This is a genomic window from Amycolatopsis jejuensis, from assembly GCF_000717335.1.
Lineage (GTDB): Bacteria > Actinomycetota > Actinomycetes > Mycobacteriales > Pseudonocardiaceae > Amycolatopsis > Amycolatopsis jejuensis.
Window position 1 is genome coordinate 115027 of record NZ_JNYZ01000007.1, and the last position, 112873, is coordinate 227899.

Genomic DNA, 112873 nt, shown 5'->3' on the forward strand with positions numbered 1-112873 from the left:
CCCGCCAAGGTGAGCACCGCGAGGGCGGACACCACCGGCACGAACACGGCGCACACCCGGTCGGCCATCCGCTGCACCGACGCCTTCCGTTCCTGCGCCCGCTCGGCCAGCGCACTCATCTGCGCCAGCTGTGATCGCGCCCCGACGGCCCCGGCGCGTACCACCAGCCTCCCGTTCAGATTGATGCTCCCGCCGATCACCCGGGCACCCGGCCCGATCTCCGCGGGTACCGGCTCTCCGGTGATCGCACTGACGTCCACTGCGGACAGTCCACTCTCGACAGTTCCGTCCGCAGCGATCTTCTCCCCCGGCCGCACCACGAACCGGTCGCCGACGACCAGTTCTCCGATGCCGGCAAGCACCTCGCCGTCCGCGCGCAGAATCCGCACGTCCTTGGCGGCAAGGCCGTCCAGCGCGCCGAGCAGATCCGCCGCACCCCGCCGTGACCGCAGCTCGAAGTACCTTCCGGCCAGCAAGAACGTGGTGACCCCGGCCGCGACATCCAGGTACACCGAATCGGCACCCGGCGCCGTGGCCCCGAAACCGAGCCAGTATCCCGCCTCCCCACCCGACCCGGTCATCACGGAAACCGCGGACCACAGATAGGAAGCCAGCACTCCCAGCGAAACCAGAGTGTCCATACTGGACGATGCGTGCCGCAGGTTTCGCAGCGCCGCACGATGGAACGGCGCCGCCGACCAGAACACCACCGGCGTGGCGAGCAGCAGGCAGACCAGTTCCCACGACGGGAACCGCAGCGACGGCACGAGCGCGAGCGTGATCGAGAGATTGCCCAGCGGGACGGCGAGCACAGCCGCAACGATCAGCCTGCGGCGCAGGTCGCGCACCCGGGCATCGCGCTTCTCCGGGCTCGATTCGCCGCGAAGGGTTGCGGTGTACCCCGCACGCTCGACCGTCGCGACCAGCTTGGCCGGATCGAGGTCGGCCGGGTAGTGGACGCTCGCGCGTTCGGTGGCGTAATTGACGGTGGCACGGACGCCGTCGAGCTTGCCGAGGGAACGTTCGACGCGCGCCGCGCATGCGGCACAGGTCATCCCGCCGACGGCGAGATCGAGGTGACGGGTGGGGGTCGCCGCGGGGGCGGCGGTCTGCGTGGACATGATTCTCCGGGGTCCGGTTCGGGCACGAGCTGGTGGCAGTGCCGGCGCCGGGTCGATTCCCATCCTACCCCAGAAAATCGGTCGCCACTCCTTCGGGTGACTCGGGAACCTTTCAGGCCTCCCGAACGACTATCCGGATGGTGGCAGTGCCCGACCAACCCCGAGAGCCAGGAGTGACAATGACCGAATCCCTTTCCCCGCAAGGAACTCTGCACCACGTGACCACATTCTGCGGCAACTGCGACTGCGGCTGCCCGGAACTCTTCCTGGACGAGTCCGCCCCGCCCGAACGCCGCGTCGTCCTCACCGACGATCACGGGCAGCGGGTGCAGATGAGCCTGGCGCAACTGAGGATTGTCGTGGACGACGTGAAATCCGGGAAGCTGGATCACGTGCTCAATACTGTGGATGGCGGGTGAGATCGGGTGCGTACAACGAGATCAGGCAGACGGGCGGGCCGTTGGCTTGCGATTCTGCGAACCCGGTGGCTTCGGCGATTCCGGCGCAGGCCCGCGGAATCACGCCTCAGCCTGCGTCGGCACCTCGCGGTTCGACGCTCGATTCCCCACGCGGACACGCCGAATCCCCTTGCCCAGTCCGCAGAATCAACGTCGCCGCGCGGCCAATTCGGCGAGCATTGCGTTGTAGGCGGAGAAATCGTCGTCCTCGCCTTGGTCGAATCGGCGGTCCAGCCGGGCAGCTTCGCGGTCGTCGTGCCGGCCCCATTGCACCAGCAGCGCGACGACCACCACGATCATCGGAAGCTCGCCGGTCGCCCATGCGATCCCGCCGCCGAGGCGCTGGTCGGTGAGCAGGTCCGGCATCCACGGAAGGGAGAGGTACCGGTAGAACGTCTCGGCGATCACCGTCTGCTTGTTCATCAGGATCACGCCGAAGAACGCGTGGAACGGCATCACCGCGAACATCATGCCGAGCCGGGCGAGGTGCGGCATCGTGCGCGGTGGCCGGTCCACGCCGATCACCAGCCAGAAGAAGACGTAGCCGGACACCACGAAATGAAGGTTCATGAGCTGGTGCGCCCAGTGGTACAGCATCGCCTCGCCGAACAGGCCGGAGAAGTACAGCGCGTAGTACGACCCGACGAAAACCACGGCCGCCACGAGCGGGTGCGCGACCAGCCGCGCGAACCGCGAATGCAGCAGCGCCACGAGCCACTCCCGCGGGCCGGCCGGTCCGTCGCCCGCCACCGGCAGGGCGCGCAGAGCGAGGGTGATCGGCCCGCCCAGCACGAGGAGCACCGGCGCGAGCATGGCGAGCGTCATGTGGGTGACCATGTGCATGCTGAAAGTCCCCGAGGAGTACTTGCCCACGCCCGAAGACGTCGCGATCAGCACGGTTGCCCAACCGCAGGTCCACGCCCAGGTACGCCCGCGCGGCCAAGCGTCGCCCCGCTTTCGGAGTCGGCGGACGCCCAGCGCGTACGCCACGACGGCAAGCACTGCGAGCACCCCGAGCAGCAGGTCGGGGCGCCAGTCCAGGAGGAGGCGCGCAAAGGTCGGCGGATCGGGCAGGTCGTAGCCGAGCACGGTTTCCCCGACGGTCGCCGGATCGGCGACGAAAGCCGGCGGTACGAGGTGCGCGAGCCCGGCCGACACGCCCATTGCCCCGGCCAGCGCCACGACTTCCGCCACGAGAGCCGCTCTTCCGGTACCGGTTCGCCGGCGGGCAGCGGCAATCAGCACCGCCAGCACCGCTGTGATCGCGACCTTCGCACCCAGGAGCAAGCCGTAGCCACTGAACAGTCCCGCCGGACGCGCGAGCGCCAGCCCGTCGACGAGTCCGGACACGGCGAGCACGACCAGGCATCCGGTCGCCAAGCGCCGGTACCGCTGCAGTGCAACCTCCCGTACCGGACCCGATCGTCGAACGTGGAACAGCAGCGCCACCAGCGTACCGGTCCACAATGCGGCGGCGATCACATGCCATACCAGGGAATTCGTGGCCAGGTCATGCCACTGGCCGACGGACACGTGACCGGCGACGGCTCGCGGCAGCAATCCGACGGCCGCGATTCCCAGCCACAGCACGGTGCTCCGCCAGCTGAGGGTGCACCAGGCGCCGACCGCCACGACCAACGCCGCAGCCAGGACGCAGAGCCAGGCTTTCGGTTCCTCCATGGCATCGACGAGGACGAGGAGGTTGGTCAGGTGGAATGCCTCGGACACCGGACGGCCGGACGCATCGGCAGCGTCGAACGGCACCAGTACCGCCGCGGCGAGGGCCCAGACGACCGCTGCACCGGCCGCGGTGCGGGTGGCGGCATAGCCGTCCGCGGAAAGCTTGCCCGACTTTCCGGGCGGGCTCAGGAAAGCAGCGAACGCAAGTGCGCCGACGCACACCACGCCGGCCGCGTCGGCGACCAGACGGAGCAAGGAGGTGCCGAGCGAGGTGAGCGGCCCCGGCGACGGGTTGCCGAGTGCCGCATAGACGTCGCCTGCGGCAGCAACCACCACGACGACGACCACGGCGGCAAGTCCCGCAGCGGCAAGCAAACCCCGCCGGTGCGGAGAGGGGATAGTGCGCACACACGAGTGGTCGGGCGGAACCGCCCGCGAGTTCCCGCGATCCGGATCACGTTGGGGTCAATGTCCAAGGCACCTGGACAGGATGGAGCGGCACAGGACCGCAGTCAGGCGCGACCCGGCAAGCGAAACTGCGACCCGGCAAGGCACCACGACCCACGAGCGAGGACGGGGCTTACATCGCGTTGCCGGTTTCCTCCTGCGCGCGCAGGAGGTCCTCGCGGGCGCGGGCCACCCTGGAGCGCACCGTTCCGACCGGGCAGCCGCACACTTCGGCGACCTCGGCGTAGGAGAGGCCGAGGAATTGGGTCAGCACCAAGGCTTCCCGGCGATCCTCGTCCAGGGTGTCGAGCAGCAGTCCCAGTTCGATCAGGTCCTCGAACCCCGCGGTGCGGGTGCGGGCGGACTGTTCCTCTGCCGCACGTTGCCAGTCCGCCGTGCCCGACTCGCGGGGGCGCGCGGACCGGGCGCGGATGCGGTCCACCACGACGCGTCGTGCGATGGACAGCAGCCACGTGCGCGAGGACGACCGGCCGGCGAACCGGGGCAGCGAGCCGAAGGCACGCAGATACGTTTCCTGGGTGAGGTCGTCGGCGTCGGCCGGGCTGGTCCGGTGGGCCAGGAACCGCCATACGTCGGCCTGGGTCGCGCGCACCCAGTGCTCGAGCGCGACGCGGTCGCCCCGGCCGCCGGCGAGGGCGAGCACGGTGATCCGCTCGTCGTCGTTGTCGCGGCCGGTGGACACGACCATCACGGTAGTCCATCCCGTTCGAGAGGGGTTTCGTGACCAGCTTCCGGGAAGAAAGTCGGACGTGCCGGGAACTTCGGTGGCCGTTCGCGCGACTAGGAGAGACGTGAGCTGTGAAATCTTCCGCGAAGCGCTGTCCGCACGGCTCGACGGCGAGACCGGACCGCTGCCCGGGGAGCAGGTCGACGAGCACCTCGTGACCTGCGTGTCCTGCCGCAGCTGGTACGACCGCAGCGTCGCGTTGCGCCGGAGTTTCCTGGTCCGCAGCGCGCCCGCGGTGCCGGACCTGACCGATCGCATCCTCGCCGATACCCCGGCGCCGCCGCGGGAGAAGTGGGGACTGCGGGTCGCGCTCGGGCTGGTCGGGCTGGTCCAGTGCGGGCTGGCGTTCGCGCAGCTGCTGGGCATGGACAACGCGCACGGCGGCGGGTTCATGACGGGCCACCTCCTGAACGAGAGTGCCGCCTGGAATCTCGCGGTCGGCGTCGGGCTGCTGTGGGCTGCCCTGCGGACCCGCGCGGCGGCCGGTCAGCTGCCGATGATCACCGGGTTCGTGATCGTTCTCGCAGTGCTCACCACCAGTGACCTGATCGGCGACCGCGTCACAGCCGGCCGGGTGCTCTCGCACGTCTTCCTCGTCGCGGGGCTCGCGCTGCTCTACGCGGTCCACCGGCAGCACCGGCTCCGGCACCAGCCCGGTCCCGACCTCGCGGACACCGCCGACGATCCGGCCGACACCACCATTACCACCCGCGGTACACTCGCGCTGGCGCGCCCGCACCCGAAACGCGGCCGCGACTCGCAGCGCCCGACCGGACGGCACCACGCGGCCTGATCAGATCATCGCGACGGTCATCACCGCCATCCCCAGGCTCATCACGCCCTCCATCAGGAGCCCGGTGGTGCGCCGGCCGGGCCGGGTTTCGACGCGGGCGTGGTCGATCGCGCGAGCCAGCCACGCGATACCGGCGGCCAGGAAAACGACCGTGAGCCCCACCGCAACCACCACGACGTGCGATGGCGAGTGCCCCGTCATCGTCATGCCCGCGTGCCCGGCGTGCCCACCTGCCGTGGTCGACATCGTCATCCCAGCCCACGGCATCACGAAAGCCATCCACGCCATCCCAGCCATCATCAGCGCGTGGTACATCCGGCCGTGCTTCGCGGTGACCGCGAACCAGACCGCCGCCGCGGCGAACAGGACGACCTGCGGCATCCGCGCGAAACTCATCGTCGCGGGCCAGGCCATCGTGATCATGCCGGCGCACATCAGCGTGTGCAGGACGTCCGAGACCCGGCCCGTGATGCCCACCTGCCGGACGCACCGTTCGAGACAGAACACCCCGGCCGCGGCGAACAGTGCGGTGAGAATCCAGCGCAACCCCGGGTCCGCGATCACCGCGCGACTCCCCGACGCAGGCCGACGAGGTAGTCGAGCACGAGGAAACCGAGCAGCGACAAGCCGAACACCGGCAGGAACCAGGCCAGCCCGGCCGCACCGACAAGCACCGGCGCCAGCACCCGGCCGGGGACCCGGCGCCAGGTTCCCCGCGCCGGTGGCCTGCCGAACCGCCCACCTGACAGCCAAGCGACTCGCCCAACTCCTGGCCGACCGAGCCACCCAACCGGCGCCCGGCCGACCCGCCCAACCGGTAGCCGGTCAACCCGACCACGACCCGATGCACCGCCGACCCGCCCAGCCGATAGCCGGTCGACCAGACCACCAGCCGACGCACCGCCGACCCGCCCAGCCGATAGCCGGTCAATCCAGCCAACTCGTGGCCGACCGACCCGCCCAACTGGCAGCCGACCGACCCGCGCAACCGGCAGCCGGTCGACCCGACCACGACCCGATGCACCGCCGACCCGCGAGGGTCCCACGCGCGTTGCGCCCGGCGGCGCGTCGTCGTCCGTGGCCCCGTCGACCCGCGCGCGATCTCCCGCAGGCAACAGCTCCTGGCTGTCACCGACGGGCAGGTCCTCCGGCCTCGCCCGGGTTGGGCGGCGGTGCCACCACATCCGGTACCCCCAGCCGATCACGCACATCAGCGTGACGCCCAGGACCGTCAGCAGGATCTGGTTCGCGAGGCCGAACAGCGCACCCATGTGGGCGTCGATGCCCCAGCTGCTCAGTTTCGCGGCCAGCGGGAAGTCGGCGAAGCGCAGGGTTCCGGTGAGCCGCCCGGTACCAGGGTCGACGGACATCGAATCCCGCCGGTCCGGCCAGCCCGAGCCGACTTGTTCCACCGCGTAACCTCCGCCTGCGGCCGGTGGGCGGATCTCGACCGGGTCCGCCAGGCCCGCTCGCGCGGTGGCGTCTCGCACGGTCTGCCAGCCGACGTCACCGGGGGTTCCGGTACCGGCGGGCATCGACGGGGTCGTCCAGTCCAAAGTGGACCGCAGGGTGGTGATGTTGGCGCCGGCGTGGAGGGACCAGGTGAGTCCGGTGGCGGACAGGAACAGCAAGCCCAGTGCGATCCACAGTCCGGCTGTACCGTGCCACGACAGCAGCCGTCGTCGGCCGGGTTTTCCGCCGGACGGGAAGAGCAGCCGACGGCCGAGACCGGGGGACGGCGGTTTTGCGTCTGCTGGCGGAAACGACCGGCTGGGGTTCGCGCCCGCACTGGAGGACTGCCGACCAAACCTTCCGCCCGCGCCGGAAGACGGACGTTCAAAGCTCACCCCCGTGCCGGACAGTCGACTCCCAAAGCCCACTCCGGAAGACCGAGGCCCAAAGCTCCCGCCCCCTCCGGAAGACCGACGTTCAAGGCTCACGTCCGCGCCAGACAACTGACGCCCAAAACCCACGCCCCCTCCAGAAGACCGGCGTCCAAAGCCCACTCCAGAAGACACCCACCCGCCCACCCCCAAAGGTCGACGCCCAAAGCCCAGTCCCGCAAGGGAAAACAACCGGCCCAGGCGGCCAGGCGGCCCAACCTCCGGGCCTGCAAGCAAAAACTGCTCCGGCCCGTGACCAACCCCGGAAACCCCACGCCTCCGGGACCTGCGCACCTGACGGCCCAGCCACAATGCCACCCCGGCCACCGTGATCACCCACAGCCAGCTCGCGGCCAGTTCACTGTACAGACGGCCGAAGTCGCCCAGATGGAGGTTGCGGTGCAGAGTATCGACCCAAGCACGGAGCGGCAACGCTTGCCCGCTGCCGTAAGTTTCCAGCGCACCGCGGAGTTCGCCGTTGTGGGGGTTGACAAATACCGTGTACCGGTAGCTCGGTGCCAGCCCAGGGCGGTCGAAGATCACCTGCGTCGTGTCGATCGGCGACGGGGCCGGACGGACGCCCGCAATCGTTCCGTCCGGCACCGTGCCCTTGGCAATCGCGACTTGCCGATCTAGTGGGATCACCTCACCTGCTGCAGGTACGTGCAGTTCCTTCGCATACACGGCTTGTTCCAGCTGGGGCGTCCACACGTACGCAACCCCGGTGAGGGCCGCGACCAGCAGAAACGGGCCGACGAACACGCCGGCATAGTAGCGCAGCCGCAGCATCAGCGGGCGGAGTTCCGCCCAACCTGCTCGGGTACCGAAGCTGGACATCGGGCTCCTTTGCGTGGTCCGCCTCCCGAAAGAGTCGGCCCGCGCGGGTGCCTGGTTCCCGGCGCCGCTGTGACAGGGCTCACGAATCCACTGTGGACGGTTCGACCTCCATCAGCACCTCGAAGAGACCGGCATGCGGTTCGACCCCCGGAATACGCTGTCCGGCGGGCGTGAAGTTCCGGAACACCGCGCGATACGAGTCGACGTCTTCCCAGAGCGCGACGTTCACGTACTGGAACGTGGTGTCGTTCAGTCCCGTGTTGCGGTGCAGCCGCGCGTGGATGAACCCGGGCGCCGAAGCGAAATGGGCGATGGTGCCGCGCCAGGTACGGAGGAACTCGTCCTCTTTCTCCGGCGGGACGACAAAGCTGTTGATCAAGGTGATCGACATGGACTATCCTCGATTCAGGGAACTGTGATGACAATCCGGCCACGGACGTGCCCGGTTGCGCTCGCGGCGTGTGCTTCGCCCGCCTGTGCAAGGGAAAACTCCGCCGTGACCGGCAACGTGAGCCTGCCGGAAGCGACCAGGCGGGCGCCCTCGCGCAGAGCCGGTGTCTTGTCGCGGCCGAAGCCGGTCGACACCCGGGCGCCGTGCTCGGGAGCGCTGAAATCGGCGATCGACACTACTCTCGCGGGATCGCCGGTGAGCGCAATGAGTTCCGCGATGACACCGGATCCGGCCACGTCGATGGCGATGTCGACACCGGATCCGGCGATACCGAGGCCAACGCCAACACCCGACCCAGCCACACCGAGGCCAACGCCAACACCCGACCCAGCCACACCGAGGCCAACACCCGACCCAGCCACACCGAGGCCAACGCCAACACCCGACCCAGCCACGCCGCAGACGACATCAACACCGGATCCAGCAACGTCGACACCCGAAGCAACCGCGCGGATCCGGTCGGCAAGTCCGGGCCCGTAAGTGGTCGGCACCGCGCCCAGCGACGCGACGTACTTCTGGTTGTGCGGCCCGGCAACGCCGATCACCGTCGCGCCCCGGTCGACGGCGAACTGGACCGCCGCCGATCCCACGCCGCCGCTGGCGCCGTTGATCACCACGGTGTGCCCGGCGGCAACGCCGGCTTCGGCGAGCACGCGGAGCGCGGTCTCGAACGGGGTCGCGAAGCCGGCAGCCTCCACAATGGACGCGTTCGGCGGGACCGGCGCCCACGACGTGAGCACGGCATGCTCGGCGTAAGTCTCTTGCCCGGAACCGAAAACGGCGTCGCCGACGCGGACGTCCCGGACGCCGTCCCCGACCTCGTCGACGATCCCCGCCGCGTCGCCGCCGATCCCGGCGGGCAGCACCAGCGGCCGGACCTCCTGCAGCAGCCCCGCGCGGACCTTCCACTCGAGCCCGTTGACCCCGGCCGCTCGCACGGCGACGCGGATCTGTCCCGCTTGCGCGTGCGGAGCATCGACCTCGACGACCTCCAGCACGTCCGGTCCGCCGTATCGGGCAAATCGTACAGCTCGCACCCTTCCTCCTCTGCAGTTCGGCTACCCCGAGGATCGGCCATCACAGACGCGATCTGGACGCAACAAAGCCCAACACGCAAGAATCAGCCATGATCACGACCAAGCTGACGGATCTGGACCATCAGCTGATCCACGCCCTGCACCTCGACGCCCGAGCGTCCTTCACGCGTATCGGCGAGGTGCTCGACGTGTCCGCCAAGACCGCAGCCCGCCGCTACCGGCGATTGCGCGACACCAACGTGATCAACCTCGTGGGCATCGCCGACCCCCGGCATCTCGACGGCGCGGAATGGTTCGTGCGCATGCACTGCAAGCCCGGATCCGCCCGCCAGGTCGCCGACGCGCTCGCCGGCCGCGACGACACCCGGTGGGTCGCGCTCCTGTCCGGCGGCACTGAAATCAGCGCCAGCCTGCGTGCCTGGTCCGCAGGCGAACGCGACGACCTGATCCTGAACCGGCTGCCCCGCACCGCACCGATCGTCTCGGTCACCGCGCACCAGGTACTGCACGTCTTCACCGGTGCCCGGCATGGTTTCGAAGGAACGGCCACACTCAGTACCAGCCAGATCGCTGCCCTGCAACCGAATCACGCCGAGGATGCCGCCACCAGCCTGACCGACGCCGACCGTCCACTGCTCGACGCGCTCGCCGTCGACGGCCGGGCGCCCTACCCCGTGCTGGCGAAAGCGGCTGCGTGGTCGGAATCCACCGTCGCCCGTCGCATCCACGCGCTTCGGGCGGCCGGACTACTCCGCTTCGACCTCGACGTCAACGCGGCAGCCCTCGGCTACCACGCCGAAACGCTCCTGTGGACCAGCGTCGCACCGGCCCGCCTCCCGGCCACCGGCGCCGCCGTGGCCGAGCACCCCGAGGTCGCCTTCTGCGCCGCCACGACCGGACCGGCCAACCTGCTCGTCTCGACCGTCTGCCGCGACAGCCGCGACCTCTACCGGTACCTGACCGAATCCATCGGCGCCCTGCCGCCGATCGGCGAAATCGAAAGTGCACCGGTGATCCGGGTCGTCAAACGAGCCGGGCGCCTGCCGTGAAAATCCACAATGGACACCCGAACGGGCAGTGCTACCGTGCCCCGCGTGACCCGCTCCTTCTTCGAGGCCGAACGTCATCCCGGCGGCGAAATACTCCACCCACTGCCGAACGCGCGGTCCCGCTGGGGCGGCCAGCTGCGCGGGATGGCCACGAGCGGAATACTCGCCCGAGCCGCCGAACGGGCAGCTCCCGCCGAGCTCCGTCCGGTGCGATGGACCGTCGACCTCCTCCGCCCGGCTCGCAGCAGACCGTGCGTCACCACCACCGAGGTGATCCGCCGCGGCCGCCGGCTGTGCGTCGCCGAGGCTCGGCTGTGGCAGGACGACGTGCTCGTGAGCAAAGCGACCGGCCTGTTCCTCGCCCCCGGCGGCACGGTGACCGGGAAGACGTGGCAGCCGGACACCACACCCGAACCACCGCCACCGGACCTCCACCCGGGGACGGCCGAACCCCGGCTCTACTACAGCGACGACAAGGGCTGGACGAACACCCCGGCACCCCACCAGAACGCGAGCCGGAAAATGCTGTGGACCTACCCGCAGGAGCTCGTCCTCGGCGAGCGGCCGACGCCGTTCCAGCACGCGGCCACCGTCGCCGACCTGGTGAACGTGGTCGCCAACTGGGGTGACGCCGGGCTCGAGTTCATCAACGCCGATCTCACCCTGGCGCTCGCCCGCACGCCGGCGGACGACCTCGGGCTCGGGCTCGCCACCGTCCAGCGCGTCGAGGACGGCGGACTGGCCGTGGCCACCGCGGCCGTCTTCGACCGGCAGGGCCCGCTCGGCACGGTCACCGGCGCCGCGCTCGCCGCCCCGGCGCCGGTCGACCCGCGTACCCCCATCGGAGCATCCTGACCTGCGGAAAATCGCCGGGAAACCCGCCATTCGAGTGTCTCCCCATTGCTTCTGGCACCCGGTGACAGTATTGTCGCCGTCACATTCGGCACCACGTGTCAAATATCGACCGGCCAGAGGAGTGACGATGAGCGAGACGACCACCACCGAAGAGACGAAGACCGAGGAAGTCGCCGAGGAGCTGCTCGTCGAGGAGGTCTCCATCGACGGAATGTGCGGTGTCTACTGATCGCAGCGCCGCGGCGTTCGATCTGGACGGTGCTTGGGAACTGGACAGCCGGGTCTCCATCCGGCCCGAACGGTTCGGCGCGCTGCTGTACCACTTCGGTACCCGCCGGCTGTCCTTTCTCAAGAGCCGCACCATGCTCGCCGCGGTGCAGGCGCTGACCGACCACCCCTCCGCCCGCGCTGCCTGCGCCGGCGCCGGGGTCACGCAGGCGGAGCTGCCCCGCTACCGCGCCGCCCTCGCCGCCCTCGCGGCGTCGGACATGATCCACCCGAGGAGCGTGTGATGTCGCTTGTGGACGAATTCCAGTTCGGGCTCGACGCGCCGATCTGCCTCACCTGGGAGCTGACCTACGCCTGCAACCTGTCGTGCGTGCACTGCCTTTCCTCGTCCGGCCGCCGTGACCCGCGCGAGCTCACCACCGGGGAATGCAAGGCGCTGATCGACGAGTTCGAGCGCATGCAGGTGTTCTACGTGAACATCGGCGGCGGCGAACCCACCGTGCGCCCCGATTTCTGGGAGCTCGTCGACTACGCGACCGAGCACCACGTCGGGGTGAAGTTCTCCACCAACGGCATCAAGATCACCGAGGCCGTCGCGAACCGGCTGGCCGGCAGCGACTACGTCGACGTCCAGATCTCCCTCGACGGCGCCACCGAGGAGGTCAACGACCACGTCCGCGGCCCCGGTTCGTACCGCACCGCGATCCGGGCGATGGAAAACCTCGCCGCGGCCGGGTTCGGGAACTTCAAGATCTCCGTGGTCGTCACGCGGCAGAACGCCGGTCAGCTCGACGATTTCAAGGCCATCGCCGACCGGTACGGCGCCCAGCTGCGGCTCACCCGGCTGCGCCCGTCCGGCCGCGGCGCCGACGTGTGGGACGAGCTGCACCCGACCGCACAGCAGCAGCGCGAACTGTACGACTGGCTGGTCGCGCACGGCGAAAACGTGCTCACCGGCGATTCGTTCTTCCACCTCGCCGGGTACGGCGACGGCGGGCTGCCCGGGCTGAACCTGTGCGGCGCCGGTCGGGTGGTGTGCCTGGTCGATCCGGTCGGTGACGTCTACGCGTGCCCGTTCGCCATCCACGACACGTTTCTCGCCGGAAACATCCGCGGCGAGGGCGGATTCACCCGCGTGTGGCAGGAATCCGAGCTGTTCACGGAGTTGCGGAGCCCGCAGAGCGGCGGCGCCTGCACGTCGTGCTCGGCGTTCGACGCCTGCCGCGGCGGATGCATGGCCGCGAAGTTCTTCACCGGCCTGCCGCTCGACGGTCCGGACCCGGAATGTGTGCGGGGACACGGGGAACGCGCGCTGGCGGGTGTCGCGGCCGGGAGCGTGCCGAAGCCGTCGCTGGACCACTCGCACCGCAAGGTACCGGTGACCATCGGCATGCGCCGTCCGCCGGAACGGGCCTGCGACGAGAACCCGCTCGCGGGTTTCGCCCCGGGTCGCTGACATGCGCCTGGCCGACCTGTCGTCGCCGGACGTCGCCACCCGTGCGGCGTCCGGCGCGATCCTCGCCGTGCCGGTGGGCGCCACCGAACAGCACGGCCCGCACCTGCCGCTCGGCACTGACACCGACATCGCGACGGCGTTGTGCGACCGGCTCGCCGCAGGCCGGCCTGACGTGGTGGTCGCGCCCGCGGTGGCGTACGGGTCGAGCGGGGAGCACGCCGGGTTCGCCGGGACGCTGTCGATCGGCCAGGCCGCCACGGAGCTCCTGCTCGTCGAGCTGGGCAGGTCGGCGTCGGACACGTTCCGGCGGCTGCTTTTCGTATCCGCACACGGCGGGAATGCGGCGTCGGTGACCCGTGCGGTCGCCACGCTGCGCGCCGAATCCCGCAACGTTTCGGTGTTCCAGCCACGATGGCAGGGGGATCCGCACGCCGGACGTCCGGAAACCGCACTGCAGCTGGCCCTTCGGCCGGAGGTGGTGCAGATGGACCAAGCAGCGCCGGGCGACGGCCGTCCGCTGGCCGAACTGCTGCCGGTGCTGCGCCGCGGTGGCGTGCGCGCGGTGACCGACACCGGCGTCCTCGGCGATCCCACCAGGGCGACTGCTGATGAGGGCCGCGCCCTGCTCGACGACCTCACCACGCAGCTGCTAGCGCATGTCCGCGACTGGGTGGCGACGTCGTGAAGGTCGCCCTGATCACCGGCGCGGCGCGGGGTATCGGCGCCGCCACTGCAATGCAGCTCGCCGGACAAGGCTGGGCCGTGCTCGCCGTCGACCTCGCGGCCGACGATCCCGCGCTCCCCTACCCGATGGGCAGCGCCGCCGAACTGTCCACAGTGGTCACTGAGATCCGGCAAAACGGTGGTACCGCGGAGGAATTCGCCGCCGATGTGCGGGACCGCGCTCAGCTGGCCGAAGCCGTCGGCGAGGCAGAACGACGGTGGGGCGGCTTAGACGCGGTAATCGGAGCGGCCGGGGTGATCGCCGGTGGGGTTCCGTTGTGGGAAATGCCGCCGGAGCAGGAAGACGCCGTCCTCGACGTGAATCTCCGTGGCGTCGTCAACCTGGCCCGCATGGCGATACCGGCGTTGCTGCGGCGTCCGGAACCGAGGTCCGGACGGTTCCTCGCCGTCGCCTCGGCCGCCGCGACGCGAGGGCTTCCGCAGCTGGCCGCGTATTGCGCAGCGAAATCCGGAGTGGCAGGCCTGATTCGCGCACTCGCCGTCGAACTGGGTGATTCCGGGGTCACGGCCAACGCGGTCAGCCCCGGCTCCACCGACACCCCGATCCTCGCCGAAAGCGCCCGGCTGTACGACCTGCCGGACGCGCAAGCCTTCGCCGCCCAGCAGCCGGTACGACGGCTGCTCGATCCGGCCGAAGTCGCTGCGGTACTGGCCTTCCTGGCCGGACCGGACAGCAGTGCGATGACCGGCGCGATCGTCCCGGTGGACGGAGGTTTGGCGCTGTGACCACCCCGCTCCCCACCGGATTCCGCATCACCGTCGACCCGGGTACCAAGCAGCTCGCCAGTGGGCTGCTCTTCGGCGGCTCGCCCGCACGCGTGCTGCGCCTGACGAAAGCCGGGCAAACCGCCTGGACACGTCTCGCCGACAACCCGGTGACGACGTCGGCGGAGGGCGTCCTCGCGCGGCTGCTCACCGACGCCGGATTCGCCCATCCCTTGCCACCGAAGAAAACCGCCGACGTCACCATCGTCATCCCGGTCCGCGACCGCGCCGAACTGCTCGACCGCTGCCTCGGCGCCATCGACGACCGGTACCCGATCCTGGTGATCGACGACGACTCCGCCGACCCGGCCGCCATCGCCGCCGTCACCTCCGCGCACGGGACCAAACTCGTACGCCGCCCCGTGAACGGCGGTCCGGGTGCGGCCCGCAACACCGCGCTGGAGCACGTGTCCACCGAACTGATCGCGTTCCTGGACAGCGATTGTGTCCCGGCACCGGAATGGATCGACCGCCTGGCCGGGCATTTCGCCGACCCGCTCGTAGCCGCCGCCGCACCCCGCGTCCGCCCGCTCGCGCCGGACACCTGGGCCGGGCGATACACCCGCGCTGCCAGCAGTCTCGACATGGGCACCGCGCCGTCCCGCGTCGCGCCCGGCACGCGACTGTCCTATGTGCCCACTGCCGCGTTGCTGGTTCGCCGTGCGGCCATGGAATCCGCGGCCTTCGACCCGGCACTGCGCGTCGGCGAGGACGTCGACCTCGGCTGGCGGCTGCACGACGCCGGTTTCCGCATCCGCTACGACCCGTCCGCCGAGGTCACCCACCACGAACCGGCGACCTGGCGCGAACTCCTCCGCCGCCGCGCGAGCTACGGAAGTTCCGCCGCACCACTGGCAATTCGCCGCCCGGCCGCGATGGCGCCGCTCGTACTGCATCCCTGGCCGACGCTCACGGTCGCCGCGCTGCTGGCCCGTCGTCCGCTACCTGCCGTTGTGGCCTTTGGGGTTGCGGTGCTGAGCATGGTCCGCGTACTGCGGCGTGGCAACGTACCGACGCACGGTGTCGTCCCGGCCATGGGGACCGCCGTCGGACAGACCTGGCTCGGATTCGGCCGGTACGGCACCCAATTCGCCGCTCCCGTGCTGTTCGCGCTGCTCCTGCCCGGCGGACGGCGTCGTTGGGGACGCCGGGCCGCGCTCGTTTCGCTGCTCGCCGGACCGCCGTTGACCGCCTGGATGCGGAAACGGCCCGAGCTCGATCCGCTCCGCTACACCGCCGGTGCCGTCGCCGACGACCTCGCGTACGGCGCCGGGGTGTGGGCGGGCTGCCTCCATCACCGGACCGCGGTCCCGCTGCGGCCGCGCATCACCTGGCGCCCCCTGCGCGTCGACCCGAAGGGAAAACGATGAGCACCACCTGGTTCGAATCCGTCGCCGAAGCCCAGCGGCGGGCGAAGAAACGCCTCCCCGCGTCGGTCTACTCGGCGTTGATCGCCGGGTCGGAAAAAGGCCTGACCCTGCAGGACAATCTGGCCGCGTACGACGAACTCCGGTTCGCCCCGCGCACCGCGGGCCTGCCCGGCGAACGCGACCTGAGCACGAACGTCCTCGGCCGCGACGTCGCCTTGCCGGTGCTGATCTCGCCGACCGGCGTCCAGGCGGTGCACCCGGACGGCGAGGTCGCAGTCGCCCGCGCTGCCGCCGCGCGCGGGACGTCGATGGGCCTGTCGTCGTTTGCCAGCAAGCCGATCGAGGAGGTGGTGGCGGCCAACCCGAACACGTACTTCCAGGTGTACTGGACCGGCAGCCGCGACGACATCCTGCGCCGGCTCGAACGAGCCAGGTCCGCGGGTGCGGTCGGCATCATCCTCACGCTCGACTGGTCGTTCTCCCACAGCCGCGACTGGGGCAGCCCGCACATCCCGGACAAGCTGACGCTGCGCGAGCTGATCCGGTTCGCCCCCGAAGGCATGATGCACCCGCGCTGGCTGCTGACGTACGCACGCACGCGGAAACTGCCGGACCTGAGCGTGCCGAACATGGCCGAACCTGGCACGCCGGTGCCGACGTTCTTCGGCGCGTACGGCCAATGGATGCAGACCGCACCGGCGTCGTGGGAGGACGTGAGCTGGCTGCGCAAACAGTGGGACGGCCCGTTCCTGCTGAAGGGCGTGTACCGCGTGGACGAGGCCCGGCGCGCCGTGGACGCCGGGGTCAGCGCAATCTCGGTGTCCAACCACGGCGGCAACAACCTGGACGGCACCCCCGCCACGATCCGTGCCCTGCCCGCCATCGCGGAAGCCGTCGGCAAGGACGTGGAAGTCCTGTTGGACGGCGGAATCCGCCGCGGCAGCGACGTCGTCAAGGCGCTGGCCCTGGGCGCCCGCGCGGTGCTGATCGGCCGCGCCTACCTGTGGGGCCTGGCCGCCGGAGGCCAAGCAGGCGTGGAAAACGTCCTGGACGTCCTCCGCAACGGCATCGACTCCACCCTGCTGGCCCTGGGCCACCGCAGCATCCACGACCTCAACCGCGACGACCTCATCGTCCCGGAAGGCTTCGAACGCACCATCGGCGCCTGACGCCACGTCCGTGAAGGGAACCTTCACGGAATCAGATTCCCTCGTGGTTCCCTTCACGGACTTCGCACCCACCCAGGCCGCACCCGCGCACCCCAACTCAGGCCGGGCAGCCAGCCCCCGCCCTGCACCCCGATCCGAAGCCCCAACACGTGCGGTGCGGGCTTGTCAAGGCATCTTTCCCGCCTCGACAAGCCCGCACCGCACGTCGTCACCATCAAGCTTCGGGGTGCCCGCCCACCCCCGCAAGCACCGACCTCCCCAACTCCGTCAGCCCATGCCAAGCAGTAGCCCCGCTACGCGTAGTGGACACCAACCCACTCCCCCGCAAAACCGCCGCATGCTTACTGGCCGTCCCCACCGAAACCCCCAGATCCCGCGCCAGCCCAGTAGTAGTCCGGGAATCCCGCAACGCCACCAAACACTCCGCTCGCGTCCGCCCCACCAGCGCCACCAACGGCGCCAACCCCCGCGCTGAACGAACCGGCGGCAACGAAGCCGGATAAACCAGCACCGGCGGCAGCTCGGGGTCGATCAGGCTCACCGGCGCCCCCGTGCAGAACGCCGACGGCACCAGCACCAGCCCCCTCCCGCCGAGGTCCACCGTGCGCCGATGCGGATACTGCAGCGCCAACGTGGTCCCGTCCCAGCCGCAGACCCCGGGCAGCGTGCTGAGCACCCGCCCGATCCCCTGCCGCGACACCGTCTGCAACCGCGCCGCACGATCGCCGGACACCACCTCGTCGACCCGCTGCCGCACCGGCGCGACCAGCAGCCGGTACGCCGTCCGCAACGATCCCACCAACCGGCGGACCTGGTCCGCCTCCCCGTCCCCGAGCGACCGCAACCACGTCGGAACCCGGCCGCCGGGAAAGGCCCGCTCGAGATCCGCGCGCAATCGCGTACCCGGAGTGCAGGCGAGCGCCGCACATCCGGCGTCGAAGTCGGTCGTAGCGGGCGCCGGGGTGAGAAAGTCCGGGAAATCGCCCCGCGGCGGCGCAATCGTGGTGAGCCGATCGACCGCGGCCTGTTCATCCGCGTCGGCAATCCGCCGGATCGCCTTCGCCCGCCACGACCGGTACCGCGCCGCGGGCTGCCGCGAGCCCAGCTGATGCCCGGCAAGAACCAGCTCCCACAACGGATCCGCGCCCGCCGCGAACCGTGTCCGTTCGAGGTCGCGCGGGCCGAACACCATCCGCAGTACCATCGACGCCCTCCCCAGAGCCGACGTTGCCACCGCGGCCACCATCCCACACCCGCCCGGCCGAGACCAGGCGATTGGCCCTTTCGGTGTGGGGAAAGCTTCTGGACCAGGTTCCGTTTCCCTGTCAGCGTCGCCGGTGTCCGGCAGATCGATCCGAGGGGGAATCATGAGGAATCTGCTGCGTTTCGGGGTCGGCGTGACCACGTTGGGCGTCGCGGCGGTGCTCACCGCCACCAGCGCGTCCGCGGCGAGTTCGCCGACCTATACCAAGAGCACCACCGGCGCGAAGGCGAGTTGTTCCTTCACCACCTGGGGAAAGCTGATCCACGACGACCATGCGCAGATCACCTGCAAGCTGTCCGACACCAAGGGGGACAGCCACTCGGTCTACGTCGAATGGTGGCAGGACGGGTACGGCAGCGTGAACCTGTACAACCACAACGGATCCGGCAGCACGAAGAAGGTGTCCGACGCGCGGGTCAACGGCGACGGCTCGTTCCAGACGCTGTACTTCCGCGTGTGCCGCGACATCCAGTGGTGGCCGGACAACTGCTCCGGTACCCGGAAGTGGGCCATCCGCTAGCGGGCCCCGGCGGCGCGGTCCACAGTGGCCCGCGCCGCTTCGTCACCGACGGACCGCTTCCGCCGTCCGTTCGCCGGGGAAATTCACCCGCCCGGCCCACCGACCAGCAGATACTCACCCGATCGGGTGACTTTCCGGGCAACCGGCATCACACGAGCGGACCAGCAGCGTTCCGTTCGCGGGAGCCGCGAACGGCGCCGGTCCGTGTCCCGAGGGTGACGGACCGGCGCGGATCCCCTCGTTCGTCGGGGGACGAGGGGCCATCGGGAGCGGGTCGGCGCAGGGGGCCGGCCCGCTCCCGACCTGCATTTCCCGCCCGGTTCCGACCGCGGGCGGCGGGACGGGCCATGATGGAGGGCATGGAATCGACCCGGATCGACCGCTGGCTCTGGGCAGTCCGGCTGGCCAAGACCCGCGCCGACGCGGCCGCCGCCTGCCGCGGCGGGCACGTGCGCGTGAACGACCGGCCGGCGAAACCGGCGACGTCCGTGGTCGCCGGTGACCAGGTCCGCGCCCGGATCGGGACGACGACCCGGGTGGTCGAGGTGGTGCAGGTGATCCAGAAGCGGGTCGGCGCGGCGGTCGCGGCCACCTGCCTCATCGACCGCACCCCGGCCCCACCGCCGGAAGCGTCGATCCCGGTGGCCCGCCGCGAACGCGGGGCAGGGCGTCCGACTAAACGGGAGCGCCGCGTCCTCGACGATTTCCGCCGTCAGAGCGGCTGAATCACGCCTCGACCCGGGAACGCCGCCGGGAATGGATGTGCTGCTCGTCGCGCATTCGCTGCACCGCCTCCGGGTAATGCAGCTCGAATGCCGGACGTTCGGACCGGATCCGCGGCAGTTCGGTGAAGTTGTGCCGTGGCGGCGGGCTCGAGGTGGCCCATTCCAGGGAATTGCCGTACCCCCACGGGTCGTCCACTTCGACCTTTTCGCCGTACCGGTAGCTCCGCACCACATTCCAGATGAACGGCAGCACCGAAGCCCCGAGAATGAAAGCGCCGATCGTGGAAACGATGTTGAGCGCGGTGAACCCGTCGCTGGACAGGTAGTCCGCGTACCGGCGCGGCATCCCTTCGGCGCCGAGCCAGTGCTGCACCAGGAACGTCGTGTGGAAACCGATGAACGTGGTCCAGAAATGCCATTTCGCGAGCGGTTCGTCCATCATCCGGCCGGTCATCTTCGGGAACCAGAAGTAGATCCCGGCGAACGTGGCGAACACGATCGTGCCGAAGAGGACGTAGTGGAAGTGCGCGACCACGAAATACGTGTCGGTGATGTGGAAGTCCAGTGCGGGTGCGGCCAGGATCACGCCGGTCAGCCCGCCGAGCAGGAACGTGACCATGAACCCGACGGACCACAGCATCGGCGATTCGAACGACAGCGTCCCCTTCCACATCGTGCCGATCCAGTTGAAGAACTTGATCCCGGTGGGCACGGCGATGAGGAACGTCATGATCGAGAAGAACGGCAGCAGCACCGCGCCGGTCGCGAACATGTGGTGCGCCCAGACGGTCGCCGACAATGCGGTGATGCCGACCGTCGCGAACACCATCAGCCGGTAACCGTAAAGCGGTTTACGGCTGAATACCGGCACGATTTCGGTGACGATCCCGAAATACGGCAACGCGACGATGTACACCTCGGGATGCCCGAAGAACCAGAACAGATGCTGCCACAGGATCGCGCCGCCGTTGGCCGGATCGAAGACGTGCGCACCGAGCCGCCGATCGGCCTCCAGCGCGAACAATGCCGCGGTGAGAATCGGGAAAGCGAGCAGCACGAGAATACCGGTGAAGAGAATGTTCCAGGTGAAGAGCGACATCCGGAACATCGTCATCCCCGGAGCACGCAGGCAGAGAATCGTCGTGGTCATGTTGACCGCACCGAGAATCGTGCCCAGCCCGGACACGATGAGCCCCATGATCCACAAATCCCCGCCGATGCCGGGCGAATGCACGGCGCCCGACAAAGGGGTGTACGCGGTCCAGCCGAAGTCCGGGGCCCCGGCGGGTGTGAGGAACGCGCTCAGCACGATCAGCCCGCCGAAGAGGTACAGCCAGTAGGAGAACGCGTTGAGCCGCGGGAACGCCACGTCCGGCGAGCCGATCTGCAGCGGCAGCACGAAGTTCGCGAACCCGAACACGTTCGGCGTCGCGTAGAGCAGCAGCATGATCGTGCCGTGCATGGTGAACAGCTGGTTGTACTGCTCCTGAGACAGGAACTGCAGCCCCGGAAAGCCCAGCTCACCCCGCATCAGCAGGGCCATCGCGCCACCGGCGAGGAAGAACGCGAACGACGTGCCGAGGTAGAGCAGGCCGATCTGCTTGTGGTCGGTGGTGCGCAGCAGGCTCAGCAGAAGCGCACCCTTCCGCCCGGGGCGCCGGGGCGCGACGGCCACCGCCGGCCGGGGCTTCAGCTGCGTCATGTCGACCTCCCGCGCACCCGGAAGTTGCCGGGCACCCGGTGGGATGCCCGGCCCCACGCGTCGGCGGATAACCGGCCGCGGCCGCCGTCAAACACCGCGGTTCATCGCGACGGCAATCGACCGCCCGCGAGTGCCGCACCGAACACGACCGCGGCCCCGATCACCAGGAACACCGCCCCGGCCGCGGGCGACGACGCCCACCACACCACTCCCGATGCCGCGACCAGCCAGGCGCAGGCGAGGGTCTCCTTGCGGACCGGCGAGGCCGCCTTGCGCGCGCGAAGTCCCGCACCGCCCAAGGCGAGCACGCCGATCGCGAGAACCGCCAGCACCGGCCAGTACACGAGCTATTCCCGGAAGTCGCCGCTGCGCCGGCGGAACGCCACGGTCATCGAGATGACCGCGAAGATGGCCAGCAGCACGCCCACGACCAGCGCGCTGGTGCGGAGTACGTCGCGATGGCCGTCCACCGGGTAGCCGAACGCGAACGGCGCGCTGATCAGCCAGAACCCGATCACCACGTTGACCAGGCCGAGCCAGCGCGCCGCATCCGGCAGGGCGAACCGGGTCAGCGCGACGGCCGCCACGACGATCCCGCACACCAGGCTGTTCCAGAACCCGGCAGCCGCGGACAGCGTGAACGTGTAGCTGTACGCGAAGGCCGCGATCACGAGCCAGACCCCGGCGAGGAATTCCGCGGCCAGCGGCAACCTGCTCTCCCGCAGCTTCCGGTCCCTCGGCATGAGTGCGGTGCTCATTTTCATCGGCTGCCCCTTTCCGCTACTGGCCGACCTTGATTCCCGGCTCGCCGTGGTCGAACTGGATCGCCTGGTGCAGCGGCGCGACCGTGGCGCGCGGAGCGCGTGCGCCCATCGGGAGGATCACGCGGTGGTGCGCCGCCTCGAGCACCATCGCGCTGCACGCGTACCAGGCCAGTACCGCAGACGCGAGCAGGAAGTACGCGGCAATCGTGCGGATCACGCCGACGTCCGCGATCAGGCCGATCGCCTGCAGCGTCGACCCGGCGGCCAGCGCCACGAGCACCGCGGTGAAGGCGAGGTTCTCCGCCATCGCGGCCAGCGCGCCGGTCCAGGTGATCGCGGCCAGCCCGATGAACCAGAAGCCGACCGCGGCCGCCGCGACCGGGCTCGCCGAGGTCGACGGCAGTCCGCCGAGGCCGACGAACAGCTGGTAGACCCCGTAGCCGAGCCAGAACGCACCCCACGTCCCGTGCACGACCGTGGCCAGCGCGTCCCGCGCCCGGTAGGACCACATCCCGGCGAGGAACTGCGCGACGCCCCCGAACCAGAACGCGAACGGGGCCAGCAGCAACGGGGTTGTGGCCGTGTCGCCGAACCAGCCAGCCAGGTTGGCCGCCACCATGAACATCGCCACCGCGAACCCGGCCAGCCCCAGGATCGACGGTGCGGCGACCGGGCTCAGGTTGATGTGCGTGTGCTCGCGCCAGAACGCGTACTCCGCGCCGTCGCCGCCCATGGTGCGGCTGTCGGCCATCGGCATCTCGCGTGTCATTTCCGGCTCCTCTCCTGCCGACCGCCCCATCCGCCGCGCGTACCCCGCCGCCGACCTGCGGAACCACGGATCGACTAGGCCGAACGGGTGATTTTCGGCCGGAGTGTCCATTTCGGACGGCGCGCTCGCCCGCGAGGGGCGCTGCCGGGGCCGCTATGCGAGGGTTGGGCCATGGCGAGCGTCCGCACCCACCTGCTGTCCTGGACCACTTTGCTGCCGCTGGTCGCGCTGGTGCTGCTCGCGCTCACCTGGGGCCGCAGCCTGGGTCCGGTGCCGGTCGTCGTGGTGGCGCTGGCCTTGGCCGGGACGGTGCTCGCCGCGGTGCACCACGCCGAGGTGGTCGCACACCGGGTCGGGGAACCGTTCGGGTCACTCGTGCTCGCGGTGGCGGTGACGGTCATCGAGGTCGCGCTGATCGTCACGATGATGGCGTCCGGCGGTGACCAGGCCGACACCCTGGCCCGCGACACCGTGTTCGCCGCTGTGATGATCACCACGAACGGCATCGTGGGCCTGTCGCTGCTCGTGGGCGCCCGCCGTTATGGGGAAACGCGGTTCCATCCGGAAGGAAGCGGCGCGGCGCTGGCCACGGTGTGCACGCTCGCGACGCTGAGCCTCGTCCTGCCGACGTTCACCGCCAGCCGCCCGGGCCCGGCGTTTTCCGCGCCACAGCTGGCTTTCGCGGCCGGCGCGTCACTGATCCTGTACGCGACGTTCGTGATGACCCAGACCGTCCGCCACCGCGACTTCTTCCTCCCGGTCGACGCCGACGGCGAAACCCGCGAAGAGGACCACGCGGAACCCCCGAGCCGCCAAGCGACGCTGATCAGTGTGGGCCTGCTGCTGGTCGCCCTGATCGCCGTGGTGGGGCTGGCGAAGGTCGAGTCGCCGGCCATCGAAGCCGGAGTCCGGGCGGCCGGTCTGCCGCAGTCGTTCGTCGGCGTGGTGATCGCACTGCTGATCCTGCTGCCGGAAACGCTGGCGGCCGTCCGCGCCGCCCGCCGCGACCGGATGCAGATCAGCCTCAATCTCGCGTACGGCTCGGCAATCGCGAGCATCGGCCTCACGATCCCGGTGATCGCGCTCGCGACGGTGTGGCTACCGGGGCCCCTGCTGCTGGGCCTCGGCCCGACCCACATCGTCCTTCTCGCGCTGACCGTGGTGGTCAGCGTGCTGACCGTCGTCCCAGGCCGGGCAACCCGCCTCCAGGGCGGCGTACATCTGGTGTTACTGGCGGGATTCCTGGTGCTGGCGATGAATCCTTGACCCGTGATGGGGTTTGCCGGGGTTGTCCGGTGGCGCGGCGTGGCCCGGGGATCCCGTCCAGGACTCACGCCCGGCTGCGAGCCTCTGTGGCACCGCAACTTCTTGCGAACGCGCACCACACTTCCGACTCAGCGCCTCTCTCCCCTCGCCCTCCGACCGGCACCCGGGACATCCGTTCCGCACCCCTCGCCGTCCGACCGGCACCCTGGACATCCCGTGCCCCACCCTTCACTCTCCGACCAGCACCCGGATACCCCGCGCCACACCCCTCACCCACCGACCGGCACCCGGACATCCGTGCCGCACCCCTCACCCTCCGACCGGCACCCGGACACCCCGCACCACACCCGGGACCACTCCCCGCGCGAAAAGGACGCCGTTTTTGTCGGTGTTGATCCGTATCCTGGCCAAGTGAAGATCCAACAGCCCCCAACCCCGCTCCCACCAGCGGGTTCACCTTCGTCCTGCCGCGGCGGCGCAGGTACGGCCCAGCCGTTGCCCGCCCGCGGTCCCGTCCGCACGCGCCATATTTGCCGCCCTGTGTCCGAGACCACACCAGGCCATGATCGCGGTCCGGTTCGCATCGCCCGCCCGGTCGCCGGTGCAGTCGCGACGGCGCCCGTCCGTCAGGTCACCGCGAGCACCCCAGCCGTCTCCGCCGCGGGGTCCCGGTCCGTGCGCCGCGCCATTTCCCTTGGGGTGCCGGCATGAGCGTCGCGTCCCCCACCCCGGCCGCACCCGAGCGGTCCGGTGCGAAACCCGGGCTGATCATCACGGTGCTCGTGCTGTCGGCGTTCGTGATGATCCTCAACGAGACCATCCTCAGCATCGCGCTGCGCGACCTCACCGTCGACCTCTCCGTGCCCACCACCACGATCCAATGGCTCACCAGCGGATTCCTGCTCACCATGGCCGTGGTCATCCCCACCACCGGATTCCTGCTCGAGCGATTCACCCCGCGACAGGTATTCCTCGTCTCGCTCACCGCGTTCAGCATCGGCACCCTCCTGTGCGGCATCGCACCCGGATTCACCCTGCTGATGGCCGGACGAGTCGTGCAGGCAATCGGCACCGCGGTGATGATCCCGCTGCTGATGACCACCGTCATGCGCCTCGTGCCACCGCAACGCCGCGGCGCGACCATGGGCACGATCAGCATCGTCATCGCGGTCGCGCCGGCCATCGGGCCCACCATCGGCGGTGCTGTGCTTTCGTCGCTCGGCTGGCGATGGATGTTCCTCATCGTGCTGCCGTTGTCGGTGGCCGCGCTGATCACCGGGATGCTGCAGCTGCGGATCGAGAGCGAAACCCGCGCGGTACCCCTCGACGTCCCCTCCGTCATCCTGTCCGCCATCGGTTTCGGCGGCGTCCTGTACGGGCTGTCGTCGATCGGCGAGCCTCCCGAAACGGCACTGCTGCCGGCGTGGCTGCCGATTGTCGCCGGGCTGGTCTCGCTGGTCGTGTTCGGCTGGCGGCAGCTCCGCCTGCAGCGGCGCGACCGGGCGCTGCTGGACCTGCGGCCGTTCACCCACCGCCCGTTCGTGGTCGCGCTGGGGCTCAGCACGGTGCTGTTCATGTGCCTGATCGGCGCGGGCGCCATCCTGCTACCGCTGTACCTGCAGACGGTGCTGCACAAGTCCACGTTCGTCAGCGGCCTCGCGGTGCTGCCCGGCGGGCTGGTGCTCGGCCTGCTCGGCCGTCCGGTGGGTGCCCTGTTCGACCGCGTCGGCGCCCGTCCGCTGGTACTGCCGGGAGCGGCCGCGATGACGTTGTCGCTGTGGCTCTTCACCACGCTCGGCCCGGATTCACCGCTGATCGCGGTGATCGGCATCCACATCGTGCTGATGGCCGGTCTGGGCCTGATGATGACGCCGCTGATGACGGAGTCGCTCGCAGTACTGCCCGACCACCTGTACTCGCACGGCAGCGCGATCCTGTCCACGCTCCAACAGGTCGCGGGCGCCCTGGGCACGGCAGTGTTCATCAGCGTCGCAACGCTCGGCACCGCCGTCGGCGCCGCAGTGAGCCCCGACGCGGACGGCCTGCACCTGGCATTCGTCGTCGCGGGCTGCATCGGCCTGGTCGGACTCGCCGGAGCGTGGTTCGTCCGGTCGGCACGCCCGGAACAACCGGCGGAGGCAGCCTGACGCCCATGGACCCAGACCGGCTCGACGCCGTCGCCCGCACCTACACCGCGGACATGACCAGCATCCGCGGCCGCCGCGTGCACCGCCTGGTAGTGCGCCGGCTGGCCCGCTACGACCACGTCCTGCCGGCCACCACCGCCGACGGCGCGGCCGCGCTGCTGGCCCTGTCCGCAGACGGCAGCGCCGCGTTCTGCCAGACGGACGGCCGAGGCCCGGCCGCGAACCTCACCACGTGCGGCCCCACGCCGGGCATCACGGTCACCTCCGCACACGACCTCACGAAGGACTCCCTGCCGACCCTCCACTGGACCGTGCTCCACCCCGGCCTGCCCACCGGCCCCTTGACGATCACCTCCGACGCAGCCAGCGCCGACGAGGTGGAGTCAACCCTGCGCCCACACTGACCGGCACCCACACAGCGCCGTCAGCCCACCCTGGCGCGGCGCCGATCCGCCCGGGCGCGGCACCGCCAGTCCGCCCTGGGCGACAACGGTCCGCCCCGGTGCAGCAACGGTCCGCCCTCGCGCGGCGATGGTTCGCCTCACGGCCGTGGCGTCACGTGGCCAGCCACCGCCTGGGCGCACACCACTACGCCAACCCGCCAGCCCTGCCGCCCGAGCCCACATCACCGCCATGTCGACCCCGCCGCCCAGCCCACCTCCACACCACGCGGGCTCCCCCACGCCGGCCTCACCATGCCGACCCACCACCCCGGCACACATCACCACATCGACCCCAAGCCGCCACGCACGCTCACCACCCGCACCACATCGACCCAAGCCCGCGGCACACCCACACCACCCACACCACATCGACCCCAAGCCGCCACGCACACTCACCACCCGCACCACATCGACCCCAGGCAGCCGCCCACCCACACCACCCGCCTCGCGACCCGACGCCCTCGTTCACCGCCACGCCCGCCCCTACCGCCACAACCCTCCCGTGCCAAGGCGCGCCAACCCGGCCAGCATCGAGTCCGCCCCCCTTCGAAGCCACCCAGCCGAGATTCGCCGCACACCCCGCCCGGCAGACAGAGCGGGCAGAGCGGACAGAGCGGTCGAACCCTCACCCGGCGAACCTGCGCTCCCACCTCTCCACCCCACGCAGAGCCCCGTCCGGAGCGGTCCAGCAAGCCTGCAGCAAGTCGTAGCCCTGATGAATCAGCGCCGCCTGAGCGGGCCAGCGGGCGGCGGCCCACGCCGGTTCGTTGTGGACCGAATCCACGCCTGCCAGGGTGGCGCCTTCCAGTTCGAACTGGAGGTCCCGGCGGGTGGCCAACCTGGGGACCGGCGCACCGGCCAGCACGGCGCGGGCAGCGGACCGGACGCGGAAACCCGTCCAGTCCAACGTTTTCCGGTGCGCTCGTGGCGCCACCGCGTACTGTGCCAGCACCGCTACCGCCACCCCGATCGCCGTCTGGGCGAAGCGGTCCGCAACCGCGGGCCACACCGGGCCGGGCAGGCTCGCGACGCCCGCTGCCAGCAGCGCCAACGGTGTGATCGCCACCGTCGCCACGGCGTAGTTCCGCGGCACCACCAGCTCCACGCAGAACTGCAGCACCGCCAGAATCAAGATCAACACCACCCCCGACGGCGACAGCATCATCACCAGCCCGAACAGCACCAGCCCGGCCACGGTTCCCGCAAACCGGTGCAGCGCACGCACATTCGCCCGCCGGCGGTCCACCCCCTGCTGCAGCACGACCAGCGCACTCAGCACCGCCCAATGCGGGCGTCCGATGCCGGCGAGCACCGCCAGCTCGCCCGCGACCACGCAACCTGCCCCGGCCCGCAACGCCGTCACCGCGGCATGCGAGCGCAACGAAACCGCGCGGCGCAACCGGTATCCGATCCCCGGACGCGGCAGTGGCAGCTTGCCCGGCGGCAATTCGAAAGAGTCGTCCGGTGACGCGTCGGTGAACCGCCGGTGTGCCGCAACCAACGTCGCGACCAAGCCGGGTTCCGTACCCCGCCGGGGATGTCCCGCTTCGTGCAGGGCGGTCCACGCCGCGGAGAGGGCCGCGCCTGCGGCATGACGAGTCTCGGCCGTCGGGTGGTCCGCCGCGACGAACGCATCGATCGCGCGGACCGCCCGTTCGACGGCCATCCGTTCCGGTTTGCTCCGATCGGCCAGTACCCCGGCCATCGACACCACTACCGACGACGCCACTCCCGCCGCGGCGCAGCCCAGCACGGCCAGCGGCCGCGCCCCCGCCTCCACCGCGGCCTGCGCCCCCGCGCAGGCCAGCGCGAAGAACAGCGGCCCCGGCGGCCCGAGGCGCAGAGCGTCGACGACGTACGTCGCCAGCACCGCGACAACCGACACCACCAGCACGGAAACCAGCCCCGGCGGGACCGCCATCCCCACCCCCGCGCCCACCGCGGCAGCCAGCAGCAACCCGGCCCCCGCCGTCGCCACGACCCCGGCGCGGACGCGGTAGGGCCGCCCCTCGCCGAACAACACGGCGAACGTCCCGAGCGTGACGAACAACGCCGCACCCGGCGCGCCCGCCAGCACCAGCGCGATCCCCGGAATCGCCACCGCAAGCCCGGCCCGCACCCCGGCCGGCCATCGCCTCCCGACGGGTGGCAGCGCGAACAGCAACGTCCGGAACCGGGCGACGCGCGGCAACTGCTCAGGTGGCTCCGGCGAAGCGTGCATGGTGGCTATTCCAGCACGAGTTTGCCCCCGCGCCGAGCGGGTAGCCGATCACCATGACCAGCGACGAGCGACGGCTCGAGGAGCAACTGGAGCAGGTCCGGCACGACGTGTCGGAGGCCAAGGAAGCCGCCCGCCTCGAACGCGAAGCAAGCGCCCTCGGCGGCGACACCCCGGACGAGCCTCCGCCGGAGAACGACCCCCGACCCGACCGCGGCGTTTCGGCAGCGGATACCGGCTCAGCGGAATCCACGCATCGAAACCGGAAAATCTGATCGGCAACCGAGAAGGCCGCACGACTGGGCCGCTAAGTGCCCTCGACAACGAATTCCTCCCAGGCGCGGAACACCAGGTAAAAGCCGATCCTGCGGAAACCGCTGCCAGACCCGGCAACGGCGCAAGAGCCCAGAGTCAGCCGCCGGGGTTCCATCGTCCGAAACACGCACCGGACGGCCCAGATCGTGCACCGGCCGGGATTTCCGGTCGCCGTGGACCTCACTCGACCCGGCCGGATTCGGCGGGACGTTCGTCGCCGTCCTCGGGCAAATGCAGGTCGGACACCGCGATGTTGACCTCCACCACCTCCAGGCCGGTCATGTGCTCGACGCCGCCGATCACGCCACGGCGGATGGAACGGGCGACGTCCGCGATCGCCGCGCCGTACTCCACGACGACCTGCAGGTCCACCGCCGCTTGCTTCTCCCCCACCTCCACCGAAACGCCCTGCCCGGCCGACGCCGTCGCACCCGGGATGCGTTCGCGGATCGCCGAAAACGCCCGTGCCGCACCGCCGCCCAGTGCATGCACGCCGGGCACCTCACGCGTGGCGAGCCCGGCGATCTTCTGCACCACGACGTCGGCGATCGTGGTCATGCCCTGGTCGGTGGCGAGACGGCTCTTCTGCAGTTCGGCGGTCTTGGTGGCGGTCGAGTCGGCCATGGGTCACTCCCTCGTCGGATGAACAGGTTCGCCAGGAGGACACCGGCTCCGCGGGGACCGCACGGGTGAGCCAGATCTCGCCGGATCGTGCGTGCGGTTTCCGCTGCCGCGGTGTCCGGCGCCGGTGAGTACCGAATTCGGCTTCACGCAAGGTGGTAAGTGCGGAATTCGGAGCAGCCAGATCGGTCCGGACCGTGGCCGGGTACCCCGCCCGGCCGCGGAAAACGAACGCCGCACCGCCATTCCGTCGCCATCACTGCGCGATTTCCGGCCGCCCGTCCCCGGAATGCGGCAAGCCCCGGAAACGGGGAAGGAGTTTCCCGTTTCCCCCGGAGAAGGGAAAGGGAAACCGTTCCGGTCACAGTACGGGTCCCGGGCCCGGCCGCACTGGACATGGTGCTCTCACTGGGGAACAGTGATCCGGCAGGGGAAAACCGAGGGAGGAACGGGTGGAACCGAGCTCGGCGGAGCTGGTCGCGGAATTGAAAGTCCTCCGGAAGGGGCGCGGCGTATTCACCACTCCGCTCGCGAATCGGGTGGGCCCGGTACTGCGCGCAGTGTGCGGGATTCCCGATACCGCGGAAACGGTCCAGATCCGCGAACGCCTCGCGCACGTACTGCGGCCGCTCGCCGAAGCGCTCCCCGACGACCTGCGGATCGCCGTGCTCGCCGCATTCGCCCTGCACGAACCGGCGCGCAAGCCGTTCTACCAGGACCGGGTGCACTGGGCCGCCCGCGAGCTCGACCGCGACGACCGCACGATCCGCCGGCGGATCGACGACGCCATCGAGCACGTCGCGCAGCTGGCGCTGGCCCGTCCGGGCGAAACGACCGCGCCGGTGTCGGACGGCAGCTGGCACACCGAGATCCTGCACGTCACGCTGGCACTCGACCAGGCGCGGCCGGAGGCGTTCGAGTTCCGCCGGATCGTCGCGGACGCCGACGAGATCGCCGAGCTCGACCTCGCGTTCGCCGCTCCCGCCTCCCCACCGCACGACCTCGACGTCGACGTCTTCCACGGTGGCACCCTGGTCCGCCGCGAGCGGGAGTCGAACGACCGGATCGGTCTCGCACTGCAGCTGCCCGCACCCCTGCCGCGCGGCCGCAAGCACGACCTCGCGCTGCGGTTCCGCGCCGCTCTCCGGCATCCGCACTACGTCTGCGTACCCCGGCATCCGGTCGACCGCTTCGACCTGCACGTGCGCTTCCCGCCCGCGCCGCCGTCGGAAATCGTGCGGCTGGACCGGGTTTTCCAGGACGACGCCCACAACCCGGCAGTGCCCGGCGCGGCCGTCACCCCGGACGGCTCGGGCGAGGTGCACCTGCAGTTCGAGCACCTCGCCCCCGGGTTCGCCTACGGCGTCCGCTGGAGCCCGGCCCGCTGATTCGCCCGCGGCCTGTCCAAGAACTGGCCAAGTCGGTGCGAAACCCGTTGGTACGCAACGGACAGAAGCTGGACAACCCTCGCCGGCGCGCAACATCTCCGCGCGGGTCACCGATGTCCGGATCGAGCGGGCAAGGACCACGGCTGCCGCCCGTACCGGAAGGAACGACCCCTGATGACCACCGAGCCCGTCGACGGATACGTCCCGCTCTCCGCGCTGCCGCGCCCGTCCGGGACGCTCGACCGGCTGGAGGACGTGGTCCGCGCCGCCCACGACGGCGTACCGGGCGCGGTACCGGAACTGCTGGCGCTGCTGAAGCCGGTGATCGCCCGCTACTGCCGGGCCCGCATCGGCGGACGGGACCTGTCGTACCTGTCGGCGGACGACGTCGCGCAAGAGGTGTGCATCGCGGTCCTGCAAGCAGTGGCAGGTTACGAGGACCGCGGCGGCTCGTTCCTGCACCTGGTCAGGGCAATCGCGGCGAACAAGGTGGCGGACGCCTTCCGCGCCGTGGCGCGCGACCGCTCCCGCCCAGTCCCGGACCTGCCGGAATTCCGCGAAACCCCCGGCGACGACCCGGAATCCCGCACCCTGACCGCCGACCTGGGCGCCCGCCTCGGCCGCCTGATGGCCGGAATGCCGAGACTGCACCAGGAAGTCCTGACGCTGCGGGTCGTGGTAGGCCTGACATCGGCCGAGACGGCGAAAGCACTGGGCATCACGCCGGGCAACGTACGGGTGACGCAATTCCGCGCACTGGCGAAACTCCGGGAGGAGATCACGGAGAAGGGGGTGGCGGAAGCCTGGCGCGGGTGATCCGGGGGTGGTCTTGCTGGGACCGGGCGGGGCGGGAAAGTTCACCCGGTCGGGCCATCTTTGCGGGACACAGCGGGGCTCGGCGGGGGCTCAACAGGTCTTGGGCGGGGCTCGGCGGGGCTCGGCTCGGCGAGGCTCGACGAGGCTTGGCGGGGCACGGCTCGACAGGTCTTGGCGGGGCACGGCTCGACGAGGCTCGACGAGACTCGACGGCTCTCGGCAGGGCTTGATGGAGCGGCGGTTCATGGCGGCGCCGGACGACGTCGGCCGCTCGCCGGGACGCTCGGGCCCCATCGGCCGATCGCGGAGGTGCGCGCATCACACAGTCAGTGCCGCAGCGATCCCACGTCACGTCAGTGGCGCGGAGCGAAGGCAGATCACCTCAGCAGCGCCGCCGCGGAACCCGCTCGTGTCAGCGGTGTCGAAGCACAACCCGGCTCAACCCGGCCCAATCCGGCAAACACCCCAAACCGCCGCAATCCCGGCGAGCTCGGCGATCCCGGGCACACTGCCCGGGAGTCAGCCTGCGTCCAGGCGTCGGCGCATTCGGCGTAGGAATGCGATTCGGTCGGTTTCCACGCGGACGGCTGTGCGGTCCGGGTAGATGTCGAACACCCCCGTCATTCCCGTCTCGCTCAGGCGGCGGCCTGCGGCGCCGGACGGGTGCGCCAGCAAGCGCAGCACCACGCCTTCCGCGGCGGCGCGGTCTTGTGCGGCGCGCAGGACGTGGACGCCCGCGTCGGTGAGGAGGGTCAGGTCCGTCAGGTCCAGGACCAGCGCCATCGGGCGTTTGGCGAGCGCGAACGTCACTGCGCGGACCACCACCAGCGCGGTACCCGCGTCGAGTTCTCCCGACAGCAGCAGTGTGAGCACGTCGAGGTCGTCGTAGCGGTACGACGACTTCAGCCGCGACGATCCCCGTGAGCCGGCTTCCATCCGCGTGCTGCACTCCCTGTCCAGGCGGGCCCTTCTGAGGCCCGCACGTCCACCCGACACCATTCTGGCCCCCGGGGCACGGTGACCGCGCTCACACTCCGCATCCGGGTCGCCCACGCGCGTGACGTGCTCCGCGTGCCCCACGACGAAAGTCGGGAACTCCGGACCGCACGACCTTCGGCGGGTTCCGTCATTTACCGACATTCACGACGGTGGGTGAGTCCTTGACCATCCCCCTTCCCCACCGGAGTTGATTCCCGTGCGCATCGCACGTACCGCCATCTTCCTGTCCGGCCTGGCTTTTGCGGCCGTCGCCGCTGCAGTTCCCGCGGCGGCCGCGGCACCGGATGCTGCCGCGCCACCCGCACAGCCTGCCATCATCGACGGCAGCACCGCCGACTCCCTGCACGCTGCCGCCCGGATGTTCGCCGGAGGCCAGGAACTCTGCTCGGCAACCATCATCGCGCCCGGCTGGATCCTCACCGCCCGCCACTGCACCCAGGGCGCGAACGGTCAGCAGATCACCTTCCACGTCGGCGACCTCGACCAGACTCGTGGCACCGAAGTCCGCGCCACGTCCGTGCACGAGGCCCCCGACGCCGACATCGCGCTGGTGCAGATCGACCAGCAGGTACAGACCGAGTACGCGCCGCTTGGCACGACCGGCGACGTCAACGTCGGCGATCAGGCGCAGGTCTACGGCTGGGGCGCGACGTGCACCGACCAGCCCGAGATCAACTGCCAGTCGCAGGTGCTGAAGGTCGCGAACGTGCAGGTCGCCTCCACCGACTGCCCGGACGGCGCAGCGGGCGTCTCGGTGTGTGCCACCCGGATCGACGGCATCACCGCGGGCGGCGACTCCGGCGGACCCATGTACGCCAACGGAAAACAGGTCGGCGTCGCGTCCACCAGCGACCGGCAGTCCTACACCGCCTACATCAACGTCACCCAGTACCGCGACTGGATCCGCTCGGTCGCCGGCGTGTGAGCAAGCGGTCCGTGAAGGGAACCATGAGGGAATCAGCTGGCCTGATGGTTCCCTTCACGGACCATCGGCGAGGTAAGCGCGGCACGATGAGCCGGATTCGTTGCGTGTCTTACGAAAGCGGCCAAATCCGGGGACGTCGCGTCTTTCGCCCACGCCAGGTGGAGTTCACTTCCGCTTACGCCGCTGACCTCCACCACCGCGATTCCCGACAGGGACGCCTCTCCCAGCATTGTTTCCGGGAGGAGGGCGACTGCCTGTCCCAAGCGCACTGCGGCCAGGAACTGCGCCGAGTCGTGGACTACCGGGCCACGGCGCCACGTTCGGTCGCCGCTCTCGGCGCCGGCCCACCACGACAGTTCCGCGTTCGAGGCGTTGCTCCACACCGGGAACGCTTCGACGTCCAGCTCGCGTCGATCGACCGTCGTGCATCGGGCCAGCCGGTGCGTGCGCGGGACCAGCAGTACGCGCCGGTCGGTGCGCAGGTGCTCGCTGTCCAGGCCACGCCGGTCGAACGGCGCGCGTACCAGCGTGACGTCGACCGCGCCCTGGCGGACCTCGGTCAGCTGCACCGACCGGTCGGCCACCATCGGCGCGACACCGCACTCCCGGTAGCCCGCCACGAGCTGCATCAGCGTGGCGACGTCACAACCGCGCGCGCTGACCCGTAGCTGCCGCCCGGATTCGGCGGCGCGCCGGGCTCGCGTGAATGCCGCCGTGACGCTCTCGTCGAGACTTTTGGCTTCCCGGAACAGCACCTCGCCCGCGACGGTGAGCTCGACCCCGGCCCGGCCGCGGCGCAGCAGGGCGGAACCGAACTCCTTCTCCAGCGCCCGGATCGCCCGCGACAGCGCGGGCTGGGTCATCCGCAGCCGTTCGGCCGCCGCGGTGAAGGTGCGCTCCTCCACCACCGCCGTGAAGTACCGCAGATGCCGGAGCTCGATCGCGGGCTGCACCGGGCCATCCTGCCACGGTTCATGCCCGCCCGGCATGGACTTATACGCCATCGGCGTTGGACATCCGCGCACAATGTCAGCAGAGTCCGGGCATGAACGAAAACGACGGCGTGACCGCCGCCGCCGAGCGTGAGTCCGACCTGTGGACGATCACGCGGCCCGGCGTGCCGCTGTTCATGAACGTGACGCTGACCATCAAGCCCAGCCACGAAGAAGCCTTCGTCGCCGCGCTACGCGAGGTGCTGCCGCTCGCCCGAGCCGAACAGTGCTGCCGGTACCTCCACGCCGGCCGATCCGCCCGCGGCGTCTACGTGCTCTCCGAAGGCTGGCACGATCTGGTCGAATACCGCGACTTCGTGCTCCAGCAGCCGTACTTCCAGACCTACCTCCGGATCAGCGAGGACGCCTACGCCCAGCCCCGCAAGGTTCTCCTCCTTTCCCCGATCCTCGAACCCTGACCTCAGAGCTTCCCGGCTTGCTCGTACATCTTCCGCACCGGATCGGTGAACGCGGCGCTCCACATGTCCAGCGTGACCAGGTCCTCGTTCATCGTTCCCTTGCTGGTGACGCTGAAGATGGTGCCTTTGCCGGTCGCCGGGTCGAACCCCGTCATCCACGGGCCGCCGCTCGATCCACCGGCCAGGTCGCAGTCCGTCTTCCACGACGACCGGACCGAGTCGGCGACCAGCGTGGCGGGCCGGGCACACGAAACGAGCGCCTCGCCACCGGCCAGCTTCGACACCGGATAGCCGAACATCGTGGTGTTCACCGGCGACGGGATCTTGCCGAAGGAAATCTCCTGGGTACCCGCCACGTCCGCGACGTGCCGCCCGCCGACCGGGTCGAGGGCGAGCACCGCGTCGTCGTCCTCCGAGCTCGACGGCCCCCGATACGTGCCGGGCCAGGCAAAAGCCCGCACCGGGAACACCCCGTACGGCGCCTTCCCCCGGTCGTAGCCGGGCACGAACACGACGTTGACGATCTTGATCGGCTGGTCGTACCGGTCCAGGCCACCGTCGACACAGTGCCCGGCGGTGAACGCGACGTCCTTGCTGGAGCTGGGAACCACCGTGGCCGTGCAGGATTGGTCGGCACCCGGCACGGACGTGAAGAACAGCCGCCCGACGCCCGCCGGAACCCGTCCTTCCCACGGTTTCCCGATTTTCTCGGCCGGAGGCAGTTCGGGCTCCCCCACCCATTGCCGCATCCGCTCCGGCGTCCAGTGCGCGAGCGCCGCCGCCCGATCCGCCGCGCTGACCCGGGTCACCACCGGGTCCGCGCCCGCCGCAGCCGCCGGAGAGACCACTCCCGCCATCGCGAGCACAACCGCGAACAAAACTGCCAGCACAACCGCCACCAGCACCGCGCCGAAGCGGCGCACTTTGATCGTGTCGAAGTCCATACCGTGAAGACGTCCGGCACCGGCCCGACGTGTTCACCTCCTCGGGTGATCTTGCGCGCGGAGATGGTCCCGCAGCGCCCGCGCCACGCGGGCCATCAGGATTTCCGCCTCCGGCTGAACCGCCGCCGGTACCCGGGATTCGGTGAGCGCGGCAACCGCGAACGATGGTCCGCCGACGTGGTCCACCACTCCGATTTCATGCCGTAAAATGAGCAATGTCCCCGTTTTCGACGACCATCTCGCGGCATCCGAGGCGAAATCCGGAGCCAGCCGCTGCCGTAACAGGTTCTCCCCCATCAACGTCCGGACGCGCGCGGCCACGTCCGGATCGACCTTCGACGGCGTCCACAACGCGGTGAGCAGATCGGTGAACGCCCGGGCCGACCCAGCGCTCGCCCGCGAAACATCCAGCTGCGGCACCGGATGTCCCTGCCCTTCGGTAACCGCGCCGATCGCGAGCGAATGCGCGAGATGCACCTCGCCCGCGGAGAACCGCTCCGCTGGCGTGTCGCTCAACTCGCCCACCGGATGCCGTACCGCAATGCCGGTGATCCCCCAGTCCCGCACCGTCCGCGTGACCTCGGCGGGCGGTGTGAGCGCGAAAAGCGCGTCGGCTGCCGTGCCGTCGCTGATCGCCACTGCCAGGTACATCAGGTCGTCGACGGCCACCCGCGCCGGATGCCGGAAGCGCGCCAGCCCGGTCGGCCCCGACGTCACCGTGCGGCCGGGCTCGATCTCCACCTGCTGCGCGCCGTCCAGCTCGCCGCGCCGGATCCGGTCCTGCGTGACCGCCACGAGCGGGACCTTGACCAGCGACGCCGCCGGGAACTCCAGGTCCGGCTCGATCCCGATTTCCCGCCCGGTACCGAGGTCTCGGACGAGGAACGACCCGCGCAGCCCGCCTTCGTCGAGTTCGTCGCGAAGCCGCGCGAGCAACGCTTCAGTGTTCACCGGGCCAGTCTGCCGCACCGAGACAACGCGCGATCCCGGCCTGCAACCGCGTGCGCAGACGGGGAACGTCGTCGCCGAAACCGGCCGCCACGTCGTACCCGCGAGCCAGCCGCACCCCGCCGACCGGCCGCCAGGACAGGCCGAGCTCCCGCGCCTGATCCGCGGAGCACAGCAGCAGGTCCGCCGACCCGAACACACTCGCCGCGGCCGTGGTGAGTGTGGCGGCCAGCTCGACCTGCGCAGGCAACAGCCCCGCCGCATCTCGCGCACGGAATACGCGGTCCCGCACGTGGGGTACGTCGTCCTCCGGCTGCACCCACACCCGGCGCCTCGGCCCACCCGACCGGCCTGCCCGCAACGTTTCCAGGTACCGCACGTCCTCGTCGGGCTCGGCCTCGCCCGCCAGCCCGAGCGGCACGGCCCATCCCCCGTCCTCGGGCGGTACCGCGACGAGCGCCGCCCGGACTTCCTGCGTGCGCACCAGTTCCGCCCGCTCGGCCGGCCCGGCGACGCGGAACTCGAGGAACACCTCCAGCCGCCGCGCCTCCGCCTCGAGCTCTGCGAGGTCGCGGGTGGTGCAGGTGTCCGGAACCGCCAGCCGCAGCGGACGTCGCCGCGCCCGCTGCGCGTCGTACTCCATTGCTTCGGCAAGGCGGACCAGGCGTTGCGCGGACGGCAGCAGATCGCGGCCGAACGGCGTGAGCTGCGCCCGGCGCGTGGAGCGGTCGAACAGCCGCTCGCCCAGATGCCGTTCCAGCGCGGCAATGCGGCGGCTCGCCACCGGTTGCGGGATCCGCGCGAGCGCCGCACCGGCGGTGAAGCTTCCCGCCTCGCTCACGCTCACGAACGCCCGGCAGCTGCCGATCAAGTCCACGACCACAGTTTATGCCGGAATCGCATCGGATCGCACAGAAGTGTCTTGGACAGCATGAGCGGCTGATCGGCACGCTTTCCGGAGATGATCGACCCGGAGGGAGATCCCGTGTTCCGCAGGCTGTCACTGGCCTTGCTCACCCTGGCTGCACTCACCTCGTGTGCAACACCAGCAACACCGACAACACCAGCCCCGGCTGCTACTGTCACACAGCCGGATTTCGCCGCCCTGGAAAAGACTTTCGGCGCCCGGCTCGGCGTTTACGCCATCGACACCGGCACTGGCCGCGAAATCGCTTACCACGCAGATGACCGTTTTGCCTACGCCTCCACCCACAAGGTGTTCACCGCGGCAGCCATCCTGCACCGCGGGGACGATTTGCACCGGATGATCACGGTTCGGTCAAGCGATCTCGTGCCCTACTCGCCGATCACGGAAAAGCATCTCGATACGGGGATGTCGTTACAGAGCGTGCTCGATGCTGCGTTGCGCTACAGCGACAACACTGCAGGTAACCTCATGTTTCGCGAGATCGGCGGCCCCGAAGGGCTGACAGCCGACCTCCACCGATCGGGCGATACGGTCACTCACGTGGACCGCATCGAGCCCGCACTCAACGACACCGCCCCCGGCGATATCCGGGACACGACAACGCCTCGTGCCTGGGCGGCCGACCTGCGTGCCGCGGTGCTCGGGTCCGCGCTCGGCCCGGACCGGCAAGCCGTGCTCACCGGCATGATGCGAGCCAGCACGACCGGCGGGAACCTGATCCGCGCCGGGGTTCCGGACGGCTGGCAGGTCGCCGACAAGACCGGTACCGCCGATTACGCCACGCGCAACGACATTGCCGTGGTCTGGCCGCCGAACCGGGCACCGATCGTGCTCGCGGTCCTGTCGGATCGCCCGCAGAAAGACGCGAAGGCCGACGACAAACTGATCGCGCAGGCTACCGCCGCGGTCGTGAAAGTGTTGCCGTGATCGGAATCTACCGGGTGGTCACCCACGTGCTCGCGGTACTTCTCGTGCCCGTCGCGTGGGTGGTCGCGCGGGGCCGGGCCCGGCACGTCGCGTGCCAGTGGGCGCTGGGCGCCCGCTACCCGGCCGAAAAACTCGCCGGCCTCACCCCCGGCACGTACGCCGCGTTCACCGCAGCCCGCACCGAAGCCTTGTGGCAGCACGGAATTCTCCTCGGGCTGACGTCGGGGCACCGCGATGCCGCGCGGCAGGCGGAGCTGTTCGACGACGAGGTCCGCCGGACCGGCTCGATCGAGGCCGCATTGCAGCGCACGTTGCCACCGGCGGAATCCCAGCACGTCCAAGGCATCGCGATGGATGTGCGTCCGCTCGAAGGCGCGCAGTGGCTGGAAGTCCACGGTGGACGGTTCGGCCTGTATCGCGTGTACGACAACGAATGGTGGCACTTCGAGTACCACCCCGGCGGTCCGCCGCAACGGCTGCCGCATCCCGGGTTCACCGCAACTCGCGCCGCCAGCTGAACGCCGCTGGCGAAAACCCGGTGGTACCTGGCCGGACAGCCGCTGTCACCCCGATTCGCACGGGATTACGTTCAGCGCCATGATCGTCATTTCCGCCATCCTCATCGGACTGGCCTACTGCGCGCTCCAATCATTGCTGAAGGAACCGGCGCGCCGGAAGTTCAACGCTGTCATGGTCGCCGGAGCCGGCGCCGCCTACCTCAGCGGCGGCGCACTCGGCGGCTGGGAGTTCGTTTTCACCGCAGCCGTCACATATTGCGCGTACCGCGGGCTCGATTCCTATACCTGGATCGGGATTGCGTGGCTGCTGCACACCGCGTGGGACATCGTGCACCACCTGCGGGGCGCACCGATCATCCCGTTCGCGCACACTTCCTCGCTCGGCTGCGCGATCTGCGACCCGGTGATCGCGGTGTGGTGCCTCGGCGGCGGACCGTCGGTGCGCGCAGCGGTAAGCACCGTACTGGCCCGGCTGCGTCCCGCGCGCAAGCCCGCCTAAGGTGGCGTGGCACGACTTTCCGCCACGACAAGGGGACCTCGCATGCCGCTCCGAGTGCTGTTCTGCATCGGCGTCAACCAGAATTTCTTCGACCTTCCGCGCGACGGCATCGCGACCGCCGACGTCTGGCAGGCGTTCCTGTCGATGATCGAGCAGCTCAAAGCCCTCCCGGGCGTCACGTACCTCGCCGACATCGACGACGACTCGCACATGGTCGGCCCGTCCGACGGCTGGCCGTGGACCTGTTACATCCTCGCCGACGTCGACACGCAGGAGACCGTGAAGGCCGCGTGCAACCTCTTCCGCACGACACCGATCGGCGATACCGCGAAGCTGTGGAAGTTCGCGAAGGTCGAGGCGCGTATCGGACGTCCGCTGACAATCCGCGACGACGTCCGATGAACGCACCGGTCGCCGTCGTCACCGGCGGCGCACGCGGGCTCGGCGAAGCCATCGTGCGCCGCCTGCACGCCGACGGATACCGGATCGCGATCGCCGACGTCCATCCCGCGCCGGACCTCGTGTCCGAACTGGACGGAACCGGCGCCACCGTGCGGGAATTCGCCGTCGACGTGCGGGAAAGGACCGAGCTGGAACGGCTTCGCGATGCCGTGGTAGCCGAATTCGGCGACGTGCAGGTGCTGGTCAACAACGCCGCACGGACGCAGGCGAAGCCGCTTTTCGAGATCACGCCAGAAGAACTGGACGATGTGCTCGCGGTGAACGTGGGCGGAACTTTTGCCGCGTGCCAGGTGTTCGGCGAGTACCTGGCCGGTCGCGGGTACGGGCGGATCGTGAACATGGCGTCGCTCGCCGGGCAAAATGGCGGTACCACCACCGGCGGCCACTACGCCGCGTCGAAAGGCGCAATCATCACTGTCACCAAGGTTTTCGCGCGTGAACTGGCCGCGCGAGGGGTGACGGTGAACGCGGTTTCGCCTGGCCCGCAGGACAGCCCGGCGGTACGCGAGATCGTCGGCGACACCGAGGCACTCGCCGCCGCGATCCCGGTCGGACGGCTCGGCGACCCGGGGTTCGTCGCGCGCATGGTGGCGCTGCTGGCCTCGCCCGAAGCGGCTTCGGTGACCGGAGCCTGCTGGGATGCCAACGGTGGTCTGTACCTCCGGTAACGAGCGCGTGACAAAGATCAGGCGACCGTAACGAATCACGGAAAGCGGCGATAACCGGACGTGCCCGGGGTGGTCCCGGGCCCCGTCCGAACGGAATCCCCGCATGATTCGCCCGGTTCTGAACCGCGTCCCGAACCCAGTCCTGCGCCGTGCCGCCGTCGTCGCCGCGACCGCCGCCGCACTCGTGTGCACCGCCTGCTCCGGGTCCACCGGCGGTGCCGCCCAGCCGGTCGGCAGCCCGGCCGCCGGCTCGTCGTCGGCCGCGGCGCCGAAGGCGGCCCCGCTCGAAGCGGCGAAGGCCGGGCAGGCGCTCGCCGACGCCGCCAAGAAGGCGTCCGCGGTCCACGTGAAGGGCGCGATGACCGAGAGCGGCGGCGCGGTGAAGCTCGACCTGCAGCTCAACAAGGACAGCGCGAGCGGCTCGGTCGAGAAGGACGGCATCACGGTGCCGGTGCTGCGGTCCGGCGAAAAGTACTACTTCAGGTTCAGCAGCTCGCTGGTGAAGGAGGCGGGGATTCCGGAAGGTTCGGAGGTCGCCGCGCAGGTCACGGACAAATGGGTGTCGTCGGAGTCGCAGATCGGCCAGGGCATCGGCGCGGCGTTCAAGTCCTTCCTGGACTACCGCGGGTTCATCGATTCGATGACCGGCGAGCTGAGCGTGTCCACCTTCTCCGGCGGCGAACCCGCCGACCTGGCCGGGACCCAGGTGCTGCGCTTCACCAGCACGGACGGGGTCGCGTACCTCGCCGCGTCCGAACCGCACTACCTGCTGCGGATCGAGGCCCCGCAACACGGCACGATCGACTTCAGCGGCTGGGACAAGCCGGTCCCGGTGAATGCCCCGGCGCCTGCGGAGATCTACTCGGGCCCCGGCGCGTGACCCGGCCGGGGTGCGGGTAGTCCCTTCGCATGAGCAGCCGCCTGATCGCCATCGCCGTCGACTGCCGCGACGCCCCCGCGCTCGCCGGGTTCTGGCGGACCGCGCTGGATTACCCGCACACCGAACCGTGGGAGGACGGCCACGGCACGGGGTACGTCGAACTCAAGGCGCCGGACCGCCCGTCGCTGCTGTTCCAGCCGGTGCCGGAGGGCAACGAGTTCTGCGTCCTTCCCCGGCGCCGGTGACGCACGACTGGCCCGCCAGTGCCACAAAGCGCAACCATGGGCGCCAAGCGGCACTTGCCTGCGATCGTCTTGGCGTTCGCAGCCATTGCCGCAGCCTTGCTGGCCGCGTCGACGACGGGGTACCTCGGTTGCGGAGCCGGTACCAAGGCTGAAGCGCACCAGCCATCACCGCTGGCGGCAGCCCGCCTCGCTACGCTTCCGGGCGTGTCGGAGACGAACCGGAGGCCCGCGTATCCCGATCTCGGGGTGCTCGCCGGGCGGTTGTTGTTCGCGGTGCAGCGGGAGCTCTTCGCCGCGCTGGCTGCGGACGGGTTCGCCGACCTGAGCCCCCGGCACGGTGCCGTGCTCGCCTACCTCGGCCCGGACGGCTCGCGGGCGACCGAGCTCGCGCGGCTGTCCGGGCAGCGCAAGCAGGTGATCGGCGTGGTGGTCGACGAGCTGGAGACCCTCGGCTACGTCGAGCGCCGTCCCGATCCCGGGGACCGGCGCGCGAAGCTCGTGTGCCCGACTGCCCGCGGGCTGGCCATGATCAGCGCCTCGGGCCGGATACTCGCGGCGCTGGAAGACCGGCATGCCGCCCGGGTGGGACACCGCGAGTACGCCGAGTTCAAACGCATCCTCACCGACGTCACCGACCACCAGCGGCGGGCCCCGGTCATCGGCCCCTCTACGATCGGCCCGTGACCGCCTACGACGACATCTTCGACGACGCTTCGGCCCTGCCCGAGCGCCAGCAGCACATCCTCGCCACCATCCGGGACTGGGCGGGCCGCCACGGGTACTCGCCGAGCACCCGCGAGATCGGCGAAGCGGTGGGACTGCGGTCGACGTCGTCGGTGTCGAAGCACCTCGCCGCGCTGGAGGACAAGGGGTTCCTGCGCCGCAGCCCGTCCGTTTCGCGGCCGATCGACGTGCGCGCGTTCCTCGGCGACACGCCCGCGCGCGACGACGGCGACTCCGTGCCTGTTCCGGTGGTCGGCGACATCGCGGCGGGTACGCCGATTTCCGCGCAGGAGCACGTCGACGACGTGATGCAGCTGCCGCGCGGGCTCACCGGCCGCGGCACTGTCTTCGGGCTCCGCGTGCGCGGCGATTCGATGATCGACGCGGCGATCTGCGACGGCGACATCGTGGTGGTCAAGCAGCAGCCCGAGGCACATTCGGGCCAGATCGTGGCCGCGATGATCGACGAGGAAGCCACTGTGAAGGTGTACCGCCGCCGCGACGGGCACGTGTACCTCGAGCCGCGCAACCCGGCCTACGACGTGATCGACGGCGACCGGGCCGTGGTGCTCGGTGTGGTCGTCTCGGTGCTGCGCAGCGTCTGAGCAGCACCGAGACGAGCGGTCAGTCGACCGGTACCGGCACCCGGGTCTCCACCGGTCCGGCCACCGTTTCGCGACCCTGCCACGGCCGCGCGACCAGCCACAACACCAGCCCGGACACCACCAGTCCGCCGAACATCACCGTGGCCATCGCGGCCGCGTTGTTGCCCAGCAGGCCGACCACCGGCGAAACCGCCGCGCCGACCCCGAACTGCACGGCACCCAGCAGCGACGCCGCGGTACCCGCGTTGTCGCCGTGCGCGTCGAGGGCGACCGCCGGTGCGTTCGGCAGGATCAGCCCGGCGAAGAACAGCACCACCCACACCGGCACCGCCACGCCGAACATCCCGCCGAACCCGGTCAGCGCGGTCACCAGCAGCACCCCGGCCGAAGCCGCCGCCAGTACGCTCGCCACCAGCAGCACCTGGTGCGGTTCGTACCGGTTCATCAGCCGCGCGTTGACCTGCGTTGCCGCGATCAGCCACACCGCGCTCGCACCGAACATCAGGCCGAACTGCTGCTGGTCCAGCCCGTACTGCTGCTGGAACACGAACGACCCGCCGCTGACGAACGCGAACAGCCCGGCCATCGCGAGCCCGGCCACCAGCACCAGCCCGAGGAACGACCGGTCGGTGAACAGGCTCCGGTACGACCGCACGGTCGCCCGGAACTTGAACGGCTGACGCCGCGCCGGCGGCAGCGTCTCCGGCAGCGCCAGCGCCGCCGCGACCGCGCTCGCCAGGCCGATCACCGCGAGCACCACGAAGACCCCGCGCCATTCCGTCCACGCCAGCAGCGCGCTGCCGAGCGTGGGGGCGAGCACCGGGGACACCCCCATCACGAGGATGAGCTTCGAAAGCAGCTTGGCCGCACCGCGGTCGGTGTAAAGGTCACGCACCACGGCCAGCGCCAGCACGGCCCCCGCCGACGCACCCAGCCCCTGCACCACGCGCGCCGCGCTCAGCAGTTCGACGGTGGGTGCGACGAGGCACAGCAGCGACGCCAGCACGTGGATCAAGCTGCCCGCGATGAGCGGGATCCGCCGCCCGACCGCGTCCGAAAGCGGCCCGGCCACCAGCTGGCCGAGCCCGAGACCCAGCACCGTGCCGGTGAGGGTGAGCTGGATGGTCGACTCCGTCGTCGACAGTTCACGGGTGATGTCCGGCAGCGCCGGCAGATACATGTCGATGGACAGTGGCCCCAGTGCCACCAGAACTCCCAGGACCAGCACCAAACCCAGCTGGCCGCCGGCTCTCGGTGCTGCTTCGCGTGTTCCGTTCACGCCACTCCCCTTCTCGTGCGCACAGTGAGCACACAGAGCAGTGACGACGCAGCGGCCCGGTTCATTCCGGAACCGGCGAACAGATCACACCGTGGGAATTCGCCTTGACAATTCAGCCGAGGCCGAGAGCGAACACGTGCAGGTCCGGATCAGCAGGCAAGGTGATCGTCGCAACCTTCTTGCCTGCCGCGATTTCGAGCGGTGCCGTCGCGTAGACCGACGCCGAAGGACCTGCAGCTCCAGGTTGATTTCGGTACACCGTGCGGGCGACGAGCGTGTTGCCGAACACCGGATCGTTGCCCCCGCCGGGGAGGATCCAGTCCCCGAACGAAAGATCTGCGGTGGCGGTGGTGCCGTCGGTGAAGGTGACGGTCGCGGTGCCCCGGTGGTCGCCATTGGTGGCCGCACCGATGAAGGACAGCTTCCCTGCTGAAGCTCCACCTAGATCGAGCTTCTGCCCCGCGGCCGCCACGTTGTCCGGGCGCGCGGCCGGTGCCGCGGGCCAGACGAAGGTCGTGCCCGGTCGCCCCCGGCGCGAGACCGGCGTCGGACAGGGCATTCCGCGAGTAGCTGTTGCCCGCGCCGTCGATGTTCGCCGTACCGCCGTCGCCGCCGTCGCCGTCGTCGGAGATGCCGACGTTGCCGAAGGTGTCGGCGAGGCTGCCCTTCGGCGCGACCAGCACGATCATCGACGACGAAACCTGATGACCCGCCCCGCGCAAGGTCACCGGCACCTGGCGGTAACCCGCGGGCGTTCCGGCCGCGACAGCCACGGTGAGATCGGCTTTGCCACTGCCGGTCCGGCTGATCGGACAGCGTGAAGTCCAGCCGGCCGCCGTCACGGGCGATGTTCTGCGGCAGCCACGTCTGGTCCCAGCGATGGCCGTTCAAGGTCAGACCGTGCACGTACGGCGTGGTCGCCGACGCGCCTGGCGCGCGGAGGTCGAGCGTGCGCCCGCCCGGCAGCGTGAGCATCGCGAGGTCCGGGGTGCCCGGGGTCGACGGGGTAAATGCCCAGCGCGGCCCAGACGTACCACGAGGACTGCGCGCCGAGATCGTCGTTGCCGGGTTCGCCGTCGGGGGCCGCGCTGAAGAGCGTGGTGGCGATGTGGCGGACGACTTCCTGCGTCTTCCACGGCTGCCCGGCGTAGTTGTCCAGCCACGGCACGCCGAAGTCCGGCTCGTTGCCCGCCCACATGTACGGCTCGTTGGGTCCGACGTTCAGCTTCCGGAAGAACGTGTCGAGCCGTCCGGCCACCGCGGCCGGGCCACCCATCGCGGTGACCAGCCCGGCCGGGTTCTGCGGCACCAGCCAGGTGTACTGCGCGGCGTTGCCCTCGCCGAAACCGTCCTGGCCGAACTTGCCGGGCGCGGGCGGGCGGTACGCGGGGCCGTCGGGGAACCGGCCGTCCTGGCCGCGCGGCTGTGATCGATGCGCCGACGCGCGCGTGGTCGCCCCGGGAAGCGTCGTTGTTCGGCAGGTAACCGCGGGCGAGGTAGTCCGCGATGCCGCGGCGTTCCTGGTACGCGCCAGGGGTTTGGTCGACCGCCGTTGGCCATAACAGCATGCCGTGCAAGGGCGCGAGCGAACGGTAGGTGTCCCAGTCGGAGAAGTCGGCGTACTGCGGGTGCCCGGGCGGAAGGGCGCGGACCTGGTTGTCGAAGCCGAGGTAACGCCCGTTGACGTCGTTGAACGTGTTGGGGTGCATCAGGCTGTGGTACAGCGCGGTGTAGAACGTCTTGAGCTGCGCGGGATCCTTGCCTGCCACGCGAATCCGGCCGAGCGCGGAGCTCCATGCGTCCCGCGTGGACTTGCGGACCGCGCCGAAGTCCCAGCCCGGCACCTCGGCCGCCATGTTCGCCCGGCGCCGTCGACGTCCACATAGGACATCGACACCTTCGCCTGCACCGTGCCGGTGTCGCCGAAAGCCAGGTATGCACCGGCTTGCGGCGAATCGACCTGGTCACTGCCCGCCTGGATCGTGTTCCCGTCCCACGTGCCGTGCGCGGTGAAGGGACGGTCGAAGGTGATGTCGTAGTAGGCGGTGTACCTGTTGCCTTTTCCGCAGAAGTTCCCGCTGGTGGCCGAGCCGCTGACCGCGCGGTCGCCGGTGATCCGCAGCCCGGCCGCGGATTTCCCGGCGAGGCTCGCGCCACCTTTCACCAGCACCTGGGCGTTCGCCCCGGACGGGAAGGTGAACGCGGCGATCCCGGTCCGCGTGGTCATGGTGAGTTCGGTGCGCACTCCGGAATCGGGGAATGTCACGGCGTAGTAGCCGGGTTCGGCCTGCTCGCCGTCGTGGGTGAATCGTTCGACGCGGTCCCACGGTTTCGCGCCGACGTCACCGGCAGGATCGGCACGTTGCCGAACGCATGGCAGCCCACCGACGCGTGGTCGAGGCTGAAGTCGCGGATCTTGTCGCCATCCCGAACGGTGCGGCCGGACCGGGGAAGTTGTTGATCTCCCCTACCGACGAGCCGCCGCGCCCGGTCCCGGCGAGCGGATCAGCGTACGCCGCGGGATCGTTCACGAGCGGTGTTTGCGGCGCCGCCGCGGCGAGACTGCTCGCCCCGATCATCGCGGCCGTCACCATTGCTGCCAACCGCACCGGTGCCTCCCTGGACCCGTCCGCTTGGTTTCCGACCTTTTCCGGGCGGCGGCCGTCAAGGTCAACCTGATGACACGGACTTGGCCGGTTTCGCGGCAAATCGGGCGCGGACGGGCTACCGTCGAGAGGTATGACCGAACCTGCCATCGGCGACGTCGAGGGCCGCGACGCCGGCTCCCCCGTTTCCGTGATCCGCGAGTACACCACCGTCGCCGGCACCGGACCGCGGCTGCACCAGCATCCGTACCCCGAGACTTTCGTGATCCAGCGCGGCCGTGCGCTGTTCACCATCGGCGCCGAACAACGCGAAGGCGTCGCCGGGGAGGTGCTGGTCGCGCCCGCGAACACGCCGCACAAGTTCGTTTCCCTCGGCCCGGAACCGTATGAAGCCGTGCACATCCACCACAACGACCGGTTCGTCACCGAGTGGCTGGAGTGACGGCATCTCGTGGTTGTCGCGAGCGCGCCGTCCGTGATTGAGTGGGCTGATGGCGGGGAAGACGTTCCGGTTCGGGGTGGTCGCGACAGCACAGGATGGCGGGGAGAAATGGCGCGACACCGCTCGCCGCGCCGAAGATCTCGGCTATTCCACCTTGCTGTCGCCGGACAATCTGCACCTGCCCACGCCCACCGCGGCACTGGCGGCCGCGGCGGCGGTGACGACTGAGCTGCGCGTCGGGTCGTTCGTGCTGGCCAGCCCGTTGCGCACGCCGCGCGCGGCGGCGTGGGAGGCGCACAGCCTCAGCGTGGTCACGGACGGGCGGTTCGAGCTGGGCCTCGGCACCGGCCTGCCGTCGATGCGCGAAGCCGCCGCCGAGCTGGGTCTGCCGTACGGCACCGGGGCCGAGCGGCTGGCGCAGGTGTCCGACACGATCTCGCACGTCCGCCGCCTCGACGGAGACGTGCACACGCCGGTGATGGTCGCCGCCGGTGGGCCGAAAGCGCGCCGGATGGCGGGGGAACGCGCGGACATCGTCACGCTCGCGGGCAGCGTGCTCACCAGTCGCGCGGACACTGCGAACCACGTCGCCGAAGTCCGTGCCGCGGGCCGGGAGGTGGAGCTGGCGATGAACATTTTCGTGGTCGGCGACGAGGTCCCGCCGTGGATCCGCGGGTTCGTCGGAGCCGACGCGGAGACGCTCATCGCGCACGATTCGCTCACCATCCTGCGCGGCGGCCCGGCCGCGATGGCCGACGAGCTGCAGCGACGGCGGGAGGATCTCGGCGTGTCGTACTTCAGCGTCAACGGCGCGTTTCTCGACGCGTTCGCCCCGGTGATCGACCGGTTGAGCGGACGATGACGCGGCGCCGGGAATAGCCGCGCCCCCGCGGGGGATTGCACCGGGTATGAAAGCTGTGACCTACCACCGCCATGGCGGGCCGGAAGTGCTGACCGTGTCGGACCTGCCCGTACCGGAACCGGGCGCGGGTGAGGTGCGGGTGCGGATCGTGGTGTCCGCGGTGAACCCGACCGACTGGAAATCCCGCTCCGGCCGTCTCGCGCCGTCCGCCGGGGAAGGCGAGCTGCAGGTACCCAACCAGGACGGTGCGGGTGTCGTCGACGCCGTCGGGTCCGGGGTGGACGGATTCGCCGTCGGGGACCGGGTGTGGGTGCTGCTGGCGGCGGCGTGGAAGCCGGAGTCCGGGACCGCGCAGGAGTACGTGGTGCTTCCGGCGGACCGGCTGGTCACCCTGCCCGCGGGAGCCGGTTTCGACGAGGGGGCGGCGTTCGCGGTCCCGGCGCTCACCGCACATCGCGCGCTCACCGTCGCCGAGGACGGGCCACAACGCCTGGCAGCGGATGCGTTGTCCGGCAAGACGGTACTGGTCAGCGGCGGCGCAGGCGCAGTCGGGAACGCGACGATCCAGCTCGCCCGGTGGGCCGGGGCGACGGTGATCGCCACAGTGAGCACGGAGGAGAAGGCCGCGCTCGCACGCGCGGCGGGCGCACAGCACGTCGTGCGGTACACCTCGGAGGACGTTGCCGCTGCGGTGCGGAAGATCGCGCCGGACGGCGTCGACTTGATCGTGGAGGTCGCTGCCGGGGTGAATGCCGCACTGCATCCGGAAGTGCTGCGACCACGCGGCACGGTCGCGGTGTACGGCGACGACGGCGGAACGGGCTCCGTGACCGTCGACTTCGGACGGAACCTGTGGCTCAACTCCCGGTACCAATTCCTGGTGCTCTATACGGTCGGCTGGGACAAACTCCGGGACGGCGCTTCGGATGTGACCGCCGCCCTGCGGGACGGCGCACTCCAGCTCGGCCCGGACCACGGCCTGCCGGTACACCGCTTCCCACTCACCGAGACGGCTCGCGCGCATGCCGCATCGGAGCACGGCATCACCGGAAAGGTGCTGATCGACGTCACCCCGGCTTCGTGATCGCGGCGAGGTGCTGATCGACATCACCCCGGCTTCGCGATAGCGGCAAGATGCTGATCGACATCACCCCGGCCTCGCGATCGCGGCAAGCAATGCGTCGACGGTGACGTCCGGATCGTCGCGGTAATCCTGCCACCGCGCGAACATCTCCTGCACGGCGGTGACCAGCTCGGGCGCGAGACCGGCGGCGGAGCAGGCGTCGGCGATCTCCGCCATCTCGCCTTCCCACCGCCACGCACGCTGCCCCGCGGACGTGAGCTGTCCGGGCGCGCCCAACGGCGTGTCCGGCAGCTCGGCCCCGGCCAGCTCCCGCAGGTCCGCGTCGACGCCGTGGCGCGCGGCAAGCGCGTACGACTGCGCCGCGAGGGCGTACGTGAGCTTGTTGTACGCCGCGAACGCCACCTTCAACGCCGACGCGCGACCTACCGGCCCATCGAGCGCGACCACCCGCAGCGGACCGCCGTCGAACAACGCCGCGACCTCCCGGACGGCGTCCTCCGGCCCGGACAGGTACAGCCGCGTGGTACCCGCCGTCCGCGGCGGCGGCCCGACGATCCCGCCGTCGACCACGGTCACCCCCGGCCGGACCACCTCACCAAGCCGCACGGCACGTTCCGGGCTGATGGCGTTGGCGTCGAGGTAGATCCCGCGGAACTCCGTTTCCGCCACCCGCGCCGCAAGTTCCTGCGCGACGGAGGGAGGGCAGATGCTGAGGACGGCGCGGCAGTCCCGCAATGCGGCGAAATCCGGTACCTCGATGAGCCCGGCCTCGTGTGCCCGCTGCCGCGTCGCGGACCCGCGCCCGTCGGACACCCACCACCCAGGCGCACCGGTGACCGCCCTGCCCACCGCAGCACCCATGGCCCCGGGATGCAGGACGGCGATCGGGCTTTTGTCATTCACGGGCTCCCACTGTAGTCGGGGGTTGGACGCCAGCTGTGGGGTTTGTGCTGCCTCCTCGGTTGATACTGCTGTCCGGTTCTGCATCGGTTTTGGGGTGGATAGCTGCCTTGGGCTGGGCAGCTGCTTTGGGTTGGATAGCTGCCTTGGGCTTGGCTCCGGCCCTGTGTTGGATGCCAGCCGTGGGATCGACGCGAGCACTGGGGTCAAGATCAGCTCGCGGTCCGGCACCGGCCTCGGATTGGACACCGCCGCCGGACTCGGCACCAGCCTCGGGTCCGGCGGCAGCTCCGGGCTCAGCACCAGCCGTCAGTCCGGCACCAATCCCGGGTTCGACGCCGCCTCTAGGATCGGCACCGGCTCGCGGCCCGGCATCAACTCCGGGTTCCACTCCGCTCCCGGGCCCACCACCAGCCCCGGATCCGGCGCCAGCTCCGAGCGCGACACCAACCCCAGGTTCCACACCGCCTCCGGACCGAGCACCAACCCCGGGTTCCACTCCGCTCCCGAGCACGTCACCCACCCCGGGTTCGACGCCAACCCTCAGCCCGGCACCATCCCCACTCCGGCACCAACCCCAGGCCCAGGCCCAGGCCCGCCACCACCACCGGATCCCACCCCAGCCCCAGGTTCCACCCCGGTCAACTCCACACTCGCCGCCCACAGCCGGGCGGCCGCCTCCAGGTCGGCGTACGCCCCGCGGACCGGTTCCGGACGCGGCCGCCCCCGCATGCCGAATACCCGTGGTCCCCAGATCTGGCCGCTGTCGACACCCGGATCCAGCACCGCGTGCACCGCGGGCCGAGCGCCGTCGTCCTTGCCCTGCAGGACGATTCGCATCGGCCAGGCGGTCAGCTTCTGCACCGGGCTGCGGACGTGCAGCGGGGGCCGGTCCGGGGTGAGGCTGTCGAGCGCACCGCCCGGATGGACAACGATGCTCAGCATTCCCTCCGCCCTCCGGTGGAGTTCCATGGCGAAGAGCGTCTGCGCGAGTTTCGACCGCTCGTAGGCGAGTTTCGGCGTATACCCGCGGGTGGTGTGCAAGTCGGCGAAGTCGAGGCGCGCCGATTTCGCCGCGAAGCTGCCGGTAGTCACGATCCGCGCGCCCGGCGCGAGCTGCGGCCAGAGCAACGCGACGAGCGCGAAGTGCCCGAGGTGGTTGACGCCGAACGTCATCTCGTGTCCGGCGGCCGTCTCCCGGCGTTCCGGACCCTCCAGATACACGCCAGCATTGAGCACGACCGCGTCCAGCCGCCCGATCTCCGCCACGGACTCCCCCAGCGAGGCCAGATCGGCCAGATCCAGCCGCACGTGCCGCACCCGCGCGCCGGGTACACGCTCGCGCAGCACCTTGAGCGCGACCCCGGCTTTCGCCGCGTCACGGCTGCCGATCACGACCTCCTCCCCTGCCGCGGCCAGCCGCTCGGCCACGAAGTAGCCGATTCCGGCGTTGCCGCCGGTCACCATCACGATCATCTCCATCCCCTCCTATTTCTGAAGTCAGTCTAACTTCAAAGTCATTCTGATTCAAGAGGCAGTTCGGCTTTGGGGTACCCTGACAGTGTGGTGAACACCGGACGACGCGAACGCCGCAAAGCCGAAACCCGCCGAAGGCTCGACGAGGCCGCGCTGCGGTTGTTCCTGGAGCACGGCTACGACGGGGTCACCGTGGCGCAGATCGCGGACGCGGCCGACATCTCGGTGGCCACCCTCTTCGCGCACGTCCCGGACGGCAAGGAAGCGCTGATCTTCGACGACGGCACCGAACGCCGGGAGGGAATCGTCGCCGCAGTACGGGAACGTCCCGACGGGGAGCCGGTTCTCCATGCCCTGCAACAGTTTTTCGCGCACCGGGGCCCGTATGCGAACGAGCTGCCGCCGGAACACGCGCCGAAGCGCAACCTGATCGTGTCCACCCCGGCGCTGCACGGCTACGCCCGCCGGCTGTGGCATTCCTGCGAGAACGAGCTGGCCGCCGCTCTCGCCGAAGACAGCGGCCGGGCGCCGGACGACCTCAAAGTGCGCGCGCTGGCCCGGTTCATCCTGGAGATCCCGGACCTCACGGGCACCGAGCCCGATCCGGCAGCCGCCCTCGCGACAGTGGTGGAACTGCTGGAATCCGGATGGTCCTGACCGCGGCCACGGACTCGGCACCCCCGGCCGGACCATGATCGTCCCCGGATCGGACGCCACGGCACTCACCGAGGGTCACCGCGCACCGAAGATCGGGCGGACCTGACTTTCGCAGGTATCGCCGCAGACCGGACACCGGTATACCTGGACGTGATCACCCGATAGGTCTGGACCACTTGGTGGACGTGGTCCGGCGTCCCGACCGGTGCCGGTCGCCGTCCGCCCCGACGTCCTTTGTGGAGGAACTATGCACCGGCTGGACGCGACGCGCGACTACGCCATCGGGCTGTTCCGCGTCGTCATCGGATTCCTTTTCGCTTGCCACGGCGTGAAAACGCTGTTCGGACTGCTGGGCGCGCACAGCCCGGCCCCGGTGGGCGCGTGGCCGGGCTGGTGGGCGGGGCTGATCCAGCTGGTCGCGGGAGCGCTGGTGCTGCTGGGCATCGGCACCCGCGCGGCAGCCCTGATCGGCTCGGGATCCATGGCGTACGCCTACTTCACCGTGCATGTACCGCTCGGCCTGTTCCCCATCGAGAACGGCGGCGAAGCGTCCGCGATGTTCTGCTGGGCCTTCTTGATCCTCGCTTTCACCGGCCCGGGCCGCTTCGCGCTGGGCGGTGCGTTGTCCGCACTGCGCACCGGAAACTCGCGCCAGCACCGCATCGCGGACGTCCGCAGCTGACGGCTCCGTCCACATCGGACTCCGGCGTCAGCGCGCCTGCCCGGATTCGGCAAGCGCGTCGATCGCCCCGACGAGTTCGTCGAGCGCAGGTACCGCAGCGGCGATCAAGTGCCGCCAAGCCGGATGCACCCCGTCCAGCGCCGCGGCGAGAATGGCCGCATTGTGCCCCTGCCACCGCTCGACGGCGGCGCGGCCACTGTCGGTGAGCTCGAGCGCGACAGTCCGCCGGTCGTCCCCGCCACTCGTCCGCGTCACCAGCTCCCGCGAGCGCAACCCAGTCACCATCGTGGTCACCGAATTGGGCGCGAGCTTCAGCAGCTGCGCGATCCGGCTCGGCCGCGCCCCGGGGTTCTCCGCGAGGCAGGACAGCAGTTCGAGCTGCGCGACGGACAAGGTGTTGTCCGGATCGGCCGTCCGCGCCGCCCGCCGCATCGCCCGCCGAAGCCGCGCCACGACATCGGCCAGCACCGGCTCCGACGCAGTCACCGGGCGACCCCCGCCGGTGCGGCCGTCTCCTCGCCGGGGCGCAGGCACCATGTCACCAGCGCCGTGCCAAGACCGCGCGCCATGTTCACCAGTCCTCCTCCGGTGGCCGACGTCCGGGCCGGGATCGCGCCCGAGTTGTTCACCCGGATGAACACTTCCAGACCGACCCCGGCCACCACCAGCGACACGCCCACCTCCCACAGTGCGGACGCCGGTGGTGCCGCAGCGAACCCGGCCAGCGGCAGCCCCGGCATGTCCTTGACCTGCGGCGAGATACCCGCAGGGCGCCCAGGTCAGCGGATCCACGGCGAGCCCGACCGGTACGCCGACCGGGAAACCCCTAGCCATCCGGCGGTGTCGACCGACGTGTACCCGGCCTCCTCGCCGGGTAGCCACGCCCGCAAGACCCGAAAGGAGGCCCGGACATGCTCGACATCCGCGACTACATCGCCGACGTCCGCTACCCCTGCGACCGCGACGAGCTCCTGCGTTGCGCGACGGCCCACGGCGCAGACGACACCGTGCTCGGCAAGCTGGGCACCCTGCCCGAACGCGAATACGACGGCATCGACACGGTGAACCGGCTCCTCAACCGCCCGCTCGACCCCCACGATCCGGTCCGCTGAAACCCGGCTCGATCGCGAGCCGCAAGCTCCCGGCAGCTCGACCGACCCCGCAGCTCACTGCCGGTACGGTGCTGCCGCCGCGTGGGCTGCCGTGATGAAGGCGCCCTTGTTCTTCGGCCAGAATGTGCTGTCCACACACGAATACCGCGGCAGGAATCCGCCGCATGTCCCGCTTTGCGCTCCGACCTCGAACGTGAAGCTGGCGACCCCGAGCGCACCATAAGTGAAATCGTCCGTGGTGCCGCTCGTCGAATAGCCGACCGTCTCTTCGTTCGTGCCCACCAGATATCCGTTGGCGGCATTGAACTTCGCACCCAGTTTCCGGTACGCGGCGTCATTGGGGGAACGCGAACTCGTGAATCCCCACGGGATCACGATGTCATTGCCGAAGCTGTGCAAGGTGATCATCGTGCCGCGGGCGGTGTCGGGGGCCGGATCGTTGTCGCCGGTGCCGCGCTGGACCGGGTAGATGGCGCGGAAAAGCTTTTCCAGCGCCTGGGTTTCCGGTTCCGAACCGGCGCCGGTCCCCTGGTACGTTTCCGCGCACGGCGAGTTCGAATCGGCACCCCAGCGGAACGTGGAATTGCGGTTCAGGTCGACACCGATGTTCGTCCCGCTGCAGTTTCCCCGGCTCGTGTTCGCATTCTTGCGCTGCAGCTTCGGCGCATTGCCCCCGGACGCGACGATGTCGACCCCGTCCGGATTCGCAATCGGCACCACCCATACCTCGGTCGTGTCCAGAATGGCCTTCGCGGTCGCGTCGGTCGCGTACCCGTCGGCGAGGTAGTCGATCCAGCGCCAGGCGAGTTCACCGGTCGAGATCTCCCGGGCGTGAATCTGCGCCATCAACACGAATTTCGGCTTGGGCGACGTCGGCGACAATGTGCAGTCGCCGGACTGTTTCTTCGTCAGGCAAATCGCTTTGATGTCATGTCCGCCCTTGCCCTGGACCTTTCGCCACGATTGCCCGAGCGGGTACTCCGTCGCGAGATCCGGGTGCGCTGCGGCGACTTTCGCGAGATGGGTTTCCTGCGCTGCGACGGTCCGGTACCCGCCGTAGAACGTGTCTCCCGCCGCCCTGGTCTCGATTCCTTTGTAGACAGTGTCAAAGAAGGCCGGGGCAAAACCGCGGGCCCGCACTTGCGCGGCCACCGCCCGGTCGCCCACCACGTACACCGCTCCCGAATCCGACCTGGTCACGTCGAACCCGGCGCGCGCCAGCTCCACCGCTTGCGCCGGGTCGGCCGGAACCCGCCACGACACCGGGTCGTCCGGCGCCGCGTGGGCAGTACCCCCGACCGCGCTCGCCACCAGCAGTCCGGCAGCAGCAACCGTGAGCCGGATCGAGAACCTGGCCGTCATCGGAACTCCTCACACAGGCAGGCGAGGGTCACCGTGTGCACCTGGTGACCGGTCGGCAGCGCACAGTGTGCTCCGCGGAGGGGACCCGGCACACCTCCGAAAGTCGGGTCCCGCTCCGCCGGACGTCAGTAGGTGATGGCGGGGAACTCCCTTCGCGCCTGCCGGAACTGGCTTTCCCATTCGTTCGGCCAGCCGAAGGCGGTGGTCGCCTGCTGTTTCAGATCGGTACCGGCCGCACCGCTCATGAAGTGGACGAATTCACCCCAGTTCATCGAGCGGGCGTAATCATTACCGTTGGCAGGGAAGTATTTCCCGATCAGATCGAAGAATTTGACCATCACTTGCGCGTGGCCGTGATCGCGCCAGAGCGGGTAGAACCAGTCGCGGAACCAATGCGTTCCGGCGCGCGGGAAATCGTCGGTCTGGGTGAGGAAATGGTCGTACTCGGCTTTCGCCTGGTCCTGCATACCCAGCGCGGAATAGACGTCGTAGATGTAGAATTCGGCCCATTTGCTGTCCCGCCACAGGCCGAACGCGGGCGATCCGTTCTTGCCGCTCGCGATGGACTCGATGACGTGCGCCGTTTCGTGCGTGACGATCCCGTACTCCGGATTCGCCCAGTCGTCCAGTCCGACGTCACTCACATTCCGATTGTCGTGCGAACTGTCGTACACCGTGGACGGATGCCCGCCGAAATAGCGGCCCTGGTGATGAATCGAGTACAGCCGATCCTCGCGAACGCGATTCCCGTCGGTGCCGTAGGTATCCCGCACGTATTTCCACATCTTCGTGACATACGGCATGATCCAGTCTTTGGCCGCCGGGTTGACATCGTTGTCAAAGTACAGCGCAACGGTGTCGTTGTAATCCACTCTGTGCAATAGCTGGTTGTGCTCCTCCCAGTGTTCCTGCCACGTTTCGGGCGGCGCGGCAGCGGCCGACGCGACAGCGGGAAGAAGCAACGCGAATACCGCGGTGAGGAGAGGGAGTACTTTCCGCATGATCCTCCTGTCGCCGATGATCATCCATCGGCACAGCCGGGTTCGGGAGAGAGTGGGAAGTTCACCGGATCACGCGGGTCCCGGAAAACCCCTGGTGCCCGAAAACCCATCACGATGCGGCACGATCAGGCAAGTTCCGTCACTGGGCGGTACTTGTTGTCCTGAATTGTCAGCAGGTGACCGAGACTTTCGCACCGTCCACAAAGGACACATGGACGTGGTCGTAGTGGTTCGCGGTCTCCCCTCCCCGGTCCTCCATCGCCGACCAGCCGCCGCCGTCGTTGTAGCGCTGCCGCCAGATCACGTATTTCACGCCGAAATCGCTTTCGTGGGCAAGAACGTAGGCGGCCAGCGCGTCCCCGGTTTTCGGGTCGACCATGAAATCCAGCGCGAGACCGGCCGGATGGTCGCTGGTACCGGAACGTCCGGCCCGCCCGCCGACGGAATCCACGTCGAACTTCTCCCGGACATGGTTGCCGACCCGGGCCACCGCCGGCTGCGCACCGGCCAAGCTGGACGAACACGCCTGCGCCGCCGGAGTTTCCGGCTTGCGGGAGGTGGATTTCGGCGTCTTGGAGGACGTCGCACTGGGCTTTGGTGCACTGGTGGTCTCAGTGGTCGACGGCGGCGCAGAGGTGGCCGCCGGACTGCTGCTCGACGCCCGCGGCGCCGCGAAAGCGTGCTGGTCTGCGGCCGCAACCGGCGCCGGGGGCACATCCGCCGACCCGCTGGTCACCCACACGAGCGCCACCAGCGCCGCCGCAGCCACTGCCCCGGTCGCCACGGGCAACCGCCAAGACCTCGACCCGTCCCGATGTCGACCCGGCACCTCACACCACCACTTCCCAGCTCAGGCACGGGACCGGAAGGGGTCCCGCAAAGCCGCCACGACATTACGAACAGGACACGGAAATGTCACCGACAAGTGACGGTTGGCACAGTTTGGGACGATTACCGCAGGTCAGGGGCCCATTACTGGGATCGCCGCGGGGACGGCGGATGCGCAGGCAGCGGCCGGGTGGCGGGCAGCGACCGCTGACGGAACATGCGGGCAACTGCCGAGCGGCCGATACGTGCGCAGACGACGGGTGCAGCTTCGGCAACTCGGCTCGGTCGGGCTGCAGTGGCACAAGCACCCGGCTGGGTCGCCGCGAGGAGCCAGGCACCGCACCCAGCAGCAGGACAGGCAGGTAACCCGACCCGCAGCCGGTCAGTCGGGTGGGGTCTCGGGCCCGCAGCAGGTCAGCCGGGCTGGATCTCGGGCCCCAGCAGGTAAGGCGGGTGGAATCACCGACCTCCACAGGTCAACCGGGCGGAACCACCGACCCCCAGCCGGTCAACCGAGTGGGATCTCCGGCCCCAGCAGGCCAACCGGGCGGGATCTCCGGCCCGCAGCAGGTCAGTCGAGTGGGATCTCCGGCCCCCAGCAGGCCAGCCGGGCTGGATCTCGGGCCCCAGCAGGCCAGCCGGGTGGAATCACCGACCTCCAACAGGTCAACCGGGCGGAACCACCGACCCCCAGCCGGTCAGCCGGGCGGGATCTCCGGCCCGCAGCAGGTCAACCGGGCAGAACCACCAACCCCCAGCAGGTCAACCGGGCGGGATCTCCGCCGAATCCGTCAACCGCAGTTTGCGGCGGGCTCGTTGATAGAACGTGGTCATGCCCAGGCGCACCACGCGGGCGGCGCCGGGGCGGGCGTGGAGTTCGATGGTCTCCCCCGGGCTGACGTAGCCGCCCACCCGTCCGTCCACTTCGACTGCCAGGCGGCCGCTCGTCGGGAGGATCTGGAGGGTCACCGTGTCGTGGACGGACAGGACTACGCCGCGGCTGTATGCCGAGTGCGGGGCGGCCGGGGTGACCAGCAGGGCTTCCACGGCCGGGCTCGTGATCGGTCCGCCCGCAGAGAAGCTGTACGCGGTGGAGCCAGTCGGGGTCGCGACCACGACGGCGTCGGCGGCGTAGCTCACGAACTGCTCGCCGTTCACCAGCACGGCGACCACCGCGCTTCCGTCGCCGGGTACGCGGACTACGGCGACGTCGTTGAACGCCGTTTCGACCCGGTCGCCGAGCCGGGCGTCGACGGCCAGGCGGGGTTCCACGGTGAAGTCCTCGCGGTCGATGGCGGACAGCGCGAGTGGCAGGTCGGGCACGTCGACCTCCGCCAGGAAGCCCAGTTTTCCCAGGTTGACGCCGAGTACCGGGGCGTGCTGGCCGTCTGCCAGGCGCATGGCGCGGAGCATGGTGCCGTCGCCGCCGAGGCTGACCAGCAGGTCCGACCGGCGGCCCAGTTCGGCGGGCGGGACGCCGGTGGCCGAGCAGTCGATGCGCGCGAGCTCGTCGGCGATGCCCAGGATTTCGATCCCGCGTCCGGCTGCCCAGCCCAGTACGGCGTCGACCGCGGCTTTCGCGTCGCGGCGCGGGTGCAGTACCAGTCCGGCGGAATGCATGGCGGGTCCCCTCGCGTCGGTCTGTGCCCAGTCTGCCGCGCTCGCGCGGGATAGGCTCGGCGGTCGTGACCGAAACCGCGGGCAGTACCAACTGGGCAGGCAATCTCACCTATCGGGCACGCGAAATCATCGCGCCGCGCACGCTCGGTGAGGCGCAGGACCTCGTCGCCGGCGCGGCCCGCGTCAAGGCGCTCGGCAGCCGGCACAGCTTCAACCCCATCGCCGACAGCCCGGACGGACTCCAGCTCGACCTCTCCGCCGCCGCCATCCCCACCGAAATCGACCCGGCCGCCGCCACGCTGACACTCGGTGGCGCGGCCCGTTACGGCGATGTGGTCGCCGACGTGCACCAGGCCGGTTTCGCGCTCGCCAACCTCGCGTCACTACCGCACATCACGGTGGCCGGCAGCGTCGCGACCGGCACGCACGGGTCCGGCCAGCGGTTGCCCGGCCTGGCATCCGCAGTTTCGGCCGTCGAGCTCCTCACCGCGGATGGCGAGCTGCGTACCTTTGCGCGCGGTGACGACGTGTTTCCCGGAGTGGTGGTGAACGTCGGCGCGCTGGGCGTACTGACCCGGCTCACGCTCGACTTGGAACCGGCATTCGAGGTGCGGCAGGACGTGTTCGACCAGCTGCCTTGGCCAGTCGCGCTGGCGCATTTCGACGAGATCCAGGCCGCCGGGTACAGCGTGAGCATGTTCACGAACTGGGAGCGAGACGTCGTCGACCAGGTGCTGCTGAAGAACCGCGTCCCGGCCGACGTGCCCGACACGCTTTTCGGCGCCGTCCGGGCCGACGGTCCGCGCCACCCCGCGCATGCGGCCGGTATCCCGGCGGAGAACACCACGGTGCAGGGCGGGGTTCCCGGACCGTGGTACGACCGGCTGCCGCACTTCCGGCTGGAGTTCGCGCCGAGCGTCGGAGCGGAACTGCAGAGTGAGTATTTCGTACCCCGTGCGCACGCGACTGCGGCATTCGAAGCGTTGCGCGGTATCGGCGAACGGATCGAGCAACTGGTGGTGGTCGCGGAAATCCGCACGGTTGCCGGTGACGACCTGTGGCTGAGCCCCGCTTCCGACGGCGACCGGGTGGCCGTGCACTTCACGTGGCAGCCGCGGCAACCCGAGGTGGAGGCGCTGCTGCCGGCTCTGGAGGACCGACTGGCCCCGTTCGCCGCGCGGCCCCATTGGGGAAAGCTCTTCCACGGTGCGGCGCTGGAGATGGATCACGCCGGGATCCGGCGGTTTCGTGCGCTGGCCGCGGAGCTGGATCCGGCGGGGAAGTTCCGGAATCCGTTCTTGGAGAAGCACCTTTTCGTCTGACCACAGTGGACTTCGCCGTGGGATCGGCCGGGGTACTCGGCAAGCGGATCCGCGGCTCGACGGTTGTCGAGGCGAACGGTGATGGAGACCTGCGGTCCAAGCGTTCGGGACTGGCATCGACCGCCGGCGGCGCACCGAGTTCCACAATCGTTGTCGAGAAGAACGGCAACGGGCGCGGACAGACCATGCGCGAAAATTGGCCCCGATCGCAGACCTCGACACGCCGAGCTGGCTTGCCGGGACGCGGCGACATTGGCAGGGGTCCGAATGTCGCGGGCGAGACCGCCGGAGTGACTCGCCGGAGAGCTGTGCGGCAACGACGTCGACGATCCAAGGGAAAAGCGAAACCGGCGAAGCGACTCACCGAAGAGCAGTCCGGCAAGAACGTAGGCGATCCAGGGGCGCCGACCGATCTGCTCGGCTGGGTGGCAACGAAGCCTGCGGGATCAGGACTTGAGCCGCGTCGTGTTTCGGGTAGTGGGAAGGGGCATCAGTGGCTGCCGGTGTCAGGAAGCTTGTGGCCGCAGAGTTGTTCGGTGGTCTTGCGGGCCGCGTTCCACTTCGGTTGGGCTGGGCCGTAGTCCACGGCTACGCCGGGGCTGGGCTCGGTGGCGGTGACGTACTTGGCCACCTCGGTGCTTGCGCCTGTCCAGTCGGCCAGCGCGGATCGCAGCTTTTCGGGCGATTGCAGCGCCAGCTGGGCCAGGCGGCGGGCGAAACCGTCGTAGGAAGTGGCGACGCCGGTGCGTACGGCGGGGCCCTTCGCGCCGCCGCCTACGGCCAGGGTCTCGTCCAGCAGTTGGGTGGACGCGGCGTCGTTGACGAACAGGCAGACCGAGCGGGTGAGTTCGGCGTCGCCTGGTGTGGCGGATGGGGACGGTGAGCTGGCTGGCGAAGGCGGGGTCGCGCCGTTGTCGGTTCCGCTCGAACAGCTGGTCAACCCCAGTGCCAGCAGGACGACCAGCGTTACCGTGGCCTTCATGTACCCCCCGATTCGCCGATGAACTCCCGGCGGCAAGGTTCCCACAGGTTCGTCCGCTGTCCACGCTGGACTCATCGAGCGAAGGCGGCGAAGAAGCGGTCCCGGAATGCGTCCATCCGCCATACGGGTGCGTCGGACGCCGGGCGCAGGCCCGCCGTCCAGCCCCAGCCTGCCACTCGGGCGAGCACCGACGAATCCTTCGCCACGATGGTGACCGGTACCTGGTGCGAGGCGCCGGGCGGGCTCACCATCGGCGGCTGGTGATCGCCCAGGAAGACCAGCACCGTGTTCTCCCCGCCGTATCGCTCCACATAGGACACCAGCGTGGCGAGCGAGTACCGGATGGCTTCGCCATACGCAGCCCGGATCCGGGCCGGGTCCTGCCACACCACTTCCGGGGGCTCGCCCACCGGCGGGCCGACGCCGTACCCCGAACCATCGCCGACGGTGTTCCAGTCCACTGAGGACGGTCGAGGCGTCCACGGGGCGTGGCTCGACACGAGGTCGACCTCCGCCATCACCGGGCGGCGGCCGCGCGGGTCGAGTTCGCGGTGCTGCAAGGCGGACAGCGTGAACTGGTCCGGCATCGTGGCGTAGGCGAATCCCGGACCGCGGTAGCCGACGTTGTGCGCGTCGTAGTACTGCTCGAAACCGTAGAACCGGCCCTCCGGCCATGGCCGGGTGTGGGCAGGCACGTCGTGCACCGTCCGCCAGCCTGCGGCGCCGAATGCCCGCGTCAATGTGAGCCGCTGACCGGCAAGGAGATCGGTGTACCGCTGCTGGTTGTTCACCCACGTGCCGGACTGGAACGTCGCATGCGCGAGCCAGCTGCCACCGCCGAACGTCGGCGACTCCAGGAAACCGCTGCGCGCGGAGAACCCGGCGTGGTGCAACTCGGCGGTGGCCTCGTCCAACTGGCGGGCGACCCCGTCGACCGCACCCCGGCCGTAACTCTCCACGAAGGCGAACAGCACGTCCTTACCGCGCAAGCCATCCAGCGGAACCGCCGTCCGATCGGCCGCCACCTGCGCCGCGAACTCCGCGCGATCGTCGAGATCGGCGCCGACCCGGCGGAGGTCGTCGTACGCAAGCGCGACCGCACTCCGGGACGCGAACGGCTGCCCGGGCGTGAACTCGGCGCCGGTGAGCGCGGCCGCGATCCAGATCACCGACAAGACCGCCACCACACGCGTCGAAACGGTCCGCCGGCCGACGGCGAGCCGGGTCAGCCACCGCACTGCCACCACCATCAGCACGAGCACCCCCGCAATCGCCACCAGCACCCCGGCAACCGCGAACCTCCCGGCGAACTCCAGACCGGCGATAACAAAGCTCCAGTCGAGCACCGGGTCGAACGGACGGGACAGCACCGCGTCGAACCCCAGGTCAGCCGCCTTCAGCACGACGACCATCCCGAGCAGGACACCGGAAACCACCGCCAGCACGGTCCGCCCGCGAGGCGGCAGGACGAGCGCGAGCGCAGCGACCACCAGCGCCTCGACCGGAATCCGGACGAACGCGGCAGGCGTGACGCCGGCAACCGTGCCGGGCAGCACGAGCGCCGCCAGCACCAGCAGTGCGGCGAGAACGGTGGCCACTCCCCGTGCGGTGCGCATGGGCACCTCCTTCCACTCCTACAGACGGCGGCCTGGCCGAAAAGGTTCACAGTCCACAGTGGAATCTTCAGGAACCGCGAACTGGTACAAAATCTCCTGCGCTACCACGGCGTTCACCATGTGGGAGTCCCAAGAGGACGCTCGACAGCCGGGAACTTCGCGGGTCACAGTGGCGGTCGCCCTCCCCAGCGAACCCGAGCGAACCCCCAGCGAACCCCCAGGAGCCACAGTGAGCTCTCCCCCGGCCATCCGCGCCGTGCCGGCGCCGCGCAAGGAGCCGCCCGGCGAAGCGCGCCTGCGTGAGCTGGCCACGAAGAAAGTCGCACCGCTGCGCCGTCCCGGCCGGTGGGTCGCCGCCGCGGTCGTGCTCGTGCTGCTCGCCCAGCTGGCCCACGCCCTCATCACGAATCCGGTGTTCCAGTGGGACGTGTTCGGCTACTGGTTCTTCCGTCCGGTGATCCTCGAGGGGCTGCTGCTCACCCTCGAGCTGACCGGTCTCGCCGCCGTGTTCGGGCTGGCCGGCGGCATCGTGCTCGCGTTGCTGCGGCTGTCGAAAAACCCGCTGCTCCAGGCGGTTTCGTGGGCCTACGTATGGATCTTCCGCTCGATTCCGCTGATCGTCCTGCTGCTCTTCCTCGCCAACGTCACCGCGCTGTACAGCACGCTCAGCCTCGGCATCCCGTTCGGCCCGTCGTTCCTCCACTTCAGCGCCACCGACCTGTTGAGCTTCTTCGTGGTCGCAGTGCTCGGCCTGAGCCTCAACGAAGCCGCGTACGCCGCCGAAATCGTGCGCGCCGGCGTGCTTTCGGTGGACCAAGGGCAGCTCGAAGCGGCCGCCGCACTCGGGCTCCCGCGGTCCCGGCAGTACCGGCGGATCATCCTCCCGCAGGCCACCCGCGCGATCGTGCCCGCCTACGCCAACCAGCTGATCGGCCTGCTCAAAGGCACTTCGGTCGTCTACATCACGTCTCTGCTGGAGCTGTTCGGCGTGGTGGAAACCCAAGCCAGCACCAACAGTGGCCAGATCATCCCGCTCCTGCTCGTCGGGACGGTCTGGTACATCATTCTCACCAGCATCCTGTCGGTGATCCAGTACTACGTCGAACGCTACTTCTCCCGCGGCGCACTCCGCACCGTGCCGCCGACGCCGTTCCAGCGGTTCCGGGCCCGCCTCCGTGCGCTGGGGGTGGCCCGATGACTGTGCACGTCCGCAGTGCCGTGAAGTCCTACGGCGGCCTCCGCGTCCTCGACGACGTCGACCTCACTGCTCCCGGCGGGCAGGTCACGGTGGTGCTCGGGCCGTCCGGATCCGGCAAGTCGACCCTGTTGCGCACCATCAACCACCTCGAACGCCTCGACAGCGGGTACGTCAGCATCGACGGCGAGCTCGTCGGCGTCCGCGTGCACGGCGACCGGTTCAAGGAGCTCAGCGAACGCGCCATCCTCCGGCAGCGGTCGCGGATCGGGTTCGTGTTCCAGAACTTCAACCTCTTCCCGCACCTGACGATCCTCGACAACGTCGTGGAAGCGCCGATCGTCACACAACGGCTGCCGCGGGCGAAAGCCGAAGCCAGGGCACAGGAACTGCTCGCGCGGGTCGGCCTCGCGGACAAGGCGAGGGCGTACCCGCGGCAACTGTCCGGCGGGCAGCAGCAACGCGTGGCGATCGCCCGCGCGCTCGCGCTCGAACCGCGGCTGATCCTCCTCGACGAGCCGACGTCCGCGCTGGACCCGGAGCTCGTCGGCGAGGTGCTGGCGGTGGTGCGGGAACTCGCGCGTTCGGGCACCACGATGATCGTGGTGACGCACGAAATCGGCTTCGCCCGCGACCTCGCCGACCATGTCGTTTTCCTCGACGGCGGACGCGTCGTCGAAGAGGGGCCGCCGTCGGCGGTCCTCGATCATCCCCGTCACGACCGTACCCGGGAATTCCTCGGGAAGGTCACCCGCACCCCGGAGAACGCATGAGAACCCGCACGATCCTGCCCATGCTGGCCGCCGTCACCCTGCTCGCCGCAGCCTGCGGCGGGAACACCGAGGCGTCGACCGATCCGAGCGGTGCGCAGACTGTCACTGTCGCCGCGAATACCACTGAGGCGCAACCGGTTTCGCTCACGGTGCCCGCGGTCGCCGAGATCCGCGCCAAGGTACCGAAGGAAATCCTCGACCGCGGCAAGCTGGTGATCGGCGTCGGCGCGTTGCCGTCAGGATTCCCGCCGCTGTCCTACGTCGGCACCGACCAGCGCACCCTCACCGGCGCGGAGCCCGACCTCGGCCGGCTGGTCGCCGCAGTGCTCGGCCTGAAGCCGGACGTGCAGAACGCTTCGTGGCAGAACCTTTTCGTCCGCCTGCAGAGCGGCCAGTTCGACGCCGGGTTCTCCAACATCACGGTGACCGAGCAACGCAAGCAGCAGGGTTTCGACTTCGCCGCCTACCGCGAGGACAACCTCGGATTCGAGGTGAACCGCGCGAGCACGTGGAACTTCGACGGGAACCACGAAAGCCTGGAGGGGAAGACGGTCGCCGTGAACAGCGGGACCAACCAGGAGAAGATCCTGCTGGAGTGGCAGAACAAGCTCAAGGCCGCGGGCAAGAAGCTCGACGTGCGGAACTTCACCGACGCGAACAGCACCTACCTGGCACTGGCGTCCGGCCGGATCGACGCGTACTTCGCGCCCAACCCGAGCATCGCCTACCACATCAAGCAAACGGAGAAGACCCCGAACCCGACGCGCAGTGCAGGCAAGTATTCCGGCGCCGGTGCGCAGCTGCAGGGCCTCATCGCGGCGACCACGAAGAAGGACAACGGCCTGGTGAACGCCCTCGGAGCGGCGATCGACTACCTGATCGAGCACGGTCAGTACGCGAAGTGGCTTTCCGCGTATGGGCTGGAAAACGAAGCGGTGCGGAAGGCGGACGTCAATCCGCCGGGTCTTCCGTTGAGCAACTCCTGACGCGCACCCCGGGTGCCGATCCGGCAGACCCCGCCTCAAGTCCGTGAAGGGAACCATGAGGGAATCTGATTCCGTGATGGTTCCCTTCACGGACTTGGCGGCTCGGCGGCCCGCGCCTGGCCGAAGAACGTCCGGCGCCGCAAGCGGAAACCCAACGTCTCGTACAACCGGATCGCGTTCACATTCGCCCCCGCCGCATGCAGGAACGGCGTCTCCCCGCGGTCACGGATACCGGCGGCCACCGCACGCACCAACCGGCCCGCCAAACCCCGCCCGCGATAAGCCGGATCCGTGCACACCGCGCTGATCTCCGTCCAACCCGGCGGGTGCAACCGCTCCCCCGCCATCGCGACCAAGACGCCGTCGTACCGGATGCCCAAGTACGTCCCGAGCAAGACCGTCCGCGGCAGGAACGGACCGGGTCTCGTACGGCCCACCAGATCGAGCATCTCCGGCACATCCGCCAGCGTCAGCCGGACGGTCTCCGGGTCGGGACGAGCCTCGACCCCGGCGTCCACCATCTGGACTCCGGACGCGGTCTGCAGGATTTCCCACTCCGGCGGCGGTGGTCCGGCCTGCGGCAGGATCGGGACCACGGCACCCGGTCCGGCGAGTGCGGCGATGTCGTCCCACACCCGGCCGTCGGGCTCGTCCGGTACTGCCAGGAACGGCGACACATCCACCGGGTACCGCAAAACCTGACCGGCACGCTCGGCGAATCCGGCATGCGGACCGGTCAGCGAAGCCCATGCCGCGTTGTCCAAGACCGACAACGGGTCACCCCCGCCCGGAGGCTCGCGCGATCATCCGCGCGAGGTCGGCGACCAGCGCCGGATCGTCGGGCAGCTGGCCGGTCGCCACACGGATGTGCGGCAGACCCGAGTTTCCCGCGCGGCTGCCTGCCCCGGCCGAAACGCCGTTCGCCGCCAGCGTGATCAGGGCGCGCGACTCCTCGGGGACCGGTACCCACAGCGTGAGACCGTCCCGCGCGGGCGCCTCGATCCCGTGCTCCCGCAAGGCTTCCGACAACGCCGTCCGCCGTTGTGCGTACCGGTGCCGGGCGCGGTTGAGCAGTTCGCCCGTACCCGGGTCGGTGAGCAGGAACGCCTGCGCGTCCTGGAGAATCCGGCTCGACCACACCGATCCGGGACCGCGCTGCTGCCGTACCCGCTCCACCAGCGGCGCCGGACCGCCCAGCACACAGCTGCGCAGCTCCGTCCCCAACGCAGTGCAGTACGACCGCACCAGCAGCACCCGGCCGGGCAGGTGGGTCCCGAGACTGCGGGACGGCGCCGACGCCAGCGGGCCGAAATCGTCGTCCTCGATCACCGGGATGTCCACTTCGGACAGTACCGCGGCGAGTTCCGCGATCCGGTCGTCCGGCACCGAATGTCCCAGCGGCGTCTGCGCACGCGGCTGATACGCGAACGCGACCGGCCGGTGTTCCAGCGCCGCGGCCAGCGCCGACGGCAGCGGGCCGTGCTCGTCGCACCGCACCGGCACCACGTGGATCCGCGAGCGCCGGAGGAGTTCCAGCAGCCACGGCGCGGTCGGTTCCTCCAGCGCAATGACGTCACCGGGCCGCGCGACGGCCTGGCACGCCAGCAGCATTCCCTCGTGCCCACCGGCGGCGACCGTCCACGATTCGACCGGAAAGGGCCAAGCAGACTTCACCGCGGCCCGCAGCTGCGGCGTGATCGCGTGCTTGGCCGGGGCGGAGAACCGTTCGGCGTGCACCCCCGCGGCGACGGCGTCCTCCAGCGGCGGCAGCAGCGCCGGATCGGGCAGGCCGTGTTCCAGATCGACCGTCTGCCAGCCGGAAAACGATTGCCCCGGCGCCGGGCTCGCGGGTGGCTCGAGCACCACCGTCCCCCGGCGCCGCCCGGTCCCGATCAGCCCCGCGGCCCGCAGCTGCGACCACGCCTCGGCGATCGTCGTGGGGCTCACCGCCAGTTCCGCGGCCAGCGCCCGCACCGTGGGCAGCCTGGTCCCGGGCAGTACCTCCCCGTCGCGGATCAGGCCGGACACCGTGCCCGCCACTCCGCGTGCAGTGCGCTCACCGATGCGGGACCCGAGCCAGCCCACCCCGACCGGCGCAGTCGTCGCGAGTTCGCCCGTGGCCACGCACCGGCTCCCCTCGTTCCCCGAAAATCGTTCACCGAAAACCTCTGACCCGATCAGAAGCTAGAGCGGCGGCGGGGAGCGGCAAAGGCGTTTCACATCCTGGTGCGGCAGGCCGGTACAAACCGCAGTGACGTCCGACACCGCGGCAATGTCCGGTTTCGGAAATTCACTCCATCAGGTTAGGCTAACCTTCATGAGGCAACCCTGGCCGGACGCACCGGCGCTCACCGGCACCGGGCTCACGCTCACCTACGGCAGTGCGCCGGTGGTGCGGGACGCCGAGGTCGCGCTGCGGAGCGGCGCGGTCACCGTCCTGGTCGGGCCCAACGGTTCGGGGAAATCGACGCTGCTGCGGTCCCTTGCCCGCCTCCACGCACCCGTGTCCGGCGAGGTGACTCTGTCCGGCGCCGACGCGCTCGCCTTGTCCCCCAAGGAATTCGCCCGCAAGGTCACGCTGCTGACCCAGTCCCGCCCCACGCCCGGCGGCGTACGCGTGCGCGACGTCGTGGCCTACGGCCGCCATCCCTACCGCGGCCGGTTCGGGTCCGGCGATCCCGAAGGCCCGCGCCTGATCGAGCGCGCCATGCGGTACACCGGCGTGGACGGGATGGCGCAGCGGCCGGTCGACGCGCTGTCCGGCGGGGAGCTGCAACGCGTCTGGCTCGCGACCTGTTTCGCCCAGGACACCGGCGTCGTCCTGCTCGACGAGCCGACCACGTTCCTCGACCTGCGCTACCAGATCGAAACCCTCGACCTGGTCCGCGACCTCGCCGACGAGCACGGCGTCGCGGTCGGCGTGGTGCTGCACGACCTCGACCAGGCTGCAGCCGTCTCCGACGAGGTGGTGCTGCTGTCCCGCGGCACCGTCCGCGCCACCGGGAGCCCGGCCGAGGTACTGACGGCCGAGCTGCTCAGCGAGGTCTACGGACTGCGCATCGACGTCCACGTCGACGACGAAGGACACGTGCGCACGCGCCCGGTCGGACGGCACACCGCCCGGCCGCGGCCGGTCCGTACCGCTTGACCCATCCCCGATCCGAAGGAAAAACCTGTGTCTCGTCCTGCCCGGAAACCGTTCCTGACCGCGGCCGCCGCCGTCCTCACCACCCTCGCGCTCACCGCGTGCGGGACCACCGAAGCGCCCGCCGGTGCCGGACAAACCGCCGCCAAGCCGTCCGGTCCGGTCTCGCTCACCGACGAGCGCGGCAAGGTGGAACTCCCCGCCCCGGCCACGAAAATCGTGTCGCTGGAATGGGGGCTGACGGAAAACTTGCTGGCGCTGGGCGTGAAGCCGATCGGCGCGGCCGATGTCAAGGGGTACAACACCTACGACACGGTCATGCCGCTCGACAAGTCCACCCCGGACGTCGGCACCCGCGGCGAGCCGAGCCTCGACGCGATCTCGTCGCTGCACCCGGACCTCGTGGTGACCACCAATGACCTGCCGGAGAACGTGATCGCGCAGATCGCGCGGCAGACGCCGGTGCTCACGCTGAAGGGGTCCGATTCGGCCGACCCGATCGCGTACCTGCGCAAGACCGTCACCACGCTGTCCGAGGCCACCGCGACCCAGGACCAGGGCCGCAAGCTGCTCGCGGACTTCGACACCAAGGTCGCCGCGGGCAAGGACGCGCTCGCCAAGGCGGGCAAGACCGGGGCCAAGTTCACCATGGCCGACGGGTACACGACGTCCGGCACCGTCACCGTCCGGATGTACACGCCGGGTTCTTTCCTCGGCAGTGTCGCGAAAACGCTCGGTGTGGAGAACCAGTGGACCGGGGAAGGCGACAAGGTGTACGGCCTCGCACCCACCGACGTCGAGGGTCTCACCAAGATCTCCGACCCGGCCACCACGTTCGTGTACGCCGCCAACGCCTCCGAAAGCGACGTCTTCACCAAGGAGCTCGCCGGAAACGCCGTATGGCAGCAGCTGCCGTTCGTGAAGGCCGGACACTTGCACCGCATTCCGGACGGCATCTGGATGTTCGGCGGCCCGAAGTCTGCCACCGCGTACGTGGACGCACTCGTCGACGCACTGACCTGATGACCACCCCCGTCCAGCCCCGCCTGGCCGCGCCTGCGGTCTTTCTCGCCGGAATCGTCGCGCTGCTCGCGTTGTCGGCCGTGCATCTGCTGCAAGGCACGTCCAGCCTGGGCCTCGGCGAACTGCTGCGCGCGGTGCTCCCCGGCGGCGACGGGAACGCACGCAGCCAGGCGGTGGCGGTGCTCGTGGCCAGCCGGATCCCCCGGCTGGCCGCGGCACTGCTGGTGGGGCTGGCGCTAGGGTTTGCGGGATGCGTGCTGCAGTCGGTGGCGCGGAACCCGCTCACGTCGCCGGACACGCTCGCGGTGAACGCCGGTGCATACGTGTCGGTGGTCGGGGTGGCGGCGTTCGGGGTCTCGCTTCCGTTCTATGCCAACGGAGTCGTGGCCTTCGTCGGCGGACTCGCCGCGGCCGGGATCGTGTTGCTGGTGGCGCGGAGCAGCTCTGGCGGTCCGGCGCGGCTGGTGCTCGCCGGGTCGGCAATCGCGCTTGCGCTGAATGCCCTCACATCGGTGCTGCTGATGTTGTTCCAGGAGCGCACCGCGGGACTGTTCGGCTGGGGCAGCGGTACGACCGTCCAATCCGGACTCCGCCAGGTTTCCCTTGCCGCGCCGGTGATTGCCGTCGGCATCGCGGCGACCCTGCTGCTCGCGCACCGCCTGGACGTGCTCGGTCTCGGCGACGACCATGCCCGCGTGCTGGGTATCGACGTCCGCCGCACGCGGACCTTCGCGGTCATCGTGGCGGTGCTGCTCTCGGCGGTCGCGGTGACGGTCGCCGGGCCGATCGGGTTCGTCGGGCTGTGCGCGCCGGTGATCGCCCGGCTGGTCGCCGCCAGGGTACCCGGGCTCGGCAAGCATCCGCTGCTGCTGCCGCTCGCCGGGTTGACCGGTGCGCTCGTCGTCGTGGCCGCGGACGTCCTCTTGCGCGCCCTCGTCCCCGGTGACCTGGCGATTTCCGTTCCGACCGGCGTGGTTACCACGCTCGCCGGCGCGGTCGTGCTGGTGTGGCTGGCGCGACGGCAACCGTCCGGCACGCTGTCCACGCGCGGGACCCACGGCACGGTCCGATCGCGCCGCTGGGTTGCCGTGACCGGCCTCGTGCTCGCCGTTGCACTGGCCGGTGCGTTCGTCGCTGCGCTGCTGCTCGGCGACCGTGTCGTACTGCTCGGCGATGTCGTGAACTGGCTGCGCGGGGTCTCCGGAACCGAGGTGACGTTCGCGCTCGACCTGCGCTGGCCGCGGGTACTGGCCGCGCTGCTCGGCGGAGCGGCGCTGGCCGTCGCCGGCTCACTGGTACAGGCGATCTGCCGCAACCCGCTGGCCGAACCGAGCCTGCTGGGGGTCACTCCGGGCGCGAGCGTCGGGGCGATCAGCGTGGTGCTTTTGCTGCCGGGGATCGGTATCTGGCCGATGATGGCGGCCGCGACCGTCGCTGCGTTCGCGACGTTCGCCCTCGTGCACCGGCTCGCCACCGGACGGGGTGCGGGTGGCCGCGGGTTGTCGTCGGACCGGCTGGTGCTCGTCGGGATCGGGGTGAGTGCGGCGGCGATGGCCATCACGACGCTGGTGGTCGTGCTCGGCTCGCCGTGGAACGCGCATCTGGCCCTGACCTGGCTCGCCGGGTCCACCTACGGCCGTGACTTCGCCCAGGTCGTACCGGTGCTGCTGGTCTTGGTCGTCGCGCTGCCGCTGGCGTTGTCCGGCGCGCGGACACTCGACCTGGTCTCGCTGGACGAGGACGTACCCCGCGTCCTCGGCGTCCCGCTGGACCGGTCGCGGCTCGCGTTCGCGTCGCTCGCCGCCCTGCTCACCGCGGCGGCCGCCTGTGCGGTGGGCGCGCTGGGTTTCGTGGGCCTGGTCGCCCCGCATGCCGCGCGGGCGCTGGTGGGTTCCCAGCACTCGCGAAGCCTGCCGGTGGCTGCCCTGCTGGGCGCGGTGCTGGTGACCGTCGCCGACACCCTGGGACGCACTGTGCTCGCCCCGACCCAGATCGCCGCGGGCCTGGTCACCGCGCTGATCGGAGCGCCGTACTTCGGCTGGCTGCTGTGGCGAAGCCGGGGTACCGCCTAGCCGAACCAGGTGTCCAGCGCCGTCGGCAACGTCGTCTCGTCGCCGGACGCCCAGGCGATCACGCCGTCCGGACGCAAGAGGAACGATTCGGTGTTCGTCACCGGCACCGTGTCGACGCGTTCGTCGGCGAGGTCCCGGTGGTCCCGATGGTCACAGTCGAGCACGAGCAGGCCCCGGCCGCCGCGGGTGTGGTCCGACAGCCGGGTTTCCCGTCCGGCGTCGTCCACCAGCACCCGGTCCGGGCTGTGCAGTCCGGCCGGTTCCGCCGCCGGGTAAGGGAATTCGTACCCGAGAGGCACCCCGGAGAGCAGCTCGGCGAAGTACCGGTTCCCCTCCGGGAGATCCATCAGCTCACCCACGATCTCGCGAAGCGCGTCGACCTGCGGACCGGGCGCCAGCAGGGCGGACTGCGCCCGCGTGTTGCGCAGGACGGCCGCACCGGCGGGTCCGCGTTCGCGGAAATAGCTGTCCAGCAAGGTATCCGGCATTTCGCCACGGACGACCGCCGCCAGCTTCCAGCCCAGGTTCGCGGCATCAAGCAGCCCGAGGTCGAGCCCTTGGCCACCGCTCGGCGAATGAACGTGCGCGGCGTCCCCGGCCAGGAAGACCCGGCCACGGCGGTAGTCGTCGGCCTGCCGCGCCTGGTCGCCGAACCGGCGCGGCTCGCGGACTTCCTCCACCACGACGTCCGTTCCGGTGACGCGCCGGATCGCGGCAGCCAGCTCGGCCGGAGTCACCGGACCGTCCGGCTCGCCGTCCCGCGCCGGTTCGGTGACGCCCGCCAGGCTGCCGCCGTGCAGGAACGCGCCGGTGGCGTACCGGCCCGCGGGCGGCACCGGACCCCCGAACCGCACCTCGCCCGCGATCGTCCGCAGCAGCGGCGGGGTGCCGGGGAAGCCGAACCCGGCAAGCTCGCGGACGGCGCTCCGGCCGCCGTCACAGCCCACCAGGTACGCCGCCCGCAGCCGGCGTTCTCCTTGTGGGGTCTCGGCAACCACCGTCACCCCGTCCGCGTCGGACTCCACGGACACGACGCGATGCGCGCGCCGGACCGGCACCCCGAGCGCGTCCGCGTGCCCGGCGAGCAACCACTCCAGATCCGGCTGCCAGAGGTGGGTGCGGGGCCGCGTTTCGTCCGGCCGGAGCTTGTGGATCCCGGCGAAGTGCCCCAGTGCGCTGCCATGGTCGCGGGCGAAGTCGCGTACGCCTTCTTCGTGCGCCTCGGCGAGCTGCGGGCCGAGGCCGCGCCGGGTCAGCGCCTCGGTCGCGAGCGCCCCGATCCCGCGGGCTTTCCGTTCCGTCGCCGGTTCCGGGAGGCGGTCGACCACGAGCGGCCGGGCACCGCCGAGCCGGAGTTCGGCGGCGACGAACAGGCCGACCGGACCGGCGCCGGCCACGAGCACGTCTGCGTCCATGAGCTCTCCTTAACTTGTTAAATGCTAGTCTGCCCTGAACTAGTTAAGGAGGCAAATGCCGATCGACGTCCCCGCCGCTGTCACGACGGCACTCGCCCTGGTCGACGCCGAGGGCCTCGACAAGCTGACCGTGCGCCGCCTCGCCGCCGAGCTCGGCGTCAAAGCACCGGCCCTGTACTGGCATTTCAGCAGCAAACGGGCCCTGCTCGACCACCTCACCGACGCCCTCACCGCCCCGGTTCTCGACAACCTCCCACCCCTCGACACTCCGTGGCTGACCTGGCTGGAAACCGCCGGAACCGCCCTGCACACTGCCCTCACCAGCCGCCGCGACGCCGCGCGGATCGCCCTCGGCGCCGACCTCCGGGTCGCCCGGTCACTGGGCGAATTCGCCGAGCGGACGGTCGACGTGCTGCACCGTGCCGGATTCCCGCTCGCCGACGCGTCCCGCTGCGCCGGGGTGCTGGTGCACTTCGTCCTCGGGCGCGCGGTCGAGGACCAGAGCTGGTCCGGCGAGATCGACATCCCGTTTCCCCTGATGGCACAGGGCCTGCGCGAACGACAGGCCGCCGGGGGCACGGTGGCGGACAGCTTCCGGTACGCGCTCGGCATCGTGCTTGCCGGACTGGAGGCCAAGCGCCCTCGCCCGACCTGACAAAAGCCGCGATCGGCGCGGACGGCACCTGGTCGAAGGTCCGCCCCCTTCTCGCCGACGCGACGCCGGAGTACCTTGGAGCGTCCTTTTCGGACATCCGGTTCGACGACGTCGACACGCGGCATCCGAGGCACCCGATAGCCCGCAACTCCTCAGACAAGTAGACTAGCGGGAGACACCGAACAGAAAGGGCGCGATGTCTCCCACGATCCAGCGGCATCCGCTTGCCGCGCAGGCCGCCGAGGTGCTGCTGGACCGCGTACGCGCGGGTGAATGGCCGCTCGGGCACAAGCTGCCCGGCGAGACGACGCTGGCCGCGCAGCTGGGGGTCGGCCGTTCGACGTTGCGCGAGGCGATCCGGGAGCTGGCGGGCAAGGGCGTGCTGGATTCCCGTCAGGGCGCCGGGGTTTTCGTCACCGCGCTGGATGTCCCCGAGGATTGGGACGCCGTGCTGCACCGCGCCACCATCGGCGCCGTCCTCGAAGCACGGATCGCCATCGAAGCCGAGGCGGCCGCGCTTGCCGCGCACCGGCGTACTCCCACGGACCTACGCGCCATCCGCCGCGCGCTCGCCGCCCGTGGCAACCCCGGTAAAACCCTCGTCGACAAAGACACCGCATTCCATCGCACCGTGCTCGTCGCCGCGCACAACGACGTCCTGACCGAACTCTTCGACAGCTTCGTCCCCAGAATCCACCGGGCGATGACCGACATGCTGCGTGCGCGGCCGATCACCTCACCCGAAGAAGACCAGGCCGCGCACCACAACCTCGTCGAGGCGATCGCGGCCAAAGACGCGCGCGCCGCGGCGGAACACAGCCGGGCGCACCTGACCGCATTGAAGGAGGCACTTACGTGAGCGAGGTCGTGCTGCAGCTGACCGACGTCGTATTCCGCAGGCAGGGCAAGGAAATCCTGCGCGGCATCAGCTTCACCGCGCGAGCCGGCGAGCACTGGGCGCTGCTCGGCCCGAACGGGGCGGGCAAGAGCACGATCCTCGGGTTCTGCGGCGCGGTCACGCATCCGACCACCGGCACCGTCGACGTCCTCGGCGGACGCCTTGGCCGGGTCGAACTGCAGGCGCTGCGGCGAAGCATCGGGCACGTCGACCCACGGCACCCGCTGAGCTCGCCGCTCACCATCCGCGAGGTCGTGCTCACCGGCATCACCGGAAGCATCGACACGCCGCCGCGCTGGCGGCCTTCGCCGGAGCAGACCGCACAGGCCGACGAGCTCATCGGGCTGCTCGGGCTCGACGGCAAGGCCGGCGAGCGGTGGCCGACCCTGTCCCAGGGCGAACGCGGGCGCGCCCTGATCGCTCGCGCGCTGATCAGCGAACCCCGCCTGCTGCTGCTCGACGAACCGTCCACCGGGCTGGACGTCGCAGCCCGCGAGCAACTTCTCGAAACCATCGACCTGCTCACCCGCACCCACCCCCGGCTCGCGTCGATCGTGGTCACCCATCATCTCGAGGAACTGCCCGAAACCACCACGCACGCCCTGCTCATCGCGGACGGTTCGGTGGTCGCGGCGGGCCCTATCGACCAGGCCGTGACCACCGCCAGCGTGAGCCGGGCGTTCGGGCACCCGATCCGCGTCACCCGCCACGACGGCCGGTGGAGCGCCCGGGCGGCCCGCAGCCGCAGCACGGAGGTCGCCTGACTCAGGCGGCCAGCACGCGTCGCGCGGAGAACCACAGCAAACCCAGTTCTGCCACCGAAAAGCCGACGAGCGCGATCGGGCTGGGCAGCCACAACAGGGTCAGGCCGACGGCAAGCACCGGGACGACCAGCCCGGCGTACGCGGCGAGGAACAGCGCGGCCAGCACCTCGCCGCGGGACAGCGGGTCGGCCAGTTTGGCCACGGTGCCGACCGCAGCGCGGAAGCCGAGCCCCATCCCGGCCCCGGCGAGCACCGATCCGGCAAGGAACAACGTGAGCGACGGCAGCAGCGCCGCCACCGACAGCACGACCAGGCCGATCGGCATCAACGCGAACCCGAGCCGAAGCTGCGCCCGGGCAGACATGGCCGCAAACAGCACCTGCGCCACCGCGGCGGCACCGAGCATCGACCCAGCAGTGATCCCGGCGAGCATCCGGCTCCGCTCGTGCAGGCCTTCGGCAAGCAGGGTCGGCGCCAATGCCATGAACAGCCCGGTGATCGCGAAGGCGGCGAACACCCCGATCGCCGCCCCGACGAACGCGGGCCGCGCCGCGGCGGGCAGCGACACGCGCTGCGGCCGGTACGGCGGACGTTCCTCGCGCCGCTCGACCGTCTCCGGCACCAGCGACACCGCCAGCGCGGCACCGATCAACAGGATCAGGAAGACGACGAACGTGCTGGTGAGCGGACCGTCTATGTACTGCGCGAAAATCCCGCCGAGCACCGGGCCGAGCGCGAGCCCGCCCATGTTGACGACGGTCGCGATCAGCCCCGCGCGTCCGAGATCCTCGGTGGGGTGGGTGATCGCGCGCAGTTCGGACAGGTGCGCGGTGGCGGTGGCGGTGAGCGCGCCGATCCCCACGCCGCACACGAACCGGGCGATCAGCAAGCCGGGAACGTCCGGCCAGACCAGGAACAGGGCGGCGGACAACGCTTCGGCGAGCGTCGAAACCAGGATCACGCGGCGGCGGCCGAGCCAGTCGCTCACGTGCCCGGCGAGGTAGAGGCTGGCCATCACGCCCACCGCGTACGCGGCGAAGACGACGGTGACCATGAACGACGGAAACCCGTCCCGCTGCTGGTAAAGCGCGTACAGCGGGGTGGGCACCGTGGAGAACGCCAGCGACGTGGCGAACGCGATGGCGATCACGCGGAAACCCCAGCCATGGCTGATGCGCCAAGCGACCGGGCCGGACCAGACGGGCGTAGCTGTGCTGACCATGACGACCTTCCGGGAAACGGGGGAACCTGCCCTTCCGACGATCCCGTTTCCCACTCATCAAGTCCAACGAAAAATCCTGGTCAGAGCTATCGCTGCGAGCGATAATTGACGGCATGGAGACCCGTCAGCTCGAGTACTTCGTGAGAGTCGCCGAGGAGCTGAGCTTCACGCGCGCGGCCCAGCGGTTGTTCGCGACCCAGTCCACGGTGTCCGCGACGATCCGCACGCTGGAGACGGAGCTGGGCGTCACGTTGTTCGACCGCTCCACCCGCCGGGTCGCGCTGTCCCCGGCCGGAGCGGAGTTCCTGCCCGAAGCGAAGGCGGCGCTGGAGGCTGTCGAGCGGGCGCGCGCGGTGGTGCAGGAAGCCTCCGCCGGACTGCGCGGCAGCCTGCGCATCGGCACGCTGACCAGCATCGAAGCGTTCGACATCCCCCAGTTGCTCGGTGCCTTCCACCAGCGGCACCCGCTGGTCGACCTGCACCTCACCGTCTCGCTCACCGGGTCGACCGGCCTCGCCGACGACGTCCGACAGGGCAGGCTCGACGTCGCGCTGCTCGGTCTCCCTCCGTCGGAACTGGCCGGGCTCGAGGCGACGCCGCTGGCGAGCGCGCCGTACTACGCCGTGCTCCCGTCCGCGCATCCGCTCGCCGGGCGCGCCTCGATCCGGCTGCCGGACCTCGACGGCGAACGGTTCGTCGACTGCCCGCGCGGCTTCGGCAACCGGCTGGCGGTGGACCGCGCCTTCGCCGAGCTCGGCATCTCGCGGCGGGTGACCATCGAACTGGCCGACGTGCGCACGATTCCGGACTACGTCGCAGCCGGGCTCGGCGTGGCGATCGCCCCCGGGACGGTGCCGCTGGCCATTCCGGGCACGGTGGCCCTTCCACTGGCGAAAACGACGTTGACTTGGCCGTTCTCGGTCGTAGTGTCGGCAGGGCGGCCGCCGTCGCGAGCATTGCGCACCCTGCTGGACCTGTTCACTTCTGCGGCAACCGAACGAGACATCACGGACGTCTGACCCCCCGGAAGGATGCGAGATGGCCGATTATCCGGCAGCACCGGTCGAGGCCGGACACGTGGAACCGGTGCCACGGCGGGTGCGTGCGACGCTCGCCGGAGTGACCATTGTGGACAGTTCACGGGCGAAATATGTGTGGGAATGGCCGTATTATCCCCAGTTTTACCTGCCACTCGACGACATTGCGCCCGGCGTTCTCGTGGACGAGGATCACGCCGAAGGTCCGGCGCGGCGGCACGCATTGCGGGTCGGCGAGGTCGAAAAGCCTGCTGCCGCTTGGGTTCAGGGCGACGATGCGGCGTTACCCGGACACGTCCGGTTCGAATGGAACGCGCTCGATGCCTGGTTCGAAGAGGACGAGCAGATTTACGTGCACCCGCGCAATCCGTACAGCCGTGTGGACGCACTGCGCTCGACCCGGCACGTCCGCGTGCAGCTCGACGGCGTGCCGCTGGCCGAATCGTCGTCGCCGGTGCTGCTTTTCGAAACCGGCCTGCCCACGCGGTACTACTTCAACCGGACGGAAGTCGACTTCACCCACCTGGTGCCCTCCGAGACGGTGACCGCCTGCCCGTACAAGGGCCGGACGTCCGGCTACTGGTCGGCCCGCATCGGCGACGTCCTGCACCGCGATCTGGCGTGGAGCTACGACTATCCGGCCCCGGCAGTTCTGCCGATCACCGGACTGGTGGCGTTCTACAACGAATTCGTGGACATCGAACGGGATGGAGAAGAACTTCCCCGCCCGCGGACGCACTTTTCGCGGTGAATCACAGCCCCTCGAACGCCCCCGTGACCGCCTTCGCAAGCCGGTCCCCCCGAGCGGACTGCCCGGACGGCACCGTGATGCACACCGTGAACCGATCCGCCCACATCATGATCCCGACCGCAACCGGCACCCCGGGCGCGAGCGACAACACCGGATAAACCGTCCGCACCAGCGCACCATTCAGAATCACCGGCGAACGCGCACCCGGCAGCACCGAAGCAATCGCGCTGAACCAAGTCCCCCGGTACACCAGCCGCGCGAGCCGGTGGTGCAGCCACGGCGGCAGCACCCCCAGCACCCGCACCACAGCATTCCCCGCGCGCGGCGCGCCACGGCCGACCTGGTCGGTCAGCATGCGGTCGGTCGCCTGCACCCGCGCGGCCAGCGGCATCGACCCGGTGGGCAGGTCGACCGACGCGGCCCCGGTGTGGTTGCCGAGCTGCCGGAACGTACCCGTGTCCCGCACGGACATCGGGATGAGCACGCGCAGCCGGTCCGGCGCGTGTTCGCCGAGTTCCTGGTGCAACGCCTCGGCGACGAGTGCGAGGACGAGATTCGTGGTGGGTACCCCGGCCGCCCGCGCCGCCGCCCGGACGTCGGCGGCGGCGAGGTGCGCGCGCGAGAAATGCCGCTGCGGACCGTCGATCCGCGTCTCCCACTGCACCCGCGGCGCTACCCCGGCCTTGGCCAGCGCCCAGACCCCACGCGCCAGCTCGGTGGCCTGGCCGCGGGCCCCCGCAGCATCCGACGACCGGGCCCGCAACCGCTCCACCACCCCACGGCGGCGCGGAACCGGCGGCGGGATCAGCGCTTCCTTCCCCCGAGCCTGTCCCACCAACGCACTGATCACCGCGATCCCGTCACTCGCCGCATGGTGCAACGCGATCAGCAGCGCGCCCTGCCCACCCGCGATGCCGGTGACCAGCCGGGCCCGCACCGGATGTTCCGGCGACACCGGGACCGAGAAGAACTCGTCCATCTCGCGGGTCAGCGCGGTGTCGAGATCGGCGTCCGGACCGGCGTCGACGTCCGTCAGCATCTCCGTCACCGTGCGCGCCGGGTCTTCCTGCCACCGCGCGCGCCACAGGCCGCTGCCCGGGAGCAGGCGGGTGCGCAGGCCGGGCGTTGCCGACAGCAGATGCTCCGCGTCGAAGCGGGTGACGGCAGAGCCGTCTGCCTTGGGGCTGAACAACAACACCGCACCGACCTGCTGCGGCACCTCCGGGGTGGCCACGTGCACGAACAGCGCGTCCTCCGGCCGGAGCCGCCGGGTCGGCGGGTTACGCGGACCGTAGACGAGCGATTCCAGCGCCGTCACGATCGGCGTTGCGGTGTCGCCGTGCCGGGCCGCGGCTTCCGACATCTCCTTCAGCCGGTCCGGTTCGGACAGCAGACCCCTTACCGCAGCGGCCAGCTCACCGTCCTTCTCGGTCATGATGGTGAGACCGGCCGCCTCCATCACCTCGGCACTGGCCCGGCCGTGCGCCGCGATCGCGCGATGGATCAAGACCGGACGTCCGCAAGCCAGCGACTCCATCGCGGTGATGCCGCCGTTGTTGGTGACCACCACGTCGGCGGCGAGCGTGTACTGCTCCGGCTCGTCGGTCCAGCCGACCACGCGCACGCGCGGTTCGTGCAGCGCCTGCAACCGGTCGGCGAGCCCCTTGTTCCGCCCGCAGATCGCGACCGGCACCACCGACGGGTCCGCGCCAAGCAGCTCCTTCACCGCCTGCTCGACCGCGCCGAACCCGAAGGAGCCACACGAAACGAGCACGACGAACGCGTCCAGCGGAAGGTCGAGATGGTGCCGGGCGGCTGCCTGGTCCCCCGGCCGGAACTCGGCCCGCACCGGCGGCGCGGACACCCCGACGTGCGCGGCCGGGGCGGGACCCAGCGCCTGGTCGACCGCGATCTCGTGCATCACCATCGTGAGGTCGGCCGAGCCGTACACCCAGAACGGGTGCGGCGCGAAGTCCGGGACCCAGGCCCCGATCGGCGCGGCGAGCTTGCCGTGGCGGCGCAGCCAGGCCAGCCCGGCGGTGGCCATCGGGTACGTCGACAGCACGAGGTCGGGCGCGAACGCCGCGACCGGGCGGGCCAGCCGCCGCCCGCACCACGTCCCCACCACCCAGCGCGACGCCGCGGTGAACCACGCGATCCGCCACAGCGCGGCGTAGAAGAACTCGTACAGCCACGGCGTGGTCTCGATGTTCGCCACGTAGATCCGCCGGAACAACGGCGCGATCCCGGGCCCGAGCCGGTCGAGGACGTCGATCCACTCGACGGCCGCATCCGGCCATCGCTCGCGCACCGCCGCCTCGAGTGCCCGGCCCGCCGCATGGTGCCCCTGCCCCATGTTCGCCGAGACGATCAGCACGCGCTCCACCCGCGCCCCCTCCGTCTAGTACGTGGATCCGGCCAGGCCGTAGCCGTCGTCCGGATCCGAGCCCCGCCGTTTTTCCCCAGTTTGCCCGGTTTCCGGCTTTTCTTCCGTTTCTGCCGACAAATGCGACGCCCGCGTGGACATCATCGCGATGCCCACCACGATCACCAGCCCGGCCAGCGCCTCACCGAAGAGCGCGAGCGGGCGCCCGTCGGCCGACTCCCCCATCCACGACAGCCCGATTGCGACCCCGACCAGCGGGTCGAGCGCGGTGATGACGGCGAGCGCGGGCGTGAGGAACCGGCCCTGCTGGAACGTGTTCTGGCTCAGCAGGAAACCGAGCGGCCCGATCACGCACACGAGGTACAGCGTCCAGTGCCGGAACGGTTCGTCGATCCCGGTCCGGAACTGGCTCGCGACCACCTTCATCAGGCCCGCGGTGAGGCCGTACAGGACACCGGTGGCGACCGCCAGCCCGAGCACCCGCAGCGACCCGGAGCTGGTGAACGCGGCGAGCCCGAGCGCGAGCGCGGTGAGCACCGCCAGCGCGATCCCCAGCGGCAGCAGTGAAGCGCCGCTCACCAGCGTGTCGCTGTTGCCGCTCGGCCGGGCGATGACCAGGAACGCCGCGAGCCCGGCCATGCACAGCAGGCCGCCCGCGCTCATCACGCGGTCCGGACGGCGCCGCTCGAGCCGCGCGGACACGAACCCGGCGAACATCAGCGAGGTCACCAGCAGGGGCTGGACCAGCAGCAACGGCCCGTACGCGAGCGCGACGAGCTGCAGGACGAGACCCAGCACCGTCGCCGCGACGCCGATGAGCCACAATGGGCGTCCGACAAGCCGCTTGAAAAGCGTGAGGTCGAGAGGCTTGCCGGTTTCGACCTCTTTGGTCGCCCTTGCCTGCGCAGCGCTCGCAATGCCCATGCACGCCGCGCCGGCGACGGCGGCGGGAACGGCCACGAACAGCGACACCCCCGTGACTGTCATGGAATCTTCACCTCACACCATTCCCATCCGCCGTGCTTATGCTGTGAACTTGCCGAGAAGAGCCGTGGGGGCGGTCGAGAAGTCCCGGAGGTAGCTGAACCCGCATGCGACACCACCTCACGATCGACCTCCCCTCGTTCCGCAATCTCGTGGTCGGCGGAGGCCGGCACCTGCTGGAGTCGACACTGGTCCCGGCCGGCCTCTTCTATCTCCTCCTGACCCTGGTGAGCTTCGACAGCGGGGTCATCGCCGCGCTCTGCTGGTCGGTGACCGTGCTCGTGACACGGCTGGTGCTGCGCAAGCCGATCCCCGCGGTGCTGCTGCTGACCACCGTGCTGCTGGTCGCGCGCACCGCACTGGGACTGGCCACCGGCAGCGCTTTTCTGTACTTTCTCCAGCCGACCTTACAGAATTTCGTGGTCGCGAGCCTGTTTCTCGTGTCCGCGCCGTTCAACAAACCGCTGCTCGCGCGCCTGGCGGGCGATTTCTGCTCGTTTCCGGACAGTCTGTCCGGCCATCCCGGCATGCGGCGGTTCTTCCAGCGCGTGTCGCTGCTGTGGGCGCTCGTGTTCGCGGTGAACGGCTCGGTGACGCTGCTGATGCTCGCGAAAGCCACCGTCGGCAACTTCCTCATGGTGAGCACCGCCGGTTCGTACACCGTGATCGCGCTCGCCATCGGCGGCTCGCTGTGGTGGTTCCGCCGTTCGCTGCGCTCGGCAGGCATCACGCTGCGCATGGGCCACCGCCCGGCCGCGCTGCCCGTCGCCTGATGCCCCGCACCGCGCTCGTCACCGGCGCCTCGTCCGGGATCGGCGCCGCCACCGCGCGCCTGCTCGCCCGCTCCGGCATCCACGTGCTGCTGCACGGCCGCGACAAGGACCGGCTCACCGCGCTCGCCGCGGAAACCGGCGGCACCGTGGTTCCCGCCGACCTCGCCGAGCCGGGCGCCGCCGCCGAGCTCGCCACTCGCGCGCTCGAAATCACCGGATCGGTGGACCTGCTCGTGAACAACGCCGGTGTCGGCTGGGCCGGTCCCCTGCCGGAGCTGTCCGGGGAACGGCTGCGGCACCTGGTCGCGGTGAACCTCACCGCGCCGCTCGAACTGACCCGCGCCCTGCTGCCCTCGATGCTTTCCCAGCACAGCGGCCAAATCGTGTTCGTGTCTTCGATTGCCGGACGCACTGGCGTTGCGGGAGAAGCGGTGTACGCCGCCACCAAGTCCGGTGTGGACGCTTTCGCCGACAGTCTCCGGTTCGAACTGCACGGCACCGGCGTGACAGTCGGCGTGGTCGTACCCGGTGTGGTGCGCACGGAATTCTTCGAACGCCGCGGCCGCGCGTACACCCGCAGCACGCCCCGGCCGGTGAGCGCCGAGCGCGTGGCAGCCGCGGTGGTGCGCGCCGCCGGGCATCCGGGTGACTACTACGTGCCGCGCTGGCTGCGGATTCCCGTTGCCCTGCGCGGTGCGGTGCCCGGCGCGTACCGCGCGCTCGCGACGCGCTTCGGCGCCGAAAGCTGATCGGTCCACACCGCTTTCTCCCCCTTCGTCCATCTTTGCCGCCCCCAACCTAGAACTCCCAACCACCTGCCGCATCAGGGATATTCCCCGATCAGCCGGAAGCGCCGTGTTCCCCGGGCGGTCCCCAGGCCAGCGCGAGCAGCAACGTGGCGCGGGCGGACGGGTCGTCGAGCGAAGGTCCGAAGAGCTCGTGCAGGCGGCCGAGCCGGTACGACACCGTCTGCGGATGGATGTGCAGATCCTCGGCCACCGCCTTGCGGTCGCCCAGGTGCAGCAGCCAGGACCGCAGCGTGGTGGAGAGCCGTTCCCGCGCCGACTCGTTCAGCTCGTCGAGCGGGGCCAGCGCCTGTCTTCGCAGCACGTCCAGCAGCCGGTCGTCGCGGTGCACGATGATCGCGTCGAGGTGCTCGTCGGCGAACACCGGATCGTCGCTCAGCAGGTGGTCCCGCCGCAGCCGCGCGGTGACCTCGGCGATCCGGAGGCTGGCCGGCAGCCGGTCGACCGGCACCGACGCGCCGACCACCGCACCGCCGCCGCGCAGCGCGCGGGCCAGCCACGCACGCCGTCCGGGACCACCCGGATCGGGCACGATCGCCACCACCACGCCGGGACGGCGCAGCCGCAGGCAGTTGTCGTCGAGCCGGAAAACCAGTTCCCGGCCCAGCTCGTTGTCCTCCTCCACCAGCACCACGGCGGCCTGCCGCGGCAATCGCCACTCCGCCCGCAGCGCGGCCGCGTTCACCGCCGCCATGTCGGCGCGATCGGACAGCAGCAGCGCGGTGAGCTCGTCGCGCAACCGGTCTCGCGCGCGGGTCGCGTCGGACTGCTCCTGCAGGTACCCGCGCAGCGACGATTCCGAAAGCTGGTCCACGAGAGCGAACACCGTGGTGGCCAGCGAAGCGAACAGCTCGGCAGGGACGTCGAGGTCGAGTGCGGCTTCCGAAACGTGCCGCCACGCCACGCGGGCCCCCACCCGATAAGCGGACAGCAGGCTCGTGACCCGCCGCCCCTGCCGGTACTGGGTACGCCCGATTTCCTCGAACACCACCTGCTCGACGCCGGAACCGAACTCCGGCAGCCGCTCGTCCGGTTCCGCAGCGACGTCGATGAGCCGGCGCACGAACCCCGCGCTGGCCGTGACGATGTCGGCGAGCTCCTCGGTCAGGAACTCCGCGTAGTCGGGATGGTCTTCCACCAGCTGGTCGCGGACCTCGTTGAGAATGGCGGGCAGCCGCCGGGTCACGACGGTCTCCAGTTCGTCCAGCCGGGTCACCTGATCGGGTTTCATCGGTCCGGGAGTCCTTCCTTCGCAGGCAGCAGTGCGCGGGTCCGCCTCGGAACATCCTGACCCCACTTTGTCGTCTCGTGCCAAGTCGAAGCCAGCGAAATTCATCTTCCGGCGGCAGAAGACGCCCGACCGGGGGCGCGACACTGGTTTCGATGAGATCCACATCGGCTGTCCGTCACGCTCCGGATACGGGCGGTCTGCGGGAGAAGCGGCACGCGGAGAACTTCCCGGTGGCCCTGCGGGTGCTGCCGGGGAGGCTGCGGGCCGACCTCGTCGCGGTCTACGCCGTCGCGCGGACCGTCGACGACCTCGGCGACGAAGCCGAGGGCGACCGGGTCGCGCAGCTGGAAAAATTCTCCGCCGAGCTGTCCGCTGCTTTCGGCGGTGGCACCCCGGAAGACGCTGCAGTACGTGGGCTGCTGCCCGCCATCCGCGGCGGGCGGGTCACCGAGGAACCGTTCCAGCGGCTCGTGCAGGCGAACCTCCAGGACCAGCGGGTGCACCGCTACGCGACGTTCGCCGACCTGCACGCGTACTGCCGGCTTTCCGCGGATCCGGTGGGCCGCATCGTGCTCGGTCTGCTCGACGTCCACGACCCGGCCGCCGGGGAGCTGTCCGACCGGATCTGCACCGGGCTCCAGCTGGTGGAGCACTGGCAGGACGTCGGCGAGGACTACCGCGCGGGGCGGGTGTACCTGCCGCAGGAGGATCTCGCGGAATTCGGGGTGCCCGAGGAGGAACTGGGGGCGGCGCACGCGGCACCCCGGGTGAGAGAGCTGATGCGGTGGGAAACCGGCCGCGCCGCCGCCCTCCTGGGCAGCGGCGCGGACTTGGTCGGCCTCCTGTCCGGATGGGGACGGCTCGCGGTGAGCGGGTTCCTCGCCGGCGGGCTCGCGGCGGTCGACGCGCTGCGGGCGAGCGGGGGCGACGTGCTGTCCGAACCGGTCCGGCCGAGCCGGGCCGGAATGCTGGGTTGGTTGTGCTGGCTGCAGGTGGGCACTGGGAGGCGGTCCGGATGACGACGGTCGATGAGGCGTACGCGCACACCGCGGAGGTCACGAAAACGCAGGCGCGCAACTTCTATTACGGGATCCGGTTGCTGCCCCCGGACAAGCGCTCGGCGCTGTGTGCGGTGTACGCGCTGGCCCGGATCATCGACGACATCGGCGACGACACCGAGGCGTCCGCCGAGACGAAGCTGCACGGCCTCGCCGGAGTGCGCAAATCGCTCGGTGACCTGTCGGCGAGCACCGACCCGGTGTACGTCGCGGTGGCCGACGCGGCTCGCCGGTACCCGATTCCGCTGGGCGCGTTCGAGGAACTGCTCGACGGCGTCGAGATGGACGTGACCGGGCGCGAGTACGTGCGGTTCGAGGATCTGGTCGAGTACTGCCGTTGTGTCGCGGGTTCGGTCGGGCGGCTGTGTCTCGGGGTGTTCGGCAGCAAACCCGAGCCGCACGCCCCGGTGTACGCCGACGAGCTCGGGATCGCCTTGCAGCAGACCAACATCCTCCGCGACATCCGCGAGGACCTGCTCAACGGGCGGGTGTATCTGCCCAAGGAGGATCTCGACCGGTTCGGCGTGGAGCTGTCTGTGGGCGAGGACGGGAAACTGGCCGACCCCGAGGGCGGGCTCACCGCGCTGATCCACGACAGCGCTGCGCGAGCCCGTGACTGGTACTCGCGCGGGTTGCGGCTGGTGCCCTCTTTGGACGGTCGCAGTGCGGCGTGCTGCACAGCGATGTCGGGGATCTACCGCACTTTGCTGGACCGGATCGACGAGCAGCCCTCGCTCGTGTTCGACCGCCGGCTTTCCTTGTCCGGCCGGGAAAAGGCGGTGGTGGCGTTTCGGGCGCTGACCGGGATCGGGCGATGACTGTGTCAGCTGGATCGGCCGGGCCCGTTGCGGTGGTCGGGGGCGGGCTCGCGGGGATCGCCACCGCACTTGCCTGCGCCGACGCCGGTCGCGAGGTCACGCTGTTCGAGGCACGGCCGCATCTGGGCGGGCTCACGCATTCGTTCACCCGCGGCGAGCTGCATGTCGACAATGGACAGCACGTGTTCCTCCGCTGCTGCACGGCATATCGCGCACTGCTCGAGCGGCTGGGCGTGGCCGATCGGGTACTTCTGCAGCCCCGCTTGGAAATCCCGATCCGCACCCCGGGCGCAGCCGAGTCGACCTGGTTGCGCCGCGGCGATCTGCCCGCCCCGCTGCACCTGGCCGGTTCGCTGCTGCGGTACGAGCCGCTGCGTCCGCTTGACCGGGCGCGGTTCGCGCTCGCCGCGCTGGCGCTGCGCCGGGTCGACCCGGCCGCGGACCACACTGACCGGCAGTCGTTCGGGGAATGGCTGCGCAGGCACGGGCAGAGTGCGGCGGCGATCGAAGCGCTGTGGGACCTGGTCGGGGTGGCCACGCTCAATGCGACGGCCGACGACGCGTCGCTGAGCCTTGCCGCCACGGTGTTCCAGGAGGGCCTGCTCACCGATCCGGCCGCGGCCGACATCGGCTGGTCGCTGGTCCCGTTGCGGGAGCTGCACGGCGAACCGGCGCGGGAACGGCTGGCCGAGGCCGGCGCCGAGGTCCGCACCGGCACCAAGGTGCGAGCGGTCAGCGAGGGCTGGAAGGTGAGCACCGACGACGGCGAGGAAAGGTTCGGGCAGGTCGTGCTCGCCACGCCGCCGCCGGTCACGGAGCAGCTCGCGCCCGCGGGGGCGATCCGGCTCACGCCGGGCTGGTCCGGCGGGCTGGGCAGCTCGCCGATCGTCAACGTGCACGTGGTGCTCGACCGGCACGTGCTCGACGAACCGTTCGTCGCCGGGGTCCGCACGCCGGTGCAGTGGGTGTTCGACCGGACGCGGCAGTCCGGTCTGGACTCCGGGCAGTACCTGGCGATGTCGTTGTCGGCGGCGGACGCGGAGATCGACCTGCCCACCGCGAAACTGCGCGAACGGCTGCTGCCCGAGCTGACGTCGCTGCTGCCCGAGGCGCGCGGTGCACAGGTAAGGGATTTCTTCGTCACCCGCGAGCGGCATGCGACGTTCCGGCCTGGTCCGGGGACTGCGTCGCTGCGCCCGTCCGCGATCACCGCCGCGCCCGGGCTGTACCTGGCCGGTGCGTGGACCGCCACCGGCTGGCCCGCGACGATGGAGGGCGCCGCGCGCAGTGGTGCTGCCGCCGCGGCTGCCCTCCTGCAGCAGAACGTGCCCGGGAAGAAAGAGGAGGGAGTGGGAGCATGACCGCCGACGTATTTTCTACCGCGGAGGTGGCATCGGATACCGCGACAGTGCGTGCGGCGGCGGTACCGGAAATTCTCGGCCGGACCCGCGATCTGGTGCAGCCTGCGTTGCGGGCGGCCGTCGACCGGCTGGACGAGGGCAGCCGCGCGATCAGCGCGTACCACCTGGGGTGGACCGACGCGAATGGCGTTCCCACCGACGGAAACGGCGGCAAGGCCGTACGGTCGGCGCTGGCCGTGGTGTCCGCGCAGGCTGCCGGGGCGTCCGCGGAAATGGGCGTACCCGGCGCGGTCGCCGTGGAGCTGGTACACAATTTCTCGCTCGTCCACGACGATTTGATGGACGGTGACACCGAACGCCGCCACCGCCCGACGGTGTGGACGCTCTGGGGTGCCGCGAACGCGATCCTCACCGGCGACGCGATGCTCGCGCTGGCCCAGGAAGTGGTGCTGGACAGTGGTTCCCCTCATGCGATACCCGCCGGGCGGCTGCTGGCCGAGACCACGCGACGGCTGATTCACGGCCAGGTCCTGGACGTCTCGTTCGAACAGCGCGACGACGTCACGCTCACCGAATGCGTCACGATGGCCGGGGGCAAAACCGGCGCGTTGCTGTCCGGGAGTGCCGCGATCGGGGCCGTGCTTGCCGGAGCACCGCCCGAGGTGGTCGACGCGCTCGCGCTGTTCGGCGAGGAGATCGGGCTGGCGTTCCAGCTGGTCGACGACGTGCTCGGGATCTGGGGCGACCCGGTGGTCACCGGCAAACCGGTGTACTCCGATCTGCGGGCCCGCAAGAAGTCGCTGCCGATCACGTACGCGACCTCACGGGGTGGCACGGCGGGGCGGGAACTCGCCGCCTGGCTTGCCGGGCAGGACTCCGGGGACGACGCCGATCTCGCCCGGGTGGCCGCGCTGGTCGAGTCCGCGGGCGGCCGCGAATGGGCCGTCGCCGAAGCTGCCCGCCGGGTGGCCACCGCCGAGCAGGCGCTGTCGGCGATCCCGCCGGGTCCGCGCGCCGATCTCGTGGCCATCGCCCGATTCATCGCCGGAAGGGAAGCGTGATGACCCAGACCGTGCCGCAACGGCTCACGGCCACCCCGCGCACCGCCGCCGACACCGTCGCCGCCGCGGTCGAGTTCCTGCGCCGCGAACAGGATCGCGCGGGCTGGTGGAAGGGCGAGCTGGCGACCAACGTCACGATGGACGCGGAAGACCTGCTGCTGCGCCATTTCCTCGGGATCCTCACGCCGCAGATCGCCGAGGAGTCGGCGCGCTGGATCCGTTCGCAGCAACGCGCCGACGGCACCTGGGCGAACTTCCCGGACGGCCCGGCCGACCTGTCGACCACCGTCGAGGCGTGGGTCGCGCTGCGGCTGGCCGGTGACCCGGCCGACGCGCCGTGGCTCACGCCGGCCGCGGAGTACATCCGGAGCCAGGGCGGTATCGAGGCGACGCGGGTGTTCACCCGGATCTGGCTTGCGATGGTGGGCCAGTGGTCGTGGGACGACCTGCCGAACATGCCGCCGGAAATGATCTTCCTGCCGTCGTGGTTCCCGCTCAACGTCTACGATTTCGCGTGCTGGGCGCGGCAGACGATCGTGCCGCTCACCATCGTCGGCACGCTGCGCCCGGTACGGAAGCTGCCCTTCGACGTCGCCGAGTTGCGCACCGGCAAACGTCCGCCGAAGACGCGCACGCCGTGGACGTGGGACGGCGTCTTCGAGAACCTCGACACCGCGCTGCATGCGTACGCGAAACTGCCGTTCAACCCGGTCCGCAAGATCGCGATGAAACAGGCGGCGGAATGGATCCTGGCGCGGCAGGAGGCCGACGGGTCGTGGGGCGGGATCCAGCCGCCGTGGGTGTACTCGATTCTCGCGCTGCATCTGCTCGGCTACCCGCTCGACCATCCCGCGCTCAAGGCCGGGCTGGAAGGGCTGGAGGGCTTCACGATCCGGGAAAAGACCGAGCAGGGCTGGGTCCGGCGGCTCGAAGCGTGCCAATCTCCGGTGTGGGACACGGTATTGGCGATGACCGCACTGCTCGACGCCGGTGTCTCACCTGGTGACGAGATGCTGGTGAAGGCCGCGGATTGGGTACTGGGCGAGGAAATCCGGGTACCCGGAGACTGGTCGGTGCGGCGGCCGTCGCTGCAGCCGGGCGGGTTCGCGTTCGAGTTCGCCAACGACGGTTACCCGGATACCGACGACACGGCCGAGGTCGTCCTTGCGTTGCGCCGCATGGGAAAGCCGGACCATCTGCGGCTGCGTGCGGCGATCGACCGTAGTGTGCAGTGGCTGGAGGGCATGCAGTCCAGCGACGGCGGGTGGGGTGCATTCGATGCGGACAACACCCAGGTACTCGCAACGAAGCTGCCGTTCTGCGATTTCGGCGCGGTAATCGATCCGCCGTCGGCCGATGTCACCGCGCATGTCGTCGAAATGCTGGCTGCGGAAGGGAAAACCGGTACGCGGGAATGCCGTCGGGGGGTACAGTGGTTGCTGGACAATCAGGAGGAGGATGGCTCGTGGTTCGGCCGCTGGGGCGCGAACTACGTCTACGGCACCGGGGCGGTGGTCCCGGCTCTGGTCGCGGCCGGAATTCCCGCCGGCGACAACCGGATCCGGCGAGCGGTGACGTGGCTCGCGGAACACCAGAACACGGACGGCGGCTGGGGCGAGGACCTGCGCTCGTACGACGATCCGGCATGGGCCGGACGCGGCGATTCGACCCCGTCGCAGACCGCGTGGGCGTTGCTGGCCCTGCTCGCCGCCGGGGAACGGGAGTCCGAGGTGGTCACCCGGGGAGTCGCGTGGCTGTGCGAACGCCAACGCCCGGACGGCGGCTGGGACGAGGAGAAGCACACGGGAACGGGCTTTCCGGGCGACTTCTATCTGTCGTACCACTTGTATCGGGTCGTGTTCCCGCTGTCGGCACTGGGGCGGTATGTGTCGTGACTGACGTTGTGGGGTTGCCGGTGTCCGGGTCCTTGGCGGGTGATGGTGTGCGGGTGCGGGCCGGGCGCTCGTGCGCTACGACCACCGCTGCGAGGTCACTGTGGTCTGTGCCCGGGGCCGCCACCACGGTGCGGTGCGTGCTGCGCGCGCCCGGGGCCGCCGCCATCGCCGTGAGGTCACCGCTGACCGTGCTCGGGGCCGCCGCCACCACCACTTCGAAGCCTGCGCTGCCCATGCCCGGGTCCGCCACCACCGCAAGGCCACCGCTGACCGTGCCCGGGTCCACCGCCACCACCACTTCGAAGCCTGCGCTGACCGTGCCAGAATCCGCCGACACCACCACGAGGTCACCGCTAACCGCGCCCGGGGCCGCGATCACCGTGAGGTCTCCGCTGTCCGCACCCAGGGCCGCCACCACCGCGAAACCCCCATTGTCCGCACCCGGGTCCGTCTCATGACCCCCGCCACTGTGTGCGTCCCGCTGCGGATCGAGCAAGCCGCCCTGCGTGGCCTGCGGACCGTCCACACCGGACTCGGGCCGCGCCGGGCCGCCGCCGCGGCAACCCGGCTTCCGTCCGGACCGCGGATCGTCGCGGGAATCGGCGGCGGCCTCATCCCGGACGTGCGGCCCGGTGACCTCGTGGTCGCCACCGAAGTACGCGGCCCGGACAGCGTGACTCCCGTTCCCTCGGCATCCCTCCTGGCAGGCTTCCTGCGCAGCCGGGGCCTGACTGTCCACACCGGACCGATCCACGGCAGCTCCCACGTCGTACCTGCACGGGAACGGGCTTCACTGGCCGAAACCGGCGCGCTGGCGGTCGACATGGAGTCCCCGTGGCTGGCCGCGCCGGGGGAACCGTTCGCGGTCATCCGGGCCATTGTGGACACTGCCGGGGAACCGTTGGTCCATCCCGCGACTGTCGCGAATGGAATCGCCGGCCTGCGGAGCCTGCGACTCGCCCGGTCCGCGATCGCCGCCTGGGCGGAGGCGGTCCGGCCGCGGACGGTGCTGCTGGCCAGCCCGCGGTCGTTCTGCGCTGGGGTCGAGCGGGCGATCGACATCGTCGAACGGGCGCTGGACAAGCACGGTCCGCCGGTGTACGTGCGACGCCAGATCGTGCACAACACCCACGTCGTACGCCGTCTCCAGGACCGCGGTGCGGTGTTCGTCGACGAGGTGACGGAAGTCCCGCAAGGCGCCACGCTCGTGTTCGCCGCACACGGGGTCTCCCCCGCCGTCCGGCAGGACGCGGCCGGGCGCGGACTGTCCGTGATAGATGCAACGTGCCCGCTGGTCACCAAGGTGCACAACGAAGTCCGCCGCTACTCCGGCCGCGGGGACACGGTGTTCCTCATCGGACACGCCGAGCACGAGGAGGTGGAAGGCACGGTCGGGGAAGCGCCCGACGACGTCGTGGTGGTCGGCGACGTGGCAGCCGCGCGCACGGTCACCGCACGCGACGCATCGCGGGTCGCGTACACCATGCAGACCACGCTGGCGCTCGACGAAGCCGAGGAGATCGCGTCCGTGCTGCGCGAGCGGTTCCCCGGGCTTTCCGCGCCACGCAAGGACGACATCTGTTACGCCACCACCAACCGGCAGCGGGCCCTGCGTGCGATCGCGCGCGAAGTGGACCTGGTGCTGGTGGTGGGTTCGGGCAACTCGTCCAACTCGCGCCGGCTCGTGGAGGTGGCCGGGCGCGAGGGCACACCTGCCGTGCTGGTGGACGGGTGCGCCGACATCGACCTGCGCCGGCTCGCCGGGGCAGCCAGGATCGGCCTCACCGCGGGTGCGTCGGCGCCGCCGCACCTCGTGGACGAGGTGGTCGCCGCCCTGCGCGGGCTCGGACCGGTCACCGTCGCCGAAAGCCGGACGGCGGAAGAAGAAGTGACGTTCACTCTACCTCGGGAGGTGCTCTGAGCCATGGCCATGCCGTTGCGCCAGTCCATCCGGCTGGGCGGCTATCTGATGAAGCAGAAGCTGCGGCGTAAGGAAAAGTTCCCGCTGCTGGTCGAGCTGGAACCGCTGTTCGCCTGCAACCTCAAGTGCGGTGGCTGCGGCAAGATCGCCCAGCCGCACACGTTGCTGAAGCAGCGGATGCCGGTGGAACAGGCGGTCGGCGCGATCGAGGAAAGCGGCGCCCCGATGGTGTCGATCGCCGGCGGCGAACCCCTGATGCACCCGCAGATCGACGAGATCACCCGGCAGCTGCTCGACCGGAACAAGATCGTTTTCCTGTGCACGAATGCGTTGCTGCTGCACAAACACATCCACAAGTTCAAGCCGCACCGCAATTTCGCGTGGATGGTGCACATCGACGGCCTCGAAGAACGCCACGACGCCTCGGTCCGCAAGGAGGGCGGTTTCCAGGGCGCGGTCGACGCGATCAAGCTCGCGAAGGAAAAAGGTTTCCGGGTGATGACGAACACGACGTTCTTCACCGGGGACACCCCGCAGGACGTGATCGACGTGCTCGACTATCTCAACGACCTTGGCGTCGACAACATGCAGATCTCGCCCGGGTACGCGTACGAGAAGGCACCGGACCAGGACCACTGGCTCGGCGTGCAGCAAACGAGGGAACTCTTCGCGAAAGCCTTCGGCGGCGGCAACCGGAAACGCTGGCGGCTCAACCATTCCCCGGTATTCCTCGATTTCCTCGAAGGAAAGCGCGACCTGGAATGCACGCCGTGGGGAATCCCGTCCTATTCACTGCTCGGCTGGCAACGCCCGTGCTACCTCCTCGACGACGGCTACACGAAAACGTACCGGGAACTCATCGAGACGACAGAATGGGAAAACTTCGGCCGCGGCAAAGACCCGAGATGCGCCAACTGCATGGCACACTGCGGCTACGAGCCGACCGCAGTGATAGCGACGCTGGGTTCGTTGAAGGAATCAGTCCGAGCCGCAGTCGGGCACTGATTTCCCTTTCCCCGCCGGGTATTGTCCGCACTGGACAACACCCGGCGGTTTTTTGCGCCCCGGCTGGGGAGCTCAGCATCGCACTCAAACGAGCCGAGCAATCACCACCGACCCAAGCAAGGTCAAGTGAGCGCCACGCACTCAAACGAGCCCGGACCATCACCACCCGCCCGAATGAGCCCGAGCGACCCCCACCCTCCCGCACCATCCCCCAAGGCGGAGCAGCCCAACCGAGCAGTTCACCACTACCCGCCAACCCAGCTCAACCCGTCGAAAGTCGGGAACCTTCCTTCCCTGCGAGCACATTCCCCCACCTACCCCCCGAGCCCGCCCCAACACCCCCCACGCCCGCACCCACTCGATAGTCCACTGTAGACATTCGAAGCCGAAGTCACCCCACCGGTAACCACGGAGCGTGCCCACCGCCCGCACCCGGCCACCCATCCAGCGCAAGACACCCGCCAAACGGTGACCGCACGCATCCTCCACTCCTCATTCCCGTTGCCCGGTAACCACTTCACCCTCGTTCTTTGCCAGGCGTTGACCTTCCGCCCGCGACGGGAGTATGGTCTAGACCAGAAATCCACCACCCCTTCGCTCGATCACTCTTCCGCGCGGACCGGCTTCGGGGAAGCCGGTGCGTCGTTTCGTCGTACCCGCCTGCGGAAGCGAGCACTCCCCGAAGGAGCTGCCATGAAAGCGAACCGGAAACTCATCGCGGCGGCCGCCGGTGCGGCGCTCGCCCCGGTGCTCGTATTGATCAGCCCGGCGGGTATCGCCAGCGCGCACGGGTACGTCAATTCGCCGCCCAGCCGACAGGCCCAATGTGCGCAGGGTACGGTCCCTTGCGGGCAGGTCAAGTACGAGCCGCAGAGCGTCGAAGGGCCGAAAGGCCTGCACAGCTGCAACGGCGGCCTCGCCCAGTTCGCCGAGCTGAATGACGACAACAAGGGCTGGAAAGCCACCCCCACCGGCACGAACGTCACCTTCACCTGGACTTTCACCGCCCAGCACCGCACCGCCAGCTACGAGTACTGGATCGGCAACGACAAGATCGCGACCGTCGACGGCGGCGGGCAGCAGCCGCCACCCACCATCACGCATCAGGTCGACCTTTCCGGGCACACCGGCCGCCAGACCGTGCTGGCCGTCTGGAACGTCGCCGACACCGCAAACGCTTTCTACTCCTGCATCGACCTGCAGGTGGGCTGACCGAGTCCACAGTGGACACGGAAGCGCGGGCCGGGCACCCCGGCCCGCGTCTCGTCCTGCGCGCATTCCTTTCGGCGATTCCCTGACAAAATCAGCCAATTTCCCCGGAATGCGTTGACCCTGTCACCCACCCGTGGCTAGCGTGCCCGGCACCGGAAAAGGGCACGATTCCAGGAGGCGGTTTTCTTGATTTCCCGGCGGGCATTCCTCGGCGCATCCGCGGCAGCGGCGACCATTCCTTTCTGGAATTCCGCGTTCGCCTCCGCGGCCACCCCCGACACCGCGAAAGTGGCTTTCGACGACCGGTCCGGCGCAGGTCAGACCTACGCTTACATCACCGGAACCACGCTGGACAACCGTCTGGTGGTCCTCAAATCCGACGGCACCCCGTACTATCCACCGTCACCGGGCAACGACCTCACCCCGCTCGGCGCCGACTGCGCAATTCCCCTGAAATCGCTTTCCCAGGTCACCGTCCCGAAAATGTACGCGGCCCGGATCTACGTGGTTCTCGACGACAAGCTGGACTTCTTCGTCAACCCCGGACCGGCGCTCGTCCATCCGAGTTTCGTCGCCACCAACGATCCGAATTACGGGCGCAACTGGTCGTTCTGCGAATTCACTTTCAACAACGACGTGCTGTTCGCGAACATCAGTTACGTCGATTTCGTCGCAATCCCGCTCGGGCTGCACCTCACCACGTCCGGCTCGGGCGACCAGACCGTGCCCGGCCTCCCCGCCCGCTCACTCGACTCGATCTGCGACGCGCTCAAAGCACAGGGCGGCAAATGGGACACCCTCATCGAAACCGGCAGCGACGGGAAACCGCTGCGCGCGTTGTCCGCGCACTACCGCGCCGACCAATTCGCCGGATACCTCGACGGCTACATCGACCAGGCATGGCAGAAATACGCCGGGTCCACCCTCACCATCGACACCCAGCGACCCGACCTCGGCGCCTTCACCGGCCAAGTCGGCGGCGACGGCGTACTCGCCTTCAACAACGGCGAACGGTTCGCCAAACCGTCCACCGCGGACGTCTGGAGCTGCGACAGTGGACCGTTCGCCATCCGTCAGGGCGACAGCGACGCACGCCGGGCGATCATCCCGCGTCTCGCCGCCGCGTTGAACCGCACCACTTTGCGCGACAACCCGAACCAGCCGACCGGCGAGGACCCGGCGAAGTTCTACCAGAACGCGGAAACCAACCACTACGCCCGGATCGTCCACAGCAAACTGCCGGACAACCGTGGCTACGCCTTCCCCTACGACGACGTCACGCCAGGCCCCGACTTCAGCGGCGCGGTACAGGCAGGCAACCCGGACACCCTCACCATCACCGTCAACGCCCTGCGCTGAACCCGGCTGAAACGAGTCAATGGCACTCAGTGCAGTTCAGGACGATTCGACGTCCCGAAGGACGGCGCCGATCCGGCTGACGACCTCGTCGAGCGGCGCCGTGGTCCGCAAGACAGCGACCACGGTGCCCTCCTCGCCGGACGTCCGCGCTGAGTCACCGAACACCTGCACAGGCTCCCTGGCTGCGAGTTCACCGAATCCGGATTCACCGGCCCCGGACTCCCCGGCGACCTGCGCAGGCTCGCCGGATGCGGACTTCCCCACGCCGGAGCCCGCGGCGCCTGGTCCGCGCACGGAACGGCCACGCTCCGAGGCCGGTTCTCCCGACACCTGGCCAGGCCCGCCCGGCACCAAGCCCGGCCTGCTCGGGGCCGAGCCCGCGCCACTCGCGGATCCCGACTTGTCAACGGCGGAGCCAGAACCATCCGCAGCCGAACCAGATCCGCTTGGCGCTGCGTCAGGCCCGCCCGCTGCCACCCCGGATGAATCCGATGCCGAGCCGGACTCACCCGACGCCGAGCTGCCCGCCGCTACACCCGACGAACCGGGCGCTGCACCGGGCCCGCCCGACGCCGAGCCACCCACCGCCACACCCGACGAACCCAGTGCCGAACCAGGCCCACCCGACGCCGAGCCACCCACCGCCACACCCGACGAACCCAGCGCCGAACCGGGCTCACCCGACGCCGAGCCACCGGCCGCCACACCCGACGAACCCGACACCGAACCACCACCCGCCGCCCCGGGGGAACCGGGTGCCGAGCCGGGGTCGCCGGACTGTGAACCGCCCACTGTCACCGGCCCACCACCGCGGCCGTCGGCAGGGGTCACCGGTGCAGTCCCGTCGATCGCCGCGTTGTGCCCAGCCGCCGAACCGGATTCCCCCGGTAGCCGGAAAGCGTCCGCCACCAGGGAGAATGCCTCCGTTGCCCCGGCTACGACGTCGGCGTCTCCGCCACTGCGGAGCCAGCGGCGGAGGACGTGGTTGTTGGCGGCGGCGATGGCTGCTGCCGCGACGGCGGCACGCAGAGTCGCCGCGGTGTCGCCGGTGGCGGCGAAGCGTTCCTGGAGGTAGCGGGCCAGCACGCGCTGGTACCGGTCGACCGTCGCGACTTCCTTGTCCCGCAACGAGGACACCGTGCGGGTCAGCGTGAACCGCTTGAGCGAGACGTCCAGTTCCGCGGCGTACGACTCCAGCACCAGCGACACCGCCGCGATGGCCACCTCCATCGGATCGCGCGCCGGGTCGGCGGTCTCGAAGACGTGCTCCATTTCGGCGACGATCTCGTCGTGGTTGGCGAAAAGGACGTCGTCCTTGCTGTCGAAATATCGGAAGAACGTGCGCCGCCCGACGCCGGCGGCGGCGGCGATGTCGTCGACGGTGGTGGCCTCGTACCCGTTGGCCGCGAAGAGGTCGACGGCCGCCGTGGCCAGCGCGCGGCGCAGCTGCCGCCGCCCGGCGGGGGTGGCCCCGACCCGGGTGCGCGGCGCCTCGCTCATGCCCGAACGGTAGCAGCCGGGTTGCTAGTGGCACTGAGTGCCGTTAGCATGGTCACGTACCCCCTGCGAGCGGAAGGCGTCGACGATGACTCTCGACCAGCAACTGCGTCCCGACCACCGCATTGGCCCCGACCCGGCGGAGGCGTACTACGGCGGTTTGTTCGGCTGGACCGTCCGGCGGCAGGGGCCGCGGCTGTTCCTCGCGCTGGAAAACGGCCTGTGCGCGGTCACGCTGCCGAAACTCTCCGCGGGCCCGGTGCGCGCGCACCTCGACGCACTGGGGTGCGAAGGCCCGTCCCTGATCCTGCCGACCCAGCAGGGCCCCCGCCTGGCGATCCTCGCCGAAACCGACGGGCAGCTCCTCGTGCGGGGCTCCCTGCCCGCGGACGTGACCGTCCTGGACTGCGGCGCCCTCATCCCCCTGCCGACCGGCCAGCAGATTCCCGGGGTGGGCCCGGAGTGGCTGACCGCACCGGACCCGAGGCATCGCTGGCTGCCGAGCGTGAGCGCGGTGCTGGCCGGGGTCCGCCGCCGCCCCTGACCCGGGATTTGGTGTCTGCCAACGGTTCTCGCACGCTGACCACGGTGGCGGACGCCCTGCCGCGGTCGGCGGCGAGTCCGTTCCCGGCCCGGCGTGGCGGCTGTCCGGCGCCGCACCGAAGGGATCCGAGGCACCCCGGATCACCCTCAGGGCACGAGCTCCGCACACGGTTGCCGGAGTGCTGAGGGAACTTGCTGACCGGCAGGCGCTCGCTGATGGGCGACGGGGAGAACTCGGATCCGCTGATCAGTCACCTGGCACCCGCCTACAGACACGCAGAGTCGACTCGGCCCGCTCGACACCTGTTCAACGACCGCCGGTCCGCTAACCGGCCGCCACGCGCCCAAGAACAGGCGGCAGAACGAACTCCGGACCACCCTGCGCCCTCGCCGGGCAAGCAGAGCCCAACTCGGTCCGCTGACCGGGCCACTCGACACCTGTTCAATGAACGCCGGTCTCCCGACCGACCGCCACGTGCCCGTGGACGGGCGGCAGAACGAACCGGACCACCCTGCGCCCTTGTCGGGCAAGCAGAGCCAACTCCGGTCCACTCGACACCCGTTCAACGAACGGCGGTCTCCCGACCGACCACCACGCGCCCGGGGACGGGCGGCAGAACGAACTCCGGACCACCGCGAGCAGAACCAACTCCGGTCCACTGACCGGCACCTACCGACGGAGAACAGACGTCAACCCGGTTCGCTGACCGGCCGCACCCGTCGACAGACAGCGGAGCCACTCTCCGATCGCCCCGGCAAGGGGCCGAAGCCGCCACGCGGTTGAGCCCGTCAAACCGTCAACGCCGTCAACGCCGTCAAACCCCCCAACGGCGCCAACGCAGTCAACGCAGCCAACCCACCACAACCGCCCACCTCACCGAGCCGGAACCCCCGGCAACCCCCCGCAAACCGGCTCCACCGCCGCCCCCGCGGCGGACGTCAGCGTGTCCAGCTCCGACACCAGCCCGTCGATTTCCCCCCACCGGCGGGCGTCCCGCGCCGGGTCCGGGATCAGCGACGTGCCTACCAGCAACAGCAGCGTGTCGATCTCATACGCCCGATCCGCCAGCCGCAGCAACGGCACCGGGTCCCCGCCGGGATGAACTGCCGCGTACCGGCACGTGGCGTGGCCCAGGCGGCGGCATACGGTCTGCAGCCGCTCCCGGACGGCGTCTGAACGTGGGTCTGCTCGCGGACCGCCGGTGCGGATGTTCCATGCCACCGAGAGCAGGCAGCGGCCGGCGTCGTCCATCGAGGTGTTCGTCACCGGGCGAGTCTGGAAGGGCCTTCCCGGCAGCGAGGGACCCGACACGCACTGCTCACCGCATCGGGTGAAGGAGCCGCACCATTGCGTCCACGGGGAGCCGATCATCCGACGCGCGGCGCAGGAAATCCCGGATCCACTCGCCGTCCGCGGTGAGTTCGGTCACGTCGTTGACCTCCGCGCTCGCCGCCTCCAGCGTGCCCAGCCCGGCGTGGTGATGGGCGTCGCGGACGGCGTTTCGCAGCACGGCCAGCTCCGCCGCCGACGGTCCCCGCTTCTCGGCCCGCAGACGCTCCACGATCCGGCGGACGGCAGGCGAATGTGCGGCCAGCGCCTGCCGTCCGGCGAACGACGCCACCATCCGCGGGGTCGTCCCGGTCTCCACCGGCGGTGTCACCGGGGGCGGATCTCCCGTCACCCGCAGGCTTTCCAGCGCCGCCGCGCGCCGTCGTTCGCTCTCGCGTACGCGCGCGACCGGGTCCGGCCGCCTGGCCGCGGCGATGGACCGGGCTTCGGCGCGGGCGCGCTCCCCCGCGTCGGTGAGGCGCGATCGCCGCTGGTACGCGCCCTCGTCGAGGGCCTGCCGGCGCCGGTTGGCGAACCAAGCCTCGAACGTCTGCCCGCGCCGCGGCGGTTCGCGTACCTCCGCCATGGCCGCGTCGGGCTCGTCGCGGAACCAGCCGTTCAGCCGTGCCCGCAGGAAATCGCCGGGCCGTTCGCCGGATCGCCGCGGTCGCTGACGTGTCCCGTCCGGCAGCGCGCTCACCGCAATCAGGAGGGCGTCCGGGCAATACCCGTTGGCGTACCAGAATTCCAGCTGCCGCTCGACGTCGTCGCGTTCGTCGCGCGCGAGCCGTTCGGTGACCCAGCCCATGCGGCGGAACAGGACACCGGTCGCCTGTGCGCGTTCGCGCGCATCGCCGGGGATGACCGTCGACGGCCATTCCCGGTCCGGAATCCGCACCACGCCGCACCTCCTCTGCGGCGACGGTACGTCTCGGACTCGGCCGCCGATCAGCCGACACGCCGGAGCACTGCCACCGCGTTCGCCACGACGATCACGCCGATCGCGACCCAGGACAGCACGTCGAGCTGCTGGCCGAGCACCACGAGCCCGACGAGCGCGGCCACCACCGGGTTGACACTCATGAACGCACCGAAAAACTGCGCCGGCACCCGCCGCAGTGCCACCAGATCGACCAGGAACGGCACCGCCGACGACAACACCCCGGCGGTCAGCGCCGCAGCCAGCGCACCGGGCGTCGGCGGGTGGTGCAGCATCACGACGAGCCCGATCGGCAGGTACAGCAGACCCGAGACCACCGCCGCCGCGGCCGAGCCCGCCACGCCGGGCACCCGCTGTCCGACCGTCCGGTTCAGCAGGATGTAGCAGGCCCAGCACGCCGCGGCGAGGAGCGCGAGCCCGAGGCCGACGTAGTCCGCGCTCGGCCGCGGCCGCGTGAGCACCCCCACCGCGACGGCGGCCGCGATCGCGCACGCCAGGTCTGCCCGGCGCCGCGAACCGGCCAGCGCAATCGCCAGCGGGCCGAGGAATTCGAGCGTGACGGCGAGTCCGAGGCCGATCCGGTCGATCGCCGTGTACAGCGACAGGTTCATCGTCGCGAACACCGCGGCCAGACCGAGCACCGGCCACCACTGCCGGGCGGTGAACTGCCGCAGCCGCGGTCGTCCCACGGCCAGCAGAACCACCCCGGCCACCCACTGGCGCACCGCCACCACACCCGCCGGACCGAGCACCGGGAACGCGAGCGCCGCCGTCGCCGCGCCCAGCTGGTTGGACACCGCACTGCCGAGCAGCATTGCCGCGCCGGTCACGCGGGTGTTGTCACGCATTCGCAGTTCCGTGGTCGCCATCCTTCGAGCGTGCCGCCGTCCGATCGATACGCAAAATGCATTGACCGCATCAGCGATACGCTGGACGCATGGATCTCGAACTGCGTCAGCTGCGCTGCCTCGTGACGATCGTGGAGGCAGGTACCTTCACTGACGCCGCGGTGGAACTCGGGGTCTCGCAGGCGGCGGTGTCGCGGAATCTGGCTTCGCTGGAACGGGTTCTCGGCGTACAGCTCCTGCACCGGACGAGCCGCAGCCTCACCCCGACGACCGCCGGTGTGCAGGTGCTGGCGCGGGCCCGGCATCTGCTCGCCGAGGCCGACGATCTCGTCCGCGAGGCCACCACCGGGCACACCCGGCTGCGCATCGGGCACGCGTGGTCGGCGATGGGCAAGCACACCGCCGAGTTCCAGCGGCGCTGGGCCGTGCGGCATCCGGAGGTCGAACTGCTCCTGGTCCGGACCAATACCGCCACCGCCGGGCTCGCCGAGGGGCTGGCCGATCTGGCCGTGGTACGCACGCCGGTGCCGTCCGGGCGGTTCGCGCACGCGACCGTCGGGCACGAGGACCGCTACTGCGCCATGGCCGCGGACGACCCGCTGGCCCGCCGCCGCACCGTCACGCTCGCCGACCTCGCTTCCCGGCTGGTGGTGGTCGATTTCCGCACCGGGACGACGTCGGCGGAAATGTGGCCGCCGGACTCCCGGCCGCGCCTGGAACCGACGCGCGACATCGACGACTGGCTCGCCGCCATCACCACCGGCCGCTGCGTTGGCGTCACCCCGCATTCGACGGTGACGCAATACCGCCGGGACGGCATCGCGTACCGGCGGGTCCGCGATGCGCCGCCGGTTCCCGTGCAGCTGGCCTGGCGCGCGCACGATCCGCATCCCGCAACGCATGCCGCGGCCGCCTTGCTCGGGGAGCTCTACCGCAGCCGGGAAGCGGGTTCGCGCAAGGTTTCCCGGCGGCCGTGACCCTCCCCTGTCCACTGTGGATCCCCGCGCGCATTTCCGTTGACGGCGTGGGCCGGGGCGGCCATGATGACGGGGTCCAGCCAACGAAGGGGTACTACATGGCCAGCCGGAGCGACTGTGCGTTCCTGCCGGAGCCTCCCGGCTCCCAGCCATGACGTGGTCCGCCACGCCGTGAGCGAGGAGCCGTCCGCCGGGTCACCGGCAGGGCGGCTTTCTGCGTTCGCGGCCTGTTCCCGGGAAAGGAGGTGCCCGTCGCCATGGGAGTCCTGGTCCTCAATGCCGGTTACGAGCCCCTGCACACCGTCTCGCTCCCCCATGCCATCCGGATGCTGGTCCGCCAGGTCGCGGTCGTCCACGAAAGCGACGGGCCGGACCTCGGCATCTTCCCGCGGCCGAAGGTGGTGCGGCTGCTGCGGTACGTCGTGATGAAGTGGCGTTACGCGGGGCCGCCGCGGTGGTCTCGGTCCGGGGTACTGCGGCGGGACCGGCACGTGTGCGCCTACTGCGGCCGCCGCGCCACCACCGTCGACCACGTCACGCCGATCTCGCGCGGCGGTCCGCGGACGAGCTGGCTCAACACGGTCGCCGCCTGCGGGGGCAGCGCGCGCAGCTGCAACGCGCGCAAGGCCGACCGTACGCCGGAGGAAGCCGGGCTGGTGCTGAGGTTCCCGCCGCGGGTGCCGCGCTGGGAGGAGCTGCACCCGCTCGCCTGACTGTCCACATGCGACACAATGCCCCCGGATCCGCGCTAGGCTGGCGGAATGAAGGGGTTGCTGTTGCGGCTGTCGGCGGTCGACTCCGGCGCAGAGGCGGCGGTGCGGGTGATCGCGTACTTCGACGAGCTGGTCACCCGCCGGGCGACGCTGCCCGACCTCGTCCGCGCGACGGCCTCGCTCGCCGAATGCGCGGCGGGGCTGCGTCATGGTGCCGGGCCCGCGCTGAGGTTCCGCCCGGACGGCACCGCGCTGCGCGACGGAAACGGTGCGGTGGAGCGCGGTCTGGGGTATGGGGGCGTGGTTTCCGCGGTCGCGGAGTCCGGGGGAAGGGTGCGCGGGTCGGGATCCGCCGACGCAGAACGCGCGGAGAGCCTGCCCGGATCGCTTTCCGTCGACGCAGAGCGCGGGGAGAGTTCGGCCGGGTCGGTTACCGCCCACACAGAGCGCCGAGAAAGCCCGGCAGGATCGGTTACCACCGACGTAGGGCGTCGAGGAAGTCCGCCCGGATCGCTTACCGCCGTCGCGGAGCACGGGGAAAGCCAGGCAGGGCCGGTTACCGCCGACCCAGAACGCGGGAAAAGCCCGGCCGGGTCGGTTACCGCCGACGTAGGGCGTCGAGGAAGTCCGCCCGGATCGCTTACCGCTGTCGCGGAGCACGGGGAAAGCCCGGCAGGGCCGGTTACCGCCGACCCAGAACCCCGCGAAAAGCCGCCCGGATCGCTCACCGCCGACACGAAGCCCGGGGTAAGCCCAGCCGGATCGCTCACCGTCGACTTCGGCGGGGAGGTCCCCGGGCAGGTGTGGCTCGAGCGGGACGGGCGACCCGGGCCGCTCGACGATCTCGTGCTCGAACGGTTCGCGATTGCCGCCCGGGTGCTCGGGCCGGTGGGTCCGCGACCGGCCGCGCCGCATCTCGCCGATCCGGCGCTCGTCGAGCTGGTGCTGGGCGAACAGGCCGCCGACGAGGACCGCACGCGGGCGCTCGTACTGCTCGGCCTGGACACCACGCGGCCGGTGCGGGTGGTCGCGATCGTGGCGGGAGACGGTCGCGACCCGGGTGCGGACGCGGTCGCCCTCGTGGCGCGGGGCGGGTCGCTCGGTGCGCGAGTGGCGGTGGTCGGCGGGGTGGCCGCGGTGGTCCTTCAGCCGAGGGAAGGCCCCGGCTCGGTCATCCCGACCTTGCGCGAGGCGCTGGCCGCCCGGGCCCGCGAGCGTGCGCTGCCGGAAACGGTGCGCGTCGGCGTGGGAGATGCGGTCGACGGCCTCGACGCCCGGCAGTCGTGGCTGCAGGCCCGGCTTGCGGAGCGGTTCGCGGCGCCGCCGGACCGTCTCGTGGCGCACGAGGACCTCGGTTCGCTCACCCTGCTGGCCGAGATCCCGGTGGAGCGGCTGCGGTCCCAGCCGGACGTGCTCGCCCTGGCCTCCCTTTCCGGCAACGGCGACCTGGAAACGCTGGAAGCCTTCTGCCGCACGGGTTCGCTGCGGCAGGCGGCCGTCGCGCTGCACCGGCACCACAGCTCGGTGGCGGCGAGGCTGGCCCACGTCGAGGACGCGCTGGGCTGGTCACTGGACGAACCGGCAGGCCGCTTCCGCGCCCGGCTCGCCTTGCTGGCGCGGCGGCTGGCCGACCCGGCCTGACGTCGGCCACCGGAAGCAACGGTCCTTGACGTCCGGGAAATCCGCGGCGGCTGGAAGTCCGTGAAGGGAACCATGAGGGAATCAGATTCCGTGATGGTTCCCTTCACGGAAGGGTGGCAATCCTCGCCGCAGCCGCCATCAGGCGATTTCCACTCCCACCGCCCGAGCCAGTACCGCCCGTCCCTCGGCCATCTCCCGGCGGCTCACCGTCGCATGCCGGACGAGGCCGGAGCCGTGGAAGGTGCCCGGGAACAGGTGGAGCTCCGTCGGCACTCCGGCGGACAGAAGGGCCAGTGCGTAAGCGATTCCCTCGTCGCGGAGGGGGTCGAACTCCATCACCGAGACGTACGCGGGCGGCAGGCCGGTGAGGTCGGTCGCGCGGGCCGGGGCTGCGTGCACCGGGACGTCGTCGCCGCCCCGCTTGCCCTCGCCGAGGTAGAAGTCCCAGCTGAGTTCGGCGGCCGGGCGGTTCCACAGTGGAGTGTCGACGAACTGGCGCATGCTCGGGGTGTCAAGGCGGTCGTCCAGTTCGGGTATGGAGAGGAACTGGAAGGCGATCGCCGGGCCGCCGCGGTCGCGGGCCAGCAGAGCGAGCGCTGCGCACAGCCCGCCGCCCGCGCTCACTCCGTGGATCACCACGCGCTCCGGGTCGATCCCCAGGTCATCGGCGTGTTCGACGGCCCACACCAGTGCCGCGTAGCAGTCCTCGAGACCCGCCGGGTACGGCGCTTCCGGTGCGAGCCGGTAGTCCACCGACACGACCACGACCCCCAGCTCCCGGGCCAGCTCGACGTCCGCCGAATGCACCGCGCTCAGGTCCCCGACCACGAATCCGCCGCCGTGGATGTCGATGACCAGCGCGGACGTCGCGATCCGGTCCGGCGTGTACACCCGCACCCTGACCTTCGGCGCCCCGGCCGGGCCGGGCACGAGCTCGTCCCGCGTGGTCACGCCGGTCTCGTCGAGGTCGGCGAGCTCCGTCGCCACCATCTCGGCCATCATGCCGCGGGCCGAGTCGAGATCCGTCAGGTCGACGGCGGGCAGCATCGGGAGCGCGGCGGCGATTTCGGGATCGTACGGGTAGCTCATCGGGTCCTCCCGTGGTCCGGCGTGATCCTTCACATCCTGCTCGGCGCGGCCCGGACCGGGACACCGCCACGCGTCGCGGACCGGGCCGCCCGTACCCGCCGAACGGCGCTCAGCGGCCCACCTTCTTCCAGATCACCACCACCCCCACGATCACCACCAGCACCGCGCCCACCACGATCAACCCCTTCACCAGCAGGTCGGCCATCAGGTGGTGCAGGACCTCCGAGCCGTCCGCGAGCGCGATCACCGGCCGGTCCGCTTCCGCTCCGGGTCCTCGTCGAGCCAGCGCGCCGCCTGGCGCACGACCTCACCGCCGACGCGTCCCCGCAAAGTCTGCGACCCGCGCCGGTCCAGCGCGCGGACGGCGGACTTCGCCAGCGTCGCCACCTGCTCCCCCTTACCGCGCCTGCGCAGCCAGACGACCAGCGCAAACCCGGTCAGGCCGACGACCACGACGATCCCGGCGATGATGCCGAACCGGATCAGCAGGACATTCAGCACCGTCTCCACGGCGCACCCCCTTTTTTCTGTCACACCCGTGATACAAAACTTCTATCACGGCCGTGATATAAAAGTCCAGTGCCCAAGGTGGTGAACAGTGAGCAGCGGCGAGCACACATCGCCGACGCGGTGCTGCGGCTGGCCGCGCGGGACGGGCTGCACGCGGTGTCCCTGCGCGGGGTCGCCGCGGAGTCCGGCCTCAACATCGGCTCGGTGCGGCATTACTTCGACAGCCAGCACGACCTGATGCGGTTCGCCATGCGCACCACCATCGACCGCGCCACCGCCCGGCTCATCGAACGCCGCGACGCCATGCCGCCGATCGCCGGGCTGGCGCCGGACGAGGTCGTCGACCAGCTCGCCGAGTTCTTCTCCGAACTCCTGCCGCTGGACGAACGGCGGCGCACCGAAATGACCGTCCTCGTGGAGTTCCTGATAGCCGCTCGCGCCGATCCCGGGCTCGACGACCTCGCGCGGGAAGCGGTCCGAGGGACGGTCACGCTCGCCCACCGCATCCTCGAAGCCCTCGAGCGCAGCGGGCGGTTCGAACCGCTCGACGCGGAGGTCGAGGCGCCCCGGCTGGCCGCGCTGCTCGACGGGCTCGCGTTCCGCGCCGTGCTGCAGCCGGAAATCACGACACCGGAGGAATGCGTCGCGGTGCTGCGTGCGCATCTCGGGGAACTCACCCGGGTGATCGCCGCCGACCGCGGGTAACCGGGCGGTTCGGAGCGCGGCACGGATCAAGGCGGCGATGTTCAAGCCGGGGACGAAAACCGAGATGGCCGCGAGGTTTTCCGCCGTCGCCGGTGTTCTTCGTGAAGGACCCGTTGAAGTTCGAGCAGGGTGCGCAGGATTCTGACTCCACTGTGGACTGACGGAAAACCGTGCGGTGATTCGCGGCCGGGTCGGTAGAGTTCTCCGGCATGGGTCACCTCGAAGCCGCGCATCTGCGTTACGTGCTGCCCGACGGGCGTCCGCTGCTGGGCGACGTTTCGTTCCGGGTCGGCGAGGGCGCCGTCGTCGCGCTCGTCGGGCCCAACGGCGCGGGCAAGACCACGCTGCTGCGGCTGCTGTCGGGTGAGCTGAAGCCGCACGAGGGCGCGGTCACCGCGTCCGGCGGGCTGGGCGTGATGGCGCAGTTCGTCGGGTCGGTGCGGGACGAGCGCACGGTCCGGGATCTGCTGGTTTCCGTGGCGCCGCAACGGGTCTGGAAGGCCGCGGCCGCGGTGGAGGCAGCCGAGGAACGGCTCATGGAGGTCGACGACGAGGCCGCGCAAATGCGGTACGCCGAGGCGCTCAGCGACTGGGCCGAGGCGCGCGGCTACGAGTTCGAGACGGTTTGGGACATGTGCACGACCGAAGCGCTCGGCGTGCCGTTCGACCGCGCGCGGTGGCGGCTCGTGCGCACGCTCAGCGGTGGCGAGCAGAAGCGGCTCGTGCTGGAAGCGCTGCTGCGCGGCCCGGACGAGGTGCTGCTGCTCGACGAGCCGGACAACTACCTCGACGTGCCCGGCAAACGCTGGCTCGAAGACCGGCTGCGGGAAACCCGCAAGACGGTCCTGTTCGTGTCACACGATCGGGAGTTGCTCGCGCGGGCGGCGGAGAAGATCGTGAGCGTCGAGCCCGGAGCGGACGGCGCCGACACCTGGGTACACGGTGGTGGTTTCGGCTCCTACCACGAGGCTCGGCAGGAGCGGTTCGCCCGCTACGACGAGCTGCGCCGGCGCTGGGACGAGAAGCACGCCCAGCTCAAGCGGCTCGTCCGGGACATGCAGCAGTACGCCGCCCGCAGTGACGAGATGGCGTCGCGGTACAAGGCGGCGCAAACGCGGCTGCGGAAGTTCGAGGAGGCCGGTCCCCCGCCGGAACCCCCGCGGCGGCAGGACATCCGGATGCGGCTGCGTGGCGGGCGCACCGGGGTCCGCGCCGTGACCTGCGCGGACCTGGAGCTCACCGGGCTGATGAAGCCGTTCTCGCTGGAGATCTTCTTCGGCGAGCGGGTCGCCGTGCTCGGGTCGAACGGGTCGGGGAAATCGCACTTCCTGCGCCTGCTCGCGGGTGGCGACGTCGTGCACACCGGCGCCTGGCGCACCGGCGCGCGGGTCGTGCCCGGGCACTTCGCGCAAACGCACGCGCGGCCGGAGCTCACCGGCCGCACGCTGGTGGACGTGCTGTGGACCGAACATGCCGTCGACCGTGGAGCGGCCATGTCCGCGCTGCGCCGGTACGAGCTGCACCGCCAGGGTGACCAGGCCTTCGACCGGCTCTCCGGCGGGCAGCAGGCGCGGTTCCAGATCCTGCTGCTGGAACTGGCCGGTACCACCGCGCTGCTGCTCGACGAACCCACGGACAACCTCGACCTGGAATCCGCGGAAGCCTTGCAGGAAGGGCTGGAATCGTACGAGGGCACCGTGCTCGCGGTCACGCACGACCGCTGGTTCGCGCGCTCGTTCGACCGCTACCTGGTCTTCGGCTCGGACGGCGTGGTCCGCGAAACGCCAGAGCCGGTATGGGACGAACGGCGGGTGGAACGGGCGCGTTAAGGCTTGTCGCGCAGCGACGCATCCAGCTCGCGCACGAGTTCGCCGAACCGGCCCCGGCCGCCTGGCGCGTTGGGGTAACGCGCGAGAACCTGTCGCACGATCGGGTCGGCCGGGGGTGGCCGGCGGGTCGCGCCGTCCAGTTCGAAGGCGTACGCCGTGTGGGCCGCCGAGCCGAGGATGTGCAGTACTTGGGTGGCCTTGGCGATCGGGTGGAGGTACGCCGCCCCGGCCGCGGCCACGGCGGCCCGCGCCGCTTCGCCTGCCGCGGTCTGCCCGGCGTCGCGAGCCTCCTGGTACGCGCGCTGCGCGGCCCACGCACTGTCCCGGATTGCCTTGCTGCGCTTGGCTCCTTCGGCAAACGCCCGCGCTGCTTCGATCGCCGCGCGCGGACGGCTGTCTCCGGGGCGGTCCCGTTCGAAGATTGCCAGCGCGGGCTCGGCGCAGGCCACGGCGTAGGCGGTGACGGCCCGCAGTTCAGCAAGGTCGATCATATGGCCGAACTGTATCGGTGGAGCCTCAGAGCGTGCCGGTCAGCGCCTGCAGCCCGAGGCTCGAAGCGGCGACCGCGATCCACAGCACCGCACCCATCAGCAGTGGCCGATGTCCGGCGGCACGGAGGTCGGACGGCTTCAGCGCCAGCCCGATTCCGGCGAGTGCGGTGGTGATCAGGAACGTACCCAGCGTCGACAGCGGCGCATGCCACGACTCGGGAATCAGCCCGAGGCTTTCGAACGCCGCCGCGGCCAGGAAGCCGATCAGGAACGGCGGGACCAGCCGGTGCCAAGGCATGGTACGCAAGGAAACCCGGCCGCCACCGGCTTGTTTGCGCGCGACCAGCACGGCGAGGAACAACACGATCGGGATCAAAGTGAGCGTGCGGGTGAGCTTCACGACGAGGCCGTACGAACCGGCGTCACCACCGTAGGCGTAGGACGCGGCGACCACCGACGACGTGTCGTTCACCGCCGTGCCCGCCCACAATCCGAAGGCGTGCGGCGACAACCCGAGCGCGTGGCCGAGCGGCGGGAAAAGCAGTACTGCGGCGACGTTGAAGGTGAAGATCGTGCCGAGCGCGTAAGCGACGTCAGCCTCGCGAGGTTTCAGTACCGCACTGGTCGCCGCGATCGCCGACGCGCCGCAAATGCCGGTACCGACGCCGATCAACGTCTGGGTGTCGCCGCGGACGCCGAGCAGCCGGCCGAGCACCCACGCACCGCCGAGGGCGACCGCGAGCGTGCCGAGCATCACCGGCAGCGACTGCCCGCCGACCCGAACCACTTGCTGCAGCGACAATCCCGTACCCAGCACCACGATCGACAGCTGCAACACGGGCCGCGACGCGACGGCGTACCCCGGGCTGAAGCGCCACGAACGCAGTCCGGGCACGACCACACCCGCGAGCGCGCCGAGCAGGATCGCGAGCACCGGCCCGCCGACCACCGGCACCAGCCGGCCACCGGCCGTCGCCACCGCCGCGACCAGCAGCGCGACCGCAAGCCCGGGCACCGGACGCGCGAGCCTGGCCCGCAGCGCCGCCAGTGCCCCTGTCCCGCCGAGCGCCGCTCCGGCCACCGGTCCACCCCTTCCGCCATTTAATGTACGTACATTTAATCTAGGGACTGTCCGTACATTTGGCAAGCGGTACTGTTCCGGCATGGGCGACCTGGACCGCAGCGGCGGACAGCCACTGTGGCGGCAGTTGCAGGAACGGCTGCTCGTGCGCATCCGCGCCGGGGAGTTCGACAGCGCCTTCCCCGGGGAGCTCGCGCTCGCCGACGAATACGGCGTGAGCAGGCAGACCGTCCGGCAGGCGCTGCGGGAACTCCGCGCCGACGGCACCCTCATCGCGGAACGCGGACGGCAGCCGCGCGTCGCCGCAGCCGCCGAGATCGTGCAGCCACTGGGTGCGCTCTACAGCCTGTTCGCCGCGGTCGAGGCGGCCGGGCTGGACCAGCACAGCGTCGTCCGGCGGCTCGACATCCGCGCGGACGCGGTGGTCGCCGAACGGCTGTCGCTGGAGGCGTCCACTCCCCTGCTGTACCTGGAACGCTTGCGGCTGGCCGGAAACGACCCGCTGGCCGTCGACCGGGTGTGGCTGCCCGCGGAGGTCGCGCGGCCGCTGCTCGACGCGGATTTCCAGCACACCAGCCTGTACGGCGAGCTCCACCAGCGCACCGGCATCCGGCTCGACCACGGCGAGGAGCAGATCCGCGCCGTGGTGCCCACCCGCGCCGAACGCACCCTGCTGGGCTGCGGCGAAACGGTGGGCGCGTTCTCGATCGGCCGCCTCGGCACGAGCGCGGGCACCCCGGTCGAATGGCGGCACACCCTCGTCCGCGGCGACCGGTTCGCACTCACCGCGGAGTTCTCCGGCCGCACCGGCTACCGCCTGCTCGGCAGCAGGCACCTGGCCAAACTCGGCTGAGGCCGCTCGTTACGCTCCGTGCATGTCGATCTTCGCGCGGGTCTTGCAGATCTTCTTCATGATCGCCGGGCTGACGAGCTTCCTCGTCGGACTGATCATGATCCTGATCGCCAAGCCGCACTGGTACTGCGAACCGTCCCGCAACGGAAGCGGAACCAGCTGGTGCTACCAGAACGACCTCGAGTCGCTCCCGAGCTACCAGCTGTTCTGGTTCTTGCTCGGCCTCGCGCTGGAAGTCATGGCCGTCGCCATCGCAGCGGGTGCTCGCCGCAAGGCCGCCGCCGTCCCGGCGCCGTCCGCTCCCCCGCCGCCCGCTCCCCTGCCGCCCGGTCCAGTGCCCGGTCCAGTGCCGTCCGTGCAGTATCCGAGCTACCCGCCCTATCCGCCCGCGCAGTGACCGGTCAGCCGATCCGGATCCCGCCCAGCTGGGTGCCGTTCGCGACCAGGCGGCCGGTGCT

General features: G+C 70.2%; 116 protein-coding genes and 5 pseudogenes (2 of these 121 running past the window's edge). 68 read left to right on the top strand and 53 right to left on the bottom strand.

What is annotated here, in order from left to right; translation table 11 throughout:
- Positions 1 to 1121 carry the 5' portion of a heavy metal translocating P-type ATPase gene (locus tag OO71_RS10540; RefSeq protein WP_033289507.1) on the bottom strand. It extends 1117 nt beyond the left edge of the window, so the window shows 1121 of its 2238 coding nt (coding positions 1-1121); its start codon is at positions 1119 to 1121; its stop codon lies off the left edge, out of view.
- Between the two features lie 179 nt (positions 1122 to 1300).
- On the opposite strand from OO71_RS10540, the gene OO71_RS10545 reads away from it, so the two are divergent.
- A complete protein-coding gene (locus OO71_RS10545) occupies positions 1301 to 1540 on the top strand; it encodes a hypothetical protein (RefSeq protein ID WP_051791420.1) in 240 nt (79 codons plus the stop codon).
- A 186-nt stretch (positions 1541 to 1726) separates the two neighbouring features.
- On the opposite strand, the gene OO71_RS10550 is transcribed toward OO71_RS10545, so the two are convergent.
- Positions 1727 to 3667 (bottom strand): bifunctional copper resistance protein CopD/cytochrome c oxidase assembly protein, encoded by a 1941-nt coding sequence (locus OO71_RS10550; RefSeq protein WP_084144852.1) that lies wholly within the window; start codon positions 3665 to 3667, stop codon positions 1727 to 1729.
- A gap of 172 nt (positions 3668 to 3839) precedes the next feature.
- Positions 3840 to 4415: a sigma-70 family RNA polymerase sigma factor gene (locus OO71_RS10555; protein WP_033289509.1), complete on the bottom strand. Its 576-nt coding sequence runs from the start codon at positions 4413 to 4415 to the stop codon at positions 3840 to 3842.
- Between the two features lie 103 nt (positions 4416 to 4518).
- On the opposite strand from OO71_RS10555, the gene OO71_RS10560 reads away from it, so the two are divergent.
- Positions 4519 to 5247 carry a zf-HC2 domain-containing protein gene (locus OO71_RS10560; protein WP_033289510.1) on the top strand — a complete coding sequence of 243 codons (729 nt, stop codon included), beginning with the start codon at positions 4519 to 4521 and terminating at the stop codon, positions 5245 to 5247.
- On the opposite strand, the gene OO71_RS10565 is transcribed toward OO71_RS10560, so the two are convergent.
- The 5 genes and pseudogenes from OO71_RS10565 to OO71_RS10580 form a co-directional block, all read right to left on the bottom strand.
- Complete coding sequence (locus tag OO71_RS10565) at positions 5248 to 5811, bottom strand: DUF5134 domain-containing protein (protein ID WP_033289511.1); 564 nt, start codon at positions 5809 to 5811, stop codon at positions 5248 to 5250.
- A complete protein-coding gene (locus tag OO71_RS51585) occupies positions 5808 to 7094 on the bottom strand; it encodes a PepSY-associated TM helix domain-containing protein (protein ID WP_211260495.1) in 1287 nt (428 codons plus the stop codon). The genes OO71_RS10565 and OO71_RS51585 overlap by 4 nt, the downstream gene beginning before the upstream one ends.
- A gap of 327 nt (positions 7095 to 7421) precedes the next feature.
- Positions 7422 to 7967 (bottom strand): annotated as a pseudogene (locus tag OO71_RS48685) (PepSY-associated TM helix domain-containing protein); the annotation flags it as partial.
- Positions 7968 to 8046: 79 nt separating this feature from the next.
- Positions 8047 to 8358, bottom strand: coding sequence for an antibiotic biosynthesis monooxygenase family protein (locus OO71_RS47260; protein WP_051791422.1), 312 nt, complete (start codon positions 8356 to 8358; stop codon positions 8047 to 8049).
- Between the two features lie 14 nt (positions 8359 to 8372).
- Positions 8373 to 9455, bottom strand: coding sequence for an NADP-dependent oxidoreductase (locus tag OO71_RS10580; RefSeq protein WP_033289512.1), 1083 nt, complete (start codon positions 9453 to 9455; stop codon positions 8373 to 8375).
- Between the two features lie 89 nt (positions 9456 to 9544).
- Between OO71_RS10580 and OO71_RS10585 the strand changes: the two genes are divergently transcribed.
- From OO71_RS10585 to mftD, 9 genes are all read left to right on the top strand, one after another.
- Entirely contained in the window at positions 9545 to 10504 is a 960-nt protein-coding gene (locus tag OO71_RS10585) for an Lrp/AsnC family transcriptional regulator (protein WP_033289513.1), read from the top strand.
- A gap of 45 nt (positions 10505 to 10549) precedes the next feature.
- Positions 10550 to 11359, top strand: coding sequence for an acyl-CoA thioesterase domain-containing protein (locus OO71_RS10590; protein ID WP_063740044.1), 810 nt, complete (start codon positions 10550 to 10552; stop codon positions 11357 to 11359).
- A 127-nt stretch (positions 11360 to 11486) separates the two neighbouring features.
- Entirely contained in the window at positions 11487 to 11588 is a 102-nt protein-coding gene (mftA, locus tag OO71_RS10595; protein ID WP_033289514.1) for a mycofactocin precursor MftA, read from the top strand.
- A complete protein-coding gene (gene mftB / locus OO71_RS10600; protein WP_033289515.1) occupies positions 11578 to 11871 on the top strand; it encodes a mycofactocin biosynthesis chaperone MftB in 294 nt (97 codons plus the stop codon). The genes mftA and mftB overlap by 11 nt, the downstream gene beginning before the upstream one ends.
- Positions 11871 to 13043: a mycofactocin radical SAM maturase gene (gene mftC, locus OO71_RS10605; RefSeq protein ID WP_033289516.1), complete on the top strand. Its 1173-nt coding sequence runs from the start codon at positions 11871 to 11873 to the stop codon at positions 13041 to 13043. The genes mftB and mftC overlap by 1 nt, the downstream gene beginning before the upstream one ends.
- A 1-nt stretch (position 13044) precedes the next feature.
- Positions 13045 to 13728, top strand: coding sequence for a mycofactocin biosynthesis peptidyl-dipeptidase MftE (gene mftE, locus OO71_RS10610; protein WP_033289517.1), 684 nt, complete (start codon positions 13045 to 13047; stop codon positions 13726 to 13728).
- Entirely contained in the window at positions 13725 to 14513 is a 789-nt protein-coding gene (locus OO71_RS10615; RefSeq protein ID WP_033289518.1) for a mycofactocin-coupled SDR family oxidoreductase, read from the top strand. Before mftE ends, OO71_RS10615 begins: the two co-directional genes overlap by 4 nt.
- The gene (gene mftF / locus OO71_RS10620; protein ID WP_033289519.1) at positions 14510 to 15922 is read left to right on the top strand and encodes a mycofactocin biosynthesis glycosyltransferase MftF; all 1413 of its coding nucleotides are present in this window, start codon (positions 14510 to 14512) and stop codon (positions 15920 to 15922) included. Before OO71_RS10615 ends, mftF begins: the two co-directional genes overlap by 4 nt.
- Positions 15919 to 17091, top strand: a complete 1173-nt coding sequence (gene mftD, locus OO71_RS10625; protein ID WP_033289520.1) for a pre-mycofactocin synthase MftD — start codon at positions 15919 to 15921, stop codon at positions 17089 to 17091. The genes mftF and mftD overlap by 4 nt, the downstream gene beginning before the upstream one ends.
- 214 nt (positions 17092 to 17305) lie before the next feature.
- Here the strand turns inward: mftD and OO71_RS10630 are convergent, their stop codons facing one another.
- On the bottom strand, positions 17306 to 18295 hold the full coding sequence (locus tag OO71_RS10630; protein ID WP_033289521.1) for a winged helix-turn-helix domain-containing protein: 990 nt from the start codon (positions 18293 to 18295) through the stop codon (positions 17306 to 17308).
- 163 nt (positions 18296 to 18458) lie between these two features.
- Here OO71_RS10630 and OO71_RS10635 point away from each other — a divergent pair, with 163 nt between their 5' ends.
- Together OO71_RS10635 and OO71_RS10640 are read left to right on the top strand one after the other, a co-directional pair.
- Positions 18459 to 18875, top strand: coding sequence for a hypothetical protein (locus OO71_RS10635; RefSeq protein WP_033289522.1), 417 nt, complete (start codon positions 18459 to 18461; stop codon positions 18873 to 18875).
- A gap of 359 nt (positions 18876 to 19234) precedes the next feature.
- Positions 19235 to 19600, top strand: a complete 366-nt coding sequence (locus OO71_RS10640; protein WP_033289688.1) for an RNA-binding S4 domain-containing protein — start codon at positions 19235 to 19237, stop codon at positions 19598 to 19600.
- A 1-nt stretch (position 19601) separates the two neighbouring features.
- Here OO71_RS10640 and ctaD read toward each other — a convergent pair whose 3' ends face one another.
- The 4 genes from ctaD to OO71_RS10660 form a co-directional block, all read right to left on the bottom strand.
- A complete protein-coding gene (ctaD, locus tag OO71_RS10645; RefSeq protein ID WP_033289523.1) occupies positions 19602 to 21302 on the bottom strand; it encodes an aa3-type cytochrome oxidase subunit I in 1701 nt (566 codons plus the stop codon).
- Positions 21303 to 21403: 101 nt separating this feature from the next.
- Positions 21404 to 21646, bottom strand: a complete 243-nt coding sequence (locus OO71_RS10650) for a hypothetical protein (RefSeq protein WP_033289524.1) — start codon at positions 21644 to 21646, stop codon at positions 21404 to 21406.
- A 3-nt stretch (positions 21647 to 21649) separates the two neighbouring features.
- Positions 21650 to 22060: an SPW repeat domain-containing protein gene (locus OO71_RS10655; protein WP_245633627.1), complete on the bottom strand. Its 411-nt coding sequence runs from the start codon at positions 22058 to 22060 to the stop codon at positions 21650 to 21652.
- Between the two features lie 22 nt (positions 22061 to 22082).
- A complete protein-coding gene (locus OO71_RS10660) occupies positions 22083 to 22835 on the bottom strand; it encodes an acetate uptake transporter family protein (protein ID WP_033289526.1) in 753 nt (250 codons plus the stop codon).
- Between the two features lie 171 nt (positions 22836 to 23006).
- Between OO71_RS10660 and OO71_RS10665 the strand changes: the two genes are divergently transcribed.
- The 3 genes from OO71_RS10665 (at position 23007) to OO71_RS10675 (ending at position 26652) form a co-directional block, all read left to right on the top strand.
- On the top strand, positions 23007 to 24101 hold the full coding sequence (locus tag OO71_RS10665) for a calcium:cation antiporter (protein WP_033289527.1): 1095 nt from the start codon (positions 23007 to 23009) through the stop codon (positions 24099 to 24101).
- A 707-nt stretch (positions 24102 to 24808) separates the two neighbouring features.
- Complete coding sequence (locus OO71_RS10670; RefSeq protein WP_033289528.1) at positions 24809 to 26248, top strand: MDR family MFS transporter; 1440 nt, start codon at positions 24809 to 24811, stop codon at positions 26246 to 26248.
- A gap of 5 nt (positions 26249 to 26253) precedes the next feature.
- Positions 26254 to 26652 carry a hypothetical protein gene (locus tag OO71_RS10675; RefSeq protein ID WP_033289529.1) on the top strand — a complete coding sequence of 133 codons (399 nt, stop codon included), beginning with the start codon at positions 26254 to 26256 and terminating at the stop codon, positions 26650 to 26652.
- Between the two features lie 664 nt (positions 26653 to 27316).
- On the opposite strand, the gene OO71_RS10680 is transcribed toward OO71_RS10675, so the two are convergent.
- The gene (locus tag OO71_RS10680) at positions 27317 to 28912 is read right to left on the bottom strand and encodes an FUSC family protein (RefSeq protein ID WP_033289530.1); all 1596 of its coding nucleotides are present in this window, start codon (positions 28910 to 28912) and stop codon (positions 27317 to 27319) included.
- Positions 28913 to 28965: 53 nt separating this feature from the next.
- Between OO71_RS10680 and OO71_RS10685 the strand changes: the two genes are divergently transcribed.
- Positions 28966 to 29184, top strand: a complete 219-nt coding sequence (locus OO71_RS10685) for a hypothetical protein (protein WP_033289531.1) — start codon at positions 28966 to 28968, stop codon at positions 29182 to 29184.
- Between the two features lie 220 nt (positions 29185 to 29404).
- Here OO71_RS10685 and OO71_RS10690 read toward each other — a convergent pair whose 3' ends face one another.
- Entirely contained in the window at positions 29405 to 29848 is a 444-nt protein-coding gene (locus OO71_RS10690; protein ID WP_033289532.1) for an Asp23/Gls24 family envelope stress response protein, read from the bottom strand.
- A gap of 449 nt (positions 29849 to 30297) precedes the next feature.
- Here OO71_RS10690 and OO71_RS10695 point away from each other — a divergent pair, with 449 nt between their 5' ends.
- Positions 30298 to 31233: a hypothetical protein gene (locus OO71_RS10695; RefSeq protein WP_156096249.1), complete on the top strand. Its 936-nt coding sequence runs from the start codon at positions 30298 to 30300 to the stop codon at positions 31231 to 31233.
- 174 nt (positions 31234 to 31407) lie between these two features.
- The gene (locus OO71_RS10700) at positions 31408 to 32049 is read left to right on the top strand and encodes a sigma-70 family RNA polymerase sigma factor (protein WP_033289533.1); all 642 of its coding nucleotides are present in this window, start codon (positions 31408 to 31410) and stop codon (positions 32047 to 32049) included.
- A 519-nt stretch (positions 32050 to 32568) separates the two neighbouring features.
- On the opposite strand, the gene OO71_RS10705 is transcribed toward OO71_RS10700, so the two are convergent.
- Complete coding sequence (locus tag OO71_RS10705; RefSeq protein ID WP_033289534.1) at positions 32569 to 32985, bottom strand: STAS domain-containing protein; 417 nt, start codon at positions 32983 to 32985, stop codon at positions 32569 to 32571.
- 259 nt (positions 32986 to 33244) lie between these two features.
- Between OO71_RS10705 and OO71_RS10710 the strand changes: the two genes are divergently transcribed.
- Complete coding sequence (locus tag OO71_RS10710) at positions 33245 to 33973, top strand: S1 family peptidase (RefSeq protein ID WP_033289535.1); 729 nt, start codon at positions 33245 to 33247, stop codon at positions 33971 to 33973.
- Between the two features lie 32 nt (positions 33974 to 34005).
- On the opposite strand, the gene OO71_RS10715 is transcribed toward OO71_RS10710, so the two are convergent.
- A complete protein-coding gene (locus OO71_RS10715; protein ID WP_245633628.1) occupies positions 34006 to 34926 on the bottom strand; it encodes a LysR family transcriptional regulator in 921 nt (306 codons plus the stop codon).
- Positions 34927 to 35018: 92 nt separating this feature from the next.
- Here OO71_RS10715 and OO71_RS10720 point away from each other — a divergent pair, with 92 nt between their 5' ends.
- Entirely contained in the window at positions 35019 to 35384 is a 366-nt protein-coding gene (locus OO71_RS10720) for a putative quinol monooxygenase (RefSeq protein WP_051791423.1), read from the top strand.
- A gap of 2 nt (positions 35385 to 35386) precedes the next feature.
- Here the strand turns inward: OO71_RS10720 and OO71_RS10725 are convergent, their stop codons facing one another.
- The 3 genes from OO71_RS10725 to OO71_RS10735 are packed head-to-tail and all read right to left on the bottom strand — an operon-like array spanning position 35387 to position 38159.
- Positions 35387 to 36328 carry a trypsin-like serine peptidase gene (locus OO71_RS10725; protein ID WP_162186058.1) on the bottom strand — a complete coding sequence of 314 codons (942 nt, stop codon included), beginning with the start codon at positions 36326 to 36328 and terminating at the stop codon, positions 35387 to 35389.
- Positions 36329 to 36361: 33 nt separating this feature from the next.
- Positions 36362 to 37279 carry a serine hydrolase gene (locus OO71_RS10730; protein ID WP_033289693.1) on the bottom strand — a complete coding sequence of 306 codons (918 nt, stop codon included), beginning with the start codon at positions 37277 to 37279 and terminating at the stop codon, positions 36362 to 36364.
- Positions 37269 to 38159 carry a LysR family transcriptional regulator gene (locus tag OO71_RS10735; protein WP_033289536.1) on the bottom strand — a complete coding sequence of 297 codons (891 nt, stop codon included), beginning with the start codon at positions 38157 to 38159 and terminating at the stop codon, positions 37269 to 37271. The genes OO71_RS10730 and OO71_RS10735 overlap by 11 nt, the downstream gene beginning before the upstream one ends.
- Before the next feature lie 78 nt (positions 38160 to 38237).
- Here OO71_RS10735 and bla point away from each other — a divergent pair, with 78 nt between their 5' ends.
- From bla to lexA, 9 genes are all read left to right on the top strand, one after another.
- Positions 38238 to 39131 (top strand): class A beta-lactamase, encoded by an 894-nt coding sequence (gene bla, locus OO71_RS10740; RefSeq protein ID WP_033289537.1) that lies wholly within the window; start codon positions 38238 to 38240, stop codon positions 39129 to 39131.
- The gene (locus OO71_RS10745; RefSeq protein WP_033289538.1) at positions 39128 to 39649 is read left to right on the top strand and encodes a M15 family metallopeptidase; all 522 of its coding nucleotides are present in this window, start codon (positions 39128 to 39130) and stop codon (positions 39647 to 39649) included. Before bla ends, OO71_RS10745 begins: the two co-directional genes overlap by 4 nt.
- Before the next feature lie 79 nt (positions 39650 to 39728).
- Positions 39729 to 40148, top strand: a complete 420-nt coding sequence (locus OO71_RS10750) for a DUF6010 family protein (RefSeq protein WP_033289539.1) — start codon at positions 39729 to 39731, stop codon at positions 40146 to 40148.
- Positions 40149 to 40190: 42 nt separating this feature from the next.
- On the top strand, positions 40191 to 40550 hold the full coding sequence (locus OO71_RS10755) for a hypothetical protein (protein ID WP_033289540.1): 360 nt from the start codon (positions 40191 to 40193) through the stop codon (positions 40548 to 40550).
- Entirely contained in the window at positions 40547 to 41278 is a 732-nt protein-coding gene (locus OO71_RS10760) for an SDR family NAD(P)-dependent oxidoreductase (RefSeq protein ID WP_033289541.1), read from the top strand. Before OO71_RS10755 ends, OO71_RS10760 begins: the two co-directional genes overlap by 4 nt.
- Before the next feature lie 103 nt (positions 41279 to 41381).
- Entirely contained in the window at positions 41382 to 42158 is a 777-nt protein-coding gene (locus OO71_RS10765; protein WP_033289542.1) for a hypothetical protein, read from the top strand.
- 29 nt (positions 42159 to 42187) lie between these two features.
- Positions 42188 to 42403: a VOC family protein gene (locus OO71_RS10770; protein WP_033289543.1), complete on the top strand. Its 216-nt coding sequence runs from the start codon at positions 42188 to 42190 to the stop codon at positions 42401 to 42403.
- Between the two features lie 204 nt (positions 42404 to 42607).
- A complete protein-coding gene (locus OO71_RS10775; RefSeq protein ID WP_033289694.1) occupies positions 42608 to 43087 on the top strand; it encodes a MarR family winged helix-turn-helix transcriptional regulator in 480 nt (159 codons plus the stop codon).
- The gene (lexA, locus tag OO71_RS10780; RefSeq protein ID WP_033289544.1) at positions 43084 to 43731 is read left to right on the top strand and encodes a transcriptional repressor LexA; all 648 of its coding nucleotides are present in this window, start codon (positions 43084 to 43086) and stop codon (positions 43729 to 43731) included. The genes OO71_RS10775 and lexA overlap by 4 nt, the downstream gene beginning before the upstream one ends.
- A 19-nt stretch (positions 43732 to 43750) precedes the next feature.
- Here lexA and OO71_RS10785 read toward each other — a convergent pair whose 3' ends face one another.
- A complete protein-coding gene (locus tag OO71_RS10785) occupies positions 43751 to 45010 on the bottom strand; it encodes a Bcr/CflA family multidrug efflux MFS transporter (RefSeq protein ID WP_033289545.1) in 1260 nt (419 codons plus the stop codon).
- Positions 45011 to 45122: 112 nt separating this feature from the next.
- Positions 45123 to 45569 (bottom strand): hypothetical protein, encoded by a 447-nt coding sequence (locus OO71_RS52115; protein ID WP_245633629.1) that lies wholly within the window; start codon positions 45567 to 45569, stop codon positions 45123 to 45125.
- 14 nt (positions 45570 to 45583) lie between these two features.
- Between OO71_RS52115 and OO71_RS52920 the strand changes: the two genes are divergently transcribed.
- Positions 45584 to 45715: a hypothetical protein gene (locus OO71_RS52920; RefSeq protein WP_281178403.1), complete on the top strand. Its 132-nt coding sequence runs from the start codon at positions 45584 to 45586 to the stop codon at positions 45713 to 45715.
- Positions 45716 to 45880: 165 nt separating this feature from the next.
- On the opposite strand, the pseudogene OO71_RS53095 reads toward OO71_RS52920, so the two are convergent.
- The 4 pseudogenes from OO71_RS53095 to OO71_RS52130 all read right to left on the bottom strand — a co-directional run.
- A pseudogene (locus tag OO71_RS53095) lies at positions 45881 to 45985 on the bottom strand (hypothetical protein); the annotation flags it as partial.
- 70 nt (positions 45986 to 46055) lie between these two features.
- A pseudogene (locus OO71_RS52120) lies at positions 46056 to 46544 on the bottom strand (glycoside hydrolase domain-containing protein); the annotation flags it as partial.
- Between the two features lie 88 nt (positions 46545 to 46632).
- Positions 46633 to 46866, bottom strand: a pseudogene (locus OO71_RS52125) (glycoside hydrolase domain-containing protein); the annotation flags it as partial.
- Positions 46867 to 46955: 89 nt separating this feature from the next.
- Positions 46956 to 47390 (bottom strand): annotated as a pseudogene (locus OO71_RS52130) (GH92 family glycosyl hydrolase); the annotation flags it as partial.
- A 359-nt stretch (positions 47391 to 47749) separates the two neighbouring features.
- Here OO71_RS52130 and OO71_RS10800 point away from each other — a divergent pair.
- Genes OO71_RS10800 through OO71_RS10810 form a run of 3 tightly spaced genes read left to right on the top strand, consistent with a single transcriptional unit; the run spans position 47750 to position 50004 of the window.
- Positions 47750 to 48058 (top strand): cupin domain-containing protein, encoded by a 309-nt coding sequence (locus tag OO71_RS10800; RefSeq protein ID WP_033289546.1) that lies wholly within the window; start codon positions 47750 to 47752, stop codon positions 48056 to 48058.
- A 49-nt stretch (positions 48059 to 48107) separates the two neighbouring features.
- Positions 48108 to 48920: an LLM class flavin-dependent oxidoreductase gene (locus OO71_RS10805; RefSeq protein WP_033289547.1), complete on the top strand. Its 813-nt coding sequence runs from the start codon at positions 48108 to 48110 to the stop codon at positions 48918 to 48920.
- Positions 48921 to 48966: 46 nt separating this feature from the next.
- A complete protein-coding gene (locus OO71_RS10810; protein ID WP_033289548.1) occupies positions 48967 to 50004 on the top strand; it encodes an NADPH:quinone reductase in 1038 nt (345 codons plus the stop codon).
- A 63-nt stretch (positions 50005 to 50067) separates the two neighbouring features.
- Here OO71_RS10810 and OO71_RS10815 read toward each other — a convergent pair whose 3' ends face one another.
- Positions 50068 to 50907, bottom strand: coding sequence for an NAD(P)-dependent oxidoreductase (locus tag OO71_RS10815; protein ID WP_162186059.1), 840 nt, complete (start codon positions 50905 to 50907; stop codon positions 50068 to 50070).
- A 540-nt stretch (positions 50908 to 51447) separates the two neighbouring features.
- Positions 51448 to 52380 carry an SDR family NAD(P)-dependent oxidoreductase gene (locus tag OO71_RS10820; RefSeq protein ID WP_084144867.1) on the bottom strand — a complete coding sequence of 311 codons (933 nt, stop codon included), beginning with the start codon at positions 52378 to 52380 and terminating at the stop codon, positions 51448 to 51450.
- 90 nt (positions 52381 to 52470) lie between these two features.
- Here OO71_RS10820 and OO71_RS10825 point away from each other — a divergent pair, with 90 nt between their 5' ends.
- Positions 52471 to 53037 (top strand): TetR/AcrR family transcriptional regulator, encoded by a 567-nt coding sequence (locus OO71_RS10825; protein ID WP_245633630.1) that lies wholly within the window; start codon positions 52471 to 52473, stop codon positions 53035 to 53037.
- Positions 53038 to 53284: 247 nt separating this feature from the next.
- Complete coding sequence (locus tag OO71_RS10830) at positions 53285 to 53719, top strand: DoxX family protein (protein ID WP_033289551.1); 435 nt, start codon at positions 53285 to 53287, stop codon at positions 53717 to 53719.
- Between the two features lie 27 nt (positions 53720 to 53746).
- On the opposite strand, the gene OO71_RS10835 is transcribed toward OO71_RS10830, so the two are convergent.
- A complete protein-coding gene (locus tag OO71_RS10835; protein ID WP_033289552.1) occupies positions 53747 to 54205 on the bottom strand; it encodes a MarR family winged helix-turn-helix transcriptional regulator in 459 nt (152 codons plus the stop codon).
- Entirely contained in the window at positions 54202 to 54459 is a 258-nt protein-coding gene (locus tag OO71_RS10840; protein ID WP_033289553.1) for a hypothetical protein, read from the bottom strand. The genes OO71_RS10835 and OO71_RS10840 overlap by 4 nt, the downstream gene beginning before the upstream one ends.
- Positions 54460 to 54630: 171 nt before the next feature.
- Between OO71_RS10840 and OO71_RS10845 the strand changes: the two genes are divergently transcribed.
- Positions 54631 to 54831 (top strand): DUF2795 domain-containing protein, encoded by a 201-nt coding sequence (locus OO71_RS10845; protein WP_033289554.1) that lies wholly within the window; start codon positions 54631 to 54633, stop codon positions 54829 to 54831.
- 54 nt (positions 54832 to 54885) lie between these two features.
- Here the strand turns inward: OO71_RS10845 and OO71_RS10850 are convergent, their stop codons facing one another.
- From OO71_RS10850 to OO71_RS10865, 4 genes are all read right to left on the bottom strand, one after another.
- Positions 54886 to 56193 (bottom strand): M14 family zinc carboxypeptidase, encoded by a 1308-nt coding sequence (locus tag OO71_RS10850; RefSeq protein ID WP_033289555.1) that lies wholly within the window; start codon positions 56191 to 56193, stop codon positions 54886 to 54888.
- A gap of 125 nt (positions 56194 to 56318) precedes the next feature.
- A complete protein-coding gene (locus OO71_RS10855; protein ID WP_156096251.1) occupies positions 56319 to 57218 on the bottom strand; it encodes a hypothetical protein in 900 nt (299 codons plus the stop codon).
- Positions 57219 to 57363: 145 nt separating this feature from the next.
- Positions 57364 to 57978, bottom strand: coding sequence for a VldE C-terminal domain-containing protein (locus OO71_RS10860; RefSeq protein WP_342669924.1), 615 nt, complete (start codon positions 57976 to 57978; stop codon positions 57364 to 57366).
- A gap of 806 nt (positions 57979 to 58784) precedes the next feature.
- Positions 58785 to 59642, bottom strand: coding sequence for an NAD(+)/NADH kinase (locus OO71_RS10865; RefSeq protein ID WP_033289557.1), 858 nt, complete (start codon positions 59640 to 59642; stop codon positions 58785 to 58787).
- Positions 59643 to 59707: 65 nt separating this feature from the next.
- Here OO71_RS10865 and OO71_RS10870 point away from each other — a divergent pair, with 65 nt between their 5' ends.
- Positions 59708 to 60964: an FAD-binding protein gene (locus tag OO71_RS10870; RefSeq protein ID WP_033289558.1), complete on the top strand. Its 1257-nt coding sequence runs from the start codon at positions 59708 to 59710 to the stop codon at positions 60962 to 60964.
- Between the two features lie 490 nt (positions 60965 to 61454).
- Here the strand turns inward: OO71_RS10870 and OO71_RS10875 are convergent, their stop codons facing one another.
- Positions 61455 to 61946, bottom strand: coding sequence for a hypothetical protein (locus OO71_RS10875; RefSeq protein ID WP_033289559.1), 492 nt, complete (start codon positions 61944 to 61946; stop codon positions 61455 to 61457).
- A 71-nt stretch (positions 61947 to 62017) separates the two neighbouring features.
- Positions 62018 to 63562: an alkaline phosphatase family protein gene (locus tag OO71_RS10880; RefSeq protein ID WP_033289560.1), complete on the bottom strand. Its 1545-nt coding sequence runs from the start codon at positions 63560 to 63562 to the stop codon at positions 62018 to 62020.
- A 229-nt stretch (positions 63563 to 63791) separates the two neighbouring features.
- Between OO71_RS10880 and OO71_RS10885 the strand changes: the two genes are divergently transcribed.
- From OO71_RS10885 to OO71_RS10895, 3 genes are read left to right on the top strand one after another with little or no spacing between them, the layout of a single operon-like run.
- On the top strand, positions 63792 to 64760 hold the full coding sequence (locus tag OO71_RS10885) for an amino acid ABC transporter permease (RefSeq protein WP_033289561.1): 969 nt from the start codon (positions 63792 to 63794) through the stop codon (positions 64758 to 64760).
- Positions 64757 to 65530 (top strand): amino acid ABC transporter ATP-binding protein, encoded by a 774-nt coding sequence (locus tag OO71_RS10890; protein WP_033289562.1) that lies wholly within the window; start codon positions 64757 to 64759, stop codon positions 65528 to 65530. Before OO71_RS10885 ends, OO71_RS10890 begins: the two co-directional genes overlap by 4 nt.
- A complete protein-coding gene (locus tag OO71_RS10895; RefSeq protein ID WP_033289563.1) occupies positions 65527 to 66516 on the top strand; it encodes a transporter substrate-binding domain-containing protein in 990 nt (329 codons plus the stop codon). Before OO71_RS10890 ends, OO71_RS10895 begins: the two co-directional genes overlap by 4 nt.
- Before the next feature lie 86 nt (positions 66517 to 66602).
- Here the strand turns inward: OO71_RS10895 and OO71_RS10900 are convergent, their stop codons facing one another.
- Both OO71_RS10900 and OO71_RS10905 read right to left on the bottom strand, forming a co-directional pair.
- Positions 66603 to 67289 carry a GNAT family N-acetyltransferase gene (locus tag OO71_RS10900; protein ID WP_033289564.1) on the bottom strand — a complete coding sequence of 229 codons (687 nt, stop codon included), beginning with the start codon at positions 67287 to 67289 and terminating at the stop codon, positions 66603 to 66605.
- Positions 67290 to 67293: 4 nt separating this feature from the next.
- Positions 67294 to 68640, bottom strand: coding sequence for an aminotransferase class I/II-fold pyridoxal phosphate-dependent enzyme (locus OO71_RS10905; RefSeq protein ID WP_051791424.1), 1347 nt, complete (start codon positions 68638 to 68640; stop codon positions 67294 to 67296).
- A 193-nt stretch (positions 68641 to 68833) separates the two neighbouring features.
- Between OO71_RS10905 and OO71_RS10910 the strand changes: the two genes are divergently transcribed.
- The 3 genes from OO71_RS10910 to OO71_RS10920 are packed head-to-tail and all read left to right on the top strand — an operon-like array spanning position 68834 to position 72756.
- On the top strand, positions 68834 to 69664 hold the full coding sequence (locus OO71_RS10910) for an ABC transporter ATP-binding protein (RefSeq protein WP_033289565.1): 831 nt from the start codon (positions 68834 to 68836) through the stop codon (positions 69662 to 69664).
- Positions 69665 to 69691: 27 nt separating this feature from the next.
- Positions 69692 to 70684 carry an ABC transporter substrate-binding protein gene (locus OO71_RS10915; protein WP_033289566.1) on the top strand — a complete coding sequence of 331 codons (993 nt, stop codon included), beginning with the start codon at positions 69692 to 69694 and terminating at the stop codon, positions 70682 to 70684.
- Positions 70684 to 72756 (top strand): iron ABC transporter permease, encoded by a 2073-nt coding sequence (locus OO71_RS10920; protein WP_033289567.1) that lies wholly within the window; start codon positions 70684 to 70686, stop codon positions 72754 to 72756. Before OO71_RS10915 ends, OO71_RS10920 begins: the two co-directional genes overlap by 1 nt.
- Here the strand turns inward: OO71_RS10920 and OO71_RS10925 are convergent.
- Positions 72753 to 74171 (bottom strand): FAD-dependent monooxygenase, encoded by a 1419-nt coding sequence (locus OO71_RS10925; protein ID WP_033289568.1) that lies wholly within the window; start codon positions 74169 to 74171, stop codon positions 72753 to 72755. The two genes, OO71_RS10920 and OO71_RS10925, sit on opposite strands and share 4 nt — an antisense overlap.
- A 55-nt stretch (positions 74172 to 74226) precedes the next feature.
- On the opposite strand from OO71_RS10925, the gene OO71_RS10930 reads away from it, so the two are divergent.
- From OO71_RS10930 to OO71_RS10940, 3 genes are all read left to right on the top strand, one after another.
- Complete coding sequence (locus tag OO71_RS10930) at positions 74227 to 74826, top strand: TetR family transcriptional regulator (protein ID WP_033289569.1); 600 nt, start codon at positions 74227 to 74229, stop codon at positions 74824 to 74826.
- A 196-nt stretch (positions 74827 to 75022) separates the two neighbouring features.
- Positions 75023 to 75685 (top strand): FadR/GntR family transcriptional regulator, encoded by a 663-nt coding sequence (locus OO71_RS10935; protein WP_033289570.1) that lies wholly within the window; start codon positions 75023 to 75025, stop codon positions 75683 to 75685.
- Entirely contained in the window at positions 75682 to 76488 is an 807-nt protein-coding gene (locus OO71_RS10940) for an ABC transporter ATP-binding protein (RefSeq protein ID WP_033289571.1), read from the top strand. The genes OO71_RS10935 and OO71_RS10940 overlap by 4 nt, the downstream gene beginning before the upstream one ends.
- A 1-nt stretch (position 76489) precedes the next feature.
- Here OO71_RS10940 and OO71_RS10945 read toward each other — a convergent pair whose 3' ends face one another.
- Positions 76490 to 77710 (bottom strand): MFS transporter, encoded by a 1221-nt coding sequence (locus tag OO71_RS10945; protein ID WP_033289572.1) that lies wholly within the window; start codon positions 77708 to 77710, stop codon positions 76490 to 76492.
- A 113-nt stretch (positions 77711 to 77823) separates the two neighbouring features.
- Here OO71_RS10945 and OO71_RS10950 point away from each other — a divergent pair, with 113 nt between their 5' ends.
- Positions 77824 to 78729 (top strand): LysR family transcriptional regulator, encoded by a 906-nt coding sequence (locus OO71_RS10950; protein WP_033289573.1) that lies wholly within the window; start codon positions 77824 to 77826, stop codon positions 78727 to 78729.
- 19 nt (positions 78730 to 78748) lie between these two features.
- A complete protein-coding gene (locus OO71_RS10955) occupies positions 78749 to 79498 on the top strand; it encodes a DUF427 domain-containing protein (RefSeq protein WP_033289574.1) in 750 nt (249 codons plus the stop codon).
- 1 nt (position 79499) lies between these two features.
- Here the strand turns inward: OO71_RS10955 and OO71_RS10960 are convergent, their stop codons facing one another.
- Positions 79500 to 81884 carry an MGDG synthase family glycosyltransferase gene (locus OO71_RS10960; protein ID WP_033289575.1) on the bottom strand — a complete coding sequence of 795 codons (2385 nt, stop codon included), beginning with the start codon at positions 81882 to 81884 and terminating at the stop codon, positions 79500 to 79502.
- A gap of 15 nt (positions 81885 to 81899) precedes the next feature.
- A complete protein-coding gene (locus tag OO71_RS10965) occupies positions 81900 to 82871 on the bottom strand; it encodes a DMT family transporter (protein ID WP_033289576.1) in 972 nt (323 codons plus the stop codon).
- A gap of 104 nt (positions 82872 to 82975) precedes the next feature.
- Between OO71_RS10965 and OO71_RS10970 the strand changes: the two genes are divergently transcribed.
- Both OO71_RS10970 and OO71_RS10975 read left to right on the top strand, forming a co-directional pair.
- Positions 82976 to 83641, top strand: coding sequence for a VC0807 family protein (locus OO71_RS10970; RefSeq protein ID WP_033289577.1), 666 nt, complete (start codon positions 82976 to 82978; stop codon positions 83639 to 83641).
- Positions 83641 to 84390, top strand: a complete 750-nt coding sequence (locus tag OO71_RS10975) for an SDR family NAD(P)-dependent oxidoreductase (RefSeq protein ID WP_033289578.1) — start codon at positions 83641 to 83643, stop codon at positions 84388 to 84390. Before OO71_RS10970 ends, OO71_RS10975 begins: the two co-directional genes overlap by 1 nt.
- 91 nt (positions 84391 to 84481) lie before the next feature.
- On the opposite strand, the gene OO71_RS10980 is transcribed toward OO71_RS10975, so the two are convergent.
- A complete protein-coding gene (locus OO71_RS10980) occupies positions 84482 to 85678 on the bottom strand; it encodes a PucR family transcriptional regulator (RefSeq protein WP_033289579.1) in 1197 nt (398 codons plus the stop codon).
- 152 nt (positions 85679 to 85830) lie between these two features.
- Here OO71_RS10980 and hpnC point away from each other — a divergent pair, with 152 nt between their 5' ends.
- From hpnC to OO71_RS11025, 9 genes are all read left to right on the top strand, one after another.
- On the top strand, positions 85831 to 86697 hold the full coding sequence (gene hpnC, locus OO71_RS10985) for a squalene synthase HpnC (RefSeq protein WP_084144855.1): 867 nt from the start codon (positions 85831 to 85833) through the stop codon (positions 86695 to 86697).
- Positions 86694 to 87554: a presqualene diphosphate synthase HpnD gene (hpnD, locus tag OO71_RS10990; RefSeq protein ID WP_033289699.1), complete on the top strand. Its 861-nt coding sequence runs from the start codon at positions 86694 to 86696 to the stop codon at positions 87552 to 87554. The genes hpnC and hpnD overlap by 4 nt, the downstream gene beginning before the upstream one ends.
- Positions 87551 to 88915, top strand: a complete 1365-nt coding sequence (gene hpnE, locus OO71_RS10995) for a hydroxysqualene dehydroxylase HpnE (RefSeq protein ID WP_033289580.1) — start codon at positions 87551 to 87553, stop codon at positions 88913 to 88915. Before hpnD ends, hpnE begins: the two co-directional genes overlap by 4 nt.
- Positions 88912 to 89976, top strand: a complete 1065-nt coding sequence (locus tag OO71_RS11000; protein WP_084144856.1) for a polyprenyl synthetase family protein — start codon at positions 88912 to 88914, stop codon at positions 89974 to 89976. Before hpnE ends, OO71_RS11000 begins: the two co-directional genes overlap by 4 nt.
- A complete protein-coding gene (shc, locus tag OO71_RS11005; RefSeq protein WP_033289581.1) occupies positions 89976 to 91871 on the top strand; it encodes a squalene--hopene cyclase in 1896 nt (631 codons plus the stop codon). Before OO71_RS11000 ends, shc begins: the two co-directional genes overlap by 1 nt.
- Positions 91872 to 92325: 454 nt before the next feature.
- The gene (gene ispH, locus OO71_RS11010; protein WP_033289582.1) at positions 92326 to 93792 is read left to right on the top strand and encodes a 4-hydroxy-3-methylbut-2-enyl diphosphate reductase; all 1467 of its coding nucleotides are present in this window, start codon (positions 92326 to 92328) and stop codon (positions 93790 to 93792) included.
- A 3-nt stretch (positions 93793 to 93795) separates the two neighbouring features.
- Positions 93796 to 94797 (top strand): adenosyl-hopene transferase HpnH, encoded by a 1002-nt coding sequence (gene hpnH, locus OO71_RS11015; RefSeq protein WP_033289583.1) that lies wholly within the window; start codon positions 93796 to 93798, stop codon positions 94795 to 94797.
- A 693-nt stretch (positions 94798 to 95490) separates the two neighbouring features.
- Complete coding sequence (locus tag OO71_RS11020) at positions 95491 to 96009, top strand: lytic polysaccharide monooxygenase auxiliary activity family 9 protein (RefSeq protein ID WP_033289584.1); 519 nt, start codon at positions 95491 to 95493, stop codon at positions 96007 to 96009.
- Positions 96010 to 96195: 186 nt separating this feature from the next.
- On the top strand, positions 96196 to 97368 hold the full coding sequence (locus OO71_RS11025) for a glycoside hydrolase family 64 protein (RefSeq protein ID WP_033289585.1): 1173 nt from the start codon (positions 96196 to 96198) through the stop codon (positions 97366 to 97368).
- 36 nt (positions 97369 to 97404) lie between these two features.
- Here the strand turns inward: OO71_RS11025 and OO71_RS53555 are convergent, their stop codons facing one another.
- Positions 97405 to 98868 (bottom strand): TetR family transcriptional regulator, encoded by a 1464-nt coding sequence (locus tag OO71_RS53555; RefSeq protein WP_483756974.1) that lies wholly within the window; start codon positions 98866 to 98868, stop codon positions 97405 to 97407.
- An 85-nt stretch (positions 98869 to 98953) separates the two neighbouring features.
- Here OO71_RS53555 and OO71_RS11035 point away from each other — a divergent pair, with 85 nt between their 5' ends.
- Positions 98954 to 99409, top strand: a complete 456-nt coding sequence (locus tag OO71_RS11035) for a hypothetical protein (protein ID WP_033289586.1) — start codon at positions 98954 to 98956, stop codon at positions 99407 to 99409.
- Positions 99410 to 100282: 873 nt separating this feature from the next.
- On the opposite strand, the gene OO71_RS11040 is transcribed toward OO71_RS11035, so the two are convergent.
- The 3 genes from OO71_RS11040 to OO71_RS11050 are packed head-to-tail and all read right to left on the bottom strand — an operon-like array spanning position 100283 to position 102547.
- The gene (locus tag OO71_RS11040) at positions 100283 to 100675 is read right to left on the bottom strand and encodes a hypothetical protein (RefSeq protein WP_245633632.1); all 393 of its coding nucleotides are present in this window, start codon (positions 100673 to 100675) and stop codon (positions 100283 to 100285) included.
- A 52-nt stretch (positions 100676 to 100727) separates the two neighbouring features.
- Positions 100728 to 101639, bottom strand: coding sequence for a hypothetical protein (locus tag OO71_RS11045; RefSeq protein ID WP_033289588.1), 912 nt, complete (start codon positions 101637 to 101639; stop codon positions 100728 to 100730).
- Positions 101640 to 101686: 47 nt separating this feature from the next.
- Positions 101687 to 102547 carry an EamA family transporter gene (locus tag OO71_RS11050; RefSeq protein ID WP_051791426.1) on the bottom strand — a complete coding sequence of 287 codons (861 nt, stop codon included), beginning with the start codon at positions 102545 to 102547 and terminating at the stop codon, positions 101687 to 101689.
- A gap of 68 nt (positions 102548 to 102615) precedes the next feature.
- Between OO71_RS11050 and OO71_RS11055 the strand changes: the two genes are divergently transcribed.
- The 3 genes from OO71_RS11055 to OO71_RS51590 all read left to right on the top strand — a co-directional run bounded on the left by OO71_RS11055 (position 102616) and on the right by OO71_RS51590 (position 105857).
- Complete coding sequence (locus OO71_RS11055) at positions 102616 to 103503, top strand: LysR family transcriptional regulator (RefSeq protein WP_033289590.1); 888 nt, start codon at positions 102616 to 102618, stop codon at positions 103501 to 103503.
- 257 nt (positions 103504 to 103760) lie between these two features.
- On the top strand, positions 103761 to 104216 hold the full coding sequence (locus OO71_RS11060) for an HNH endonuclease (protein ID WP_033289591.1): 456 nt from the start codon (positions 103761 to 103763) through the stop codon (positions 104214 to 104216).
- 48 nt (positions 104217 to 104264) lie between these two features.
- Positions 104265 to 105857, top strand: a complete 1593-nt coding sequence (locus OO71_RS51590) for a PucR family transcriptional regulator (protein WP_051791427.1) — start codon at positions 104265 to 104267, stop codon at positions 105855 to 105857.
- Between the two features lie 138 nt (positions 105858 to 105995).
- Here OO71_RS51590 and OO71_RS11070 read toward each other — a convergent pair whose 3' ends face one another.
- The 3 genes from OO71_RS11070 to OO71_RS11075 form a co-directional block, all read right to left on the bottom strand.
- On the bottom strand, positions 105996 to 106946 hold the full coding sequence (locus tag OO71_RS11070; RefSeq protein WP_033289592.1) for an alpha/beta hydrolase: 951 nt from the start codon (positions 106944 to 106946) through the stop codon (positions 105996 to 105998).
- A gap of 109 nt (positions 106947 to 107055) precedes the next feature.
- Entirely contained in the window at positions 107056 to 107193 is a 138-nt protein-coding gene (locus OO71_RS50885) for a hypothetical protein (RefSeq protein ID WP_162186060.1), read from the bottom strand.
- Positions 107190 to 107456 (bottom strand): hypothetical protein, encoded by a 267-nt coding sequence (locus OO71_RS11075; protein WP_033289593.1) that lies wholly within the window; start codon positions 107454 to 107456, stop codon positions 107190 to 107192. The genes OO71_RS50885 and OO71_RS11075 overlap by 4 nt, the downstream gene beginning before the upstream one ends.
- 69 nt (positions 107457 to 107525) lie before the next feature.
- Between OO71_RS11075 and OO71_RS11080 the strand changes: the two genes are divergently transcribed.
- Together OO71_RS11080 and OO71_RS11085 are read left to right on the top strand one after the other, a co-directional pair.
- Positions 107526 to 108161: a TetR/AcrR family transcriptional regulator gene (locus tag OO71_RS11080; protein ID WP_033289594.1), complete on the top strand. Its 636-nt coding sequence runs from the start codon at positions 107526 to 107528 to the stop codon at positions 108159 to 108161.
- A gap of 209 nt (positions 108162 to 108370) precedes the next feature.
- A complete protein-coding gene (locus OO71_RS11085) occupies positions 108371 to 109990 on the top strand; it encodes an ABC-F family ATP-binding cassette domain-containing protein (RefSeq protein ID WP_033289595.1) in 1620 nt (539 codons plus the stop codon).
- Here OO71_RS11085 and OO71_RS11090 read toward each other — a convergent pair.
- Positions 109987 to 110481, bottom strand: a complete 495-nt coding sequence (locus OO71_RS11090; protein ID WP_033289596.1) for a putative immunity protein — start codon at positions 110479 to 110481, stop codon at positions 109987 to 109989. The genes OO71_RS11085 and OO71_RS11090 overlap by 4 nt on opposite strands.
- Positions 110482 to 110506: 25 nt before the next feature.
- Complete coding sequence (locus OO71_RS11095) at positions 110507 to 111562, bottom strand: YeiH family protein (RefSeq protein WP_033289597.1); 1056 nt, start codon at positions 111560 to 111562, stop codon at positions 110507 to 110509.
- Positions 111563 to 111644: 82 nt separating this feature from the next.
- Between OO71_RS11095 and OO71_RS11100 the strand changes: the two genes are divergently transcribed.
- Positions 111645 to 112415: a GntR family transcriptional regulator gene (locus OO71_RS11100; RefSeq protein ID WP_033289598.1), complete on the top strand. Its 771-nt coding sequence runs from the start codon at positions 111645 to 111647 to the stop codon at positions 112413 to 112415.
- Between the two features lie 22 nt (positions 112416 to 112437).
- Positions 112438 to 112812 (top strand): hypothetical protein, encoded by a 375-nt coding sequence (locus OO71_RS11105; RefSeq protein ID WP_033289599.1) that lies wholly within the window; start codon positions 112438 to 112440, stop codon positions 112810 to 112812.
- Positions 112813 to 112816: 4 nt separating this feature from the next.
- On the opposite strand, the gene OO71_RS11110 is transcribed toward OO71_RS11105, so the two are convergent.
- Positions 112817 to 112873 carry the 3' end of a thioesterase family protein gene (locus OO71_RS11110; RefSeq protein ID WP_033289600.1) on the bottom strand. Its footprint extends 732 nt past the window's final position, so only the last 57 of its 789 coding nucleotides appear in the window; the start codon falls outside the window, past its right edge — the gene reads right to left on this strand; its stop codon occupies positions 112817 to 112819.

Bases quoted from the DNA above. Each gene is read 5' to 3' on its own strand.
- OO71_RS10545 (WP_051791420.1), top strand. From the start codon at position 1,301: ATGACCGAATCCCTTTCCCCGCAAGGAACTCTGCACCACGTGACCACA.
- OO71_RS10555 (WP_033289509.1), bottom strand. From the start codon at position 4,415: ATGGTCGTGTCCACCGGCCGCGACAACGACGACGAGCGGATCACCGTG.
- OO71_RS47260 (WP_051791422.1), bottom strand. From the start codon at position 8,358: ATGTCGATCACCTTGATCAACAGCTTTGTCGTCCCGCCGGAGAAAGAG.
- OO71_RS10585 (WP_033289513.1), top strand. From the start codon at position 9,545: ATGATCACGACCAAGCTGACGGATCTGGACCATCAGCTGATCCACGCC.
- mftA (WP_033289514.1), top strand. From the start codon at position 11,487: ATGAGCGAGACGACCACCACCGAAGAGACGAAGACCGAGGAAGTCGCC.
- mftC (WP_033289516.1), top strand. From the start codon at position 11,871: ATGTCGCTTGTGGACGAATTCCAGTTCGGGCTCGACGCGCCGATCTGC.
- mftE (WP_033289517.1), top strand. From the start codon at position 13,045: ATGCGCCTGGCCGACCTGTCGTCGCCGGACGTCGCCACCCGTGCGGCG.
- mftD (WP_033289520.1), top strand. From the start codon at position 15,919: ATGAGCACCACCTGGTTCGAATCCGTCGCCGAAGCCCAGCGGCGGGCG.
- OO71_RS10630 (WP_033289521.1), bottom strand. From the start codon at position 18,295: ATGGTACTGCGGATGGTGTTCGGCCCGCGCGACCTCGAACGGACACGG.
- OO71_RS10635 (WP_033289522.1), top strand. From the start codon at position 18,459: ATGAGGAATCTGCTGCGTTTCGGGGTCGGCGTGACCACGTTGGGCGTC.
- OO71_RS10640 (WP_033289688.1), top strand. From the start codon at position 19,235: ATGGAATCGACCCGGATCGACCGCTGGCTCTGGGCAGTCCGGCTGGCC.
- ctaD (WP_033289523.1), bottom strand. From the start codon at position 21,302: ATGACGCAGCTGAAGCCCCGGCCGGCGGTGGCCGTCGCGCCCCGGCGC.
- OO71_RS10655 (WP_245633627.1), bottom strand. From the start codon at position 22,060: ATGAGCACCGCACTCATGCCGAGGGACCGGAAGCTGCGGGAGAGCAGG.
- OO71_RS10660 (WP_033289526.1), bottom strand. From the start codon at position 22,835: ATGACACGCGAGATGCCGATGGCCGACAGCCGCACCATGGGCGGCGAC.
- OO71_RS10665 (WP_033289527.1), top strand. From the start codon at position 23,007: ATGGCGAGCGTCCGCACCCACCTGCTGTCCTGGACCACTTTGCTGCCG.
- OO71_RS10670 (WP_033289528.1), top strand. From the start codon at position 24,809: ATGAGCGTCGCGTCCCCCACCCCGGCCGCACCCGAGCGGTCCGGTGCG.
- OO71_RS10675 (WP_033289529.1), top strand. From the start codon at position 26,254: ATGGACCCAGACCGGCTCGACGCCGTCGCCCGCACCTACACCGCGGAC.
- OO71_RS10680 (WP_033289530.1), bottom strand. From the start codon at position 28,912: ATGCACGCTTCGCCGGAGCCACCTGAGCAGTTGCCGCGCGTCGCCCGG.
- OO71_RS10685 (WP_033289531.1), top strand. From the start codon at position 28,966: ATGACCAGCGACGAGCGACGGCTCGAGGAGCAACTGGAGCAGGTCCGG.
- OO71_RS10690 (WP_033289532.1), bottom strand. From the start codon at position 29,848: ATGGCCGACTCGACCGCCACCAAGACCGCCGAACTGCAGAAGAGCCGT.
- OO71_RS10700 (WP_033289533.1), top strand. From the start codon at position 31,408: ATGACCACCGAGCCCGTCGACGGATACGTCCCGCTCTCCGCGCTGCCG.
- OO71_RS10705 (WP_033289534.1), bottom strand. From the start codon at position 32,985: ATGGAAGCCGGCTCACGGGGATCGTCGCGGCTGAAGTCGTCGTACCGC.
- OO71_RS10720 (WP_051791423.1), top strand. From the start codon at position 35,019: ATGAACGAAAACGACGGCGTGACCGCCGCCGCCGAGCGTGAGTCCGAC.
- OO71_RS10725 (WP_162186058.1), bottom strand. From the start codon at position 36,328: ATGGACTTCGACACGATCAAAGTGCGCCGCTTCGGCGCGGTGCTGGTG.
- bla (WP_033289537.1), top strand. From the start codon at position 38,238: ATGATCGACCCGGAGGGAGATCCCGTGTTCCGCAGGCTGTCACTGGCC.
- OO71_RS10750 (WP_033289539.1), top strand. From the start codon at position 39,729: ATGATCGTCATTTCCGCCATCCTCATCGGACTGGCCTACTGCGCGCTC.
- OO71_RS10755 (WP_033289540.1), top strand. From the start codon at position 40,191: ATGCCGCTCCGAGTGCTGTTCTGCATCGGCGTCAACCAGAATTTCTTC.
- OO71_RS10760 (WP_033289541.1), top strand. From the start codon at position 40,547: ATGAACGCACCGGTCGCCGTCGTCACCGGCGGCGCACGCGGGCTCGGC.
- OO71_RS10765 (WP_033289542.1), top strand. From the start codon at position 41,382: ATGATTCGCCCGGTTCTGAACCGCGTCCCGAACCCAGTCCTGCGCCGT.
- OO71_RS10770 (WP_033289543.1), top strand. From the start codon at position 42,188: ATGAGCAGCCGCCTGATCGCCATCGCCGTCGACTGCCGCGACGCCCCC.
- OO71_RS52115 (WP_245633629.1), bottom strand. From the start codon at position 45,569: ATGCCCTGTCCGACGCCGGTCTCGCGCCGGGGGCGACCGGGCACGACC.
- OO71_RS10800 (WP_033289546.1), top strand. From the start codon at position 47,750: ATGACCGAACCTGCCATCGGCGACGTCGAGGGCCGCGACGCCGGCTCC.
- OO71_RS10805 (WP_033289547.1), top strand. From the start codon at position 48,108: ATGGCGGGGAAGACGTTCCGGTTCGGGGTGGTCGCGACAGCACAGGAT.
- OO71_RS10810 (WP_033289548.1), top strand. From the start codon at position 48,967: ATGAAAGCTGTGACCTACCACCGCCATGGCGGGCCGGAAGTGCTGACC.
- OO71_RS10820 (WP_084144867.1), bottom strand. From the start codon at position 52,380: ATGATCGTGATGGTGACCGGCGGCAACGCCGGAATCGGCTACTTCGTG.
- OO71_RS10830 (WP_033289551.1), top strand. From the start codon at position 53,285: ATGCACCGGCTGGACGCGACGCGCGACTACGCCATCGGGCTGTTCCGC.
- OO71_RS10840 (WP_033289553.1), bottom strand. From the start codon at position 54,459: ATGCCGGGGCTGCCGCTGGCCGGGTTCGCTGCGGCACCACCGGCGTCC.
- OO71_RS10845 (WP_033289554.1), top strand. From the start codon at position 54,631: ATGCTCGACATCCGCGACTACATCGCCGACGTCCGCTACCCCTGCGAC.
- OO71_RS10850 (WP_033289555.1), bottom strand. From the start codon at position 56,193: ATGACGGCCAGGTTCTCGATCCGGCTCACGGTTGCTGCTGCCGGACTG.
- OO71_RS10855 (WP_156096251.1), bottom strand. From the start codon at position 57,218: ATGATCATCGGCGACAGGAGGATCATGCGGAAAGTACTCCCTCTCCTC.
- OO71_RS10865 (WP_033289557.1), bottom strand. From the start codon at position 59,642: ATGCATTCCGCCGGACTGGTACTGCACCCGCGCCGCGACGCGAAAGCC.
- OO71_RS10875 (WP_033289559.1), bottom strand. From the start codon at position 61,946: ATGAAGGCCACGGTAACGCTGGTCGTCCTGCTGGCACTGGGGTTGACC.
- OO71_RS10880 (WP_033289560.1), bottom strand. From the start codon at position 63,562: ATGCGCACCGCACGGGGAGTGGCCACCGTTCTCGCCGCACTGCTGGTG.
- OO71_RS10890 (WP_033289562.1), top strand. From the start codon at position 64,757: ATGACTGTGCACGTCCGCAGTGCCGTGAAGTCCTACGGCGGCCTCCGC.
- OO71_RS10895 (WP_033289563.1), top strand. From the start codon at position 65,527: ATGAGAACCCGCACGATCCTGCCCATGCTGGCCGCCGTCACCCTGCTC.
- OO71_RS10910 (WP_033289565.1), top strand. From the start codon at position 68,834: ATGAGGCAACCCTGGCCGGACGCACCGGCGCTCACCGGCACCGGGCTC.
- OO71_RS10920 (WP_033289567.1), top strand. From the start codon at position 70,684: ATGACCACCCCCGTCCAGCCCCGCCTGGCCGCGCCTGCGGTCTTTCTC.
- OO71_RS10925 (WP_033289568.1), bottom strand. From the start codon at position 74,171: ATGGACGCAGACGTGCTCGTGGCCGGCGCCGGTCCGGTCGGCCTGTTC.
- OO71_RS10930 (WP_033289569.1), top strand. From the start codon at position 74,227: ATGCCGATCGACGTCCCCGCCGCTGTCACGACGGCACTCGCCCTGGTC.
- OO71_RS10935 (WP_033289570.1), top strand. From the start codon at position 75,023: ATGTCTCCCACGATCCAGCGGCATCCGCTTGCCGCGCAGGCCGCCGAG.
- OO71_RS10945 (WP_033289572.1), bottom strand. From the start codon at position 77,710: ATGGTCAGCACAGCTACGCCCGTCTGGTCCGGCCCGGTCGCTTGGCGC.
- OO71_RS10950 (WP_033289573.1), top strand. From the start codon at position 77,824: ATGGAGACCCGTCAGCTCGAGTACTTCGTGAGAGTCGCCGAGGAGCTG.
- OO71_RS10955 (WP_033289574.1), top strand. From the start codon at position 78,749: ATGGCCGATTATCCGGCAGCACCGGTCGAGGCCGGACACGTGGAACCG.
- OO71_RS10965 (WP_033289576.1), bottom strand. From the start codon at position 82,871: ATGACAGTCACGGGGGTGTCGCTGTTCGTGGCCGTTCCCGCCGCCGTC.
- OO71_RS10970 (WP_033289577.1), top strand. From the start codon at position 82,976: ATGCGACACCACCTCACGATCGACCTCCCCTCGTTCCGCAATCTCGTG.
- OO71_RS10975 (WP_033289578.1), top strand. From the start codon at position 83,641: ATGCCCCGCACCGCGCTCGTCACCGGCGCCTCGTCCGGGATCGGCGCC.
- OO71_RS10980 (WP_033289579.1), bottom strand. From the start codon at position 85,678: ATGAAACCCGATCAGGTGACCCGGCTGGACGAACTGGAGACCGTCGTG.
- hpnC (WP_084144855.1), top strand. From the start codon at position 85,831: ATGAGATCCACATCGGCTGTCCGTCACGCTCCGGATACGGGCGGTCTG.
- hpnD (WP_033289699.1), top strand. From the start codon at position 86,694: ATGACGACGGTCGATGAGGCGTACGCGCACACCGCGGAGGTCACGAAA.
- hpnE (WP_033289580.1), top strand. From the start codon at position 87,551: ATGACTGTGTCAGCTGGATCGGCCGGGCCCGTTGCGGTGGTCGGGGGC.
- OO71_RS11000 (WP_084144856.1), top strand. From the start codon at position 88,912: ATGACCGCCGACGTATTTTCTACCGCGGAGGTGGCATCGGATACCGCG.
- shc (WP_033289581.1), top strand. From the start codon at position 89,976: ATGACCCAGACCGTGCCGCAACGGCTCACGGCCACCCCGCGCACCGCC.
- ispH (WP_033289582.1), top strand. From the start codon at position 92,326: ATGACCCCCGCCACTGTGTGCGTCCCGCTGCGGATCGAGCAAGCCGCC.
- hpnH (WP_033289583.1), top strand. From the start codon at position 93,796: ATGGCCATGCCGTTGCGCCAGTCCATCCGGCTGGGCGGCTATCTGATG.
- OO71_RS11020 (WP_033289584.1), top strand. From the start codon at position 95,491: ATGAAAGCGAACCGGAAACTCATCGCGGCGGCCGCCGGTGCGGCGCTC.
- OO71_RS53555 (WP_483756974.1), bottom strand. From the start codon at position 98,868: ATGAGCGAGGCGCCGCGCACCCGGGTCGGGGCCACCCCCGCCGGGCGG.
- OO71_RS11035 (WP_033289586.1), top strand. From the start codon at position 98,954: ATGACTCTCGACCAGCAACTGCGTCCCGACCACCGCATTGGCCCCGAC.
- OO71_RS11050 (WP_051791426.1), bottom strand. From the start codon at position 102,547: ATGGCGACCACGGAACTGCGAATGCGTGACAACACCCGCGTGACCGGC.
- OO71_RS11055 (WP_033289590.1), top strand. From the start codon at position 102,616: ATGGATCTCGAACTGCGTCAGCTGCGCTGCCTCGTGACGATCGTGGAG.
- OO71_RS11060 (WP_033289591.1), top strand. From the start codon at position 103,761: ATGGGAGTCCTGGTCCTCAATGCCGGTTACGAGCCCCTGCACACCGTC.
- OO71_RS51590 (WP_051791427.1), top strand. From the start codon at position 104,265: ATGAAGGGGTTGCTGTTGCGGCTGTCGGCGGTCGACTCCGGCGCAGAG.
- OO71_RS11070 (WP_033289592.1), bottom strand. From the start codon at position 106,946: ATGAGCTACCCGTACGATCCCGAAATCGCCGCCGCGCTCCCGATGCTG.
- OO71_RS11085 (WP_033289595.1), top strand. From the start codon at position 108,371: ATGGGTCACCTCGAAGCCGCGCATCTGCGTTACGTGCTGCCCGACGGG.
- OO71_RS11090 (WP_033289596.1), bottom strand. From the start codon at position 110,481: ATGATCGACCTTGCTGAACTGCGGGCCGTCACCGCCTACGCCGTGGCC.
- OO71_RS11100 (WP_033289598.1), top strand. From the start codon at position 111,645: ATGGGCGACCTGGACCGCAGCGGCGGACAGCCACTGTGGCGGCAGTTG.
- OO71_RS11105 (WP_033289599.1), top strand. From the start codon at position 112,438: ATGTCGATCTTCGCGCGGGTCTTGCAGATCTTCTTCATGATCGCCGGG.